This is a genomic window from Mycolicibacterium llatzerense (assembly GCF_025331195.1).
GTDB classification, from domain to species: domain Bacteria; phylum Actinomycetota; class Actinomycetes; order Mycobacteriales; family Mycobacteriaceae; genus Mycobacterium; species Mycobacterium llatzerense.
Window position 1 is genome coordinate 112782 of the sequence record NZ_LXOV01000016.1, and the last position, 114885, is coordinate 227666.

General features: G+C 66.8%; 111 protein-coding genes, 1 other RNA gene and 2 pseudogenes (2 of these 114 running past the window's edge). 63 read left to right on the plus strand and 51 right to left on the minus strand.

Annotated features, from left to right (window positions below; genetic code table 11):
- The 9 genes in view from A7G45_RS25305 to A7G45_RS25345 are tightly spaced (at most 46 nt apart) and all read right to left on the minus strand, a layout consistent with a single transcriptional unit that may run on beyond the window.
- Positions 1–70, minus strand: the 5' end (the start) of a protein-coding gene (locus A7G45_RS25305; protein WP_260941047.1) for a TetR/AcrR family transcriptional regulator. It extends 1094 nt beyond the left edge of the window; the window shows 70 of its 1164 coding nt (coding positions 1–70); its start codon is at positions 68–70; its stop codon lies beyond the left edge, outside the window.
- A gap of 19 nt (positions 71–89) precedes the next feature.
- Positions 90–1637: a long-chain-fatty-acid--CoA ligase gene (locus A7G45_RS25310; protein ID WP_260941049.1), complete on the minus strand. Its 1548-nt coding sequence runs from the start codon at positions 1635–1637 to the stop codon at positions 90–92.
- Between the two features lie 14 nt (positions 1638–1651).
- Positions 1652–3037 carry a WS/DGAT/MGAT family O-acyltransferase gene (locus tag A7G45_RS25315; RefSeq protein WP_260941051.1) on the minus strand — a complete coding sequence of 462 codons (1386 nt, stop codon included), beginning with the start codon at positions 3035–3037 and terminating at the stop codon, positions 1652–1654.
- A gap of 8 nt (positions 3038–3045) precedes the next feature.
- A complete protein-coding gene (locus tag A7G45_RS25320; protein ID WP_260941053.1) occupies positions 3046–4581 on the minus strand; it encodes an AMP-binding protein in 1536 nt (511 codons plus the stop codon).
- A 25-nt stretch (positions 4582–4606) separates the two neighbouring features.
- Complete coding sequence (locus tag A7G45_RS25325; protein WP_260941055.1) at positions 4607–5764, minus strand: acyl-CoA dehydrogenase family protein; 1158 nt, start codon at positions 5762–5764, stop codon at positions 4607–4609.
- 13 nt (positions 5765–5777) lie between these two features.
- Positions 5778–6608: an SDR family NAD(P)-dependent oxidoreductase gene (locus A7G45_RS25330; RefSeq protein ID WP_260941058.1), complete on the minus strand. Its 831-nt coding sequence runs from the start codon at positions 6606–6608 to the stop codon at positions 5778–5780.
- 46 nt (positions 6609–6654) lie between these two features.
- Positions 6655–7050, minus strand: a complete 396-nt coding sequence (locus A7G45_RS25335; protein ID WP_071288140.1) for a MaoC/PaaZ C-terminal domain-containing protein — start codon at positions 7048–7050, stop codon at positions 6655–6657.
- Complete coding sequence (locus A7G45_RS25340; protein WP_260941062.1) at positions 7047–7466, minus strand: MaoC family dehydratase N-terminal domain-containing protein; 420 nt, start codon at positions 7464–7466, stop codon at positions 7047–7049. Before A7G45_RS25340 ends, A7G45_RS25335 begins: the two co-directional genes overlap by 4 nt.
- A 1-nt stretch (position 7467) precedes the next feature.
- Complete coding sequence (locus A7G45_RS25345) at positions 7468–8652, minus strand: lipid-transfer protein (protein WP_260941064.1); 1185 nt, start codon at positions 8650–8652, stop codon at positions 7468–7470.
- 191 nt (positions 8653–8843) lie between these two features.
- On the opposite strand from A7G45_RS25345, the gene A7G45_RS25350 reads away from it, so the two are divergent.
- Genes A7G45_RS25350 through A7G45_RS25380 form a run of 7 tightly spaced genes read left to right on the plus strand, consistent with a single transcriptional unit; the run spans position 8844 to position 16743 of the window.
- Positions 8844–9665 carry a TIGR03084 family metal-binding protein gene (locus A7G45_RS25350; RefSeq protein ID WP_071288137.1) on the plus strand — a complete coding sequence of 274 codons (822 nt, stop codon included), beginning with the start codon at positions 8844–8846 and terminating at the stop codon, positions 9663–9665.
- Positions 9662–10492: an SDR family oxidoreductase gene (locus A7G45_RS25355; RefSeq protein ID WP_260941067.1), complete on the plus strand. Its 831-nt coding sequence runs from the start codon at positions 9662–9664 to the stop codon at positions 10490–10492. The genes A7G45_RS25350 and A7G45_RS25355 overlap by 4 nt, the downstream gene beginning before the upstream one ends.
- Positions 10489–12216 (plus strand): acyclic terpene utilization AtuA family protein, encoded by a 1728-nt coding sequence (locus A7G45_RS25360; RefSeq protein ID WP_260941069.1) that lies wholly within the window; start codon positions 10489–10491, stop codon positions 12214–12216. Before A7G45_RS25355 ends, A7G45_RS25360 begins: the two co-directional genes overlap by 4 nt.
- The gene (locus A7G45_RS25365) at positions 12213–13361 is read left to right on the plus strand and encodes an acyl-CoA dehydrogenase family protein (RefSeq protein ID WP_260941070.1); all 1149 of its coding nucleotides are present in this window, start codon (positions 12213–12215) and stop codon (positions 13359–13361) included. The genes A7G45_RS25360 and A7G45_RS25365 overlap by 4 nt, the downstream gene beginning before the upstream one ends.
- Positions 13358–14143, plus strand: coding sequence for an enoyl-CoA hydratase/isomerase family protein (locus A7G45_RS25370; protein ID WP_260941072.1), 786 nt, complete (start codon positions 13358–13360; stop codon positions 14141–14143). Before A7G45_RS25365 ends, A7G45_RS25370 begins: the two co-directional genes overlap by 4 nt.
- Positions 14140–15288 carry an acyl-CoA dehydrogenase family protein gene (locus tag A7G45_RS25375; protein WP_260941073.1) on the plus strand — a complete coding sequence of 383 codons (1149 nt, stop codon included), beginning with the start codon at positions 14140–14142 and terminating at the stop codon, positions 15286–15288. The genes A7G45_RS25370 and A7G45_RS25375 overlap by 4 nt, the downstream gene beginning before the upstream one ends.
- A 45-nt stretch (positions 15289–15333) precedes the next feature.
- Positions 15334–16743 (plus strand): wax ester/triacylglycerol synthase family O-acyltransferase, encoded by a 1410-nt coding sequence (locus A7G45_RS25380; protein WP_260941074.1) that lies wholly within the window; start codon positions 15334–15336, stop codon positions 16741–16743.
- A 7-nt stretch (positions 16744–16750) separates the two neighbouring features.
- Here the strand turns inward: A7G45_RS25380 and A7G45_RS25385 are convergent, their stop codons facing one another.
- From A7G45_RS25385 to A7G45_RS25425, 9 genes are all read right to left on the minus strand, one after another.
- Positions 16751–17071, minus strand: a complete 321-nt coding sequence (locus tag A7G45_RS25385; RefSeq protein ID WP_260941075.1) for a GYD domain-containing protein — start codon at positions 17069–17071, stop codon at positions 16751–16753.
- 117 nt (positions 17072–17188) lie between these two features.
- The gene (locus A7G45_RS25390; RefSeq protein ID WP_260941076.1) at positions 17189–17986 is read right to left on the minus strand and encodes a maleylpyruvate isomerase family mycothiol-dependent enzyme; all 798 of its coding nucleotides are present in this window, start codon (positions 17984–17986) and stop codon (positions 17189–17191) included.
- Positions 17983–19674 carry a GMC oxidoreductase gene (locus tag A7G45_RS25395; protein ID WP_260941078.1) on the minus strand — a complete coding sequence of 564 codons (1692 nt, stop codon included), beginning with the start codon at positions 19672–19674 and terminating at the stop codon, positions 17983–17985. Before A7G45_RS25395 ends, A7G45_RS25390 begins: the two co-directional genes overlap by 4 nt.
- A complete protein-coding gene (locus A7G45_RS25400; RefSeq protein WP_260941080.1) occupies positions 19671–20495 on the minus strand; it encodes an alpha/beta fold hydrolase in 825 nt (274 codons plus the stop codon). Before A7G45_RS25400 ends, A7G45_RS25395 begins: the two co-directional genes overlap by 4 nt.
- Before the next feature lie 212 nt (positions 20496–20707).
- On the minus strand, positions 20708–22600 hold the full coding sequence (locus tag A7G45_RS25405) for an acetate--CoA ligase (protein WP_260941082.1): 1893 nt from the start codon (positions 22598–22600) through the stop codon (positions 20708–20710).
- Entirely contained in the window at positions 22588–23388 is an 801-nt protein-coding gene (locus tag A7G45_RS25410; RefSeq protein ID WP_260941083.1) for an enoyl-CoA hydratase/isomerase family protein, read from the minus strand. Before A7G45_RS25410 ends, A7G45_RS25405 begins: the two co-directional genes overlap by 13 nt.
- Before the next feature lie 27 nt (positions 23389–23415).
- Positions 23416–25194 (minus strand): AMP-binding protein, encoded by a 1779-nt coding sequence (locus tag A7G45_RS25415; protein ID WP_260941085.1) that lies wholly within the window; start codon positions 25192–25194, stop codon positions 23416–23418.
- Entirely contained in the window at positions 25191–27170 is a 1980-nt protein-coding gene (locus A7G45_RS25420; RefSeq protein ID WP_260941086.1) for an acetyl/propionyl/methylcrotonyl-CoA carboxylase subunit alpha, read from the minus strand. Before A7G45_RS25420 ends, A7G45_RS25415 begins: the two co-directional genes overlap by 4 nt.
- 2 nt (positions 27171–27172) lie before the next feature.
- A complete protein-coding gene (locus tag A7G45_RS25425) occupies positions 27173–28774 on the minus strand; it encodes an acyl-CoA carboxylase subunit beta (RefSeq protein WP_260941088.1) in 1602 nt (533 codons plus the stop codon).
- A gap of 112 nt (positions 28775–28886) precedes the next feature.
- Here A7G45_RS25425 and A7G45_RS25430 point away from each other — a divergent pair, with 112 nt between their 5' ends.
- Entirely contained in the window at positions 28887–29522 is a 636-nt protein-coding gene (locus tag A7G45_RS25430) for a TetR/AcrR family transcriptional regulator (protein WP_260941090.1), read from the plus strand.
- Between the two features lie 58 nt (positions 29523–29580).
- On the opposite strand, the gene A7G45_RS25435 is transcribed toward A7G45_RS25430, so the two are convergent.
- Genes A7G45_RS25435 through A7G45_RS25445 form a run of 3 tightly spaced genes read right to left on the minus strand, consistent with a single transcriptional unit; the run spans position 29581 to position 31545 of the window.
- Positions 29581–30426 carry an SURF1 family cytochrome oxidase biogenesis protein gene (locus A7G45_RS25435; protein ID WP_260941092.1) on the minus strand — a complete coding sequence of 282 codons (846 nt, stop codon included), beginning with the start codon at positions 30424–30426 and terminating at the stop codon, positions 29581–29583.
- The gene (locus A7G45_RS25440) at positions 30426–30914 is read right to left on the minus strand and encodes a low molecular weight protein-tyrosine-phosphatase (protein WP_260941094.1); all 489 of its coding nucleotides are present in this window, start codon (positions 30912–30914) and stop codon (positions 30426–30428) included. The genes A7G45_RS25435 and A7G45_RS25440 overlap by 1 nt, the downstream gene beginning before the upstream one ends.
- Positions 30907–31545, minus strand: coding sequence for an HAD-IA family hydrolase (locus A7G45_RS25445; protein ID WP_308204166.1), 639 nt, complete (start codon positions 31543–31545; stop codon positions 30907–30909). The genes A7G45_RS25440 and A7G45_RS25445 overlap by 8 nt, the downstream gene beginning before the upstream one ends.
- Before the next feature lie 55 nt (positions 31546–31600).
- Here A7G45_RS25445 and cobC point away from each other — a divergent pair, with 55 nt between their 5' ends.
- The 18 genes from cobC to A7G45_RS25535 all read left to right on the plus strand — a co-directional run bounded on the left by cobC (position 31601) and on the right by A7G45_RS25535 (position 50135).
- The gene (cobC, locus tag A7G45_RS25450; RefSeq protein WP_260941096.1) at positions 31601–32611 is read left to right on the plus strand and encodes an Rv2231c family histidinol phosphate aminotransferase CobC; all 1011 of its coding nucleotides are present in this window, start codon (positions 31601–31603) and stop codon (positions 32609–32611) included.
- Positions 32608–33732 carry a Nif3-like dinuclear metal center hexameric protein gene (locus A7G45_RS25455; RefSeq protein ID WP_260941097.1) on the plus strand — a complete coding sequence of 375 codons (1125 nt, stop codon included), beginning with the start codon at positions 32608–32610 and terminating at the stop codon, positions 33730–33732. The genes cobC and A7G45_RS25455 overlap by 4 nt, the downstream gene beginning before the upstream one ends.
- 11 nt (positions 33733–33743) lie before the next feature.
- The gene (locus A7G45_RS25460) at positions 33744–34496 is read left to right on the plus strand and encodes a zinc ribbon domain-containing protein (protein ID WP_260941098.1); all 753 of its coding nucleotides are present in this window, start codon (positions 33744–33746) and stop codon (positions 34494–34496) included.
- Complete coding sequence (locus tag A7G45_RS25465) at positions 34493–35581, plus strand: bifunctional RNase H/acid phosphatase (protein WP_260941099.1); 1089 nt, start codon at positions 34493–34495, stop codon at positions 35579–35581. The genes A7G45_RS25460 and A7G45_RS25465 overlap by 4 nt, the downstream gene beginning before the upstream one ends.
- A 406-nt stretch (positions 35582–35987) precedes the next feature.
- The gene (locus tag A7G45_RS25470) at positions 35988–37046 is read left to right on the plus strand and encodes a LuxR C-terminal-related transcriptional regulator (RefSeq protein WP_260941100.1); all 1059 of its coding nucleotides are present in this window, start codon (positions 35988–35990) and stop codon (positions 37044–37046) included.
- Positions 37043–38113 carry a helix-turn-helix transcriptional regulator gene (locus A7G45_RS25475; RefSeq protein ID WP_260941101.1) on the plus strand — a complete coding sequence of 357 codons (1071 nt, stop codon included), beginning with the start codon at positions 37043–37045 and terminating at the stop codon, positions 38111–38113. Before A7G45_RS25470 ends, A7G45_RS25475 begins: the two co-directional genes overlap by 4 nt.
- A 346-nt stretch (positions 38114–38459) precedes the next feature.
- Positions 38460–39233 carry an MlaE family ABC transporter permease gene (locus A7G45_RS25480; RefSeq protein WP_029105877.1) on the plus strand — a complete coding sequence of 258 codons (774 nt, stop codon included), beginning with the start codon at positions 38460–38462 and terminating at the stop codon, positions 39231–39233.
- Positions 39234–39244: 11 nt separating this feature from the next.
- Positions 39245–40099, plus strand: coding sequence for an ABC transporter permease (locus A7G45_RS25485; RefSeq protein ID WP_260941104.1), 855 nt, complete (start codon positions 39245–39247; stop codon positions 40097–40099).
- Positions 40100–40102: 3 nt separating this feature from the next.
- Positions 40103–41545: an MCE family protein gene (locus A7G45_RS25490; RefSeq protein WP_260941106.1), complete on the plus strand. Its 1443-nt coding sequence runs from the start codon at positions 40103–40105 to the stop codon at positions 41543–41545.
- A 39-nt stretch (positions 41546–41584) separates the two neighbouring features.
- The gene (locus tag A7G45_RS25495; RefSeq protein ID WP_260941109.1) at positions 41585–42610 is read left to right on the plus strand and encodes an MCE family protein; all 1026 of its coding nucleotides are present in this window, start codon (positions 41585–41587) and stop codon (positions 42608–42610) included.
- Positions 42607–43947, plus strand: a complete 1341-nt coding sequence (locus A7G45_RS25500) for an MCE family protein (RefSeq protein ID WP_260941111.1) — start codon at positions 42607–42609, stop codon at positions 43945–43947. The genes A7G45_RS25495 and A7G45_RS25500 overlap by 4 nt, the downstream gene beginning before the upstream one ends.
- Positions 43944–45248, plus strand: a complete 1305-nt coding sequence (locus A7G45_RS25505) for an MCE family protein (protein ID WP_260941113.1) — start codon at positions 43944–43946, stop codon at positions 45246–45248. The genes A7G45_RS25500 and A7G45_RS25505 overlap by 4 nt, the downstream gene beginning before the upstream one ends.
- The gene (locus A7G45_RS25510; protein ID WP_260941115.1) at positions 45245–46402 is read left to right on the plus strand and encodes an MCE family protein; all 1158 of its coding nucleotides are present in this window, start codon (positions 45245–45247) and stop codon (positions 46400–46402) included. The genes A7G45_RS25505 and A7G45_RS25510 overlap by 4 nt, the downstream gene beginning before the upstream one ends.
- On the plus strand, positions 46403–47854 hold the full coding sequence (locus A7G45_RS25515; protein ID WP_260941117.1) for an MCE family protein: 1452 nt from the start codon (positions 46403–46405) through the stop codon (positions 47852–47854). It begins immediately after the preceding gene.
- Positions 47818–48465 carry an Rv1363c family protein gene (locus A7G45_RS25520; RefSeq protein WP_260941118.1) on the plus strand — a complete coding sequence of 216 codons (648 nt, stop codon included), beginning with the start codon at positions 47818–47820 and terminating at the stop codon, positions 48463–48465. The genes A7G45_RS25515 and A7G45_RS25520 overlap by 37 nt, the downstream gene beginning before the upstream one ends.
- Positions 48462–49088, plus strand: coding sequence for a hypothetical protein (locus tag A7G45_RS25525; RefSeq protein WP_260941119.1), 627 nt, complete (start codon positions 48462–48464; stop codon positions 49086–49088). The genes A7G45_RS25520 and A7G45_RS25525 overlap by 4 nt, the downstream gene beginning before the upstream one ends.
- Positions 49089–49093: 5 nt before the next feature.
- Entirely contained in the window at positions 49094–49456 is a 363-nt protein-coding gene (locus tag A7G45_RS25530) for a DUF732 domain-containing protein (protein ID WP_260941120.1), read from the plus strand.
- Positions 49457–49472: 16 nt separating this feature from the next.
- Entirely contained in the window at positions 49473–50135 is a 663-nt protein-coding gene (locus A7G45_RS25535; protein WP_377042117.1) for a CAP domain-containing protein, read from the plus strand.
- Positions 50136–50248: 113 nt separating this feature from the next.
- Here the strand turns inward: A7G45_RS25535 and A7G45_RS25540 are convergent, their stop codons facing one another.
- Both A7G45_RS25540 and A7G45_RS25545 read right to left on the minus strand, forming a co-directional pair.
- Positions 50249–50608 (minus strand): hypothetical protein, encoded by a 360-nt coding sequence (locus A7G45_RS25540; protein WP_260941121.1) that lies wholly within the window; start codon positions 50606–50608, stop codon positions 50249–50251.
- A 120-nt stretch (positions 50609–50728) separates the two neighbouring features.
- Complete coding sequence (locus tag A7G45_RS25545; RefSeq protein WP_260941122.1) at positions 50729–51307, minus strand: helix-turn-helix domain-containing protein; 579 nt, start codon at positions 51305–51307, stop codon at positions 50729–50731.
- 47 nt (positions 51308–51354) lie between these two features.
- On the opposite strand from A7G45_RS25545, the gene A7G45_RS25550 reads away from it, so the two are divergent.
- The 4 genes from A7G45_RS25550 to rnpB all read left to right on the plus strand — a co-directional run bounded on the left by A7G45_RS25550 (position 51355) and on the right by rnpB (position 53731).
- Positions 51355–52320: an NAD(P)/FAD-dependent oxidoreductase gene (locus tag A7G45_RS25550; RefSeq protein ID WP_260941123.1), complete on the plus strand. Its 966-nt coding sequence runs from the start codon at positions 51355–51357 to the stop codon at positions 52318–52320.
- A gap of 1 nt (position 52321) precedes the next feature.
- Entirely contained in the window at positions 52322–52951 is a 630-nt protein-coding gene (locus A7G45_RS25555; RefSeq protein ID WP_260941124.1) for a class I SAM-dependent methyltransferase, read from the plus strand.
- Positions 52952–52965: 14 nt separating this feature from the next.
- Positions 52966–53316, plus strand: a complete 351-nt coding sequence (locus A7G45_RS25560; RefSeq protein ID WP_260941126.1) for a hypothetical protein — start codon at positions 52966–52968, stop codon at positions 53314–53316.
- 25 nt (positions 53317–53341) lie between these two features.
- An RNA gene (rnpB, locus tag A7G45_RS25565) (RNase P RNA component class A) lies at positions 53342–53731 on the plus strand.
- Positions 53732–53736: 5 nt separating this feature from the next.
- Here rnpB and A7G45_RS25570 read toward each other — a convergent pair.
- A complete protein-coding gene (locus A7G45_RS25570) occupies positions 53737–55242 on the minus strand; it encodes a CYTH and CHAD domain-containing protein (RefSeq protein WP_260941127.1) in 1506 nt (501 codons plus the stop codon).
- Between the two features lie 97 nt (positions 55243–55339).
- Between A7G45_RS25570 and A7G45_RS25575 the strand changes: the two genes are divergently transcribed.
- Positions 55340–56119, plus strand: a complete 780-nt coding sequence (locus A7G45_RS25575; protein WP_260941128.1) for an enoyl-CoA hydratase/isomerase family protein — start codon at positions 55340–55342, stop codon at positions 56117–56119.
- Positions 56120–56198: 79 nt separating this feature from the next.
- On the opposite strand, the gene panB is transcribed toward A7G45_RS25575, so the two are convergent.
- Complete coding sequence (gene panB / locus A7G45_RS25580; protein ID WP_260941129.1) at positions 56199–57044, minus strand: 3-methyl-2-oxobutanoate hydroxymethyltransferase; 846 nt, start codon at positions 57042–57044, stop codon at positions 56199–56201.
- A 188-nt stretch (positions 57045–57232) separates the two neighbouring features.
- Between panB and A7G45_RS25585 the strand changes: the two genes are divergently transcribed.
- From A7G45_RS25585 to A7G45_RS25615, 7 genes are all read left to right on the plus strand, one after another.
- The gene (locus A7G45_RS25585) at positions 57233–58636 is read left to right on the plus strand and encodes a WS/DGAT/MGAT family O-acyltransferase (RefSeq protein WP_260941130.1); all 1404 of its coding nucleotides are present in this window, start codon (positions 57233–57235) and stop codon (positions 58634–58636) included.
- 58 nt (positions 58637–58694) lie between these two features.
- Entirely contained in the window at positions 58695–60221 is a 1527-nt protein-coding gene (locus A7G45_RS25590; RefSeq protein WP_260941131.1) for an alpha/beta hydrolase, read from the plus strand.
- A gap of 123 nt (positions 60222–60344) precedes the next feature.
- Positions 60345–61886 carry an alpha/beta hydrolase gene (locus A7G45_RS25595; protein WP_260941132.1) on the plus strand — a complete coding sequence of 514 codons (1542 nt, stop codon included), beginning with the start codon at positions 60345–60347 and terminating at the stop codon, positions 61884–61886.
- An 82-nt stretch (positions 61887–61968) separates the two neighbouring features.
- On the plus strand, positions 61969–63312 hold the full coding sequence (gene glnA, locus A7G45_RS25600) for a type I glutamate--ammonia ligase (protein ID WP_260941133.1): 1344 nt from the start codon (positions 61969–61971) through the stop codon (positions 63310–63312).
- A 28-nt stretch (positions 63313–63340) separates the two neighbouring features.
- Complete coding sequence (locus A7G45_RS25605) at positions 63341–66301, plus strand: bifunctional [glutamine synthetase] adenylyltransferase/[glutamine synthetase]-adenylyl-L-tyrosine phosphorylase (RefSeq protein WP_260941134.1); 2961 nt, start codon at positions 63341–63343, stop codon at positions 66299–66301.
- Positions 66302–66306: 5 nt separating this feature from the next.
- Positions 66307–66939 (plus strand): PaaI family thioesterase, encoded by a 633-nt coding sequence (locus A7G45_RS25610; protein WP_260941136.1) that lies wholly within the window; start codon positions 66307–66309, stop codon positions 66937–66939.
- Complete coding sequence (locus A7G45_RS25615) at positions 66936–67790, plus strand: TIGR03619 family F420-dependent LLM class oxidoreductase (RefSeq protein WP_260941138.1); 855 nt, start codon at positions 66936–66938, stop codon at positions 67788–67790. Before A7G45_RS25610 ends, A7G45_RS25615 begins: the two co-directional genes overlap by 4 nt.
- On the opposite strand, the gene A7G45_RS25620 is transcribed toward A7G45_RS25615, so the two are convergent.
- On the minus strand, positions 67791–68207 hold the full coding sequence (locus A7G45_RS25620; RefSeq protein WP_043399687.1) for a DoxX family protein: 417 nt from the start codon (positions 68205–68207) through the stop codon (positions 67791–67793).
- A 42-nt stretch (positions 68208–68249) separates the two neighbouring features.
- Positions 68250–68681 carry a DoxX family protein gene (locus A7G45_RS25625; RefSeq protein WP_260941142.1) on the minus strand — a complete coding sequence of 144 codons (432 nt, stop codon included), beginning with the start codon at positions 68679–68681 and terminating at the stop codon, positions 68250–68252.
- Positions 68682–68831: 150 nt separating this feature from the next.
- Here A7G45_RS25625 and A7G45_RS25630 point away from each other — a divergent pair, with 150 nt between their 5' ends.
- Both A7G45_RS25630 and A7G45_RS25635 read left to right on the plus strand, forming a co-directional pair.
- On the plus strand, positions 68832–69200 hold the full coding sequence (locus A7G45_RS25630; protein ID WP_260941144.1) for an ArsR/SmtB family transcription factor: 369 nt from the start codon (positions 68832–68834) through the stop codon (positions 69198–69200).
- Positions 69197–69640, plus strand: coding sequence for an SRPBCC family protein (locus tag A7G45_RS25635; protein WP_260941146.1), 444 nt, complete (start codon positions 69197–69199; stop codon positions 69638–69640). The genes A7G45_RS25630 and A7G45_RS25635 overlap by 4 nt, the downstream gene beginning before the upstream one ends.
- A 73-nt stretch (positions 69641–69713) precedes the next feature.
- Here A7G45_RS25635 and A7G45_RS25640 read toward each other — a convergent pair whose 3' ends face one another.
- Complete coding sequence (locus A7G45_RS25640) at positions 69714–70040, minus strand: darcynin family protein (RefSeq protein WP_260941148.1); 327 nt, start codon at positions 70038–70040, stop codon at positions 69714–69716.
- 194 nt (positions 70041–70234) lie between these two features.
- On the minus strand, positions 70235–71671 hold the full coding sequence (gene glnA / locus A7G45_RS25645; protein ID WP_043399683.1) for a type I glutamate--ammonia ligase: 1437 nt from the start codon (positions 71669–71671) through the stop codon (positions 70235–70237).
- Positions 71672–71838: 167 nt separating this feature from the next.
- Between glnA (A7G45_RS25645) and A7G45_RS25650 the strand changes: the two genes are divergently transcribed.
- Positions 71839–72315: an RDD family protein gene (locus A7G45_RS25650; RefSeq protein ID WP_260941150.1), complete on the plus strand. Its 477-nt coding sequence runs from the start codon at positions 71839–71841 to the stop codon at positions 72313–72315.
- Positions 72316–72377: 62 nt separating this feature from the next.
- Here A7G45_RS25650 and A7G45_RS25655 read toward each other — a convergent pair whose 3' ends face one another.
- The 5 genes and pseudogenes from A7G45_RS25655 to sucB all read right to left on the minus strand — a co-directional run.
- Positions 72378–73133, minus strand: a complete 756-nt coding sequence (locus tag A7G45_RS25655) for a DUF4191 domain-containing protein (protein ID WP_260941152.1) — start codon at positions 73131–73133, stop codon at positions 72378–72380.
- Positions 73134–73148: 15 nt separating this feature from the next.
- On the minus strand, positions 73149–74081 hold the full coding sequence (lipA, locus tag A7G45_RS25660; protein WP_133763015.1) for a lipoyl synthase: 933 nt from the start codon (positions 74079–74081) through the stop codon (positions 73149–73151).
- On the minus strand, positions 74078–74764 hold the full coding sequence (gene lipB, locus A7G45_RS25665; protein ID WP_260941154.1) for a lipoyl(octanoyl) transferase LipB: 687 nt from the start codon (positions 74762–74764) through the stop codon (positions 74078–74080). Before lipB ends, lipA begins: the two co-directional genes overlap by 4 nt.
- 25 nt (positions 74765–74789) lie before the next feature.
- Positions 74790–75698: a TIGR01777 family oxidoreductase gene (locus tag A7G45_RS25670; protein ID WP_260941155.1), complete on the minus strand. Its 909-nt coding sequence runs from the start codon at positions 75696–75698 to the stop codon at positions 74790–74792.
- Between the two features lie 17 nt (positions 75699–75715).
- Positions 75716–77065: pseudogene (gene sucB, locus A7G45_RS25675) on the minus strand (2-oxoglutarate dehydrogenase, E2 component, dihydrolipoamide succinyltransferase); the annotation flags it as partial.
- 202 nt (positions 77066–77267) lie between these two features.
- Between sucB and A7G45_RS25680 the strand changes: the two are divergent.
- Positions 77268–78191: an alpha/beta fold hydrolase gene (locus A7G45_RS25680; RefSeq protein WP_260941159.1), complete on the plus strand. Its 924-nt coding sequence runs from the start codon at positions 77268–77270 to the stop codon at positions 78189–78191.
- A 17-nt stretch (positions 78192–78208) separates the two neighbouring features.
- Here the strand turns inward: A7G45_RS25680 and A7G45_RS25685 are convergent, their stop codons facing one another.
- The 3 genes from A7G45_RS25685 to A7G45_RS25695 all read right to left on the minus strand — a co-directional run bounded on the left by A7G45_RS25685 (position 78209) and on the right by A7G45_RS25695 (position 81273).
- On the minus strand, positions 78209–78550 hold the full coding sequence (locus A7G45_RS25685) for a hypothetical protein (RefSeq protein ID WP_260941161.1): 342 nt from the start codon (positions 78548–78550) through the stop codon (positions 78209–78211).
- Positions 78551–78643: 93 nt separating this feature from the next.
- The gene (locus A7G45_RS25690; RefSeq protein ID WP_260941164.1) at positions 78644–80149 is read right to left on the minus strand and encodes a leucyl aminopeptidase; all 1506 of its coding nucleotides are present in this window, start codon (positions 80147–80149) and stop codon (positions 78644–78646) included.
- A 14-nt stretch (positions 80150–80163) separates the two neighbouring features.
- Positions 80164–81273: an adenylate/guanylate cyclase domain-containing protein gene (locus A7G45_RS25695; RefSeq protein ID WP_043399768.1), complete on the minus strand. Its 1110-nt coding sequence runs from the start codon at positions 81271–81273 to the stop codon at positions 80164–80166.
- 143 nt (positions 81274–81416) lie between these two features.
- Here A7G45_RS25695 and gcvT point away from each other — a divergent pair, with 143 nt between their 5' ends.
- Both gcvT and A7G45_RS25705 read left to right on the plus strand, forming a co-directional pair.
- On the plus strand, positions 81417–82511 hold the full coding sequence (gcvT, locus tag A7G45_RS25700) for a glycine cleavage system aminomethyltransferase GcvT (protein WP_260941169.1): 1095 nt from the start codon (positions 81417–81419) through the stop codon (positions 82509–82511).
- A gap of 85 nt (positions 82512–82596) precedes the next feature.
- Positions 82597–83715 carry a branched-chain amino acid aminotransferase gene (locus A7G45_RS25705; protein ID WP_260941171.1) on the plus strand — a complete coding sequence of 373 codons (1119 nt, stop codon included), beginning with the start codon at positions 82597–82599 and terminating at the stop codon, positions 83713–83715.
- Between the two features lie 68 nt (positions 83716–83783).
- On the opposite strand, the gene A7G45_RS25710 is transcribed toward A7G45_RS25705, so the two are convergent.
- The 4 genes from A7G45_RS25710 to A7G45_RS25725 are packed head-to-tail and all read right to left on the minus strand — an operon-like array spanning position 83784 to position 86774.
- A complete protein-coding gene (locus tag A7G45_RS25710) occupies positions 83784–84506 on the minus strand; it encodes an adenosylcobinamide-GDP ribazoletransferase (RefSeq protein WP_260941173.1) in 723 nt (240 codons plus the stop codon).
- Complete coding sequence (gene cobT / locus A7G45_RS25715) at positions 84503–85561, minus strand: nicotinate-nucleotide--dimethylbenzimidazole phosphoribosyltransferase (RefSeq protein WP_260941175.1); 1059 nt, start codon at positions 85559–85561, stop codon at positions 84503–84505. Before cobT ends, A7G45_RS25710 begins: the two co-directional genes overlap by 4 nt.
- Complete coding sequence (locus A7G45_RS25720; RefSeq protein WP_260941177.1) at positions 85558–86085, minus strand: bifunctional adenosylcobinamide kinase/adenosylcobinamide-phosphate guanylyltransferase; 528 nt, start codon at positions 86083–86085, stop codon at positions 85558–85560. Before A7G45_RS25720 ends, cobT begins: the two co-directional genes overlap by 4 nt.
- Before the next feature lie 5 nt (positions 86086–86090).
- Positions 86091–86774 carry a DUF3043 domain-containing protein gene (locus A7G45_RS25725; RefSeq protein WP_260941178.1) on the minus strand — a complete coding sequence of 228 codons (684 nt, stop codon included), beginning with the start codon at positions 86772–86774 and terminating at the stop codon, positions 86091–86093.
- Positions 86775–86845: 71 nt separating this feature from the next.
- Here A7G45_RS25725 and A7G45_RS25730 point away from each other — a divergent pair, with 71 nt between their 5' ends.
- Positions 86846–87916 carry a glycerate kinase family protein gene (locus A7G45_RS25730; RefSeq protein WP_260941180.1) on the plus strand — a complete coding sequence of 357 codons (1071 nt, stop codon included), beginning with the start codon at positions 86846–86848 and terminating at the stop codon, positions 87914–87916.
- A 45-nt stretch (positions 87917–87961) separates the two neighbouring features.
- Positions 87962–88330 carry a HesB/IscA family protein gene (locus A7G45_RS25735; protein ID WP_043399648.1) on the plus strand — a complete coding sequence of 123 codons (369 nt, stop codon included), beginning with the start codon at positions 87962–87964 and terminating at the stop codon, positions 88328–88330.
- 32 nt (positions 88331–88362) lie between these two features.
- Here A7G45_RS25735 and A7G45_RS25740 read toward each other — a convergent pair whose 3' ends face one another.
- Positions 88363–89007, minus strand: a complete 645-nt coding sequence (locus tag A7G45_RS25740; RefSeq protein WP_260941181.1) for an Rv0361 family membrane protein — start codon at positions 89005–89007, stop codon at positions 88363–88365.
- Between the two features lie 74 nt (positions 89008–89081).
- Between A7G45_RS25740 and A7G45_RS25745 the strand changes: the two genes are divergently transcribed.
- On the plus strand, positions 89082–90056 hold the full coding sequence (locus tag A7G45_RS25745; RefSeq protein ID WP_260941183.1) for a carbohydrate kinase family protein: 975 nt from the start codon (positions 89082–89084) through the stop codon (positions 90054–90056).
- An 84-nt stretch (positions 90057–90140) separates the two neighbouring features.
- Here the strand turns inward: A7G45_RS25745 and asnB are convergent, their stop codons facing one another.
- Positions 90141–92096, minus strand: a complete 1956-nt coding sequence (gene asnB, locus A7G45_RS25750) for an asparagine synthase (glutamine-hydrolyzing) (RefSeq protein WP_260941185.1) — start codon at positions 92094–92096, stop codon at positions 90141–90143.
- A 138-nt stretch (positions 92097–92234) separates the two neighbouring features.
- Here asnB and ctaC point away from each other — a divergent pair, with 138 nt between their 5' ends.
- From ctaC to A7G45_RS25770, 4 genes are all read left to right on the plus strand, one after another.
- Positions 92235–93275: an aa3-type cytochrome oxidase subunit II gene (ctaC, locus tag A7G45_RS25755; protein ID WP_071289421.1), complete on the plus strand. Its 1041-nt coding sequence runs from the start codon at positions 92235–92237 to the stop codon at positions 93273–93275.
- A gap of 10 nt (positions 93276–93285) precedes the next feature.
- The gene (locus tag A7G45_RS25760; RefSeq protein ID WP_043399640.1) at positions 93286–93705 is read left to right on the plus strand and encodes a cytochrome c oxidase subunit 4; all 420 of its coding nucleotides are present in this window, start codon (positions 93286–93288) and stop codon (positions 93703–93705) included.
- 189 nt (positions 93706–93894) lie between these two features.
- Positions 93895–94617, plus strand: coding sequence for a hypothetical protein (locus tag A7G45_RS25765; RefSeq protein ID WP_260941189.1), 723 nt, complete (start codon positions 93895–93897; stop codon positions 94615–94617).
- The gene (locus A7G45_RS25770) at positions 94618–95286 is read left to right on the plus strand and encodes a DUF2561 family protein (RefSeq protein WP_260941191.1); all 669 of its coding nucleotides are present in this window, start codon (positions 94618–94620) and stop codon (positions 95284–95286) included.
- Between the two features lie 517 nt (positions 95287–95803).
- On the opposite strand, the gene qcrB is transcribed toward A7G45_RS25770, so the two are convergent.
- The 4 genes from qcrB to ctaE are packed head-to-tail and all read right to left on the minus strand — an operon-like array spanning position 95804 to position 100048.
- Entirely contained in the window at positions 95804–97441 is a 1638-nt protein-coding gene (gene qcrB / locus A7G45_RS25775; protein WP_071287035.1) for a cytochrome bc1 complex cytochrome b subunit, read from the minus strand.
- The gene (gene qcrA, locus A7G45_RS25780; protein ID WP_064858744.1) at positions 97438–98601 is read right to left on the minus strand and encodes a cytochrome bc1 complex Rieske iron-sulfur subunit; all 1164 of its coding nucleotides are present in this window, start codon (positions 98599–98601) and stop codon (positions 97438–97440) included. The genes qcrB and qcrA overlap by 4 nt, the downstream gene beginning before the upstream one ends.
- Positions 98598–99410 carry a cytochrome bc1 complex diheme cytochrome c subunit gene (qcrC, locus tag A7G45_RS25785; protein ID WP_061003208.1) on the minus strand — a complete coding sequence of 271 codons (813 nt, stop codon included), beginning with the start codon at positions 99408–99410 and terminating at the stop codon, positions 98598–98600. The genes qcrA and qcrC overlap by 4 nt, the downstream gene beginning before the upstream one ends.
- Positions 99411–99436: 26 nt before the next feature.
- A complete protein-coding gene (ctaE, locus tag A7G45_RS25790; RefSeq protein ID WP_043403275.1) occupies positions 99437–100048 on the minus strand; it encodes an aa3-type cytochrome oxidase subunit III in 612 nt (203 codons plus the stop codon).
- Positions 100049–100117: 69 nt separating this feature from the next.
- Between ctaE and trpD the strand changes: the two genes are divergently transcribed.
- Positions 100118–101209 (plus strand): anthranilate phosphoribosyltransferase, encoded by a 1092-nt coding sequence (trpD, locus tag A7G45_RS25795; RefSeq protein WP_231575724.1) that lies wholly within the window; start codon positions 100118–100120, stop codon positions 101207–101209.
- Here the strand turns inward: trpD and A7G45_RS25800 are convergent.
- Positions 101147–103015: pseudogene (locus tag A7G45_RS25800) on the minus strand (DEDD exonuclease domain-containing protein); the annotation flags it as partial. The gene trpD and the pseudogene A7G45_RS25800 sit on opposite strands and share 63 nt — an antisense overlap.
- 82 nt (positions 103016–103097) lie before the next feature.
- Between A7G45_RS25800 and A7G45_RS25805 the strand changes: the two are divergent.
- The 4 genes from A7G45_RS25805 to A7G45_RS25820 all read left to right on the plus strand — a co-directional run bounded on the left by A7G45_RS25805 (position 103098) and on the right by A7G45_RS25820 (position 106640).
- Entirely contained in the window at positions 103098–103337 is a 240-nt protein-coding gene (locus tag A7G45_RS25805) for a hypothetical protein (RefSeq protein WP_043987105.1), read from the plus strand.
- 154 nt (positions 103338–103491) lie between these two features.
- Positions 103492–104634 (plus strand): peptidoglycan hydrolase RipC, encoded by a 1143-nt coding sequence (gene ripC / locus A7G45_RS25810; protein WP_043987106.1) that lies wholly within the window; start codon positions 103492–103494, stop codon positions 104632–104634.
- Between the two features lie 59 nt (positions 104635–104693).
- Positions 104694–105455 (plus strand): peptidase, encoded by a 762-nt coding sequence (locus A7G45_RS25815; RefSeq protein WP_260941197.1) that lies wholly within the window; start codon positions 104694–104696, stop codon positions 105453–105455.
- Positions 105456–105473: 18 nt separating this feature from the next.
- Entirely contained in the window at positions 105474–106640 is a 1167-nt protein-coding gene (locus tag A7G45_RS25820) for a glycosyltransferase family 4 protein (RefSeq protein ID WP_260941198.1), read from the plus strand.
- A gap of 4 nt (positions 106641–106644) precedes the next feature.
- Here the strand turns inward: A7G45_RS25820 and A7G45_RS25825 are convergent, their stop codons facing one another.
- Positions 106645–108432: an AMP-dependent synthetase/ligase gene (locus A7G45_RS25825; RefSeq protein WP_260941532.1), complete on the minus strand. Its 1788-nt coding sequence runs from the start codon at positions 108430–108432 to the stop codon at positions 106645–106647.
- Between the two features lie 102 nt (positions 108433–108534).
- On the opposite strand from A7G45_RS25825, the gene A7G45_RS25830 reads away from it, so the two are divergent.
- The 5 genes from A7G45_RS25830 (at position 108535) to A7G45_RS25850 (ending at position 111916) form a co-directional block, all read left to right on the plus strand.
- Positions 108535–108924, plus strand: a complete 390-nt coding sequence (locus A7G45_RS25830; protein ID WP_043987109.1) for a polyketide cyclase / dehydrase and lipid transport — start codon at positions 108535–108537, stop codon at positions 108922–108924.
- A 106-nt stretch (positions 108925–109030) separates the two neighbouring features.
- On the plus strand, positions 109031–109468 hold the full coding sequence (locus A7G45_RS25835; RefSeq protein ID WP_260941199.1) for an SRPBCC family protein: 438 nt from the start codon (positions 109031–109033) through the stop codon (positions 109466–109468).
- Positions 109464–110714 (plus strand): ArsA family ATPase, encoded by a 1251-nt coding sequence (locus A7G45_RS25840; protein ID WP_377042131.1) that lies wholly within the window; start codon positions 109464–109466, stop codon positions 110712–110714. The genes A7G45_RS25835 and A7G45_RS25840 overlap by 5 nt, the downstream gene beginning before the upstream one ends.
- Positions 110711–111124 (plus strand): hypothetical protein, encoded by a 414-nt coding sequence (locus tag A7G45_RS25845; protein WP_260941200.1) that lies wholly within the window; start codon positions 110711–110713, stop codon positions 111122–111124. Before A7G45_RS25840 ends, A7G45_RS25845 begins: the two co-directional genes overlap by 4 nt.
- A gap of 87 nt (positions 111125–111211) precedes the next feature.
- A complete protein-coding gene (locus A7G45_RS25850) occupies positions 111212–111916 on the plus strand; it encodes a lysophospholipid acyltransferase family protein (RefSeq protein WP_260941202.1) in 705 nt (234 codons plus the stop codon).
- A 1-nt stretch (position 111917) separates the two neighbouring features.
- On the opposite strand, the gene A7G45_RS25855 is transcribed toward A7G45_RS25850, so the two are convergent.
- Positions 111918–113177 carry a glycosyltransferase family 87 protein gene (locus A7G45_RS25855; RefSeq protein WP_260941203.1) on the minus strand — a complete coding sequence of 420 codons (1260 nt, stop codon included), beginning with the start codon at positions 113175–113177 and terminating at the stop codon, positions 111918–111920.
- A 112-nt stretch (positions 113178–113289) separates the two neighbouring features.
- Between A7G45_RS25855 and A7G45_RS25860 the strand changes: the two genes are divergently transcribed.
- Both A7G45_RS25860 and A7G45_RS25865 read left to right on the plus strand, forming a co-directional pair.
- Positions 113290–114129: a hypothetical protein gene (locus tag A7G45_RS25860; protein ID WP_260941205.1), complete on the plus strand. Its 840-nt coding sequence runs from the start codon at positions 113290–113292 to the stop codon at positions 114127–114129.
- Positions 114130–114624 carry a polyadenylate-specific 3'-exoribonuclease AS gene (locus A7G45_RS25865; protein WP_043403249.1) on the plus strand — a complete coding sequence of 165 codons (495 nt, stop codon included), beginning with the start codon at positions 114130–114132 and terminating at the stop codon, positions 114622–114624.
- 1 nt (position 114625) lies between these two features.
- On the opposite strand, the gene A7G45_RS25870 is transcribed toward A7G45_RS25865, so the two are convergent.
- Positions 114626–114885: the end of a copper resistance CopC/CopD family protein gene (locus A7G45_RS25870; protein ID WP_260941207.1), read on the minus strand. 1198 nt of this gene lie beyond the right edge of the window; only the last 260 of its 1458 coding nucleotides appear in the window; its start codon lies beyond the right edge, outside the window; its stop codon occupies positions 114626–114628.

Here is a 114885-nt window from a genome sequence, read left to right on the forward strand (position 1 = left end):
CCTCGGCGGCGACCAGGATGAGTTCCCGACGGTTCGACGGCCGGGTACCGCGTGCCGGCTTGTCACTCATCCCGGTCCTCCTCGATGACCTATGAAACCTGTGGTGCAGTGTCCTCCCAGAATTTCTTCCGGAGCTCGCGCTTGAGAATCTTGCCAGCCCCGGACAAGGGCAACGCATCGACGAACTCAGTGCTTCGTGGAATCTTGTAGTTCGCGATCAGCGTCTTACAATGCTCGCGGAGCTCATTCTCGGTTGTCGTCCGGCCGGGCAGCAACACGACCACCGCGTGTACGCGCTCGCCCCACTGCGGATCCGGTACTCCGATGACCGCGCACGATGCAACGGCGGGATGCTTCGCCAGCGCATTCTCGACTTCGGCGCTGTACACGTTCTCGCCACCGGTGATGATCATGTCCTTGATCCGGTCGACGATGAACACGTACCCGTTCTCGTCCATCCGACCGCCGTCGCCGGTGTGCATCCAACCGTCGACGATCGCGGCTTCGGTGTCCTCGGGCCGATCCCAATATCCGAGCATGACGTTGTCGCCCTTGACGACAACCTCGCCGACCTCGCCGGCTGGGACCTCGCTGCCGTGCTGATCGACGATCCGCACCTGGACGTGGGCGCACGCCCGCCCGGCTGAGCGCCGCAATTCGGGCCTGTCGTGATCCTCGGGCGTCAACACGGTGGCCACGGCGGACAGTTCGGTCATGCCGTAGGCCTGCGTGAATCTGGCGGCAGGCAAAGCCGCTTGCGCGCGATCCAGCACCGCGTCGGCGATGGGCGATGCGCCGTAGATGACGCTCTGGACGCTGCTGAGGTCGTGGTCGGTCAGCGCCGGATCGTCGACCAGCATCTGGATCATGGTCGGGACAAGCAGTGCGGAGTCGATCCGGTGCTCCGCGATGGCCTTCAAGACGCCGGCCGACGTGAACATCGGGACGATGACGTGTGTCACCCCGACGAGGTTGCCGATCGTCCATGCCGCGAAGCCGGCGAGATGGAACATCGGGGCTGCGTGCAGCAGCTTGCCGCCCGGAGTGACCAGTCGGACCGTCGTCTGCGGGCCGAGCGCCGACGTCACGATGTTGTTGTGGCTCAGCATCACCCCCTTGGGATGCCCCGTGGTGCCGCCGGTGTAGAACACGCCGAGGAGATCGTCGCCGCCGGTATAGGTGTCATCGACGGGATCGCTTTGCACGACAAGCGTTTCGTAGGAGAGGGTGCCGGCCGGTTGCGCCCCGTCGCCGATGAAGATGACGGTCTCGAGTCCGGGGAAAGCCTCTCGGATCGGCTCGATCATGGGAGCGAACGCGTCGTCCACGAGCAGAATCTTGGTACGGGACTCTGCCAGTGAGTACACGATCTCCGCGGGACTCCAACGAATGTTCACCGGGTTCAGCACTGCGCCGAGCCACGGCACCGCGTAGAGGTACTCGTGATACCGATCGGAGTTCAGGCTGAGAATTCCTACCCGGTGACCCTCCTCGACTCCAAGCCCGCGCAATGCGCCCGCAAATCGTGCAATGCGGTCAGCGGATTCGGCGACAGTCCGGACGCGGTCGTTGAAAATCGTCGCGATCGATCCGGGACGCTGCTGAACCGCGCGATGAAGAGATTGGGTCAGGTACATCTGTGTGCTCCTGGTCAGCTGGAGGTGGGGGAATCAATCGCCTGTTCGAGCTCGTCGAGCGCTTCACCGGTATAGACCGCGAGTCGCTGCAGGTGCGGCAGGGCATCGCGATCACCGGTGAACCCGATGCCGAAGTTTCCTGACGTGGTGCAGCTCGTAATGATCAGGGCGACACCGTGATACAGCATGGCTATTCCGTTCAGCGATTCCATCCGGGCACCGGCGAGGTACTGGACTTGCTTTGATCCTTGAACGTTGGAGATCGACACGTTGTACGGCGGCGCCACTTTTCCGCCGATTCCAATCATGTTCTGCGCCATGAACGGGCCCATGAACAGTGAAGGATAGAGCTCCAATGCGCCGCGGGGGAGTGCGCGCAGATGATTCTTCGCATGCACGCTCGATCTGGCGATCGCCGCGACCCGTTCGACAGGGTCCTCGATGTGGGTGCACAGCTTCATCACCGCGACGGTGAACGCGTTCGTGGCGGCGTCATCGCCTTCGATGCGGATCGACACTGGCGTGCCTGCCGTCAGCGATTGCGCCGGCAGGTCGCCGATTTCGTCGAGGTAGCGCCGCAACCCGCCTGCACAGATCGCCAGGAAGACCTCGTTGACCGTGACTCCCGCAGTTTTCGCGACCCGATTGATTCGCGTGAACTCGTAGGTCTGGGTCGCGACCCGTCGCTGCCTCCCGACTGGGCCGTTGAGCACCGACTTCGGCGCAACGAAAGGGATTGCGGCATCGGGGTTTTCCTGCTTGCGCGCGTCGCGAATCATGTCGAGTGCAGTCGAGGCGATTGCACCGGTTGTCCGCAGTCGTTCCTTGGTCTTCTGTCCGAAACCGAGCCCACTGTTGTCCGTGGGTTTGCGCCCGGCGGGGCCGACCGTCCACAGCGGCCGGACGAGGCGTGAGTCGGGGTCGGGGCAGATTGTTTGGTGGACGCGGCTGAGGGCGCCCATGCCGTCGATGAGTGCGTGATGAATCTTGACGAGGATCGCAAACCTGTTGTGCTCCAGGCCTTCGATCAAGTGCATTTCCCACAGCGGCCGTTCTGGGTCGAGTGGGGTTGAATGCAGACGCGACACCAGGACACCGAGCTCCCGCTCGCCGCCAGGTTTGGGCAGTGCGGAATGGCGGAAGTGGTAGTCGAGGTCAATCTCGTCGTCGGCGAGCACATCCCAGGCCGGTGCGATGCGCTTGCGTCGAAGACTGCGCAACCGGTAGTTGAAAGGCGGCGCGTAAGTCGCCTGAGCACGCATGTCGCGGACCAGATTCCGGACGAAGGCGTCGTCCGCACCGTCGGGTATGACATAGGTGGACACCGATCCCACATGTTGTGGTGTCTCTGCGCTCTCAACGGCAAGAAAGAGTCTGTCCGCCAAACCGACTTTCGGCATGATCAGTCCTACCCGCTGCTGTTGGAGTCGAGGTATTGCTGCCGGATGCGACGCTTGATCAACTTGCCGGTCGCCTCGCGTGGCAGGTTGTCGTCGAACACAATGACTTTCGGAACTTTGAAGCGTGCCAACCGCGCCGCGAGATAGCTGCGGATCTCCTGCTCGTCGAGACCGGCTTCGGGGTCGACGTCGATGTGCGCCACCAACTGCTCGCCGTATTCGGGGTCCGGGACACCGAATACCGCTGCGTCCCGCACACCGTTGTGTGAAAGCAGGGTGTTCTCGATCTCGCTTGGATAGATGTTCACCCCGCCCGAGATCACCATGTCGATGGCTCGGTCGTTGAGGTAGAGGAACCCGTCGGCGTCAAGGTATCCGACATCGCCGATGCTGACGTAGCCCTCGAAGTCCATGCGGGCCCGCTTACCGGGGTCACCGATGAACGTGAAGTCGGGCCAGCACGACGGCGGCTTGAGGAAAACCTCCCCGAACTGGCCCATCGGGACGTCGCGACGATCTGGGTCGAGAATCCGCACGGCGCCATCGCGCAGCGGCTTGCCGACCGTGCCAGGATGCGCGAGCCATTCCGCGCTGTCGCACGCGACCACACCGCCGGTCTCTGTGCCGCCGTAGAACTCGTGCACGATCGGGCCCAACCACTCGATGATCCGATGTTTGACGTCCGGCGGACACGGTGCCGCGGCGTGCACCACCGTGTGCAGCGACGACAGGTCGTAGCGCGCACGCACCGTCGCGGGCAGGGCAAGCAACCGCACGAAATGCGTTGGCACCAACTGCACATGGTTGATGCGATGCCGTTCGATCAGGACGAGCATCTCTTCCGCATCGAAGCGCGGCATGATCGTGGTGTCCAACCCCAGCTTGGCGGCAAATGCCGCGTGCGCGTTCGGGGCCGAGTGATACATCGGCGCGACAACGAGAGTCCTGCTGCCGGCCGTGATCGCCAGCGTCTGCATGAACAGGCCCGCGACGTCCAGTTGGCGGTCCGGGGCCACCGGATCCCGCAAGACGCCCTTGGGTGAGCCGGTCGTTCCCGAGGTGTAGATGACGCTCATCGGCGCCTTCTCCGCCGGACCGGTGAACGGCGTCTGCTCCGCGAGCCAGGCATCGAGCTGCAAGCAGCCGCCCCGCACAGCCGTCTGCTCTGCGGTGAGATCGAGCGCACCAGCGAGCGCACCCGCAGTCGATACTTCGATCAACATCCGGTCCGGCGCCGCCTCGCGGATCAGCTCCATGAACGGGCTGTGCACGAAAATAACTGAGGCTCCGCTGTTTTCGATGAGATAGCGCAGCTCGTTGGCCCTGAGGTGCCAGTTCAGGGGAACCGACGCCGCACCGATCAGGCCGGCCGCGCCGATGATCTCGACGAACGAGATGTCGTTGTAGAGCAGCAGTGCAATCCGGTCTCCTGGACGGACACCCAGTCCGCACAGCCCGGTGGCTATTCGTGCTGTCCGATCAGCGACTTCCTCGTGAGTGCGGTTTTCGTCCGCACATCGGATCATCGGCAACGGCTCCGCCATGGCCATCCTCTTCGATTGGGCTCAACTACAACGAGCGCGCGATCAGTTCCTTCATCACTTCGTTTGCGCCGGCGTAGATCTTCTGCGCGCGGGAATCCGCATACATCCGAGCAATCGGGTATTCGAGCATGTACCCATAGCCGCCGAAGAGCTGGACGCAACGGTCGATGACCTCGCACTGCACCTCGGTCGCGTACGACTTGGCCATCGATGCGCTGGCGGCGTCGAGTTCACCACGGAGGTGACGCTCGATGCAGTTGTCGACGAAGACCCGCGCCACCCGGGCCAGCGTCGCACATTGCGCGAGCTCGAAACGCGTGTTCTGCAACTCGAACAACGGCGCACCGAACGCGTGGCGTTCCTTGGTGTACTTGACGGTCTCGGCAACGGCGGCCTCTGCCATCGTGGCGGCCATGTCGGAAATCAAGACACGTTCGTGCGCGAGTTGCTTCATCGCGTACGCGTACCCTTTGCCCTCTTCGCCGAGGAGATTTCCGACCGGAACGCGCATGTCCTCGAAGAACAGTTCCGCGGTGTCCTGCGCCTTCATCCCGACCTTGTCGAGCACTCGACCGACGCGGTATCCAGGCAGATCGCGGGTCTCGACGACGAGCAGCGACACCCCCCGCACCCCCGCGGAGAGATCGGTCTTGAGGACGAGGATGACGATGTCAGCGTTGACGCCGTTCGAGATGAAGGTCTTGGAACCGTTCACCACATAGTGGTCACCGTTCCGGATCGCGTTGGTGCGCACGGCCTTCAGGTCGGACCCACCACCGGGCTCGGTCATCGCGATGGCGCCGATGAACTCACCGCTGGCCATCTTCGGTAGCCAACGATGCTTTTGTTCTTCGGTTCCGTAGGTGTTGATGTAGTTCGCGACGAGACTGCCATGGACCCCGGCGCCGACGCCGAAGCCCATCTCGGTCAATTCGAGTGCGGCCTGGTAGATCACCAGGTCGTGGGCGATCGTGCCACCGCCGCCACCGTATTCCTCTGGGATGGAGGCACACAGTAGGCCGACTTTGCCGGCCTCGAGCCAGAATTCGCGGTCGACGCGCTTCTGCTCGATCCATCGTTCACGATGCGGGAGAGCTTCGCTCACGAAGAATTTGGTTGCCATTTCCTTGAGCGCGACGACTTCGTCGTCGGCCCAGGGCGATTGATAGCTGGGGGTGGTCACGTCGCCCACGTCCTTAGAAGTTGAAGCCGCCGCCACAGAGCAGTGTCTGTGCGCTCACGTAGTTGGATTCGGGGATGCAGAACAGGTAGACAGCGCCTGCGGCTTCGGAGGGTTCGCCACCGCGGCCGAGGGGGATCATCTGCTCCATGGCGGCGAGCAGGTTCGGGTTGACGCCGACCTTGATCTCTTTTCCGCCGACGTCAATCGTGCCGTCACTGTCGGCGGGCGCCGAGGTCAGACGCGTCTTGATCAACCCGAACGCGACCGTGTTGACGGTGACGTTGTAGCGGCCCCATTCCTTGGCGAGGGTCTTGGTCAGACCGGTGATGCCGGCTTTCGCTGCGGAGTAATTGGCCTGTCCCGCGTTGCCACCGGTGCCGGCCATCGAGGAGATGTTCACGACCTTGCGGCACGGGATGGGCTCGCCGGCTTCCTTGGCCTTCTTCACCTGGGCGGCGATGACCGGCTGGGCCGCGCGCAGGATCCGGAACGGTGCCTTGAGGTGCACGTCGAGGATCGCGTCCCACTGCTCGTCGGTCATTTTCTGGACGACGGAGTCCCAGGTGTAGCCGGCGTTGTTGACGATGATGTCGAGACCACCGAAATTGTCGACGGCGGCCTGCACGAAGCGCTCGCCGAAATCGGCGTCGGTGACGCTACCCACACACGAAACCGCCTGTCCACCAGCTGCTTCGATAGCGGCGACTGTTTCCTTGGCCGGTTCGGCGTCGAGGTCGTTGACGACGACCTTCGCGCCCTCGGAGGCCAGCTTCAGCGCGATCTCGCGGCCGATGCCGCGGCCCGAGCCGGAGACGATGGCGACTTTGCCTTCAAGAGTTCCCATGATTTTCAGTACCTTTCAATTGGGTGAGCGAAGCGACGGGGGAGTGTCACAATGCGACGGTGGCATCGCCGGTGAGTGTGACGGTGCCGTCTTCGAGTGCGACGGTGAGTTCGATTGTGGCCAGGCCGTTTTCGATCGAGGTGACCTTGCCGGTGGCGGTCGGTTTGCCGTGGACGGGTGTGATGGATGCGAACCGCACCTGGTAGGAACGGATGCTCGCCAGATCGAAGTTGTCGGTCAGCAGCCGGCCCAGATAGGCCATCGACAGCATGCCGTGCGCGAACACGTCGTCCAGACCTGCGGACTTAGCCACGTCGATGTCGATGTGCATCGGGTTGTGATCGCCCGAGGCGCCGGCGAACAACGCCAGGGTGGTCCGCGAGATCGGGCGAATCTTCAAGGGCGCCAGCTCGGATCCGACCGAGAGTGTTTGTGTGGTCACTTGCCTGCTCCTGGATTCCTGACGACGATCACGGTTTTCAGATCGGCAACCAGCGAGCCGTCGGCCCGCGTCACTGCCGTCTCCTTGACGATGAACTCGAGCGCGCCGCCCTTCTTGCTGTAGATGTCGGTGATCCGCGGCGTCGCGGTCAGGACATCGCCGGCGTGCGCGGGCGAGTGATAGGTGAACGACTGCTCACCGTGCAGCACGAAACGCATATCGATGCCCAGCTGTTCAACCCAGCCGAACGCATTCGGGTTCTCCAACTCGATCGAGAACAGGAACGTCGGTGGTACGCGCAGGTCGTCGTCGACGGTGTCGCCGATCGCCTTGGCGAAGAACCGCAGCCGGCCGGGATCGACGGTCAAAGTGGTTGCGGGAAGCTCGGTTCCGATTGCGGCGGTATCGACGGCCATGTCAGCTCACCTTCTCGTACAGGGTGACGACGGCTGCGCCGCCGAGCCCGATGTTGTGTTGGAGTGCAACTTTCACGCCGTCGACCTGACGCGCGCCGGCAGTGCCCCGCAGCTGCCAGACCAGCTCGGCGCACTGCGCCAAACCGGTGGCACCGAGCGGGTGCCCCTTGGACAGCAGCCCGCCGGACGGGTTGGTGACGACACGGCCCCCGTAGGTGTTGTCGCCATCGAGGATGAACTTTTCGGCGGTACCTTCGGGCGTGAGGCCGAGGCCCTCGTAGGTGATCAGCTCGTTCGCGGTGAAGCAGTCGTGCAGCTCGACGACGCGAATGTCGGTCGGCGAGACACCCGACGCTTCGTACACTGCGTCGGCCGCGGCCTTGGCCATGTCGTAGCCGACGATCTTCATCATGTCTTTGTCCTCGAACGTCGAGGTGAAGTCTGTCGTCATGGCCTGAGCCTTGATGACCACAGAACTGTCCAGCCCGTGCTTGCGGGCGAATTCCTCACTGCAGACCACCGCAGCTGCGGCGCCACACGTCGGTGGGCAGGCTTGCAGGCGGGTCAGCGGGCCGTAGAGGTGGGGCGACGCCAGAACTTCCTCGACTGTGACCGGATCCCTGAACACCGAGTACGGGTTGTTCGCGGCGTGAACGCGAGACTTCACCGAGATTTGGGCGAAGGTCTCCAGCGAGGTGCCGTACTTCTCCAGGTACTGCTGGCCCGCGCCGCCGAACATCTGCGCAGCGAACGGTGCTTCGGTCCGAGGCTGGATCTGATCCATCACCTCGTCGAAGCGGGCGAACGGGCTAGGACGATCGGTGTAGCTCGCGGCGAGCGCGCCGCGTTGCATCTGCTCGAAACCCAGCGCGAGCACGCACTCGGCCGCGCCGCTTTCGACCGCCTGGCGAGCGAGAAACAGGGCCGACGACCCGGTCGAACAGTTGTTGTTCACGTTGACGATCGGGATACCGGTCTGGCCGAGCCCGTACAGCGCGGCTTGGCCCGATGTGGAATCGCCGTAGATATACCCAACATAGGCCTGATTCACATCTGCGTAGTCAACGCCGGCGTCGGCAAGCGCTGATCGAGCAGCTTTCTCGCCCATGACATCGTAAGACTCGCTGACTCTTGGCGTCGTGAATGGAATCATTCCGACTCCCGCGACGATGACCCGTCGATTCATTTTCTCTCCATCTAACTATTGGCGGTTCACTTAGTAGAGCACGGGAGCTCCGGCTTGGCAACCCTGTTTTTCGGCTGGCGGTGCGGTCCGAAGTCGGAACACGCGCGCAAGGCGACTGGGGTCCATGGAGTCTTGCGCGACCGTCGCCCACTATCTATATTATGACTAATTAATTTCTACGGAAGTGAGCAATGATGTCTGTGTCGACGCTGCTCGACGACCTCGTGGCGGAGAGCGCTGACCTCGATCGCCTGGTTGCCGACCTGGAACCTGCGGAGTGGAAGATCATGACTCCGGCGCCGGGCTGGACGGTCGCCCACCAGATCGCGCATCTGGCCTGGACTGACGAGATCGCCCTGCTTTCGGCGACGGAACCAAGCCGTTTCGTGGACTTCGTGCGCGATGGTCTCGCTGCTGCCGACAGTGTGCCTGCCTTCATCGAGGCGGTTGCCGCCGAGGGAGCGCAATCCGAACCGGCGGAGTTGCTCGCGCGGTGGCGTGACGGTCGCGACAAGTTGGCGGCGGCATTGTCGAAGGTCGAGCCAGGAGTCAAGTTGCCGTGGCTGGGCCCGCCGATGAGTGTCGGATCGATGGCCACTGCCCGCCTGATGGAAACGTGGGCGCACGGTCAGGATGTCGCCGACGCGCTCGGCGTCCAGTGCGAGCCGACAACGCGTCTGCGCCATGTGGCCCATATCGGCGTTCGCGCGCGCGGCTATGCGTTCCTTGCCAACGGGAAGCAGGCACCAGAGGCGGATGTCCGGGTCGAGCTGAAGGCGCCGGACGGAGACATCTGGACGTGGGGAGCGGAAGACGCGACCGATCGGGTGACCGGTTCGGCCCTCGACTTCTGCCACCGCGTCACACAGCGCCGCCACCGCGACGATCTCGACCTGGTGACCAACGGTCCGATCGCGGACGAATGGCTCGACATTGCACAGGCATTCGCGGGCCCACCCGGGGCCGGTCGCGAGCCCGGACAGCACAAACTGGAAGAAGGTACACAGCGATGACGGCACTCGATGTCCTGCCGAAGGATCTGCTGAAAGGTAAGACGGCGTTCGTCACCGGAGGTGGCAGCGGCATCAACCTCGGAATCGCCAAGGCTTTTGCCGCCACCGGCGCCAACGTCGCGATCTGCGGCCGTACCGAGTCAAAGCTGGAAGTGGCGGCAGCCGAACTTCGTGCGCTTGGTGCGAAGGTGTCGATCTCGGTCGCCGACGTCCGAGACGCCGCCGCGGTCGTTGCCGCCGTCGAAAAGACTCAGGCCGAACTCGGGACGATCGACACCATGGTCTGCGGAGCGGCAGGCAACTTCAACGCGCCCGCGGAAATGATGAGCCCCAACGGCTTTCGCACCGTTATCGACATCGACCTGATCGGCAGCTTCAATGCTGCGCGCGCGGCATTCGAGCAACTCAAACAGACGCGCGGAAACCTGCTGTTCGTATCAGCCGGGCAGGCGTACACGCCGATCAAGTTTCAAGCCCATGCCGGCGCCGCCAAGGCGGGCGTCGAGAACCTGATGAAGAACCTCGCACTCGAGTGGGGTGCGTACGGTATCCGGTCGAATTCGATTGTGCCAGGACCGATCGCGGACACGGAGGGCCTGGAGCGCCTGTCGCAGCCGGCCGGTAAAGAGGCCTGGCTGCGTTCGGTGCCGCTGGGCCGTTTCGGTGCGATCGAGGAGGTCGCGGCGATGGCCGTGGTCTTGTCATCGCCCATCGCCGCCTACGTGACCGGCTCACAGGTCGTTGTCGATGGCGGGTTCGCGCTACCGGGCTGGGGAGCGATCACCCAGGCCGCCGAGGACGCCATGGCGGCGGGAGCGACATCATGAGCTTGCTGGCAGAGAATCCGGACCTGATCCGGATCGGCAACTGCTCGGGGTTCTACGGCGACCGGTTCAGTGCCGTACGAGAGATGCTCGAAGGCGGGCAGCTCGATGTGCTGACCGGCGACTATCTGGCCGAATTGACGATGCTGATCCTGGCTCGCGACAAGATGAAGGATCCGAGCACCGGCTACGCGAAAACCTTTGTCCGGCAGATGGAAGACAGCCTCGGGCTCGCTCTCGACAAGGGAGTCCAGATTGTCGTCAATGCCGGCGGTGTCAACCCTGCGGGCCTTGCCGTGCGACTGCGGGAGGTGGCAGAAAAGCTCGGCCTCGACGCGAAGATCGCGCACGTGGAGGGTGACGACATCACCTCGCGCGCCGACGAGCTCGGACTGGGGTCGCCGCTGGCGGCCAATGCTTACCTCGGTGCGTGGGGAATCGTCGAATGCCTCAATGCCGGCGCTGATGTTGTCGTCACCGGCCGCGTCACCGACGCATCGGTGATCGTCGGTCCGGCAGCGGCTCATTTCGGTTGGGACCGGTCGGATTACGACCAGATCGCCGGAGCCATGGTGGCCGGCCACATCATCGAGTGCAGCGCGCAGGCGACCGGCGGCAACTACTCGTTGTTCACCGAGGTCGATCTGAATCGACCCGGCTTTCCCATCGCCGAGATCCGGCGAGACGGTTCCTCGGTGATCACCAAGCACGAAGGCACCGGCGGCGCGGTCACGGTCGATACCGTCAACTCGCAGCTGATGTACGAGATCCAGGGTGCTCGGTACGCCGGACCGGACGCCACGGCGCGTATCGATTCGATCGAATTGCGCCAGGACGCCAAGGACCGTGTGCTCGTCAGCGATGTTGTCGGTGAGGCGCCTCCGCCGCAGTTGAAGGTGTCTTTGAACAGTCTCGGTGGCTTCCGCAACGAGATGGAGTTCGTGCTCACCGGGCTGAACATCGAAGAAAAGGCCGAACTCGTGCAGCGCCAGCTCGAATCGTGGTTGACGGTTCGCCCCGCCACGTTGGACTGGACGCTCGCTCGCCTCGACCGGCCGAATGCCGAAACGCAGGAACAAGCAAGCGCGCTGCTGCGCTGCGTGGTCCGCGACCGCGATCCGAAGAAGGTAGGTCGCGGATTCACCAGCGTGGCAATCGAACTTGCCCTGGCGAGCTATCCGGGATTCCATCCGACGTCGCCGCCCGGCGACGGAGCTCCCTACGGCGTCTTCACCGCAGGTTATGTCGACGCGACGCTGGTGCCGCACATTGCCGTCCTGCCCGACGGCACGCGAGTCGACGTCAAGCCGGCCGCGGACACGCGGGTGCTGGCTGATGTGCCGGCGCCGGAGCTGCCGGAACCGTTGCTGGCCAGTGAGTTCCGTGAGATACCGCTCGGGACACTGGCGCTCGCGCGCAGTGGGGACAAAGGCGGCAACGCCAACATCGGCGTGTGGGTCCGCACCGACGACGAATGGCGCTGGCTGGTACACGCGCTGACCACCGACGAACTGCGCCGACTCCTGCCGGAAGCTGCGTCTCTACCGATCACCCGCACGGTGCTGCCGCGCCTGCGCGCGGTGAACTTCATCATCGAGGGACTGCTCGGCGAGGGAGTTGCCTACAACGCCCGCTTCGATCCGCAGGCCAAGGGGCTGGCGGAATGGCTCCGCTCGCGCCACATCGAGATTCCGGTGGCGCTGTTGAATGAGGAGAACACCCGATGAGCGTGTGGAACACGCCTGAACGTCTCGCCCTGCGAGAGTCCGTCCAGGCCTTCGCTGTTCGAGAGATCCTGCCGTTCCAGGAGACCTGGGAGGAGGACGGCATCGTTCCCATCGAGCTGCACAAGAAGGCAGCCGAGTTGGGCCTGCTGGGAATTCAATTCCCCGAGATGGCAGGTGGTTCCGGTGGCAGCATGGTCGACTCCACGATCGTGAACGAGGCATTGCACGAGGCTGGTGTCGCGGGCGGTGTCTTCGTCTCGCTGTTCAACTGCGCTATCGCGGTACCTCACATCATTGAAGCCGGCGATCTGGCGCAGATAGATCGCTGGGTGAAACCGACGCTGGCCGGTGACATGATCGGCTCTCTCGGAATCACCGAACCCAGTGGCGGTTCGGATGTGGGGCACTTGTTGACCACCGCCGTGCGGGACGGCGATCACTACATCGTGAATGGCTCGAAGACCTTCATCTCCTCGGCGACCCGCGGTCAGTTCGTGACGACCGCGGTGCGCACGGGCGGTCCGGGCGCGTCAGGAGTGTCGCTGCTGGTCGTGGAGACCGATCGGCCCGGATTCACGATCAGTCGCAAGCTGAAGAAGATGGGCTGGCTGGCCTCCGATACTGCCGAGCTGTCCTACGTTGACGTGCGCGTACCGGTGACGAACCTGGTCGGTGCGGAGAACACCGGATTTGCCCAGATAGCAAAGCATTTCGTGAGTGAGCGGGTAATGCTCGCGGCCCAGGCGTATTCGAGCGCGCAACGGTGCCTCGACCTGAGCGTGGCCTGGTGTCGGGATCGGGAGACCTTCGGGCGGCCGCTGATCACGCGGCAGGCCGTGCAGAACACGCTGACCGAGATGGCGCGCCGAATTGATGTTGCGCGTGTCTACACCCGTGACATCGCCGCCCGAAGCGAGGCCGGCGAAACGGATCTGGTCGCACAAGTCTGTTTTGCGAAGAATACCGCCGTCGAAGCGGGGGAGTGGGTCGCCAGTCAGGCAGTGCAGCTGTTCGGCGGTATGGGCTACATGCGCGAGTCCGAGGTCGAGCGCCAGTATCGCGACATGCGCCTCTATGGAATCGGCGGTGGCACAACCGAAATCCTCACTGGGCTCGCCGGCAAGAGATTGGGATATCAGTCATGACCAGTACATCCGCTGTCCGTGTCGAACGGCCTGAGCCGGGGATCGCGGTCGTCACGCTCAACCGACCGGAGTCGCTCAATTCGCTGGATATTGCGGCATTCGTGCAGATCCCACTGGCGTTGTGGGAGTTGGCGGAGGACGACGACGTATCAGTGGTGATTCTGACCGGTGCCGGCAAGGGATTCTGCGCTGGTGCGGACCTCGAGTACATGGCCCGCTGCGTGCAGGATCCGGACATCAGGATGGGCGACATCATGCGCGAGGCAATCCAGCCCGCGCTGGCGCTCGCTGCCCTGCCGCAGATCACGATCGCGGCTGTCAATGGTCCTGCCGCCGGCGCTGGGTGGGGTATGGCATTGAGTTGCGACCTCCGGATCGCCGGGCCGACGGCCAAGTTCGGCGCGACCTTCGTTCGGATCGGACTGGGTCCGGACTACGGTGTCGCCCAGACACTTCCACGAATCGTTGGACGCGAGCGCGCCATGGAATTGCTGACGACCGGTCGGATAATCGACGCTTCCGAAGCGCTGCGGCTCGGTGCTGTGCTGGCGATCGACGACGACCCACTCGGCGCCGCGCTGAAGCTCGCGCGATTGATTGCCGCTGCACCTGGACGCGCTCTGCGGTCGCTCAAATCCTCGGTGGACCAGGCCGCGGACTGCGACCTCGCTACGGTGATCGGCGAGGTCGAGTTCGACGCCCAAGTCGAACTCTTCGACCATCCGGACTTTCTCGCCGGCGCCACCGCGTGGCTGACAAAACACGGGGCGGTCGTCCGATGAGCATCTGGAACACACCAGAACGGTTGGCACTCCGTAAGACGGTCCGTGCTTTCACCGAGCAGCAGATCGTGCCGAATGTCGAGTCATGGGAAGCCGACGGTGCGATTCCTGCTGCGCTGCACCGTAAGGCGGCGGCACTTGGCCTGCTCGGAATGCACTATCCGGAAGAAGTAGGCGGATCGGGCGGAGATCTCGTCGACACCGTCATCACCACCGAAGAAGCGCAGATCGCAGGTGCGTCCTCCGGAATTGTCGGGGCCCTGTTCCTGCCGACCATCGCGCTGGCGCATCTGGCATCGGTAGGCAAGCCGGATCATGTCGAGCGCTGGGTGCGCCCGACCTTGTCCGGCGAGAAGTCCGGTTCGCTGGCGATCACCGAACCTGGTGGCGGATCCGATGTCGGGCATCTCACGACCAGTGCGAAGCGCGAGGGCGACGAGTTTGTCGTCAACGGCAGCAAGGTCTTCATCACCGGCGGGTGCCGCGCGGACTTCGTCGTCACCGCGGTGCGCACCGGGGGTTCCGGTGCGGGTGGTGTGTCGCTGTTGGTCGTCGAAACCAGCTCACCCGGATTCTCGGTCAGCCGCAAGCTCGACAAGATGGGCTGGCATACCTCCGATACCGCCGAGCTGTCCTACGCCGACGTGCGGGTGCCGGTGGGCAATCTCGTCGGGCCCGAGAACAGCGGATTCGTCCAGATCGCAAAGGGATTCGTGAGCGAGCGCGTCAGCCTTGCCGCGCAGGCATACTCGGCCGCGCAGCGCTGCCTGGACCTCACCGTCCAGTGGTGCCGTGACCGCGAGACATTCGGGCAGCCATTGATCAAGCGACAAGCCGTGCAGAACACCCTGACCGAGATGGCACGGCGTATCGACCTGGCGCGCGTCTACAACAGAAACGTCGTGGAGCGCGCGGCGGCCGGCGAAACCGACCTGATGGTGGAGGTGTGCTTCGCCAAGAACACCGCCGTCGAAGCCAGTGAGTGGGTAGCGTCGCAGGCCGTCCAGCTGTTCGGTGGGATGGGTTATATGGCGGAGTCGGAAGTCGAACGCCACTACCGCGACATGCGACTCTTCGGAATCGCCGGCGGCACAACCGAAATCCTCACCGGACTCGCCGCGAAACGACTGGGCTACCAGTCGTGATGGATGACGTTCGACACGCACCGATAACGAGGATGGTGGTTCGAGATGCCAAGACCTGGACTTGCTGATCGGATATTCCTGACCCTTGATTCAGCGGAGACGCCCCAACACGTCGGGTCGTTCTCGACGTACACCGTACCGACCGGGGCGGGGGAGAGCTTCGTCCACGATCTCGCGACAGCGATGCGGGAGAACGGGACGTACGCGGCGCCTTTCAACTATCGGCTCCGCGACGTCCGGCTGAAGAGCGTGGCACCGGACTGGGAAGTGTTGGCAGCCTCGCGGATTGACATCGACTATCACTTCCGGCACTCCGCACTACCGCGGCCCGGCGGCGAACGTCAGCTCGGTGTGTTCATCTCCCGCCTGCATTCGACGCCGTTGGACCCCGCACGACCGCTGTGGGAGACGCACCTGATCGAGGGCTTGGAACCGGCGGCCGACGGCTCTGAACGCTTCGCGATCTACTTCAAGATTCATCACGCGTTGATGGACGGTATGGGTGCGATCAGGCGGCTGCATCAGATGGTGAGCACCGATCCGTCGTCGCGTGTCGTGCGTCCGCTGTGGTCGATCGGCCCGGCGGCACACGCCAGGGCCGAACGCCCCCGGCAATCGATCCTGGACAGGGCGGCGGCAGTTGCCCAGGGCACCTTGTCCGGTGTGCGGACCGCGACGGCGCTGGGTTTGGCTGCGGGATCCAACGTCGTCGAGGCGTTGAACCCGAACCCGTCTGATGTGGCGACCCCGTTCGTCACTCCGACGTCGGTGATCAACGGCCGCATCGGGCGTCAGCGCCGAGTCGCAACTCAGAGCTACCCGTTCGACCGCATCGACGGTGTGGCCAAGGCGGCCGGCGTCAAGATCAACGACGTGTTCTTGGCGATCTGCGCCGGGGGACTGCGGCGATACCTCGATGAACTCGGTGAGTTGCCGGAGGCATCGCTCATCGCGGGCACGCCCGTGTCGATTCGCGTTGCCGCAGACGATGTCTCGACCAACGCGTTCAGCCTGGTGGTGATGAAGCTGTTCACCGACGTGACGGATCCGTTGGAACGGCTCGCGGCGATCAAGCGGTCCAGCACCATCGCCAAGGACCGGCTCAAGAGGCTGCCGGCCGGTGCCGTCGAACTTTCGGCGGCGCTGTTCATGGGACCGTTCGTCGTCGAGAACTTGGTTGGTCTCGGCGGGCGGGTGCCACCGCCGTACAACGTCTCGATTTCGAACGTGCCGGGCTCGACCAAACCCCAGTATCTGGCCGGGGCGCAACTGGAGTCGCTGTACCCGATCGGCATGCTGTACCACGGGATCGCCCTGATGATCGCGACGTTCATGACATCGGGCCACTTCGGGGTCGGCTTCACCGGAGACCGGGATGCGCTGCCACATTTGCAGCGACTGGCGGTTTACACCGGTGAGGCACTCGATGAGCTCGAAGCGGCCCTCGGTGCCTGACGCGGTCCTATTGGCCCGGCGCCCGGTAATCCGTTTCCCGCCGGACTGCTTCGTCGATCTGTTCGGGTGTCAAGAGTTCGATGGATTCCGAACGCGCTTGACCGGACGCTGCTGTCCGTAGCGCCAGGGTCGCCGCTGCCATTTCGTCGGGTACGGAGCCGATGACGTACAGCTGGTGCGCGCCCAGAGCGAAGTTGCAGGACTCGACGGTGCCGCCGACGCTTTCGACCATCTTGACAATGGCCGCTCGCCGCGCCGACCCGCCTTCGTCCAGGAGTCCGCGTGCACCCTCGGCGGTGTACTGGACTTTCCACAGGTATCGCGGCATTGTCTGCTCCCTTGCTCCGATGGCGTATGCACGTTGATCGTGCCATCGTTTCGGCTCACACCTACCCGAAATCGGGTGCTCGCCAAAGAAACAATCGGCATTGAAGCTGCGAGCGGCTCACACCAGGTTGATCGAATCCAGAACGTCGGCAGCGAGTTGCTCGTCACCGGTGATGGCGACATCGCAATCGCGCCAGGACCGGCGGGTCGTAGCCCAGATCGGAAACTCCTCGGACAGACCTGTGACGTGTGCGGCTACCTGGCCCCCGCTGGACGGCGTGACACGGAATGAGCGGCGGCCGGTGTCGGGCTCGATGCGCCAGGTTCCGCCGCCGAGTCCCTCGAGGGTCAGCGCAATCGGTTCGCGCAGCCAATTCAGCTGCTGCTGATGCGACTCCGCCAAAAGTGCTGTCATCCAATCGATGACAGCCGTCATACGTCGATCGTCGGTGGGTGGTGCCGGCTTACCGAGAGCTGGCGCGATGTCGTGACGCAGGTGGGTGTGCCAATCAAAGATCGCTGTCGACGGCATGATGCGCAGAGGGAAGTGTCCGAGTTCGCCCAGAGGGATCCGAATGGCTCCCATCGGGCCGGCGGCACCCAGCCGGAGCAGATTCGCGGCCCGGCCGGTCCACTTCACGTATTCGTCGAGCAGTGCAGCGGGCGGGCGGTCCGCGCGTGCCTCGACGTCGTCGTCGTTGAGTAGCTCGATCTGTTTCGTCCGCATGATGGCGAGGAGCCCTGGCGTGAAGAACGAGTGCGCAGTTGCACCCAAGTGTGCGACGACGTCGCGGACGCGCCAGCCGGCGGCCCTGCTCGGCGCGTCCCATTCGTCGGGGGTCAGGCTCTTGCAGAACTCGTACACCGCGTCGCGTTCCGTGCGCAACGCGGCGATGCGGCTCGAGTGCGTGGTCATGTGAGGTCCACGAGTGGCAATCGTAGGGCCCCGACCGCTGCTGTGGGGACGACGGGCAGATTCGGCTGGATGGGCTTGATCCGCCGATAGGGCGAACCCAGCGCTGGGCGCAAGTCGGGCTCGCCCTTGTTGGGCCAGAACGCCATTGCGCGTTCGGATTGGGCGACGATTGTCAGCGACGGATTGACACCGAGATTGGCCGTGATCGCCGAGCCGTCGATCACGTGGAGGCCGGCGTAGCCGTAGAGCCGCTGATACGGGTCGACGACACCGTGTTCAGGGTCCTCGCCGATGGTCGCCCCGCCGATGAAGTGCCCGGTCATCGGGATGTTCACGAGATCGGCGACAGCGCCTTCGGGGTAGCCGCCGATCTTCTCGGCGAGGCGCCGGGCGACGTCGTTACCGTCGGGGATCCACACCGGATTCGGTTCTCCGCGGCCCTGTTTCGAGCTGAGCCTGGCGCCGAACAGGCCGCGTTTGCGGAAGGTGGTCAACGAGTTGTCCGCCGCTTGCATGACCAGCAATGTGATGGTCTTTTCCGACGCGCGCCGGACCCACAGGCTGTGCAGCAACACAAGCGGGTGCGCAAGACTGAACAGCAGGAATCGCAGCAACCGGCGGCGCTCGCCATCGATCAGAGGCACTGTCATCAGATGCATGGCGTTGGAACCCTTGCCGTAATGGCAAGCCTCGACGTGTGTTTGGGGTGTCGGGTGAATCGACGAGGTGATCGCAATGCCCTCTGCGAACTCGGTCCGGTGCTTCGATTTCGCGTGCAGGATCGCTTCGGAGTTCGTTCGGGTGAGCTCGCCCAGCCGTGGCGAGACCTCGGGTAGGGAACCTGAATCCTTGAGCTTGTGCAGCAGCTTCTGGGTACCGAGCGCCGCGGCGGAGAACACGACCTGCTGGGCCGTGAAGGTCTTCTTGTCCTTCCGGATCCATCGTCCGGTCCGCACCGTCGAGATGTCGTAGCCACCATCGGTGCGGGGACGCACGTCGGTCACCGTCGTCAACGGGTGGATGCGGGCACCTGCGCGCTCCGCGAGATACAGGTAGTTGGTTTCGGTGGTGTTCTTGGCGTTGTGGGGACATCCGGTGAGACACCGGGTGCAGAAGACGCACCCGGCGCGATCAGGGCCGACACCGCCGAAGTACGGATCGCCAACTGTGACACCGGGTTCGCCGAAAAACACCCCGACGTCGGTGGCCCGGAAAGTGTCGGCGGTACCGAGATCCTCGGCAACCTGCCGCATGGCCTCGTCGGCGGCCGTCATCCGTGGATTCGGCGTGACGCCGAACATCCGCTTCGCCTGGTCATAGTAGGGCGCGAGCTCGGAGCGCCAGTCGGTGATGTGCGCCCATTGCGGGTCGGCATAGAACGGGTCCGCGGGCTCATACAGGGTGTTCCCGTAGATCAGTGATCCACCTCCGACCCCCACGGCGGACAGGATGAACGTGTTCTTCAACGGCGTCAGCTGCTGGGGACCGGTCAGCCCGAGTTTCGGCAACCACAGGAAGTCCCGCACCTGCCACGTGGTTTTCGGAAAGTCAGCAGGCGCCCAGCGGCGACCCGCCTCGAGCACGCCAACGCGATAGCCCTTCTCCGACAACCGGAGCGCACTGACACTGCCGCCGAAACCAGACCCGATCACCAGGACGTCGTAGTCGAACTCTGACGATGCGCTCATCGTCGAAACCTCTTCGCTTTCATGCGGTTCGCTGCATCGGAGCTCGTCAGCAGGGCCACGATCTCGGCATTGAACGTGTCGATGTCTTCGAGGTTGGTCGCGTGGCCGGACTTCGGTAGCTCGACTTCGCGAAGCAGGTTGCCGGCCGCTCGAACCTGGTCCGCGAGCAGTTTGGTGATACTCGGCGCCAACATGCCGTCCAGTGCGCCGTACAGAACGGTCGTCGGAACCGAAAGTGCTGCAACACCATTGGACACATCGATTTGGCGTGCGCCGTTGGCCCAGCGCAGGCGTACATCCGGCGGGCATTGTGCGGTGATGTCCTGGACGAAATCGACCGCTTCGGGTGTGGCGAATTCCGAGAGCCCGAGCTTTCGCACCAGGCCGCGATTCCATTTCAAAGCCGGGAACGGCAATCGCGTGCGCAGGACGGCGTCGAGCGCACGGGCCTGCAAACGGGTGAGGAAGTCCGGCGAGTCCAGGAGGTTCAATCGATGGTTCACCAGAGATGCTGCCGTGTCAGCGAGCAGCGCCGCCTTGACACGGGTTGCGACCTCATCGGGGTACTTCGCGGCCCAGGCGAGTGTGGTCACCCCGCCCATGCTGTGTCCGACGATGGTCGCCCGCTGACCTGACGTAACCGTCGCCGCGAGCACCGCCGACAGGTCATCGGCAAGGTGGCTTGCCGTCAAGGGGCCGCGGAACCGCCCACTGCCGCCGTGGCCCCGTTGGTCGAAAGCGATGACGCGATAGCGCTCGGCGAACGCCGATATCTGCGGATTCCAGTACTCGATGGCACAGGAAAATCCATGGATGAGCAAAATCGGTTCACCGTCGACGGGGCCGTACTGCTGAACATGAAGTCGCGTTCCGTCGGCGGAGACGACGTCTATCGATTCTGGTTCGAACTCGGGTCGGCGAAGCGGTCCGCTTCTGGGTTGTCGTGTCGTCCTGCAGCTGATCACTAACACTCCTTTGTGTTTGCGTGTCCCCGGTTTGTTTGGTCAGTACGACTGCGGCAGGCCGACAAAGCTCATACTTGCCTCAGAATCGGTCGGAGATGATCGAGCGCGGATGCGTCCTCGATCGTCGATGGGATGGGTTCGTCACGGCCATCGGCGATGGCGCGCATGGATTTTCGGAGGATCTTGCCTGAGCGGGTCTTGGGCAGCGCTGGTACCACGTCCACCAGTCGAAGGGCCGCAACCGGGCCGATCTGGTCACGGATCGCCGCGACCAGTTCGTCGCGCAGTTGTGCGTGGTCGACGTCGACGCCGGCCTTGAGCACGGCGAACGCGCGGGGGACCTGGCCCTTCAGCGAATCCGCCACGCCGATGACGGCGCATTCGGCCACGGCGGGGTGCGCGGCGATTACCGCTTCCATCGATCCCGTCGAGAGCCGGTGTCCGGCGACGTTGATGACGTCGTCGGTGCGGCCCATGACGAACAGATACCCGTCGTCGTCGAGATAGCCGCCGTCGCCCGAAAGGTAATACCCAGGAAAGGCTTTCAGGTAGGACGCGACATAGCGGTCATCATCGTCCCAGAGTGTCTGCAGTGCGCCGGGCGGTAGCGGCAGTTCGATGCAGACGGCGCCTTCCTCTCCCCGGTCGCATCTGCTTCCGTCGGGCCGCAAGATCGCGACGCGGTAGCCGGGTGCAGGCACTGTCGGGGAGCCGGGTTTGATCGGCATCGGTTCCAGGCCCATGAAATTGGCTGCGATCGCCCAGCCGGTTTCGGTCTGCCACCAATGATCGACCACCGGGACACCGAGTTCGGTCGCGGCCCAGTGGTAGGTGTCCGGGTCCAGCCGTTCGCCGGCGAGGAAGAGGTACTGCAGGGTGGCGACGTCGTAGCGGGCCAGATGGGCGGCGCCCGGGTCTTCCTTGCGGATGGCGCGCAGCGCTGTGGGTGCGGTGAAGAGTGTTCTGACGCCGTATTGTTCGACAACTCGCCAGAACGCGCCGGGATCAGGAGTGCCGACGGGTTTGCCTTCGTAGAGCACGGTTGTCGCTCCGACGAGCAGCGGACCGTAGACGATGTAGGAGTGGCCGACGACCCACCCGATATCGGATGCGGCCCAGAAGACGTCGCCCGCATCGACGTCGTAGACATTGCGCATGCTCCACGACAGTGCGACGGCGTGGCCGCCGTTGTCGCGCACAATGCCTTTCGGCGCGCCGGTGGTGCCGGAGGTGTACAGCACGTAGAGCGGATCGGTGGCGGCCACCGGGACGGGAGCTACCGGCCGTGCGCCCCTTGTCGCGGTGGCCCAGTCGATGTCACGATCCCCGCTGAGTTCGGCGGTGAGGCGGTCGCGCTGCAGGATCACGCAGGCGCGCGGCTGGTGCGACGAAAGCGCCAGTGCCTGATCGAGCAACGGCTTGTACGCCACGACTCGGGTGGGTTCGATTCCGCAGGAGGCGGATACGACGACCGTCGGTTTCGCGTCGTCGATACGGCCGGCGAGTTCGGCCGCCGCGAATCCGCCGAACACGACGGAGTGGATGGCGCCGAGGCGGGCGCACGCCAGCATGGCGACCACGGCCTCGGGCACCATCGGCATGTAGATGACCACCCGGTCGCCTTTGGTGACGCCGAGCCTTCGAAGAGCACCGGCGAAGACGGCGACCTCGTCGAGAAGTTCCCGGTACGTGTAGGTCCGGGCAGTTCCGGTCACGGGGGAGTCATAGATCAGTGCTGCCTGGTCGCCGCGGCCCGCCTCGACGTGGCGGTCCAGCGCGTTCGCACACGTGTTGAGTTCCCCGTCGGGGAACCAGCGACAGAAGGGTGCGCGGGTCGCGTCGAGCGCCTCCACCGGCTCGCGGCTCCAGGTGATCGAACGTGCCTGCTGGAGCCAGAACTCGGTGGGGTCGTCGACGCTGGCCGCGTATGCGGTCGCGTAGGCGCCCGCTATTTCGCCCACGATGGCTTGCTTTTCGAGAGGAAAGCGCCGACGCCATCACGTGCTTCGTCGCCGAGCAGTGCGTCCGCGAAGCATCCCGCGGCAGTGTCGAGCAATTCGTCGAGTGGCGTGCTTGCGGCGGCATGGACGAGTTCCTTGGAGACGCCGTTGGCACCCGGTGCGCACCGGCGCACGTTCGCCACCAGGTCCTTGATTGCGACATCCAGCGCGGCGCCATCGGCGACGACCTTGTCGACCATGCCGATCCGGAAGGCTTCCGCGGCATCGATTCTCGCGGCGGTCAGCATCAGCACTCGCGCGTGGTGGGACCCGACCCGAGCGACGATGAAGGGGCTGATCTGGGCAGGGGGGATGCCCAGTGTGGTCTCGGTGAGAGAAAACGTCGTGTCGGCGGTGGCGATGGTGACATCCGCAACGGCAGCCAGGCCGACGCCGCCACCCATCGCTGCCTTCTCGACTGCGGCGATGACGACCACCGGCAACCGGTCCAGCGCGGTGAACAGGGCTCCGCCTCGTCGATTCGAGGCGGCGACGGCCGCGCGATCGGCGCCGCCCTCCTGGAAGATCGACTTGAAATCCTTGAGATCTCCACCCGCGCAGAAGATCCCGCCGGCACCACGCAGGACCAGAGCCCGCACCTCGGCCGGATTGTCGTGGATGTACGCGATCACCTGCTCCAGACCCTCGACCACGCTGTTCGACAGCGCGTTGCGCCGCTCAGGGCGATTGATCGTCACGTGCAGGACCCCGTCGAGGTTCTCGATCAGCAGGTCGTCGTTGTCAATCATGTTGTCTCCAATGGTTCTCAGGTGTGCCTATGCCGGTTCGTGAACGCCGGGGGCGAGTGTCGGCTCATACAGTTCAGCTATCTCGGCTGCGTACTTCTCCGCGATCGGCTTGCGTCGCAGTTTCATCGTCGGCGTGATCTGGATGCCGCCCGGCTCCCAGAACTCGGGAATGATGCGGAATCGCTTGATCTGCTCGACGCGGGACAATTTCGCGTTTCCAACAGCGATGGCGCTCGCGATGGTGGCAATGACGCGTGGGTCGTCCGCGAGAACTGGCGCAGCGCCGTCGATTCCAAAGTTCTTCGCATGGACCGCGGCGACATCGGTGTCGAGCACGATCATCGCCGTGTTGTACGCCCGCGCATCGCCGATCGCGACGGCCTGACCGATCAACGGGCAGGCCGACTTGAGAGTGTCCTCGATGTTGGAGGGCGACATGTTCTTTCCGCCCGCGCTGATGATCAATTCCTTCTTGCGATCAATGATCGTGAGGTAGCCGTCGGCATCGATCGTCGCCACGTCGCCGCTGCGCAGCCAACCGTCGGCATCGAGCACCTCAGCGGTGCGATCGGGATCGTTGCGGTAGCCGCGCATCACGACGGCGCCGCGCACCAGCACTTCACCATCGTCGGCCAGACGCACTTCCACGCCGGGCAATGCGGGGCCGACGGTGCCGACCTTCACTCGATCCAGCGGGTTTCCGGTTGCGACGCCGGTGGTTTCGGACATGCCCCAAACTTCACTGACGTTGATGCCGAGCGCCCTGAAGAATTCGAGGGTCTCCGGCGCGATCGAGGCGGCGCCCGAAAGTGCCCAGCGAAGTTCGTCCAGCCCGAGCTTCGCCCGGATCTTGGACAACACGAGTCGATCGAGCATCTCGTACTGGAGACGCTCGAGGAGCGTAAGTCCCTGTGCGCCAACACGCTTGCGTCCCAGTGTCAACGCGAGCTGCAAGAGGTGCGCTTTCGCCCCGCGTTCCTCGGCGAACGCCGATTCCAGGGCCACCCTCATCTTGTCCCACACCCGCGGAACCGCGAACCAGTACGTCGGTTTGGCGTCGGGCAGCGCCTCGGCAATCTTGCGGGGGTCCGGCACCGTGGTGATCTGAGTGCCGAAAAACATCTGGACATAATGTGCAGCCATGCGGTCCGCGATATGCGCGGCCGGCAGATACGACGTGAAGCGATCGCCGCGGCGCACCCCGTATGCGCCCAGGACGGACGCGGCCTCCGCGAGCGCGTTTCCGTGCGTGATCTCGACGCCCTTCGGGGCGCCCGTCGTACCCGAGGTGTAGATCAGGGTCAGCACATCGTCTGGGCCGACGGCTTTCCACAGGGCCTCGAAGTTGAAGCCGGACTCACCAGCGGCCTCGAGCCGCGCCAAGCTGTCGGGATGGTCATCGGCCTCATCGACGACGACGATGCGACGCGTCGGCCCTGCTGCGACTCGCACCTTTTCAGCGAACTGGCGTTCGCACACGACCACCGTGCTCCCCGAATTCTCGAGCAGGTAGACGATCTGTTCGACCGAATTGGTGTTGTACATCGAAAACGGAATCGCACCGAGATGAATGGCCGCCGTATCCACGATGTGGAACTCTGGCCGGTTTGTCAGCATCAACGCGACCGTGTCGGTTCTGCCGACGCCGTAGGCGGCCAAGCCCGCAGCCACGCCGCGCACCCGGTCGGCATACTGGCGCCAGGTCAGGGTCTGTACGCCGCCGACGGTTCGCAGTGCGATCCCGTCGGGGTCGACGGCAGCTGTGTGCTGAAACGCTTCACACAGCGACCGCGGTTCAGCGGTCACTCCTGCGTTCCTTCAGCGCCATCGACGCCGACGACGGCCAGGACGTCGTTCGTCTCCACCTGTTGACCCACAACTACCTTCAGCAGGGCCACCGTGCCCGTGGCGGGCGCTGCGATGGTGTGCTGCATCTTCATGGCCTCGAGGACAACGATCGGCTGTCCGGCCTCGACCGCATCGCCTTCCGTAACATGCACGGCGACAACGGAACCCGGCATCGGAGCCAGCAGCGAACCTGCCGCCACCTGTGAGGACGGATCGGGGAACCGGGGGATCGGTCGCAGTGTCACCGAGCCGTCGAACGAATCGACGCAGATCATGTCCGGGTAGGCGGCCACCGTGAAGGTCCGGTGCACCCCGGCGTCGGCGAGCGTCACCGCTTCCGGTGAGCTTTCGACAAGGTGGACGCCTTCGTGACCGTCGGCGATCAGACCGTCGGGCGAAATGCGGTATGCCACGTCGATTTGATCGGCCCGTCCGTTGTAGGACACGCGCTGTGAGCTCGACACCACGTTGCGCCAGCCGGACGGCAGCTCGGCCTGTACTCGCGCGGATGCTCTATTGCCGGCGGCCTCGGCGAGCGCCGCGGCCAACGAGCTGAGGTGCTCGGCCTTTTCGTCGGCCAATGGTGCGGCGAGCGCATGGAGACCGTGGCGGTCGAAGAAAGCCGTATCGATCTGTCCGGCAACGAATTCGGGATGGCGCAGAACACGCACGAGCAGGTCGCGGTTGGTGGTGAGCCCGTGCAGGCGGCTGGCTGCCAGTGCGCCGGCGAGACGCCGAGCGGCTTCGGCACGGGTGGGCGCCCACGCGATCAGCTTGGCGAGCATGCCGTCGTAGTGGACGCTGATGGCGTCACCCGCCCCGAATCCGGAGTCCAGCCGCAACCCGTACGTGCCGGGGACCTCGAACTCGGCGTCCACTCCTGGAATGTCGAAGGCGTGTACCGGGCCGTTGGTCGGCATCCAGTCCGCGGCGGGATCTTCTGCGACGAGACGAACCTCGATCGCATGTCCGTTGAACGCGGGAACGCCGGTTTCGGGCAGGACGGCGCCTTCGGCGATCCGGATTTGCCAGGCAACAAGATCGAGTCCGGTGACACATTCCGTGACTGGGTGCTCGACCTGCAGGCGGGTGTTCATCTCGAGGAAGTAGAACCGGCCGTCGTTGCTGGCGAGGAACTCGACGGTGCCGGCGCCCTCGTAGTTGACCGCCTTGGCCGCGGCAACCGCTGCGTCACAGAGCTTTTGACGCAGTTCGTCGTCGACCATCGGCGAGGGGGACTCTTCGATGACCTTCTGGTGCCGGCGCTGGATGGAGCATTCGCGTTCGCCCAGTGCCCACACGTTGCCGTGCTTGTCGGCGAGGACCTGGACCTCGATGTGGCGGCCGGCCTCGATGTAGGGCTCGCAGAACACAGTCGGGTCACCGAACGCGGACGCAGCCTCATTGCTGGCAAGTTCGACGGCGGCCGCGAGTTCATCGACCGATCGGACGATGCGCATGCCTCGTCCACCGCCACCGGCGGAGGCTTTGACCAGCACCGGCATGTCGGCTTCGGTCACGGCGGCGGGGTCGACCTCGCCCAGGACCGGCACGCCGGCCTTGTCCATCAGGATCTTGGACTCGATCTTGGAGCCCATCGCGTCGATCGCTTCGGGGTTCGGGCCGATCCACGTCAGGCCGGCGTCGATGACGGCGCGCGCGAAAGCGGCGTTCTCCGAAAGGAATCCGTAGCCGGGGTGGATCGCGTCGGCGCCCGATTCGCGGGCGGCGGCGATGATCAGGTCGGTCCGTAGGTACGTCTCGCCTGGTGCGTTACCGGCAAGGCGGACAACGAGATCCGCGTCCGCGGCGTGCAGCGCCTGCTGATCCGCATCGGACGCGACGGCGACAGTGGTGATACCGCTGTCGCGGCAGGTGCGGAACACCCGTCGCGCGATCTCGCCACGGTTTGCTACGAGCACTCGTTGAATCATGATCACATCCTGAAGATTCCGAAGGCGTTCCTGACGCCCTCGATCGGTCCATTGTGAATGACGGAAAGGCAAAGGCCGAGAACAGTTCTGGTGTCCCGCGGATCGATCACGCCGTCGTCGTAGACCTGTCCCGACATGAACGTCGCCAGCGATTCCTTCTCGATCTGGTTCTCGACCATGGACTTCATGGCGGCGTCGGCCTCTTCGTCATAGGGGAGACCCCGTTCGGCGGCCGCCGCCCGCGCGACGATCGACAGCACGCCTGCCAGCTGCGCACCGCCCATCACCGCGGTCTTCGCGTTGGGCCAGGAGAACAGGAAACGCGGGTTGTACCCACGCCCGCACATGCCGTAGTTGCCCGCACCGTACGAGGCGCCCATGTTGACGGTCAGATGCGGAACCTTCGAGTTGGACACCGCGTTGATCAGCATCGCGCCGTGCTTGATGATGCCGTTCTGCTCGTACTCCTTACCGACCATGAATCCGGTGACGTTCTGCAGGAACAGCAACGGCGTATCGGTCTGGTTGGCCAACTGGATGAACTGCGTGGCCTTCTGCGACTCTTCGCTGAACAGCACACCGCGCGAGTTGGCGAGGATGCCGATGGGGTAACCGTGCAGCGAGGCCCATCCGGTCACCAGGCTGGTGCCGTAGAGCGGCTTGAACTCGTCGAAACGCGAACCGTCGACGATGCGCGCGATCACATCGTGTGGATCGAACGGCTGCTTGAGATCGATCGGGATCAGCCCGAGCAGTTCCTCCGCGTCGTGCTGCGGCGGATCCGCTGGTCGGCTCGGACCCGGTCCCTGTTTGCGCCAGTTCAGGTTCGCGACGATCTGGCGGCCGATCCTGATCGCGTCGAGTTCATCGACGGCGAGGTAGTCGGCCAAGCCGGAAGTGCGGGCGTGCATCTCGGCGCCGCCGAGGCTCTCGTCGTCGGATTCTTCACCGGTGGCCATCTTGACCAGTGGGGGACCGGCGAGGAACACCTTCGCGCGTTCCTTGACCATCACGACGTAGTCAGACATGCCCGGCATGTACGCGCCGCCCGCGGTCGCGTTGCCGAACACCAGGGAGATGACCGGCCGCCCTTCGGCGGACGCGTTGGTCAGTTCCTTGAACTGGCGGCCACCGGGAACGAAAATCTCAGACTGCGTCGGCAGGTCCGCGCCGCCCGACTCGACGAGGAAGACCAGCGGCAGTCGGTTCTCTTTGGCGATGTCGTACAGCCGGAAGAATCGCTTGACGGAGTACGGGTTGCCGGTTCCGCCCTTGACCGTGGGCTCGTGCGCCATGATCGCGCATTCGACACCTTCGATGACGCCGATACCGGTGACGATGCTGCCACCGACATGGAACTTGCTGCCCCACGCCGCGAGTGGCGACAGTTCGAGGAACGCCGAATCGCGGTCGACCAGCAATTCGATCCGTTCGCGGGCAGTGAGCTTGCCGCGGTCGTGATGTCGTTTGACGGACTTCTCCCCGCCGGACGACACGGCCTTCGAATGTTCGTCGGCGAGTTCGCCGAGCCGTTCGAGGAGATCCGCGCGCTTGGCTGTGTATCCATCGGACATCGTGTCGATGGTGGTGTCCAGAACTGTCATTCCTGCCTCACAGTCTCGTTGCCAGTCAACTAAGTAAATTAGGCATTGTTAATATAACGTCAGGGTTAGGCTGAGTGCAAGCACCCAATGAAATGACGAGGGGACCTCCACGATGGCCATTCGCACACCCCCGAGTTCCGGCGTGCGAGCACCCGGCCGACCGAAAGCCGACCACGGACTCGATACCCGCGCCGATCTTCTTCGGGTGGCTCGCGAGTTGTTCGCCACCAAGGGTTACGCGGGAACCTCGGTCTCTGAGATCGGCGCAGGCGCGAACGTCACCGTGCCGGTGATTTATCAGCGATTCGGGAACAAGGCCGGCCTTTTCGTTGCGGTGGCCGAGGACGTGTACACCAGGGGACTTGAGCGGTTGCGCGAGACCTTCGCCGCGGCATCAACGTTCGATGAAGCAGTCGACGGTGCGCTGCGGGACTTCGCCGACATCTATCGCATCGACCCCACGATGGGCCCGCTGGTCGTGACGGTGCTCGTGGAAGCCGAGCGCGACGACGACCTCGGACGGGCACTGCAACCGACGCTGAGCACGCTGCGTGCCTTCTGCGACGACATAGCCAGCCTCGCGCCCGCCGAACTGGCCGCGGACAAGGCGAGTCAACGCGATCTCTCCCGTGCGCTGGTATCGCTGTTCAGCGGCATCATGATCGGGGCCACCCTACTCGGGCGGGCACCCGACTACGAGTCGATGGTGGCGGCGATGCGTCGGATGATCGTCGGCGGATCGAAATGAGCAACTGAGCGGGCGACGTACTGAGTCGACGCGACCCTGGTGAACAGGGAAGGCGAGGTCAGTGCCGCCGGCCGTAGCGGTCGGCCAGCTTCTCCTCGGCGGTGCGCGGAGCGGCCGGCTCTTCAGGGTCAGGGCCACCCGAAGTCTCCGTGCCCGAACCGGATTGGGCCTTCTCCAGCCGGCGCTGCCGTATCTCGGCAACCACGAAATAGCCCAGCCCGATCGGCGCGACGATGCCGAACGCGATCCACTGGATGCCGTACGACAGGAACGGGCCGGCGTCCAGGTGGGGCAGTGCGATGACCCCGAGACCGCCAGGCTGATCCTCGACGAGCTGCAGGTACTCCGCGGTCAACGGCACCCCGGTCAGCTGTGCGATCTGGGTCGTGCTGATCGAGTACACCTGCGTGATGCCGTCCTGCTTGAACGGTTCCTTGCCCGACATGATCGGTTCGGCGTCCCGTAGCCGCCCCGTGATCGTGACCGTTCCCGGCGGCGGCGCCGCGAACGGCGGGACCCCTTCGCCGGCCTTGATGTAGCCGCGGTTGACCAGCACCGTCGGGCCGCCATCGACCGCGAACGGGGTGAGGACCTCGTAGGACGGGTCGCCGTCGTCCGTCCGCAGCCGGACCAGCACCTGCGCTTCGGGGCGGTAGTGGCCCGTCGCCGTCAGCCGTCGCCACTGCGCGTCCGGGGCCGACGAATCCTGGTGCGGCAGGACCGAAATCAGGGGCACGGGCTCGGTGTTCAGCGACGACGCGATCTGGTTGTTCTCCCGCGAGGTGCGGGTGTTCTTGCCCAGCTGCCACGGTGCGAGCACCGTGAAGCACAGATAGGCGAACGCGATCACCACGACGAACAGGGCCAGCCACTGCGGCCGGAACAGGAACCCGAGCCGGCGCATCAGTCGCCTCGCTCCGCCAGCTGTTTGTCGACCCAGTCGTGCAGGCCGGGCAGCGAGGCCTCGATCACCACGAAGGTCTCTTCGAAGTCGTCGATGCCGCCGTAGTAGGGGTCTTCGACGTCCAGCGCGTGGGCGCCCGAACGCGGGTCGAACGAGCGCATCATGCGGACCCGGTCCGGGTCGGCGCCCAGGTCACCGAGGATGCGGGTGTGGTTGCGGCCCATGGCGACGACCATGTCGGCGGCCAGGTGCTCGCCGCTGATGGCCGCCGCGGCGTGCGCGGTGGGGTAGCCGTGCGCGCGCAACACCCGCTCGGCCCGGCTGTCGGCGGGGTCACCCGCATGCCAGCCGCCGGTGCCGGCGCTGGTCACCCGGACCAGGTCGGCCAGCCCGCGCTCGTTGATCTGGTGGGCGAACATCTTCTCGGCCATCGGCGACCGGCAGATGTTGCCCGAGCAGATGAACGTCACGTGCACGGGGTCAGACACCCAGCACCTCCCGTAGTTCGTCGACGGTGGCGACCCGCCGGACCGTCGTGTCGTCAGTGAAATCGGTTGCGCCGTAACCCCAGTCGACGACGACGGTGTCGATGCCGTGGTGTGCGGCACCGTGAACGTCGTGCGAGCGGTCGCCGACCATCAGCACCTCGTCGGGCACCGGGGCCAGCTGGGCGAGCGCATGGGCGACGACGTCGGCCTTCGCCGACCGGGTGCCGTCGACGCTGGCGCCGGCGACGACCTCGAAGTGCTCGTCGATGCCGAAGTGTTCGACGATGCGCCGGGCGGTCGGCTCGGCCTTCGACGTCGCGACGGCCAGGCGCACCCCGGCGGCCTTCAGGTCGGCCAGCAGGTCCTCGATGCCGTCGAACATGCGGTTCATGGACCAGCCGCGGGTGGTGTAGTCGGCGCGGTAGGCGGCGATGGCCTCGTCGGCCTTCTCACCAAGGCCCAGCGAGCCCAGCGTCACGTGCATCGGCGGGCCGACGATCCGTTCGACGAGGTCGCCGTCGGGCACGTCAGCGCCGATCGCGCCGAGCGCATGGCGGAAGCTGGCGACGATGCCCTCAGCGGAATCGGTCAGCGTCCCGTCGAGGTCGAACAGCACCAACTGGGGGGTCACGGTGTCATTGTCCCCGATGGACCTGGGGAGCTGTGCCGCGCACTAGGGTCTAGCTGTGGAACCCGGGGCGCGCTATCACGGTGATCAGGCCGTGGCGCCCGGCATGCTCGACTTCGCGGTGAACGTCCGCGGTGCCGGCCCGCCGCAATGGCTGGCCGACCGGCTCGCGGCCCGGCTGGCCGATCTGGGTAGCTATCCGACCTCCTCCGACGTGGACGGCGCTCGCGCGGCCGTGGCGGCCCGGCACGGGCGTGACCTCGACGAAGTGGCGCTGCTGGCGGGCGGAGCCGAGGGGTTCGCGCTGCTCCCGCAGCTGCGACCCCGCCTGGCGGCGCTGATCGCGCCGTCGTTCACCGAGCCCGAAGCGGTGTTCGACGCCGCGGGGGTGCCCGTCGCCCAGGTGGTGCTGGAGGCACCGTTCCGGCTGTCGAACGCGTCGGTGCCGTCCGACGCCGATCTCGTGGTTGTGGGCAATCCCACCAATCCGACCGGGGTGCTGCACCGCCGCGACGAGATTCTGGCGCTGCGGGCCCCCGGACGCCTCATCGTCGTCGACGAGGCCTTTGTCGACGCGGTACCCGGCGAACCGGAGTCGCTGGCCGGCCGGTCACTGCCCGACGTCGTGGTGCTGCGCAGCCTGACCAAGACCTGGTCGCTGGCCGGGCTGCGGGTCGGCTACGCGCTGGGCGCGCCGGAGGTGTTGGCGCGGCTGACCGCCCAACGGCCACACTGGCCGCTGGGCACGCTGCAGCTGGAGGCGTTGACGGCGTGCAGCGAGCCGGCCGCGGTCGCCGAGGCCGAGGCCGGCGCGCGACGGTTGGCTGAACTGCGCACCGAGATGGCGGCGGCCCTGACGGCCGCCGGTTTCCCGGTGGCCGCCGGCGTCGCACCCTTCGTCCTGTTCTCGGTACCGGACGCCGAATTGGCCCGGAAATACTTGGCGGAGAAGGGGATTGCGGTGCGCCGCTGCGACACGTTCTTCGGGCTGCCCGACGGCTACCTGCGTGCGGCGGTCCGTCCCGAGTGGCCCGTCTTGGTCGAGGCATTACAGGAGGTGCTCTGGTGAGTGTGCCCTTGCGTGACGTCATCGCCGCGCTGGACCGCGCGTATCCGCCGGCGCTGGCGCACAGCTGGGACTCGGTGGGCCTGGTCTGCGGCGACCCGGCTGAAGACGTGGAGTCGGTGACCGTCGCGGTCGACGCCACCGCGGCCGTCGCGGCGTCGGTGCCCGATGGCGGACTGCTGCTGGCGCATCACCCGCTGCTGCTGCGCGGGGTCGACACCGTGGCCGCCGACACCGGCAAGGGCGCGCTGGTCCACTCGCTGATCCGCCGCGGCGCAGCCCTGTTCAGCGCGCACACCAACGCCGATGCCGCCGCACCCGGGGTGTCGGACGCGTTGGCCGAGGCGTTGGGGCTGCAGGTCGACGGCGTGCTCGACCCTGCTGAATCGCGTGCTGACCTGGATAAATGGGTTGTCTTCGTGCCCCATGTGAACGCCGATGCGGTCCGGGACGCGATGTTCGCGGCCGGTGGCGGCCAGATCGGCGACTACTCGCACTGCAGCTGGATGACGATGGGTGTCGGCCAGTTCCTGCCGCACGAGGGCGCGACACCGACCATCGGCATGGTCGGTGCCATCGAGCAGGTGGCCGAAGACCGGGTCGAGGTGATCGCGCCGTCCCGGCTGCGGCGTGCAGTGCTGACGGCGATGCGCGCGGCGCACCCCTACGAGGAACCGGCGTTCGACGTGCTCACCCTGGCGCCGCTGCCGTCGGACGTCGGGATCGGGCGCATCTGTTCGCTGCCCGAGCCGGAACCGTTGTCGGCCTTCGCTTCCCGGGTCGCGCGCGGCCTGCCCACCACATCGTGGGGGGTTCGGGCGTCAGGCGATCCGGACGCGCTGGTGTCCCGGGTCGCGGTCTGCGGGGGAGCGGGCGACTCGCTGCTCGGCGCGGTGACCCGGTCGGGCGTCGACGTCTACGTGACCTCCGATCTGCGCCATCATCCGGCCGACGAGCACCGGCGCACATCGGACGTCGCGCTGGTCGATGTGGCGCATTGGGCGAGTGAATTTCCGTGGTGCGAGCAGGCCGCCGGGGTCTTGCGTGCACAATTCGGTGATGCGTTGCCGGTGCGGGTCAGCCAGATCCGTACCGACCCCTGGAACGTCGAGATAACCTGCTGAGAGACGTGAACATGAAAGCTGAAGTGTCGCAACAACGTTTGTTGCTCGAGGTGGCCGAAGTGGACGCCGCGCTGACCCGCCTGACGCACCGGTCGACGCACCTGGTCGAGCAGCAGCGCTTCGACGCAGTGCAGGCCGAGCACCGCGAAGCCAACGACCGGCTGGCAGCCCTGAGCATCGCCGTCGAGGATCTGGACGCTCAGATCGCCAAGTTCGAGTCCGAGATCGACGCGGTCCGCCAGCGTGAGACCCGTGATGAGCAGCTGATGGACAGTGGTTCGGTCGGGGCCAAGCAGGTGGCCGAACTGCAGCACGAGCTGGAGACGCTGCAGCGCCGGCAGGCCGCGCTCGAGGAGCAGCAGCTGGAGATCATGCAACGTCGTGAAGAGCTGCAGGGCGAGCAGGCCGAGGAGCTGGCGCTGATCGACGCACTGCAGAGTGATCTGACCACGGCGCAGGTCGAGCGCGACAACGCACTCGTGTCCATCGACGAGTCGAGGAAGGTGGCAGGTGACCGCCGCGTGGCACTGCTGGGCTCGGTGGCGCCGGAACTGGCCGAGATGTACGAAAAGCAGCGCAAGCAGGGCGGCCCTGGCGCCGGGCTGCTGCAGGGGGCCCGCTGCGGTGCGTGCCGCATCGATCTGGACCGTGGCGAGCTGTCCCGGATTTCCACCGCCGCCGCCGACGACGTGCTGCGCTGCCCAGAGTGCGGGGTGATTCTGGTGCGGGTCAAGGACTTCCGCGTCGGAGAAACCGGTCTGTGAGAGTTCTGGTCGAGGCCGACGGCGGGTCGCGCGGTAATCCGGGACCCGCGGGCTATGGCGCCGTGGTGTTTTCGGCCGACCGCGCCGAGGTGCTGGCCGAGCGCAACGACTCCATCGGGGTGGCGACGAACAATGTCGCCGAATACCGAGGGCTGATCGCCGGCCTGGAGGCCGCGGCCGCCCTGGATGCCGATGACGTTGCCGTGTCGATGGATTCGAAGCTGGTGGTCGAGCAGATGTCCGGTCGCTGGCAGGTCAAGCATCCGGACCTGATCCCGTTGAACCGGGAGGCAGCTGCGTTGGCCCGGCGGTTCGGGCAAGTGAGCTACACGTGGATTCCGCGGGCGCAGAACTCACACGCCGACCGGCTGGCCAACGAGGCCATGGACGCGGCGGCGGCTCCGGCTGCATCGGTTCCCGAGCCGAAAGCCGCTGCGGCACAACCATCCCCGCCGGGTTGGACCGGCGCCGTGGGGGCGCCGACCCGGTTCCTGCTGCTGCGGCACGGGCAGACCGAGCTGTCGGTGCACCGCCGCTATTCGGGCCGGGGTAACCCGCCGCTGACCGAGTTGGGTCGTCAGCAGGCCGCAGCGGCCGCCGCGTATGTCGGTGGTATCAAAGGAATCTCGGCCGTGATCAGCTCGCCGTTGCAACGGGCGCTGGACACCGCGAAGGCGGCCGCCGATGTGCTCGGGCTGCAGGTCACCGTGGACGATGACCTGATCGAAACCGACTTCGGCGATTGGGAAGGCCTGACGTTCGGCGAAGCGGCCAAACGGGATCCGGAGCTGCACAGTCGCTGGCTGGGGGACACCAGCGTCGCGCCACCGGGCGGCGAGAGCTTCGATACGGTGACGCACCGGATCCGCCGGGCCCGCAACCGGATCATCGCCGAGCACGGCGCCACGACGGTATTGGTGGTCTCGCACGTGACGCCGATCAAGACGATCCTGCGGCAGGCCCTCGATGCCGGGCCGGGCATCCTGTACCGGCTGCACCTGGACCTGGCGTCGCTGAGCATCGCCGAGTTCTTCGGCGACGGCGGTTCCGCGGTGCGGCTGGTAAATCAGACCGCCTACCTGTAGGCGACCGACCCCTGCCCGGCTCTGCCGGGAGATTCCGACGATCGGCACGGTGCCGCGGTCTTGTGCTCGACGACGTTCGCAGATAAACTATCGATAACTAATTTATGATGACAGGCATCGAAAGGTCTGTTCATGTCGAAAATGGGTCCTGGAACACGGTTTGCTGATTCTCGGGTTTGTTGCGTCAGGACAGAGCAGTGCGTGTAGTTCTGGTTTTTTCGTCGGTTGCGGACATAGCTCGAAAGCTGTCGCCCGCGCAGAATCGCGATAGCAACATTTCAAACGGTTGTTGAACGCGCGTTGATCGCAGCTGGGCAGAGCTGCCGGCGCTGCCGACCCGTTTGGCCATGGACGTCATGGAACTTGTTGACATCAGTCACGATTCGATCTCAAGGCAGGGGAGTGAATGGCCACGCTCATCGCCGGGCACGCTGAGATGACGACAGGCGCGGACCATCTGCATTCGCTGGGTCGCAATCTTCGTGGTCCCGGCGCGTACCGCGAGCTGGATCGTCAACTCGATTGCTTCCGGCGCCGCCTCGAACGGCAGCGCACGGCCGGCAGTGCGACCGAGGAACTGTTGGCTGGGGTCCAGCGGCTCCGGCGGGAGCTGAACGGTCGCGTGGTCGCTCATGGTGCCGGACGTCTGAACGCCCTTCGTCAGGCCGTCGATTCGCTGCGTGGCACTTCGTCGCGGGAGGCGATCAAGACCGCGATGACGTTGTTGTGCCGGGACTTCGGATTCACCCGGGTGATGGTGTCCACCGTTCGCGAGCACGACTGGCTGCCACAGCATCTGTATGGCCGCGGCGCGACATCTGGTTTCTTCCACGGGTTCTCGGTGGGCGTGCCCGTCCGGTTCGAGGATTCCGAAGCGGAGGCCGCCATGATCCACGGGCGACACGGCGTCGTCGTATCCCGCCCGACCGCGTCGGCGCGGCAGGACTACCTCGCGGCGCCGATCACCGTCGGTGGTGTGGCGATCGGGATGCTGCACGCCGATTTCCCGGAAGCCGGCGATACCACGGTGATGGATCAATTCGATCTGCTCGAAGCGTTCGCCGAATGCCTGGCTGTGGTGTACGAGCGGGCCGTGCTCGATGAGAAGGTGTCGCAACAACGCGTCGAGGTCGACAGGCTGTGCGCCACAATGGATCAACTCATGACACCGCCGGTGACGGGTAGGGCCGAGGCGCCGCAGGCAGGTGACTGCGACCGGATTACCCAGCCCCCGAGCGATCCCGCCATGGTGCCCGAACTGACCCCGCGTGAACGGGAGGTCATGTCCTACGTGGCGACCGGTGCCACCAACCGCGACATCGCGCGGTGTCTGTTGATTTCCGAGGGCACGGTGAAGTCGCACCTCAAACGCATTGCCGAGAAGTTCAACACCACCAACCGGGCGGCGGCGCTGGCGATGTACCTGGCGATGGACGCCGGCGTGGGGAGCGGACGGCCACGATGACGCGCCGTGCAATGGTGACCAGGCTCAATCAGATCGACGGACACCTGCGCAGCGTGCTCAACCTGCCGAGGCCGACCAAGGCGACCACCCTCGAACAAGCCATCGCCAACTCTGCGGCGACGACCGAGGAGGTGCTCTTCGGTGATGACGGCGAAGGCATCGCCCTCATGCCTGCCGTGGCGCAGCGGCTTCTGATGGCCTCCCTGCAGGCGCAGGTCGAGGCGCGACTGATCAGCGGTGACGACTCCGGCGCGACGGCGCGGTCGGTGATCGATAGCATCCGGCGGTTGAAAGCGGCCCCGTCGGTGCAGGCGCTCGAGCGTCAGGTGTGCACCGAGCTGTGCCACACCATCGGGTTCAGTAGTGCGGTGCTGTCGTCGATAGCGCCCGACAAGTTCATTCCCGTGACATCGCACGGCACGCGCGGCACCGGAAAACCGGTGCCGCGCAGCGCCTGCATCGCTGAACAAGACTGCGTCAGGTTCCGGCGGATCGTGTACGCCGGCGGCGACGTGCCGGCCACCGAGGGCTTCTGCGACGTGCTCGGTGCCTCCGACTATCTGGTCGCGCCCATCGTCGTCGAGTCGAAAGTGGTGGCGCTGGTTCACATGTCGCGGGCCAGGGGCGCCATCGCCGAGGGTGACATCGACACGCTGGGACTGCTGCTGTCGGTGTATTCGTTCGTCTACGAGCGGTTGCTGAATTCCCAACGGGTGGACCAACTTCGGATCTCGATCATCGGAGCCGCCGCCCGGCTGGCGGAGGAAGCCGACCGCATTGCGGGAACAGCCGTCAGCCTCGACGCCGGCGGCGACGATGACGCGTTCGAGGCGGACGCGGCCGTCGACGCGTTCACCGCGGCATTGTCCAACCGCGAGCGTGACGTGTTCGCCAGGATGGTGCTGGGCGACTCCAACGCGGAGATCGCCGATGAGCTCGTCGTTTCGGTGGAAACCGTCAAGACGCACGTCAAGCGGATCCTGCGAAAGATCGGCGCCGCCAATCGGTTGGAAGCCATCACCCTCTATATGGACGCGCAATCCGGATTCGGTGAACAGGCGCAATAGTCCCGCGCCAATTTCTGTGGTGGTAATTCTTCGGCGTGCCATGAATTTTTGCCGACGTCGTGAATTGAGTCGTGCCCAAGATGGCCATTCTGTAGCGGATTCAGCTATTTCCTGATATGGATTATTTGTGGTGCCGGCGCGGAATTCTGATTCCGGCATGCGAGATGTGGCGCAGGACACAGCTGTCCCTCCGATGGGGGGTACCTCACACGACTAGATCCCTCCATCTGGAGGTGGTCGATAGATGACCTGCATTGATAGCGTCTCCTCCCATGTTGGCCGCAGCGATCGCTCATCGACCATGTGTAGTGGATTTGGCGCAATGGGTGGAAAGCGCGGGCGATAAATGGTAGCGATTGCGCGCACTGCGGCTAAGCCGGTCACCTCTTTGGGCGGCTTCTTCGCCATGACTTTCGACACGTTTGTGCAAATGTTCCAGCCGCCGTTTGCGTGGCACGAATATGTGATGCAGACATGGTTCGTCGCGCGGGTTTCGGTCCTGCCCGCCTTGCTGCTGACAATGCCGTTCGCGGTGCTGCTGACATTCACCTTCAACATTCTGCTGACCGAATTCGGCGCGGCCGATTTCTCGGGCACCGGCGCTGCGATCGGCACGGTGAACCAGATCGGCCCGATCGTCACGGTGCTGGTCGTGTCGGGGGCGGGTGCCACGGCAATGTGCGCCGATCTCGGGGCGCGGACCATCCGCGAGGAACTCGACGCGCTGCGGGTGATGGGCATCAACCCCATCCGGTCCCTGGTGGTGCCGCGCGTGCTCGCTGCCACGACAGTGGCGCTGGCGCTGTCGGCGACGGTGATCCTGGTCGGCCTGACGGGCGCGTTCCTGTTCTGCACCACGGTGCAGCACGTCTCGCCGGGCGCGTTCGTCGGCGGCCTGAACCTGCTGACCGGACCCGGCGACATCATCGTCGCGCTCATCAAGGCGACGTTGTTCGGCATGGCCGCCGGCCTGATCGCTTGTTACAAGGGCACTTCCGTGCGCGGCGGCCCCGCGGGTGTGGGTAACGCCGTCAACGAGACCGTGGTGTTCACCTTCATGGTGCTGTTCGCCATCAACGTCATCGTGACGGCCGTCGCGATCCAGTACACGGTGTCGTGAAGGGGACTGAAATGACTGTCGACGTTCCCAGTCGCCTGTTCCCGCGGCTCGACAAGTTCACCAAGAGTTGGGCTGCCCGGTGGAACCGCATCGGTGAACAGGGCGCCTTCTATTCGCACACGATCGGCTCGATTCCCGACGCGGTCGTCAACTACCGCGCGGAGCTGCTACGGCTCATCGCCGCAACAGGTTTGGGCACCGGCGCGCTCGTCGTCGTCGGTGGCACCGTGGCGATCGTCGGCTTCCTGACCATGACAACGGGTGCCCTCGTCGCGATCCAGGGCTACAACCAGTTCTCGTCGGTCGGCTTCGAGGCCCTCACCGGCTTCGCCTCGGCATTCCTCAACGTGCGGATGATCGTGCCGGCGACCACCGCGGTGGCGCTGTCTGCCACCATCGGGGCCGGCGCCACCGCCCAGATCGGCGCGATGCGGATCAACGAAGAGATCGACGCCCTCGAGGTGATCGGCATTCGCAGCATCACCTATCTCGCCTCCACGCGGGTGCTGGCGGCGGTGGTCGTGGTGATCCCGCTGTACTGCGTCGCGGTGATGATGGCGTTCGTCGCCTCGCGCCTGGGCACCACGACCGTCTACGGGCAGGGCGCCGGCGTGTACGACCACTACTTCAACACGTTCCTCAACCCGACCGACCTGATCTGGTCGTTCGTGCAGTGCGTCGCCATCACCGTGGTGATCATGTTGGTGCACACCTACTTCGGCTTCGCTGCCTCCGGCGGCCCCGCCGGGGTCGGTGAGGCGGTGGGCCGGGCCGTGCGATTGTCCATGGTCATCGCGGCCGTCGAGATCGTCTTCATCTCACTGGCCATCTACGGCCAGTCCGGCAACTTCAACATGGCGGGTTAGCCGGTGGAAACACGCAAGGGAGATCGTCGGATCTCGAACTCGTGGTGGGCACTGATCCTGGTGGCGGCCGTGGTGCTGTTCATGGTGGTGACCACGGTCATCTTCACCGGTGCGGCCAAATCGTATGTGCCGGTGACGGTCATGGCCGACCGCGCCGGTCTGGTGCTGGAGACCAACGCCAAGGTCAAGATGCGCGGCGTGCTGGTGGGCCGTGTCAGCCAGATCGACGTCAGCAAGTCAGGGGCGACGCTGCAACTGAAACTCGAACCCGATCAGGTGAAGTACATCCCCGCCAATGTCGGTGCGCAGGTGAGTGTTACGACGGCGTTCGGCGCCAAGTTCGTCGACCTGGTGTATCCGCAGGCGCCCAGTAGCGCCCGCGTGACCGCCGGCACGGTGCTGCACGCCGAACACACCACGACCGAGATCGATACCGTCTTCGAGAACATCGTCAATCTGCTGGACATGGTGGATCCCGCGAAGCTGAATTCGGTGCTCAGCGCGGTCGCCGAAGGCGTCCGCGGCCAGGGCGAGCGAATGGGCCAAGCCACAACGGATCTCAACGAAGTGCTGACCGCGCTCAACTCGCGCTCGGACAAGATCCGTGACGACTGGCGGTCGTTCAAGCAGTTCAGTGACACCTACGGGGCGGCAGCGGACAACATCGTGAAGATCCTCAATGCCGCCAGCACCACCAGCAGCACGGTCACCGGCAAGGCCAAGGCGCTCGACAGCCTGCTGATGAACGTCATCGGATTCTCCGAGGCCGGCACCGATCTGCTGGGTCCGAACCGGGACAACTTCGTTGATGCCATCAACACCCTGGAACCCACGACGAGTCTGCTGCTGAAGTACAGCCCGGGATACACCTGCTGGCTCGAAGGCACCAAGAAGTTCCTGGACACCGGCGCCTGGGGCGTGTTCGGCGGGGCCGACGGCCGCTCGCTGATCCTGGACGCGACGCTGTTGCCGGGTAAGAACCCGTACGTGTTCCCCGACAACCTGCCGATCAACGCAGCCAAGGGCGGGCCGGGCGGACAGCCGGGCTGCGGTTCGCTGCCGGACGTCGCCAAGAACTTCCCTGTGCGACAACTGATCACCAACACGGGGTGGGGCACCGGGCTGGATATCCGGCCGAACCCGGGCATCGGCAGTCCCTGCTGGGGCCAGTGGTTCCAGAGCACCCGTGCGGTGCCGCAGGCGCCCAGCATCCGGCAGTGCCTGCCCGGACCGGCACCCGGCCCGATCCCGTACCCCGGCGCGCCGCCCTACGGTGCAGCGCTGTACGGGCCCGGCGGGGTACCGCTGTGGCCGGGTGTGCCGCCCGCGCCGCCGAATCCCGCTGACGCACAACCGCAATCGGCACCAGTGCCGGCGGACGCCCCACCACTGCCGGCGGAAGCCCCCGCGGCACCCGCGTTGCCGGCCGAGGCAGGCGGGAACTGACCGTGACGATCAACCAACGACCGAGGCAGGAGGGAAGCCGTGGAGAACCTTAGAGGCACACTGCTGCGCCTGGCTGTCTTCCTGTCGGTCTGCCTGCTCGGCACGGTCGCCCTCTGGGCGGTGTTCGCTGACCTGCGGTTCGACGAGGGCCACACGTACTTCGCGCGGTTCGCCAACGTCTCGAACATGAAGAAGGACAGCCACGTTCGCATCGCGGGTGTGGAGGTCGGCCAGGTCAAGAACGTGTCGATCAACCGCGATTCGACGGTGACCGTCGAGTTCACCGCGGACAGTTCTGTCGTCCTCACCGAGGGCAGCCGTGCGGTCATCCGATACGACAACGTCGTCGGCGACCGGTTCCTGGCCCTGGAAGAGGGCGCCGGCGGTACCAAGAAGCTCAATGCGGGGGACACCATTCCCGTCGACCGGGCCCAGCCCGCGCTGGACCTCGATGCCGTCATCGGCGGCTTCCGTCCGTTGTTCTCCGCCCTCAGCCCCGACAAGATCAACGATCTGAGCGGGGAGCTGATCCAGGCGCTGCAGGGGCAGGGCCCGTCGATCGGGTCGTTCCTGGCGCAGGCCGCCGTGGTGACCAACACCCTGGCCGACCGTGATCAGTTGATCGGGCAGGTCGTCACCAACCTCAACACGGTGCTGACCTCTTTCGGCGGCAAGAGCGACAAGCTCGACAAGGCAGTGGTCTCACTGTCGGAACTGGTTGACCGTCTGGCACAACGTAAGACAGATGTGTCGCAGGCCGTCGCCTACACCGATGCGGCTGCGAACTCGATCGCCGGTCTGCTGACCGAAGCCCGGGCGCCGCTCGCCAAGACGGTCCACGAGGTGGACCGGACCGCGGGTCTGGTGCTGGCCGACCACGACTACTTCGACAACTTCCTCAACACCTTGCCCGACAAGTACAAAGCGCTGTCCCGACAGGGAATCTACGGCGACTTCTTCAGCTTCTACCTCTGCGATGCGGTGCTCAAGCTGAACGGCAAGGGGGGACAACCGGTTTACGTCAAGGTGGCCGGCCAGACCTCGGGACGGTGCACGCCCAGATGAAACCATTTGCCGAGCGAAGCCACTTCGCCCTTGGTGCGATAGGCATCAGTGCCGTGGTGGTGGTCGCCACCGTCGCGCTGATGTTCCAGAAGATTCCGTTCGTCAGTGGGACGACCACCTACTCCGGGTACTTCGAGGACGCCAGCGGGCTGCATACCGGTGCGCCCGTGGACATTTCGGGATTCCCGGCCGGGCGGGTCGCCAGCATCGACCTCGACGGTCCCCGCGTATTGGTGAAGTTCACCGTCGACGACGAAGTCCACCTGGGGGAGCGCACCGAGGCCGCGATCAAGACCAAGGGCCTGCTGGGCAGCAAGATGCTCGAAGTCGTCCCCAAGGGCGACGGCGACCTCAAGGGCACCATCCCGCTCGAGCGGACGGTGTCGGCGTACCAGCTGCCGGACGCGCTCGGCGACGTCACCAACGCGATCAGCGGACTGGACACGCATCAGTTGTCCGACTCGTTGTCCACGGTCTCAGAGGCATTCGCCAACACTGCCCCGGATCTGCGGGACGCGGTGAACGGCATCGCCCGGTTCTCTAAGACGCTGAACGACCGCGACGCGCAACTGCGCAGCCTGCTGGACAATGCATCGAAGGCGACGACGGTGCTGGCCAAGCGCAGTGACCAGGTGGTGAGCCTGGTCAAGAACACCAATGCGCTTCTGGTGCAACTGCGTTCGCAGAGCGCTGCGGTGAGCCGGCTCTGGAACAGCCTGTCTGAGGTCTCGCAGCAACTCAAAGGTCTGATCGGGGAGAACAAGACCCAACTGCGGCCAGCGCTGGACAAGCTCAACGGCGTCGTGACGATGCTCGACAATCGCAAAGAGCGGTTGCAAGAAGCCGTCAAGCGACTCAGCCAGTACGCCCTCGCGCTGGGCGACGCGGTGAGCTCGGGCCCGTTCTTCAAGGCGTACATCGTCAACCTGCTGCCGGGGCAGTTCGTGCAGCCGTTCGTCGACGCCGCGTTCTCGGACCTCGGCGTCGACCCGAACACGAAACTGCCGTCGCAGCTTCAGGATCCGCAGGTCGGTCAGCCCGGCACCCCGCCACTGCCGGTGCCGTTCCCGCGGACCGGTCAGGGCGGCGAGCCGCGGCTGACCATTCCGGACGCGATCAGCGGCAAGCCCGGCGATACCGCTTGTGGCCCACCAGGTATCCCGTTGCCCGGTCCCGGCTGCTATCCCGCCCGCGAAACGCAACCGGCCCCGCAGCCCGGCGGGGCGCCACCCGGACCACCGGCACTCGCGCCCGGACAGACAGCCATGCCGGAACCACCGAAAACCCCGCCACTGCAGGTGTCGGATCCCGTTGAGCAGCCAGGAGGACAGCGATGACCAAGCTGTCCACCCGTCTGCTTGTCGTCGCGGCCGCGGTCGCCCTCGTGGTCGGCGGCGGTTACTTCGCGGTGAAAGCGTTCCAGCGGGCGTCGCGCAACGAAGTGGTGGGCTATTTCCAGAACACCAATCAGCTGTTCAGCGGCGACGACGTGATGATTCAAGGGGTGCCGGTCGGCAAGGTCGAGAAGATCGAACCGGGAGCCGAGAAGGTCAAGGTCACCTTCTGGATCGATGACAAGTACAAGGTGCCGGCCGACGCCAAGGCCGTCATCCTGTCGCCACAGTTGGTGACCGGCAGGGCAATTCAGCTGATCCCGCCCTACCGCGGTGGGCCGACGCTGCGCGGCGGTGCGGTGATTCCGCTCGATCGGACCGCGGTGCCCGTGGAGTGGGACCAGGTCCGGACCCAGCTCCAGCGGCTGGCCGATCTGCTCAAGCCCGACCAGCCCGGTGGCATCAGCACCCTCGGCGGCTTCATCAACACCGCGGCCGACAACCTGCGCGGGCAGGGCTCCAGCATCCGGGAATCGGTGATCCGGTTGTCGCAGGCGGTGTCGATCCTCGGCGACCACAGCAACGACCTGTTCTCGACGTTCAAGAACCTCTCGACGCTGGTGTCGGCACTGCAGGACAGCACTGGACTCCTGGAACGGTTGAACACCAACCTGGCCGAGGTGTCCGGGCTGGTCGCTGATGACCCCAACAAGGTCGGTCAGGCGTTGCACGACATGAGTGCGGTCGCCGACGACGTGCGGTCTTTCGTCGCGGACAACAAGGAGGCTGTCGGGACGGCGTCGGACAAGCTGGCGTCGGTCAGCACCGCGATCGTGGGCAGTCTGGATGACATCAAGCAGGTGTTGCACGTGGCACCAACAGCTTTGGCCGACCTCAACAACATCTATGAGCCGGCGGTCGGTTCGTTGACCGGCATCCTGGCGGCCAACAACTTCGCCAATCCGGTCAGCTTCATCTGCGGTGCCATCCAGGCGGCGTCCCGCCTCGGTGCGGACCAATCGTCGAAGTTGTGCGCGCAGTACCTGGCGCCGATCGTCAAGAACCGGCAGTACAACTTCCTGCCGCTGGGCGAGAACCTGTTCGTCGGCGCGCAGGCGCGGCCCAATGAGGTTACGTACAGCGAGGATTGGATGCGGCCCGACTATGTACCCCCATCGCGGCCTGCAGCGCCGGTCGCACAACAAGCGGCTGCGGTGCCCGAGCCGCCGGCTCCGCAGACGGTGGCGACCGACGCCAACGCCGGGCTGGCCGGGATGATGGCGCCGCCGGGAGGTGGGTCATGAGCCGCCGCCTGCGTTCGGCCGCGGGATGTGCCGCGGCAACCCTGACGCTGCTGGCCTCGGCCGGCTGTGCGGACTGGCGCGGGGCCAACAGCCTGCCGCTGCCCGGTACCGAGGGTGGGGGACCCGGAGCGTTCGAAATCCAGGCGCAGATGCCGGATGTCACCAATCTGCAAGAGAATTCGCGGGTCCGGGTTTCCGATGTCACGGTCGGCACGGTCACCAAGATTCAGCGGCAGGGTTGGCACGCGCTGGTCACGATGCGGCTCAACGGCGATGTGAACGCGCCGGCCAACTCGACCATCAAGCTCGGTCTGACGAGTCTGCTCGGCACCCTCCACATCGAGCTGGGACCGCCCAAAGATGGCCGGCCGCAAGGAAAGCTGCACCAGGGGTCGGTCATTCCGCTCGCGAGCAGCGGCAGTTTCCCGTCAGTCGAGCAGACGCTGTCGGCGGTCTCGATGGTGCTCAACGGTGGCGGCATCGGCAACGTCCAGGACATCACGGAGGCCTTCAGCACGGCGTTCCACGGGCGCGCCGAGGATCTGCGCAGCCTCATCAAACAGCTCGACATCTTCACCGCGAACGTCAAGGACCAGACTCCTGACATCATCGCGGCGTCGGAGAGCCTGAACGTCGTCGTCGGCAAGCTCGCCGCGAGCCAGCCGGTTCTGGACAAGGCCATCGACACCATCCCGCAGGCGCTGGCGGTGCTCAATGGTGAGCGCGAGAACCTGGTCACGGCCGCCGACAAACTGAGCAAGTTCGCGGCGCTCGCGGCAGACACCGTCGACCGGTCAAAAGAGAACGTGATCAAGGAATTACGTGCTCTGGGACCCACGCTCGAACAGCTCGCCAACGCCGGGCCGGCCCTGACGCGGGCACTGAGCTTCATCCCGACGGTGCCGTTCCCGGGCGACACGATCGAGAAGTGGCAGCGCGGTGACTACGCGAACCTCACCGCGATCGTCGACCTCACCCTCAGCCGCATCGATCAGGCGTTCTTCACCGGTACCCGCTGGGAGTGCGACCTGACCGAACTCGAACTGCAGTGGGGTCGCACCATCGGCCAGTTCCCCAGCCCGTGCACCGCGGGCGGGCCGAACAACCCGGGCAATCCGCTGACCATTCCGTACCGCTGGGACCAGGGGCCGTAAATGCACCTAGACAAACGCGTGAGAGTTCAGCTCGCGATCTTCGCCGTCATCGCTCTGATCGCGGTGACGATGATGGGCCTGATTTATATGCAGTTGCCCGCCAAGCTGTTCGGCATCGGGCGCTATGTGGTCAAGATGGAGCTGCCCGAGACCGGTGGCCTGTACGCCACCGGCAACGTCACCTACCGCGGCACCGTGGTGGGCCGGGTGCAGTCCGTCGGCCTGACACCGACCGGGGTGCAGGCCGAGCTGTCCCTCAACTCGGGCACCGATATCCCGTCCGATGTGCAGGCCGATGTCCACAGCCAGATGGCGATCGGTGAGCAGTTCGTGTCCCTGACCCCACGCGGCACCGGGTCGCGTCCGCTCAAGGACGGCGACGTCATCCCATTGGCACACACCTCGGTACCGCCGGACATCAACACCGTGATCGACTCGCTCACCAAGGGCCTCAGCGCGGTGCCCAAGGAGAATCTCAAGACGGTCATCGACGAATCGGCCACGGCTGTCGGTGGTTTGGGGTCGGAGCTGTCGCACATCGTCAAGGGCGGCAGCCAGCTGGCCATCGACGCGCGGGCGAACCTCGACCCCATGCTCAAGCTGATCGATCAGGTCAAGCCCGTGCTCGACTCGCAGTCCAACACGTCCGGCGCGATTCAGGCTTGGGCGGCGAATCTCGCCACGGTGACCGGTGAGTTGCAGGCGCAGGACAAGGCGGTCGGCACGCTGCTGGACAAGGGTGGGCCGGCGTTCGGTGAAATGGGCCAGTTGTTCAACCGGCTCCGCCCGACACTGCCGATCCTGTTGCAGAATCTGGTGTCCATCAACAAGGTCGCCATCACCTACCAACCGAACCTCGAACAGCTCCTGGTGCTGCTGCCTCGCACAACTGAAGCCGCACAAGGTGTTACGTTGGCGAACCGCGACACGAAGCAGGCCTACAAGGGCGCGTATCTGAGCTTCAACCTGAACATCAACCTGCCGCCGCCATGCACCACCGGATTCCTGCCGGCGCAACAGATGCGTAACCCCGCACTGGAGGACTACCCCGAGCTGCCGGCCGGTGACCTGTACTGCCGGACTCCGCAGGACGCGATGTTCAACGTGCGTGGCGCCAAGAACCTGCCGTGCGAGACGGTGCCCGGCAAGCGCGCGGCCACCGTCAAGCAGTGCGAGAGCAACGAACAGTACGTGCCGCTGAACGACGGCTACAACTGGAAGGGCGATCCCAACGCCACGTGGACCGGGCAGGACGTGCCGCAACTGCGGCCCGGTTCGCCTCTGCCGGAGGGCGCGGCCAAACCGCCGCCGGTCGCGGTGGCCGAATACGACCCGGCCAGCGGGACGTATATCGGTCCGGACGGAAAGACCTATACCCAAGCCGATTTGGCCCACACGGCTCCGAAGGAGAAGACATGGCAAAGCATGATGACGCCGCAGCCGGGGAGCTGACGGAAGGCGGTGGGGTCGCCGTACTCGATCCCGATATCGACGACGTCGATGACATCGACGAGGCGGATGAGGTCGGTGCCGACGGTGCTGACGGTGCCGACGAGCTCGTCGATGAGCCGGCGAAGTCGAAGTCGGTGCGCAGGCTCGCGGCGGTGGTCGGGTCGGTGCTGGTGGTCGCCCTTGGCGCTCTGGTCGGTTGGTTGGCGGTGCGGACGCACCGCGCGACGGCGGTCGACGAGCGGCAGAGCCAGATCGTCCAGGCCGCGCGGCAGGGCGCACTGAACCTGACGACCATCGACTGGCAGCGGGCCGACGCCGACGTCCAGCGCATCCTCGACAGCGCGACGGGGGAGTTCTACGACGACTTCGCCAAGCGCTCCGCACCTTTCATCAAGGTGGTGAAGGAGGCGAAGTCGACGTCCACCGGCGCGATTACCGAGGCCGGGCTCGAATCGGAGGCGGGCGACTCGGCGCAGGTGCTGGTCGCGGTGGCCGTCAAAACCTCGAATGTCGGTGCGCCGGCGCAGGAACCACGCGAGTGGCGGATGCGCATCGCGGTACAGAAAGTCGGTGATGTGATGAAGGTGTCGAACGTGGAGTTTGTGCCGTGAAACTGATCAAATCCCGCAGCGGCAACGCCGCAGCTGAAAAGTCCATCGACGCAACAGCTTCGGTCGACGAGCTCAACGACGAGGTCGAGGTCGACGCCGCAGAGACCACCGACGCGGCGCCTGCAGCTGAGCGGCGCCGCGTCGGGTGGGCGAGCGTGGCCGTCTACGGGCTGCTGCCGGCGGTGGTCCTCGCGCTCGGCGGCGCGGCCGGCTACCTGCAGTGGAAAGACGTGTCCCTGAGCCAATCCGACACGGCCAAAAAGGATTCCACCAAGGCCGCGACCGATGCCACCATCGCGCTGCTGTCCTACAAGCCCGAGACGGTCGAGAAGGACCTGGAAGCCGCCAAGAAGTACATGACCGGCAACTTCCTGAACTCCTACACCTCACTGACCCACGACGTGGTGATCCCCGGGTCCAGGCAGAAGAAGATCTCGGCCGTCGCGACGGTGCCCGCAGCGGCGTGGACCAAGGCGACCCCGAACCATGCGGTGGTGATGCTGTTCGTGGATCAGACGATGATCATCGGCGACAGCGCACCGACCAGCACCGCGTCGAGTGTGCGGGTGACGCTCGACAAGGTCGAGGGTCGTTGGCTCATCTCGCAATTCGATCCGATGTGAGTCACATGCGCAGACGGTGGACTTGTGGCTTGCTCGCCGCGGCGGTGGTGAGTGTGCCGGCGGTGTTCGCGCCGGTGTCGCATGCCGATGCGACCGCGTATCTGATCGGTGTGACCGTGCGGCCGGGCTACAACTTTCCGAATACCGATGCGGCGCTGGGCTATGGCTACGGCATCTGCGACAAGGTGGCGGCCGGTCAGCCGTTCGCCCAGGTGATGGGCGACGTACGAGGCGATTTCGACACCGACGATGACTACCAGGCGTCGTACCTCATTTCTCAGGCCGTCAACGAACTGTGCCCCGCGCAGATCTGGCAGCTGCGCAAGTCTGCGGCGCACTACCAATCCCCGCCCGGTGTTCATCCCTGATGCAAAGGAATCCAACATGAGCCGTCGGCCGCTGGTGTTGTCTGTGTTGGCTGTCGTGCCCCTGAGCGCCGTGCTCTGCATGCCGCTCGCGCACGCCGACAACGGGAACACCCTCATTCCGAACAACAAGCGGCTCAACGACTCCGTCGTGTCGAACGTCTACACCGTGCAGCACCAGGCCGGGTGCACCAACGACATCGCCGTGAACCCGCAGCTGCAGCAAGCCGCCGAGTGGCAGGCCAAGGACATGATGGCGAACCGGAACCTGGACGGCGACATCGGTTCTGACGGATCCACGCCGCAGATGCGTGCCGAGCAGGCGGGGTACCGCGGAGGGCCGGTGGCGCAGACCGTGGCCATGAACCCGGCGATCGCGATCAGCGGCGTCGAGCTGATCAACCAGTGGTACTACGACCCCGCTATCAAGGCGATCATGGCCAACTGCGCGAACAACCAGATGGGGGTGTGGTCCGAGAACAGCCTGGACCGCACCGTCGTCGTCGCCGTCTACGGTCAGCTGCCCGAGCCGCCGCACCGCTCGGAAAAGGAGGGTGGCGGCAATAACGGCTTCGACCCGAGCCCCGACTACGACGGCAGCGACGAGATCGAGCACTTCTTCACCTGGTTCCCCTGGATCCTCCGCGGGGTGAACCCGCCTCCGGCATATCCGGCGAACTAGGCCGTTCGGCGTGTCGGCTCTCCTGCGACACATTCGATCTGGAGGCGTCAACTTTCCTTGACGTCAAGGAAAGTTGACGGCTCCGGGCGAGAGTTGTGTAGAGAGACAGCCTGTCAATCGGCCGCGAGGCCGCGGAACCGGCTGTGCAGGGCCTGCTTGGTGACGCCAAGAACCCGCGCCACTTCGGCCCAACTCCAGCCGGCCGTCCGGGCTTGCGTGATGGCCTCGTCGTAGCGCACTTTCGCGGCGGCCAGCCCGTCCCGGGCTTCGGCCAAGGCGCGCAAGCTGTTTCCGCTGTAGAAATCGGCCAACACCGGATCGGGTTCCGGCTCGCGCTCCTCGAACAGGTCCTCGTCAGGCAAGTCGAGGTCGAGGCCGTTGAGGGCTCGGTGGGCGCCGTCCTCGCCCAGCAAGTCCACCAGTGCCCGACGGCCCAACTCTCGCATGTACGGATCATCAGATGGCCCACCCATGTCTGTCCCTCCCCGGCATTTCGGGAAGTATGCGCTGTGGCACCGACAACGTCGGAGGGCCGAGGACGTGTCTCCAGGACATGTCGTCGCGCGCTAGATCTCCTTCGTCGCGCTAGAAACTCAGTTGCGCACGTGCAGCTTCTCGCCATGAGGCCCGAAGATCGCGATCGCCTCGACGGGGCCGTCGACGGTGCCGAACCAGTGCGGTGTCCAGGTCGAGAACTCCACGGCCTCACCGGGTTTGATGGTGAAGTCGCGATCGCCCAGCAGCAGCCGCAGGTGCCCGGACAGCACGTACAGCCATTCCTGGCCGTCGTGTACCGGCAGCTCGGCTGGTGGCGTCCGACGCCGGGTGCTCACGCGGATCTTGAACGTATGCAGACCGCCGGCCGGGCCGCCGCGGGTCAACGGCCAGTAGGTGATCCCGTCGCGGCTGTGTGACGCCCCACGGACCCGCGGGTCCTCGGCCTCGGGGGCGCGCATCAGTTCGTCGGTGCTGATCGACAGCGCCGCGGCGAGCCGGGGCAGGTGGTCGAGCGCGAATCGGCGCTTGCCCGACTCCAGGCGGCTCAACGTGGAGACGTCGATATCGGCCGCGCGCGCAACGTCTTCCAGCGTCATGCCGCGTTGGATGCGCAGCTCCCGCAACCGGCGCCGGACCCGCGCTTCGATGTCGTCGTCCTCAGGGTTTGCCTGCATGGCAAATTAGCTTGGCATTTTCGGCACCACCCGGCAAGGTCGGTGTCATGAACAACGAATGGGAATGCGCCATCGTCGGTGGCGGGGCGGCGGGACTGAGCGCCGCATTGGTGCTCGGCCGCGCGCGCCGCCGCACGCTGGTCATCGACGCCGGTCAGCAGAGCAACCGCGCGGCACACGGCATCGGGGGACTGCTGGGCCACGACGGGCGGCCGCCGGCCGACCTGTACGCCGACGGACGCCGCGAACTCGCCGAGTATCCGTCCGTGCAGGTCATCGGCGGTCAGGTCACCGGCGCCACCGCCCATGATGGCCCCATGTTCCGGCTGGAACTCGCCGACGGCTCCGTGCACCACGCGCAGCGGATCCTGCTGGCCGGCGGCATGCACTACGAGACCACCGACATCCCAGGATTGGACGAACACTGGGGCCGCTCGGTCTTCCACTGCCCGTTCTGCCACGGCTGGGAAGCGCGCGACCAGGCGTTGGCTGTCCTCGCCGACGGGGACCGGGCAGTGCACATGGCGCTGATGCTGCGGGGCTGGACCGACGACATCGTTGTCGTGACCAACGGTCCCTCCGGTCTGGACGACGACCAACACCGCGCGCTGACCGAAGTCGGTGTGCGGGTTGACGAGCGCAAGATCATCGAATTCGCCTCGCGCGATGGCGCATTGGCGTCCGTGGTGTTCGCCGACGGTGACGAGTTGAAGCGCCAGGGCGTGCTGGTGGCCAGCGCGCTGCGGCAGCGCACCGACCTGGCGGCGCAACTCGGCGTGCGGATCGCGCCGCCCGGCCCGGCTGTCGTCGACGCGGTGATGGTCGACCAGATCAACCGCACCTCGGTTCCCGGCGTCTTCGCCGCGGGCGACGTCTGCGCGCAGATGCCCCAGGTGGCGTCGGCCATCGCCGCCGGTTCCGCAGCCGCCGCGACCATCGTGCAGAGTCTGCTGCACGACCAGTTCGGCCTACCCGTCATGCCCTGGCCCGTCTTCGATCAGCAGGAGGATTGATATGTCCGCGACTGAAACACCGCAGGAACACTGGGAAGGCCGGTACGCCGAGAAGCCGCAGATGTGGAGCGGACGGGTCAACGCCCATCTCGCGACGATCGCCGGCGGCTTGACCCCGGGTCGCGCTCTCGACCTGGGATGCGGCGAAGGCGCCGACGCGATCTGGCTGGCCACCGCGGGCTGGCAGGTGGTGGCGGTCGACATCGCCACCAATGCCCTCGATCGGGCCCGCGCCGCGGCCGTGGACAGGGGAGTGGCCGAGCGCATCGACTTCCAGCACCACGATCTGTCCCACAGTTTCCCGGCGGGCAGCTTCGATCTGGTGTCGGCGCAGTTCCTGCATTCCACGGTTCATCTGGAGCGCCGGCAAATACTGCAGCAGGCGTCAGCTGCCGTCGCGCCGGGCGGCACACTGCTGATCGTCGACCATGGAGAGGCGCCGCCCTGGGCCTCGAAACACATCCATGACCACCACTTTCAGTCCGCGGACGAGGTCGTCGCCGAGCTCGGTCTGGCGGACGAAGGCTGGCAGACCGAACACGTCGGTACGCTGGAACGCGAGGCAATCAGTCCTGCTGGCGAATCCGCCGTTTTGCGGGACAATCTGATTGTCCTGCGCCGCACGCCCTGATCGGAGGTCACCTGGTGGTCAAGCACCGGCTCGACATCCGGCTGGTTGCCGAGTCGATGCTGCTGGTGACCGCCTGCCTGTGCCTGCTGCTCGGTGGACTCCAGGCGGTTCAACTGATCAACGATGCCATGGGCAACTCATTGGCCACCTCCGGTGACTGGTCGCTGGGACCGGCTGCCGCACTACTGGTGTACGGACCGCGGCAAGTGTGGTCCGAGTGGGCCATCACGGTGCCGGTGATCGTGGTCCTCGGCATCGGCCTGGCCCTCGCCCGGACGCGTCGCGACGGGCCGCGATGGCTGAAACAGGTGCTCTTGGCGTACGGCGCGATCGTCGTCCTGGACTCGCTGGTCGCGGCGCTCTGACCAGCTGATATGGTATCGGCGCGGACGAGTTGGCCGGGCGGCCGCGGGACCGAGAGGTTTCGAGGAAAGTCCGGACTTCACAGAGCAGGGTGATTGCTAACGGCAATCCGAGGTGACTCGCGGGACAGTGCCACAGAAAACAGACCGCCGTCGCAAGACGGTAAGGGTGAAACGGTGCGGTAAGAGCGCACCAGCATTCCGGGTGACCGGAATGGCTAGGTAAACCCCACCCGAAGCAAGGCCAAGAAGGCCGCAACCTGGTTGCGGTTGCGCAGGTGCCCGAGGGCTGCTCGCCCGAGCCTGCGGGTAGGCCGCTCGAGGTACCCGGCGACGGTGTACCCAGATGGATGGTCGCCGCCTCGCCACCAGTGATGGTGGCGGGGAACAGAATCCGGCTTAGAGGCCAGCTCGTCCGCCCCGCTACCTCTTCACCTTGCGCATCGCGCGGGCCAGCGCCTTGAGCGAGGCGTCCAATTGCAGCCGGGCGTACTCGGCGACCTCCGCCTCCTGCTGGTGCAGGATGCCGTACGTGAAGGTGTCCTCGCCCGCGGTGTGGGCGGCCTCGGCCTGCTGGACCAGATGTCCGCGGCTGACGTAACTGTCCTGATGATCGCCCAGCAGCGTCTGGATGTCCTTGGCGCAGTCGACCACCTTCGACTCGCCCATGGCGGCGGCGGTGTAGCGAAGACGCTTGGCGCCCTTGCGAATCCGGTGCAGCGCCTCCTCACTGTCCTCGGCGCCAGCAGCCTCCGCGGCCTCGGCCCGCCGCACCGACTTGCGGACCCGGCGGTAGGCGCCGGTGACCGTCACCGGCTGCGCGTCCTCGTCGGCGGCGGCCGGCTGGGTGTTGTCGACGACGATCGCGTCGAGTGCGTCGAGCAGCCGGAAGTACCGCTCCGAGCGCATGGCCGTGAGCGACCGCCGCAGCCCGGACTGGTAGCGCCGCTGCGAACCGTCGACCAGCCGCTCGTGCACCTGCCCGCGAACCAGCTCCGGTGCGAGTCCCTTCAACGCTTCTTCGTACCGCTGAGCGAGCACCTCGGCGTCACGCGCCGTGCCCAGAATCCCGGCCAGCAGCTTCAGCTCCTCGAGCACCCACTCGCGGTCGCCCAGATCGCCCGTCTCCTGCAGCAGGCTGCGGATCTTGCGGATGGTGACCCGCATCTGGTGCACCGAATCGAAGGTGTCGGCACGCACGGCGCGATCCCAGTCGATCAGTTCGGACACGTGCGCCGCGATGGCGCGGTGCACCTTGTCCGTCGGCTCGGGGGATGGCTCCGGTGCGTCCTCGCCCCGGGCCGCCGCGAGGACCTTGGCCAGCTTCGACCCGTGCCCGGCCGGTTCCGCGCCCGCGTCGAAGAGCCGGTTGGCCAGCCGGTCGAGCAGCTCGGCAGCCGAGTCAGCGCCCTCTGAGCCGGCACCGACCAGTTCCAGCTCCCACTCGCGCCAGTTCTGCAGCGAGTCGCCCGCCGTGGCGGTCACCCGGTCGTCGCAGAACTCGGCCAGCTCGGTGTCGTCGGGCGCGTGCAGCATGGAGACGGTGCGCTCGGTTTCGATCCGCGCGACGGGCTGCAGCGAGCGGTCGCGAACGATGGCCAACACGATGTCGCGCAGTTCCTCGGGCACGCTCTCGCGCGCTGCGGTGATCGGCAGCCGGACCTCGGTGCGCGCGTCGGCACCGGCGGGCAGCTTCAGGTGCCAGCCCGCGTCGGTGCCACCAGTGCGGCGGCGCAGGGTGATCTTGTGTGCCGCCAGATCGTGGTTCGGGGTGTCGAAGTACACCGCGTCCAGGTGCGCGACGGGCAGCTGCTCGACCCGGCTGACGGCGGACAAGCCGTCGAACGACGGGGATACCGTGCTGTCGACCACCGCGAACTTGCGTTCAATCTCGGTGTGGCGGGACGGTTTACGCTTGCCAGCGGCCATGTTCACCTTCGTTTGCGACCCGGGACGGGCAGTACCAACGCTGCCATTAGCGTGCCACATCGCAGTGCGCGACCGGCTGCCGATAACGTCTTGACCCGTGACCGAATTCGAGACACTGAAGTTCGCCCAGTCCGGCGCCGTCGTGAATATCGTGCTCGACCGGCCCGATGCGGCCAACGGCATGAACGACGTCCTCACCCGCGACCTGGCGGTGGCCGCTGCGCTGTGCGATACGCCCACGGTGAAGGTCGTCACCCTGACCGGTGGTGGCCGGTTCTTCTGCGCCGGCGGCGACCTCAAGGCGATGGCTGCCGCCGATGACCCAGGTGTGTTCGTGAAGGGCATGGCCGACGATCTGCATCGCGCCATGTCCACCTTCGCCCGGATGAATGCCGTGCTGATCACCGCCGTCAACGGCGTCGCTGCCGGCGCGGGCTTCCCGCTGGGTGTCTCCGGTGATCTGGTGCTGGCCGCCGAGTCCGCGTCGTTCACCATGGCGTACACCAAGGCCGGTCTGAGCCCGGACGGCGGATCGTCGTACGTGCTGCCGCGGCTGATCGGCCTGCGACGCACCCAGGAACTGATGATCACCAACCGTGTGCTCACCGCGGCCGAGGCCGCCGACTGGGGCCTGGTCACGCGCGTCGTGCCGGACGCCGAGCTGCCCATCGCGCTGGACGCCCTGGCGGCCGAGGTCGCCACGCAGGCCGGTGGTTCGAACGCCGCGGTCAAGCAGCTGCTGCTGACCACCTGGGGCGCCGACTACGAGACCCAGCTCGAGCGCGAAGGCCGGCTCATCGCCAAGTGTGCGTCGTCGGCCGACGGCAAAGAGGGCGTCGGCGCCTTCGTCGGCAAGCGCAAGCCGGAATTCGGCTAGCGGTTTACTCGCGAGCAGACACAAAACGGTCCCTTTTCACGCGAAAAGGGACCGTTTTGTGTCTGCTGGGCAGAGAGAACTAGTAGGAGTGTTCCTCGGCGGGGAACACGCTCGAGGCCACCTCGGCGGCGTATTGCCGTGCGGCGCGGCCCAATTCGGCCCCGACATCACCGAAGCGCTTGACGAACTTGGCCGTCTTGCCGCTCGTCATGCCGGCCATGTCCTGCCACACCAGCACCTGCGCGTCGCAGTTGGCGCCGGCGCCGATGCCGACGGTCGGGATGGTCAGCTTGCCGGTGATCTGGGTGGCCAGCTCGGCCGGCACCATCTCGAGCACCACGGCGATCGCACCGGCCTCGGCCACCGCGATGGCGTCGTGGATGGTCTGGTCACCGGCATCGCCACGGCCCTGGACGCGGAAACCGCCCAGCCCGTTGACGCTCTGCGGGGTGAAGCCGATGTGGGCCACGACGGGGACGCCGGCCTGGGTCAGTGCGGCGATCTGCTCGACCATCCGCTCACCGCCCTCCAGCTTGACCGCGTGGGCACCGGTTTCCTTCATGAAGCGGGTCGCCGTGGCGAGCGCCTGCTGCGGGCCGGCCTCGTAGCTGCCGAACGGCAGGTCGGCGACCACCAGCGCGTGCGGGGCACCCTTGACGACCGCGCGGGCCAGGGGGATCAGCTCGTCGATGGTGATGGGCAGCGTGGTGTCGTAGCCGTAGACCACGTTGGCCGCGGAATCGCCGACCAGCAGTACCGGAATCTCGGCGTCATCGAAAATGCGGGCGGAGGAGTAGTCGTAGGCCGTGAGCATCGCCCACTTGTGGCCTTCGGCCTTCCATTTCGCCAGGTGGTGAGTGCGGACCTTGGTGCGCGGGGTCGTACAGACAGACTCCGGGGCAGCGCCGTAAAGCTGATCAGACATCGTCGTCCTCAAATGTGTTGGTCGGTTCGAACCTCGAGGCCCAAATCGGGTCCCCGGGACGTATGACGGGGTCAAGTCTGCCACCACCAGACCCCGAAGGTGAACGACACGTGAAGTGGAATGCCTCACACTGGGACGATTTTGTCCTCCTCAGGTGCGGAGCAGGACCGCCGCCTACGATCACGCCCATGCCCGGATACCAACGGCTCAGCGGCCTCGACGCCAGCTTCCTCTATCTGGAAACGGCGGTTCAGCCCCTGCACGTGTGCTCCGTGCTGGAACTGGATGCCGCGACCATTCCGGGTGGCTACACGTTCGACAAGATGCGGCAGATGCTTGGCGAGCGCATCGCGGCCATGCCCGAGTTCCGCGAGAAGCTGGCGGACTCGCCGCTGAACCTCGACCACCCCGTATGGGTGGAGGACCCGGATTTCGACATCGACCGGCACCTGCACCGGATCGGGCTGCCCGCCCCGGGCGGCCGTACCGAGCTCGCCGAGATCTGCGGGCACATCGCGGCACTGCAACTCGACCGCAGCCGCCCGCTGTGGGAGATGTGGGTGATCGAGAACATCGCAGGCACCGACGCTCACAACGGCGGCCGGCTGGCCGTCATGGTCAAGATGCACCACGCGGGCATCGACGGCGTCACCGGCGCCAACCTGATGTCGCAACTGTGCACCCTCGAACCTGACGCACCGGCGCCCGAGCCCGTCGCGGGCAGCGGCACCGCCTCCGAACTCGAGATCGCCGTCGGCGGCGCGGTCAAGTACTTCAGCCGCCCGCTCAAGCTGGCCAATGTGCTGCCCTCGACGGCGACCAGCGTCATCGACACCGTCCGCCGCGCCGCCAAGGGCCTGACCATGGCGGCGCCGTTCGCCGCGCCGAAAACCGCGTTCAACGTCAACGTCACCGGGCACCGCAACGTGGCGTTCGCCCAGCTGGACCTCGAGGACATCAAGACCGTCAAGAACCACTTTCATGTCAAGGTCAACGACGTGGTGCTGGCGTTGGTGTCCGGCGCGCTGCGGCGCTACCTGCTGGAGCAGGACGCGCTGCCGGAGTCCACCCTGGTGGCCATGTGCCCGGTGTCGGTGCACGGGAAATCCGACCGCCCCGGCCGCAACCAGGTATCCGGCATGTTCTCCAAACTGGAGACCACCATCGAGGACCCGGCCGAGCGGCTGCGCGCCATCGCCGACTCGAGCACAGTTGCCAAACAACACAGTTCGGCGATCAGTGCGACGCTGCTGCAGGACTGGTCGCAGTTCGCCGCACCGTCGGTGTTCGGCGCGGCGATGCGGGTGCTCGCGGTGACCAAACTGGCCGAGGCCAAGCCGGTGCACAACCTCGTCGTCTCGAACGTGCCCGGTCCGCAGGATCCGCTGTACATGCTGGGCGCCGAGGTCAAGGCGATGTACCCGCTGGGCCCGCTGTTCCACGGCTCCGGGTTGAACATCACCGTGATGTCCCTCAACGGCACGCTCGACGTCGGCCTGATCTCGTGCCCGGAGCTGGTTCCGGACCTGTGGGCCATGGCCGACGAATTCGCCACCGAGTTGGACGAGCTGGTTGCTGCCGCCACCGTATGACGGCGCGCGGCAACGCCCTCATCAGGTCAGACCTGGGCACATGGCACCATGGTCGACCATGAACCTCAGACGGGGGAGTCTCGCCTGCGCATCGGGACTGGCAATGGTCCTGGTGCTCGCGACGGGCTGCAGCACGGTGATCGACGGACGCGCCATCCGCGCGGTGCCGAAGCCTGGCGCGCCCCTGCAGTGGTCGCCGTGCCAGACCACGTCCCCGGACTCGCAGTCGCGCATTCCCAAGGGGGCCGAGTGCGCGATGCTGTCGGTGCCCGTCGACTACAGCAAGCCCGACGGCGACGTCGCGCAGCTGGCGTTGCTGCGGATCAAGGCGACCGGCGACAAGATCGGTTCCCTGGTGATCAACCCCGGCGGTCCGGGGGAGTCGGGCGTCAGCGCGGCAGTGTCGTTGCTCAACAACATTCCCGACTCGGTGCGGCAGCGCTTCGACCTCGTCGGCTTCGACCCCCGCGGCGTCGGGTCCTCCAAGCCCGCGGTGTGGTGCAACTCCGATGCCGACAATGACCGGCAGCGCGCCGACCCACAGGTCGACTACTCGCCGGCCGGTGTCGCACACATCGAATCCGAGACGAAGGCGTTCGTGCAGCGCTGCGTCGACAAGATGGGCAAGGACTTCCTGGAGAACGTCGGAACCGCCAACGTCGCCAAGGATTTGGATGCCATCCGGGCCGCGCTCGGCGACGACAAGCTGACCTACCTGGGTTACTCGTACGGCACCCGCATCGGCGCCCAGTACGCCGAGGACTACCCGGACAAGGTCCGCTCGATGATCCTCGACGGCGCCGTCGACCCCAACGCCGATCCGATCGAAGCCGACATCAACCAGGCCGCCGCGTTCCAGACCGCGTTCAACAACTACGCCGCCGACTGCGCGACCAGCCCGGACTGCCCGCTGGGCACCGACCCGGCCAAGGTCAACGACGTCTACCACAGCCTGGTCGACCCGCTGGTCCAAAAGCCCGCTGCCACAAAGGATCCGCGTGGTCTGAGCTACAGCGACGCGTTGGTCGGCACCATCCTGCCGCTCTACTCGCCGGCCATGTGGAAGGACCTCACCGCTGGCCTCACCGAGCTCAAGGAAGGCCACGGCGACATCATGCTGCGGCTCGCCGACGCCTACATGGGCCGCGATTCCGATGGCCACTACGACAACTCGACCGACGCCCGGGTGGCGGTCAACTGCGTCGACGAGCCGCCGATCACCGACCGCGCCAAGGTCATCGCGGAGGACAAGCGCACCCGCGAGGTGGCGCCCTTCATGAGCTACGGCCAGTTCACCGGCGACGCCCCACTGGGCACCTGCGCGTTCTGGCCGGTGCCCCCGACGTCGAAGCCGCACGAGATTTCGGTCAAGGACCTGGCCGCGCCGCTGGTGGTGTCGACGATCCACGACCCGGCCACGCCATACAAAGCCGGCGTGGACCTGGCCAAGGAACTCGGTGGCAGTCTGCTGACGTTCGACGGCACCCAGCACACCGTGGTGTTCCAGGGCAACAGCTGTGTCGACGACCATGCCAGCAGCTATCTTGTCAACGGGACGCTGCCCGACGCCGGCGCGAAATGCTGAGTCGCGAAATGCCCAGTCTCGAAATGCCGAGTGCCGTCGCAAGATAACTGTTTGGTCACCGTCTGATTGCCGGGTTGTCTCCCTCCCCGGCCAGGCTTCGACTCGGCTGTGCGCCGTGCGACCATGTTTGCCATGTTGCGGGCGGGCAGTCGAGGACGACGGTGTGCGGTAGGGGTCGTCGGATTGCTGGTGGCCATCAGCGCCGCACCGGGATCGGTCGCGCACGCGGCCCCCGAATCCCTGCAGTCCTACTACGAACAGGCGCCGGCCTGGAGTGGTTGCGAGCCGTTCATCGGTGACACCACGGACCTGCCGACGGCGCGGTGCGCCAACATCAGCGTCCCCATCGATTACGCGGATCCGCAAGGGCCGCAAGCGAAGCTGGCTGTCATCCGGGTCCCGGCCTCGGGTCAACGACTGGGCGTCCTGCTGGTCAATCCCGGCGGTCCGGGTGCGTCGGCGGTCAACACCGTCGCGGGCATGGGCGCCGTCCTGGCCGATACCGAGATCGGCCGCAGCTTCGATCTGGTCGGCTTCGATCCGCGCGGCGTGGGGCATTCGACGCCGCAACTGCGGTGCCGCAGCGACGCCGAATTCGATGCCAATCGCCGGGATCCGATGGTCGATTACAGCCCGGCCGGGGTGGCGCACATCGAAGCCGTCAGCCGCCGCACGGCGCAGGACTGCCTGCAGCAGATGGGCAGCAGCTTCCTCGCCAACGTCGGAACCGCTTCGGCGGCAAGGGATATGGACGTGGTCCGGGCCGCGCTCGGAGAGCCGCAGATCAACTATCTGGGCTTCTCGTACGGCACCGAGCTGGGTTCGGCGTACGCCGAACGGTTCCCGGACCGGGTGCGGGCCATGGTGCTCGACGGCGCCGTCGACCCCAACGCGGACCCGGTCACCGAGAACCTGCTCCAATTGGCCGGATTCCAAACGGCTTTCAACGACTATGCGGCGGACTGCGCGCAGGCGCCCGGCTGCCCGCTGGGCACCGACCCGACGCAGTTCGTGGCGCGGTACCAGCAGCTGGTCAATCCGCTCGCCGTGCGCCCGGGTTTGACGTCCGATCCGCGTGGCCTGAGCTACTCCGACGCGATCACCGGCACCATCAACGCGCTCTACACGAAGAAGTACTGGAAGTTCCTGACCAGCGGGCTGCTCGGCCTGCAGCGCGGCGGCGACGCCGGCGACCTGCTGCTGCTGGCCGACGATTATCAGCACCGTGATCAGAACGGTCACTACGCGCCGCTGCAGGACGCGTTCACCGCGATCCGGTGCGTCGACGCGCCGTTCCCGACCGATCCCGCGACGTGGGCGGCAGCCGACCAACGGGCGCGCCAGCTGGCACCGTTCATGAGCTACGGCCAATTCACCGGCTACGCGCCGCGCGACGTGTGCACCATGTGGCCGGTGCCCGCGACGTCCCGTCCGCACGCGCCGGCGTCGCCCGGTCCGGGCAAGGTCATCGTCGTATCCACCACGCATGACCCGGCCACGCCGTACCAGGCCGGCGTGAACCTGGCGCGCGAACTCGACGCCTCGCTGATCAGTTACGAGGGCACCCAGCACACCGTGGTGTTCAACGGCGACCGGTGCGTCGACACGGCCGTGGTGGCGTTCCTGACCCAGTCGGTGCTGCCGGCGGCGGGATTGCGGTGCTGACCACAGCGTCTCACCGGTGATACATGCCGAACAGAGTCCACTTGGTAACACGGATTTAACAGCCGCTGCCTACGCTGCGGACATGGATCGCCAGAAGGAATTCGTGCTGCGCACGCTGGAGGAACGCGACATCCGTTTTGTCCGGCTGTGGTTCACGGACGTGCTCGGATACCTCAAGTCCGTGGCGATCGCGCCGGCCGAGCTGGAAGGCGCCTTCGAGGAGGGCATCGGCTTCGACGGATCCGCGATCGAGGGCTTTGCCCGCGTCTCGGAAGCCGACATGGTGGCGCGTCCTGATCCGTCCACTTTCCAGGTGCTGCCGTGGACCACCAAGAGCGCCGGCAAGCACTACTCGGCCCGCATGTTCTGCGACATCACCATGCCCGACGGTTCGCCGTCCTGGGCGGATTCGCGTCATGTGCTGCGTCGTCAGCTGTCCAAGGCCGGCGATCTGGGCTTCTCCTGCTACGTGCACCCGGAGATCGAGTTCTTCCTGCTGCAGCCCGGCCCCAACGACGGCTCGGTGCCGGTGCCGGCCGACAACAGCGGCTACTTCGACCAGGCCGTGCACGACTCGGCGCCCAACTTCCGCCGGCACGCCATCGACGCGCTGGAGTCCATGGGCATCTCGGTGGAGTTCAGCCACCACGAGGGCGCACCCGGCCAGCAGGAGATCGACCTGCGCTACGCCGACGCCCTGTCGATGGCCGACAACGTCATGACCTTCCGCTACCTGGTCAAGGAAGTCGCGCTCAACGAAGGCGTGCGCGCCACGTTCATGCCCAAGCCGTTCAGCCAGTACCCCGGCTCGGCGATGCACACCCACATGAGCCTGTTCGAGGGTGAGACCAACGCCTTCCACAGCGCCGAGGATCCGCTGCAGCTGTCGGACGTCGCCAAGTCCTTCATCGCCGGCATCCTGACGCACGCCAGCGAGATCAGCGCCGTCACCAACCAGTGGGTGAACTCCTACAAGCGGCTGGTGCACGGCGGCGAGGCCCCGACCGCGGCCTCGTGGGGTGCGGCCAACCGCTCGGCGCTGGTCCGAGTTCCGATGTACACGCCGCGCAAGGCTTCGTCGCGCCGCATCGAGGTGCGCAGCCCCGACTCGGCATGCAACCCGTACCTGGCCTTCGCGGTGCTGCTGGCCGCCGGCCTGCGCGGCATCGAGAAGGGCTACGAGCTCGGGCCGCAGGCCGAGGACAACGTCTGGAACCTGACGCCCGAGGAACGTCGCGCGATGGGCTACAAGGAACTGCCCGGCAGCTTGGGTGTGGCGCTGGCGGAGATGGAGAAGTCCGAGCTCGTCGCCGAGGCGTTGGGAGAGCACGTCTTCGACTACTTCCTGCGCAACAAGCGCGCGGAGTGGGAGTCCTACCGCAGCCACGTGACACCGTTCGAACTCAAGGAATACCTGTCGCTGTAACGGCATGACAGTGCGCTAACGTCGGGTTGTGCCCAACCCCTCGACGCAGCGCCCCACGCAGCCCAGCGTCGGCCGGCTCGGGTTGGTGGCGCCGACAGCCCGGGCGGACCTGGATCGGCTCGGCTGGAACACCGACGCACACGTGGCGTTGTTGTGGTCGCTGTCGCGCGCCCCGGACGCCGACAGCGCGCTGCGCGCCATGGTGCGCATTGCCGACGCCCTCGAAGCCGATTGGGCCGAGCTCAGCGCACTGCTGGTGACCGACACGTCCCTGCGGGGCCGGCTGTTCGCAGTGCTGGGGTCATCGCTGGCCCTGGGCGATCACCTGGTGGCTCACCCCCTTTCGTGGCGCCTGCTGCACGGCGACGTCACGCTCCCGTCCCGCGCCGAACTGCTGGACGACTTCGAGCGGCTGGCGGCCGAAATCGCCGGTAGCGCAGGGGCTTCGCACGTGCTGCAGACCTACTACCGCGACCGGATCCTGGTGCTCGCAGCGCTGGATGTCGCGCCCACGGTCGAGAACGAACCGGTGCTGCCGTACGTCACCGTGGGGGAGCACCTGTCCGACCTCGCGGACGCGGCGCTCGGTGCGGCGCTGGTCGTCGCCACCCGGACCGTGTGCGGCGACGATCCGGGTCCGCGGCTCGCCGTCATCGCGATGGGCAAATGCGGTGCGCGCGAACTGAATTACGTCAGCGACGTCGACGTCATCTTCGTGGCCGAGGCGGCCGACTCGATGACCACCCGGGTGGCCGGCGAGATGATGCGGTTCGCCGGCGAGACGTTCTTCGAGGTCGACGCGGCGCTGCGGCCCGAGGGCAAAGCCGGTCAGCTGGTCCGCACCCTGGAGTCGCATGTCGCCTACTACCAGCGGTGGGCGAAAACCTGGGAATTCCAGGCACTTTTGAAGGCCAGGGCCGCGGTGGGCGACCCGGAGCTGGGTGAGCAGTACATCGACGCGCTGATGCCGATGGTCTGGACCGCTTGTGACCGTGAGGATTTCGTGCCCGACGTGCAGGCCATGCGCCGGCGCGTCGAGGAGCTGGTGCCCGCCGGGGTGCGTACGCGGGAACTGAAACTGGGCAAGGGCGGCCTGCGGGACGTCGAGTTCGCGGTCCAGCTGCTGCAACTGGTGCACGGCCGCAACGACGATTCGCTGCACGTCGCCTCGACCGTCGACGCGTTGGCGGCACTCGGCTCCGGCGGTTACATCGGCCGCGACGACACCGCGAATCTCACTGCGTCCTATGAGTTTTTGCGGCTGCTGGAGCACCGGCTGCAACTGCAGCGGCTCAAGCGCACCCACCTGTTGCCCGAGGAGGGTGACGACGAGGCGTGGCGCTGGCTGGCACGGGCGGCGCACATCCGGCCCGACGGACAGCACGACGCACTCGGGGTCCTGCGCGAGGACCTGAGGCGGCAGAACACGCGGGTGTCCCGTCTGCACGCGAAGCTCTTCTATCAGCCACTGCTGGAAGTGGGCAACCAGTTCGGCCCGGGGCTGACCACCGCTGCGGCCGAAAGGCAGTTGGCCGCACTCGGTTACGAAGGACCGCAGAGCGCACTGACCCACCTGGCCGCGCTGACCAGTTCCAGTGGCCGCCGCGGCACCGTGCAGCAGGTGCTGCTGCCGACGCTGCTGGACTGGCTGTCGGACACCCCGGACCCGGACGCGGGCCTGCTGGCGTACCGGCGCATCAGTGAGGAACTGGGGGACCAGCGCTGGTTCCTGTCCACGCTGCGCGACGAGGGCGCCGTCGCCAAGCGGCTGATGCGGGTGCTCGGCACGTCGGCCTATGTGCCCGATCTGCTGCTGCGGGCGCCGGAGGTCATCCGGCAATACGCCGACGGTCCGCAAGGTCCGAAACTGCTTGACGTGGAACCGGATGCGGTGTTCCGGGCGCTGGTCGCCTCGGCCGGCCGGCACGCAGACCCCGCCCGGGCCATCGCCGCGGCGCGCACCCTGCGCCGCCGGGAACTGGCGCGGGTCGCCTCGGCTGACCTGCTGGGCCTGCTCCCGGTGGTCGATGTCTGCCGGGCGCTGACCTCGGTGTGGGTGGCGGTGCTGCAGGCCGCGCTGGAAGTGGTGATCCGCGCGAACTCGAGCACCGACGGTCCGTTGGCGCGCATCGCCGTCATCGGGATGGGTCGGCTCGGCGGTGGCGAACTGGGCTACGGGTCCGACGCGGACGTGATGTTCGTGTGTGAACCCACGGAGGGCGCGGGCGCAGCGGACGAGTCCGCGGCGGTCCGTTGGGCAATCGGGGTGGCCGAACAGGTGCGGACCTTGTTGGGGCAGCCCAGTAGCGATCCACCGCTCGAGGTTGACGCGGGATTGCGCCCGGAAGGCCGAAATGGCTCTCTGGTACGGACTTTGGCGTCGTACGAGCAGTACTACGCGCAGTGGGCGCAGCCGTGGGAGATTCAGGCCCTGCTGCGGGCGCACCGGGTGGCCGGGGATCTGGAACTCGGCGAGCGTTTCCTGCTGATGGTCGACCGCACGCGGTACCCGGCCGATGGTGTGTCGGCGGATACGGTGCGCGAAATCCGCCGGATCAAGGCCCGGGTCGACGCCGAGCGGCTGCCCCGCGGCGCGGACCCGAACACCCACACCAAGTTGGGCCGCGGTGGCCTGGCCGACGTGGAGTGGACCGTGCAGCTGCTCCAATTGCGTTACGCGCACAAGGTTCCCACGCTGCACAACACCTCGACGCTGGAAGCGCTCGATGCCATCGAGGCGGCTCAGCTGATCGAGGGCGACGAAGCGGACACACTGCGCCAGGCCTGGCTGACCGCCACCCGCGCGCGCAACGCGCTGGTGCTGGTGCGCGGCAAGCCCACCGATCAGTTGCCCGGGCCGGGCCGTCAGCTCAACGCCGTCGCGGTGGCCGCCGGGTGGCCGAGCGGCGACGGCAGCGAATTCCTGGACAACTACCTGCGGGTGACTCGTCGTGCCAAGACCGTGGTGCGCAAGGTGTTTGGGGAGTAGGCAGCGTGAGTGAGTTTGCGTTCGACACGATCAGTGACGAGGAGTACCAGCACCAGTTGGCGGTGTACCGGCCGTTCACCGAGGCGATCCGCCGGTTGATCGACGCCGGAATCCACACCGGAGTGGACGCCGCCACCATCGCCGAAGCGCAGGCCGCCATCGAATCCGTGACCACCACGCTGCGGCAGGTGGAACGCCCCAACGCGTGGACGGTGCGCCACGAGGTCGACGGCCGTCCGCTGGCGTACGCGAATCCCGCTGTGGGCATGCGCAATGCGATCGCCCCGCCGATGGAGATCACGCACGAGGGCGGCCCCGACTACAAGGCATGGGCGGAATTCGAATTGGGCCTGCCCTACGAAGGCCCACCCGGTCTGGTGCACGGCGGCATCTGCGCATTGGTGCTGGACCAACTGCTCGGCGAGACTGCCAGCGCCCAGTTCACCAAGCCGCACTTCACCGGCACCATCACCTTGCGTTATCTGCGCGGGACGCCGCTGGGCCGCGTGCGGACCGAGGCCTGGATCGACCGTACCGACGGCATCAAGACCTTCGCCCGCGGAACCCTTTCCGACTCAGCCGGGATCACCGTCGAGGCCGACGGCATCTTCATCCGGCCGTCCTGGGCGCGCGAGTGAAGTTCTACGTCAGCCTGGCCTTCCTGGATGTCGGTGAGCTGGTCGAGATCGCCCGGGCCGCTGACGAACTCGGCTACGACGGCATCGCGATCCCGGACCATGTGGTGAACCTGGAGACGTTGAGCACGCCGTACCCGTACACGCCGGACGGGCAGCGGCGCTGGCAGCCGTTCACGCACTGGCCGGACCCGTGGGTGCTGGTCGGTGCGCTGGCGCAGGTGACGAGCCGGGTGAAATTCGTGACGACGGTGTACATCCCCGGCATGCGCGACCCGTTCTCGGTGGCGAAATCGGTCGGGACGGCGGCCTGTCTGTCGGGCGGCCGGGTGGAATTCGGTGTCGGCGTAGGCTGGTGCGCCGACGAATTCGCCTTGATGGGGCAGGCTTTCGAGCGCCGCGGCAAGCGCACCGACGAGATGCTGGAGTTGATCCGGCAGCTGTGGCAGCCGGGGTGGACGTCGTTCGACGGCGAGTTCTACCAGGTGCCGCGGCTGGAAATGGAGCCGACGCCGCCGCGGGTGCCCATCTACGTCGGCGGACTCAGCGAGATCGCGCTGCGCCGCGCGGCGCGCAACGACGGCTGGATCGGCGACCTGATCACCACTGACCAGGCCATCACCGCGGCGACGCGGGTGCGCGAGATACGAGTCGAAAACGGTTTGCCGCTCGAGGGTTTCGAGATCCTGACGCCGCTGGCCGACGCCTACCTACCGGAGCATTTCGCGCGCGCCGAGCAGGCCGGCATCACCGGCAACATCACGATGCCGTGGATGTTCTACAGCGGTCCGTCGGCCACACTGGCCGAGAAGATCGACGGACTCAAGCGCTTTCGCGCGGACCTGGGCCTCTAGCTAGCGTTTGCGTAGCGCGTCCAGGCCGATGGCACCACCGCCGGTGAACACCAGCAGGAACAGCGAGAAGCAGTAGAGCACGGCGGGCTCACCGCCGTTTGCGATGGGCAGCAGACCTTGCGGCTGGTGAGCCATGAAGTAGGCGAAAGCCATCTCGCCGGAACCGATGAACGCGGCGATGCGGGTGGCCAGGCCGGTGACGAGCAAGACGCCGACGATCAGCTCGATCGCGCCGGCATACCAGCCCGGGAAACTGCCGAATGCCGGTGCGGCAACGCCGGGATTGGTGTCGACAGGCCACTTGAACAACGTGGTGACACCGTGCACCGTGAACAGGAAACCGATGACGATCCGGAAAACGGACAGTACGAGTGGGGCGACAGCGTCGAGCCGGGATTCGATGTCAGTCTGAGCCATTGCTCGATCCTAGGGGGCGTCGAGCAACGGCGTAGACCTGAGTCAGCCTTTGCGGCGCATCGAATCCAGCGCGTACGCGCCCCCGCCGATGAACACCAGCAGGAAGAACGCGAAGCAGTAGAGCACCGCGAGCTCGCCGCCGTTCTCGATGGGCAGCAGGCCCTGGGGCTGGTGCTGGGTGAAGTAGGCGAAGGCCATTTCGCCCGAGGCGACGAAGGCGGCGATCCGGGTGAACAGACCCGTCAGGATCAATAGACCGACGACGAACTCGATGAGACCGCCGTACCAGAACGGCCAGGTGCCGACCGGGACCGCGGCGCCGACGAGCTCACCGGCCTTGTTGGGCATGCCGACCGGCCAGGCGAAGAGTTTCTGCGCGCCGTGGATCGTCAGGAGGAACCCCATGACGACGCGGAACAAGCTGATGACAGCGGGGGACTGTGCGGTGAGCCGGGCGTCCAGTTGAGTCGTCATGAACCGACGGTACGACTGGGCAAGCGGCCGCTTCCGACGTTCGGTGGCGGCGTTATCGGACCGTCATCGGGTTGGTGCCTGGCGTGAATTCTGATCCCGCGCTATATTCAACCAATAGGTATAGAACTAACTGGTTGAATAGGAGCGGTGATGGCAACGGATCAGCTGAGCCGGACCTTCGCCGCGCTGGCGGACCCGACCCGCCGGAGCATGCTCGCGCTGCTGGCTGATCGGGAACGAACCGTCGGCGAATTGGTCGAGCCGTTCGACATGACCTTCGCCGCGGTGTCCAAGCACCTGCGGGTGCTCGAGGCGGCAGGGCTGGTGCACAGAGGTCGCAGCGCGCAGTACCGGCCGGCCACGCTGAACCCGGAACCCCTTGCGGCAGTGTCGAAATGGGTTGCCGAGTACGAGAAGTTCTGGACCGCAAACCTGGACTCGATGGGGGAGTTGCTCGCCCGTCTGCAGTCCGAAGACAGTCACAAATCCGAAGACCATGACAAAGGAGAAGACGCATGACCGATTCGGTGACCCTCGTTCGGACCTTCGATGCACCCCAGGAACTGGTGTACTCGATGTTCGTCACACCCGAGTACTTCGCGACCTGGTTCGGCACCGACCAGGTCGACGTACCGATGGACACCTTCGAGATGGAAGCGCGGGTCGGAGGCCAATGGCGCGCCGTCATGCACCTGCCCGACGGCACGCTCAAGCACTGGGTCGGGAGCTTCCTCGAACTCGACCCGCCGAACCGGGTGGTCTTCGACCTGACCGATGAACCCGACAACCCGGAACGCATGCCGGTGACGGTGACGCTGCGACCCGTCGACGGCGGCACTGAGCTGACCCTGGTCCAGCAGACACCGGGCTGGCCCGCCGAGGGCCGTGCCGCACTCGAGCACGGCTACAACGCGTTCCTCGATTCCATGGGCCGGTTGCTGCAGCGATTGCCCGCCTGATTCCTGGCGACCGGACGCAAGACTGCCCCCTTGGAAAAAGGGGGCAGTCTTGCGTCCGTTGGTACCTCGATGATTACCCGAGCGCGGCCCGGCCGTAGTTGTCTGCGTAGGCGTTCGCGACGCCGGGCAGGATCTCGACGACGGCGAAATACCGGTCCCACAGCGGTGTTTCGCGAAGCTCTTCGACGGCCAGTTCGTACTGGTGCGGGTCGGCGGCCTCGAGCACCCACACGTCGGTGACCCGGGCGGTGTAGAACTCGGTGTCAACCCACTTGAAGGTGACCGCCTGATGGCGGTCGAGGATCGGCTGCAGATGCAGCGCGAGTTCGTCGAACCGTTTGGCGACCGGGAAACCGAGCCACTCGGGATTTGTCTTGACCAACATGAAAACCGTGAACATGGGCGAACCTCGTTCTCTCGCTTGTGAATAGGAGTGGAGAGAAACGAAAAAGGCCAACGAATCTCTCCGTTGACCTATGAGGTTGTCAGCACCGCGAGCAGTGACGCTTGCGATAGTTAGGTTACCCTAACTCGGCGCAGATGCAAAACTGCCCCTCTCCCGGAGGAGAGGGGCAGTTTTTTTGTGCTCGCGACTCAGCAGTCGTAGTAGAGCGAGAACTCGTACGGGTGAGGGCGAATCTGCACCGGCAGGATTTCGTTCTCCCGCTTGTACGAGATCCAGGTCTCGATCAGGTCCTCGGTGAACACGCCACCCTCGGTGAGGTAGTCGTGGTCGGCCTCGAGGCGGTCGATGACGGCAGCCAGCGAGGTCGGGGCCTGCGGGATGCTGGCGGCCTCGTCCGGCGGCAGCTCGTAGAGATCCTTGTCGATCGGGGCCATGGGCTCGATCTTCTTCTTGATGCCGTCGATACCGGCCATGAGCATCGCCGAGAAGGCCAGGTACGGGTTACCCGAGCTGTCCGGGCAACGGAACTCGAGGCGCTTGGCCTTCGGGTTGTTGCCGGTGATCGGGATACGCACACATGCCGAGCGGTTGCGCTGGCTGTACACCAGGTTGATCGGGGCCTCGTAGCCCGGCACCAGACGCTTGTAGGAGTTCACCGTCGGATTGGTGAACGCCAGCAGCGACGGGGCGTGGTGCAGGATGCCGCCGATGTAGTGGCGCGCCATGTCGGACAAGCCCGCGTAGCCGGACTCGTCGTGGAACAGCGGCTTGCCGTCCTTCCACAGCGACTGGTGGGCGTGCATGCCCGAGCCGTTGTCACCGAACAACGGCTTCGGCATGAAGGTGACGGTCTTGTTGTTCGCCCACGCGGTGTTCTTGATGATGTACTTGAACAGCAGCACGTCATCGGCCGCAGCCAGCAGCGTGTCGAACTTGTAGTTGATCTCGGCCTGGCCGGCGGTGCCGACCTCGTGGTGGCCGCGCTCCAGGGTGAACCCGGAGTTGATCAGGTTGGTCGACATCTCGTCGCGCAGGTCGACGTAGTGGTCGTACGGCGCGACGGGGAAGTAGCCACCCTTGGGGCGGACCTTGTAGCCGCGGTTGGGGGAGCCGTCGGCCTCGAAGGGCTCGCCGCTGTTCCACCAGCCCGACTCGGAGTCGACCTCGTAGAAGGTGCCGTTCATCTTGGAGTCGAACGCCACCGAGTCGAAGATGTAGAACTCGGCCTCGGCACCGAAGTAACAGGTGTCGGCGATGCCGGTGCTGGCCAGGTAGTTCTCGGCCTTGCGTGCGACGTTGCGTGGGTCACGGGAGTAGGCCTCACGCGTGAACGGGTCGTGCACGAAGAAGTTCATGTTCAGCGTCTTGGCGGCCCGGAACGGGTCGATGCGCGCGGTGTTGGCGTCCGGCAGCAGCATCATGTCGGACTCGTGGATCGACTGGAAGCCACGGACCGATGAACCGTCGAAGGCCAGGCCGTCTTCGAAAACGCTCTCGTCGAACGCCGAAGCCGGGATCGAGAAGTGCTGGACAACACCAGGCAAATCGCAGAAACGAATGTCCACGTACTCGACGTTCTCGTCCTTGATCAGCTTGAAGATGTCGTCAGACGTCTTTTCTGCCACGTAAGTGATCTCCTTTACTGGTGTTACCCGCGGTTGAACCTAGGGACACGATGTTGCACGCCAATCAACCGTATGTTTCGCGGACGTTACGCGATCCCATGTTGGTGAATCGCGGACCACCCACCGCACGGTTCGGTTGGACGAGTGTGCACGCCTATCCTGACAGCATGTCCGGTGCAGATGGATTTCGGCTCGGTTCGTGGCTGTCCGGGCCCGAATCTGAGCGCCCCGTTGATGAGTCTTCGTACCCGGGTAAAGCCCTCGGTCTGCCGGAAACGGGCTCGCGATCGTTGGCCCGGATGGGACGCCGCACCGTGGCCCTGCTCGTCGACTGGCTGATCGGCTACGGGCTGGCCGGGCTCGCCATGGCCTTCGGTCTGCTGTCGGTGTCCACGCTGTCCACGGCCGTGCTCGTGGTGTGGCTCGTGCTCGGCATCGTGTCGCTGTCGCTGTTCGGATTCACGCCCGGTCAGCTGGCCCTCGGCCTCATGGTGGTGCCGCTCGACGACGCCCCGCGCGTCGGCGTCACCCGGGCCGTGGTGCGCGGGGTAATGGTCGCCCTGGCCGTGCCGGCACTGCTGACCGACGCCGACGGCCGCGGCCTGCAGGACCGGCTGACGAACACCGCCGTCCTGCGCCGCTGACCCGTCGACCTGTGCACGAAAATCCGCGGTCGCCGCGGAAAATCGTGCACAAATCGCTGGGTTTACTTGCGACGGGCGGTGCGCTGCATGCCCTTCATCTTCGCGCCGGCAGGCAGCGGGCCCTTGGGTAGACCGCCGGGACCCAGCTTGGAACCCAGGGCGGCCAGGCGGGACTCCAGCGCATCCATCTGCTTGGCGGTGATGTTGGCGGGCAGCTTGGTCAGGTGCCGTTCCAGCTTGGACAGCGGCACCTGGTCCTCTTCGTTGCCGACGACGACGGTGTAGATCGGCACTTCGCCGATCAGCCGTGCGGTGCGCTTCTTCTCCTGCGCCAGAAGCGGTTTCAGGCGCTGCGGCGATCCCTCGCCGACGAAGATCACACCCGGCCGGCCGACCACGCGGTGCACGGCATCGAAGCTGCCGGTGGCGGCGACGGCCTGCGTGACCCGCCACTGGCCACGCATGTTGTCCAGCGCCCAGGCCGCCGCGCCGGTCTGGCCGTCAGCCTTGCTGTAGACCGACTTCTGCGCCCGCCGGCCGAAGATGATGAACGCGATCAGCCCGCCGAGCAGCACACCCAGGATGGGCAGCGTGATCCAGCTCAAGATGCCGCCGGAGTACGCGGCCATCGCGACGGCGAGCGCCACGATCAGGACGAACGCACCGATCATGTACGGCAGCAGCCGCTTGTCCTCTTTGCGCTGAATCTGGAACGCCTGCCAGAGCTGGGCGCGGCGTGCCTTGGAGGCGGCCTTGCGGGCAGCCTTCGCCTCGGCCTTCGCAGCCTTCACAGCGGCAGCATTGGTGGTCTTTGCCATGCCACCAGGATAGGTTCAGGAAACCGGTGGCCGTAATCGGGCAGCTTGGGCGTACAGCTTTCCGGCCCGGTACGACGAACGGACCAGCGGTCCGGCGAGCACTCCGGCGAAGCCCAGACCCTCCGCGAACTGCTGGTGCTCGACGAATTCCTCCGGCCGCACCCAGCGCTCGACCGGATGATGCCGCGGCGACGGGCGCAGGTACTGGGTGATGGTGACGATGTCGCAGCCCGCGTCGTACAGGTCCTGCAGCGCCATCCGGATCTCCTCGGGCGTCTCACCCATGCCGAGGATCAGGTTGCTCTTTGTCACCAGGCCGTAGTCGCGGGCCGCGGTGATCACGCCGAGGCTGCGCTCGTAACGGAACGCCGGGCGGATGCGCTTGAAGATGCGGGGCACGGTTTCGACGTTGTGCGCGAACACTTCTGGGCGCGAGTCGAAGACCTCTTCGAGCAGCGCGGGCACGCCGTTGAAGTCGGGGGCGAGCAGCTCGACGCCGGTGTTCGGGTTCAGCGCGTGGATCTGGCGGACCGTCTCGGCGTACAGCCAGGCGCCGCCGTCGGGCAGGTCGTCGCGCGCCACCCCGGTGATCGTGGAGTAGCGCAGGCCCATGGTCTGGACACTCTCGGCGACCCGGCGGGGTTCGTCACGGTCCAGGTCGGCGGGCTTGCCGGTGTCGATCTGGCAGAAGTCGCAGCGGCGGGTGCACTGCTCGCCGCCGATCAGGAAGGTGGCCTCGCGGTCTTCCCAGCACTCGTAGATGTTGGGGCAGCCCGCCTCTTCGCAGACGGTGTGCAGACCCTCGCGTTTGACCAGGCTCTTGAGGTCCTTGTACTCGGGGCCCATCTTGAGCTTGGTCTTGATCCACGGCGGCTTGCGCTCGATCGGCGTCTCCGCGTTGCGGACCTCCAGGCGGAGCAGCTTGCGGTTACCGGGATCGACGCTCATGGTGACGATATTAGTGCGGTACGGGGTGCGTCGACGGCCGCCCCGAGTGCCGAGCACACCGCGGAGGCCACCCGGTCGATGACGTCCTCGGGCGTGATCTCGCGGCCCAGCTCCTTCGTCAGCGACGTGACGCCGGCGTCGGCGATGCCGCACGGGACGATGCCGCCGAACGCGCCCAGGTCGCAGTTGCAGTTGAGGGAGAAGCCGTGCAGCGTCGTGCCGCGGGCGACCCGGATGCCGATGGCGGCGATCTTGCGCTCGGGCCGTAGTCCGTCGGCGGCCAGCCACACGCCGGACCGCCCGTCCACCCGGATGGTCTGCAGGCCGAGCTCGGCGCACACCGACATCAGCGCATCTTCAAGCAGCCGAACGAATTTCACCACGTCGAGCGGCTGGGCCAGGCCGATGATCGGATAGCCCACCAGCTGCCCGGGGCCGTGCCAGGTGATCTTGCCGCCGCGGTCGGTGTCGATGACGGGGGTGCCGTCGGTCGGGCGCTCGTGCGGTTCGGTGCGACGGCCGGCGGTGTAGACGGCCGGGTGCTCGAGCAGCAGCAGGGTGTCGTTGCCACGCTCGTCGGAGCGGGCGGTTGCAAGCTCGCGCTGCAGCTCCCAGGCGTCGTTGTAATCGATGGTGCCCAGGCGGCGCACGTCGATCGGGCCACCGACAGATCGGATCGTCACCGAACTGACGCTACGCCTGCGGCAGTCAGGCCGCGTTGGGGGCGGTGACGTACGACAGGGCCTCGCCGATGGTCCGCTGGTGGAACTCGAAACCGGCGTCCTCCAGCGCTGCGGGGATGGCCCGCTGGCCCCCGAGCAGCCCCTCCTCGGCGAACTCACCAAGCGCCGCGCGCAGCGCGAAACCGGGCATCAGCAGCGGCGTGGGCCGGTGCAGCGCACGTCCCAGGGCTTCGGTGAACTCCCCGTTGGTCACCGGCGCCGGGCCTGTCAGATTCAGCGGGCCGGACAGCTCGTCGTGATTCAGCGCGAACAGCAGGGCCCGCACCTCGTCCTCCAGCGTGATCCACGGCATGTACTGGCGCCCGCTGCCCAGCCGGGCGCCGAGACCGAGCCCGAACACCGGCCGCAGCCGGGCCAGCATGCCGCCTGCCGGAGCCAGCACCAGGCCCGTGCGCGCGAGCACGACGCGGACCCCCGCGTCGGCGGCCGGGCGCGCGGCAGCCTCCCAGTCCAGACAGAGCCGGGCCAGGAAACCTGCGCCGGCGGGCGACCGCTCGTCGGCGATCCGATCCCGGGTATCGCCGTAGAAGCCGACCGCGCTGGCATTGATGAGCGTAGGGACCCCGGCGTCGACGACGGCGTCGGCCAGCACCTCGGTCGGGCCGATGCGGCTGTCGCGCAGGCTCTGCTTGAACGCCCCGGACCACCGGCGGGATCCGATGCTCACGCCGCACAGGTTCACCACGGCATCGACGTCTTGCAATGCGCGCCAATCGAAGTCGCCCGTGTCCGGGTTCCAATACACCTCGTCGGCGTTGGCCGGTTGCCGGCGCACGATGCGCACCACCCGATGGTCGGTGGCACGGAGTGCCGATACCAGTGCGGAACCGATCAGTCCCGACGAGCCCGCGATGGCTATGACCGCGTGCGCCATGCGATTACCGCCCGGGCCTAGAGACCGAGGTCGGCCTCGAACGCACCCTCTTCGAGACGACGTTTGATGGTGGTCACGAACCGGCCGGCGTCGGCGCCGTCGATCAGGCGGTGGTCGTAGGTCAGCGGCAGGTAGCAGACCGACCGGACACCGATCGACTCGTTGCCGCCCTCGTCCACGACGACGCGAGGCCGCTTGACGATGGCACCGGTGCCGAGCATGGCCGCCTGCGGCGGAACCAGGATCGGGGTGTCGAACAGGGCGCCCTGGCTGCCGATGTTGGTGATGGTGAAGGTGCCACCGGACAGCTCGTCGGGCCGCAGGTTGCCGGAGCGGGCGCGGTCGGCGATGTCGACGATCGCGCGAGCAAGACCGCCCAGGGAGAGGTCACCGGCGTTGTGCACGACCGGCGACAGCAGGCCCTGCTCGGTGTCCACCGCGAAGCCGAGGTGCTCGGCGTCGTAGTAGGTGATCTCCTTGGTGTCCTCGTTGTAGCTGGCGTTGACGTTCGGGTGGATCTTCAACGCGTCGATCACCGCGCGGGCGATGAACGGCAGGTAGGTCAGGTTGACGCCCTCGCGCTCGGCGAACGAGTTCTTGGCGCGGGCCCGCAACCCGACGATGCGGGTCATGTCGACCTCGTGCGTCTGGGTCAGCTGCGCCGTGGTCTGCAGCGACTCCCGCGTCTTCTTGGCGGTGATCTGACGGATCCGGGTGGCCTTCTGCGTGGTGCCACGCAGGTGGGCCAGCGCCGGGGCGGGCGCTGCCGCCGGAGCCTTGGCAGCCGGTGCGGCGGGGGCCGATGCGGCGGCGGCAGGAGCGGCCGGGGCCTTGGCGGCCTCGGCCGCGGCGAGCACATCCTGCTTGCGGATGCGGCCGCCGACGCCGGTGCCCTGCACCGAAGCAAGGTCAACGTTGTTCTCGGAGGCCAACTTTCGCACCAGCGGGGTGACGTACGGGCTGGCATCGTCGGACGCGGCTGCGGGGGCGGGTGCCGGTGCCGCAGCCGGTGCGGCAGGAGCAGGCGCGGGGGCCGGCGGCGGGGTCGGTGCGGCAGGGGCCGGCGGAGGCGTGGGCGCGGCCACGGGCTCGGGTGCCGGAGCAGGCGCGGCCGGAGCAGGAGCTGCAGCCGGTGCCGAGCCGGCGGCGCCGATCTTGGCGAGCTCGCCGCCGATGGACACGACGTCGTCCTCGTCGGCGGTGATGGACAGCAGCACACCGGCGATGGGTGACGGGATTTCGGTGTCGACCTTGTCGGTGGACACCTCGAGCAGGGGTTCGTCGACCTCGACGGTGTCGCCCTCCTGCTTGAGCCATCGAGTGACGGTCCCCTCGGTAACGCTCTCACCGAGTGCGGGCATCTGGACGGAGATGGCCATTGCGTTGACTCCTCGAAAAGGTCGCTCGTCACTTCGAATGTCTCGGCCCCATCCTGTCATGCCGGTGCATGCGAGGTGTGGCGGGTCGGGACTTTGTCGCACTGTCTTGACACCACTTCTGAGCAGGCTACTGTCGCATTCAAACCAGTACCGGCGGTACGGGATACTTTGAGCTCAGCGGGGTTTGACGATGCAGTTTGTGGACAGTGCGGACGGGACGCGGATCGCGACGTACGAGGAGGGCAATCCGGACGGTCCGGTGGTCGTGCTGGTGCACGGCTGGCCCGACTCGCACGACATGTGGGACGCCACGGTGCCGCACCTTGCCGACACCTACCGGGTGATCCGCTACGACAACCGTGGTTCGCGCAATTCCGGTGTGCCCAAGAAGGTTTCGTCGTACACGATGGCGCACTACGCCGACGACTTCGCGGCCGTCATCGAGGCGCTGGCGCCCGGCCAGAAGGTCCACGTGCTCGCCCATGATTGGGGCTCGGTGGGCATCTGGGAGTACCTGTCCCGGCCCGAATCGGTGGACCGTGTCGCGTCGTTCACCTCGACCTCGGGGCCGAGTGCCGACCACACTCGTCGCTACATCATGGACGGCCTCAAGCGCCCCTATCAGCCGGTGCGGTTCCTGCGCTCGGTGTCGCAGTTCCTGCGGCTGACGTACCAGGGTTTCTTCTCGATCCCGTTGGTGGCGCGCGTGTTGGTTCGGGCCACTGTGCCGACCATCCTGCCTCAGCTGATGAAACGCCTTGATGGCATGTCCGACAACCAGATTCGGCATTCGGACACCTTCGCGACCGACGCCGCGAACAGCCTCAAGGTGTACCCGGCCAACTACTGGCGCACCCTCATCAAGGGCCGGCGTGACCACTACGTCAACGTGCCGGTGCAGGTGATCGTCAACCGCGGCGACCAGTTCGTCCGCCCGCACCTGTATGACGAGACGCCCCAATGGGTTCCGCAGCTGTGGCGCCGGGACATCGACTCGGGCCACTGGTCGCCGATGTCGCATCCGGAGCTGCTCGCCACCGCGGCCCGCGAACTCGCCGAACACGTAGCCGGCGCCGCGCCGGCCCGGGATCTGCAGCTGGCTCAGATCGGCTAGGCCGGTTTCGGTCAAGGTCAGGGGCGGTCGCCGTTGACGTTGACGTTGTGGGTGACTTCGCCCTCGTGATTGACGTTCACGTTGACGGTCGGATCGCACGCCGGATTCTTGAACGCGACGCTGTCGCACGGCATGCCGTTGTTGTAGAACAACCCGCCACCGTTGTCGTTGTTGAACCCCGGGTCGCACTGATCGTCGCCGCCCAGCGAATCGATCACGTTGCGGAACGGGCACAGCTGGTCGGCGATGATGTCCTCGTCTTCGGGATCAGCCATTGCCTGGGTGGCGCCGCTCAGCCCGGCTAATTCCATGCCGATAACGGTGGCCGTCACGGCGGCCACGTGAACGAACTTATTCATGCAGGAAAGGTACGCCGCGGGTTTGCTCGGCGGTAGAAAAATGCGGTAACTGGTGCTGCCTCAGCTACCGCCGAGCTGCCGTTCCTGACGGGCCTAGCCGTTGGTCGCGATGTCCTGCAGCACGGCGAACATGGTCCGCGTCGGCACGCCGGTACCGCCCTTGCCGGTGTAACCCCAGGGGCCGCCGGTGTTGTAGGCCGGGCCGGCGACGTCGAGGTGCGCCCACTGCACACCGTCGGCGACGAACTCCCGCAGATACACCCCGGCCACCAGCATGCCCGCGTTGCGCACGCCGCTGACGTTCGCGAGGTCGGCGACCGTCGACTTCAGGTCGTCCTTGAGCTCTTCAGGCAACGGCATCGGCCAGGCGTTCTCGCCGACGTCCTGCGACAGCTTGGCGACTCGGTCGCGGAACTCGTCGGTGCCCATGACGCCGGGGGTACGCGCGCCGAGTGCCACGAGTTGCGCGCCGGTCAGCGTCGCCGTGTCGATCAGGTAATCGGGATTGTCCTCGCAGGCGCGGACGATGGCGTCGGCCAGGATCAGCCGGCCCTCGGCGTCGGTGTTGAGCACCTCGATGGTGGTGCCGCCGTACTGGGTCAGCACGTCGCCCGGCCGCTGCGCCGTCGACGACGGCATGTTCTCGGCCATGGGCACGGTGGCGGTGACGTCGACCGCCAGCTGCTGGCGCGCGGCCAGCACCACGGTGGCGATGACGGCTGCCGCACCACCCATGTCGGAGGTCATCTGGTGCATGTTGGCGGCCGGCTTGATCGAGATGCCGCCGGTGTCGAAGGTGATGCCCTTGCCGACCAGCGCCACCTTCTTGGCGTCCTTCTTGCCGGAGCGGTAGGTCAGCCGCACCAGGCGCGGGCCGCGGGACGAGCCCTTGCCGACGCCCACGATCCCGCCGTAGCCGGCGTCTTCCAGTTCCTTCTTGCTCAGTACTTCGACCTCGAGGCCTGCCGACTTGCCCAAAGCCTTTGCGCGCTTGGCGAATTCGCCCGGGAACAGGTGGCTCGGCGGGGTGTTGACCAGATCACGGGCGGTCGCCACCGCGGTGGCGACATCGACGCCGCGGGCCGCCGCCGTCTCGGCATCGTCTGCGGTGGACAACACGGTCAGCGCCGTCAGGCCTGCCTCTTTCGGGGCAGTCTTCGCGCTGCGGAATTCGGAGAACCGGTAGGCGCCCAGGATCAGGCCTTCGACGGCCGCCGCCACGTCCAACTCGGACAGCGTGGTCACCACGGTCTCGGTGCCATTGAGCGCGCGGGCCGCGACCCCGGCGGCGCGGCGGATGACATCGGCGGGCCACTCGTCGCGGTCCTTGCCGAGGCCGACGGCCAGCACACTGGCCACCGGCAGCGACGGGACGAGCACGCGGGTCAGCTGCTCAGTCGAACCTTTCGCGCCCAGGGCCTTCAGTGCGACCTCGATCTCACCGGTGGCCTCGGCGTCCAGGAATGGGTTGGCCAGGACCTTGGCCTCGTCGTTGTCGCCGGTGATGACCGGCACGATCAGTACGGCCGAATCCAGGTCGGACGGCAGGACGGATGCGACGGTGACGGCGGGGGACTGGTAACCGGGTGCGCTGCTCACCTGCCCCACCCTAGTCACTGTGTCTGCCGTGCCGCCCGCTCAGCGTCAGCGCAGACCTCGAATGCTGTCACGGGGTCGTTGAAACCCTTGAGTACCAACGGCTCCCGCGGCGCGATCGGCCATTTGCCGGGCATGTCGTACCAGGGAGCGGCCACCAGAATCTGCCCGGGCTCGGCCGCGGCGACCAGCCGGGCCGCCAGATTCACCGGATTGCCGAAGTAATCGCCACCCGTGGCCACCACCGAGCCGAAACTCAGGCCGGCCCGCACGCTGATGTGGGCCATCTTCGGACGAGGGTGGTGCACCAGGTCAACCGCGACCCGCGCGAGCGATTCGGGAGTGGCGCTGACCCACATCACCGCATCCCCGATGAACTTGACGACCCGGCCGCCGTCAGCGTGCACCACGTCGTTGGTGATGGCGTTGAACTCGTTGAGCAAGCTGGTCAACTCGTCCGGCCTGAGCATCTGCGTGAGCTGCGTGAAGTTGGACAGGTCGGCAAACCCGACGCCACAGTCCAGAGTTGACGACTCGTGATGGACGACACCGTCGAAATACGTTCGGGCAGAGGCGACATGGTGGCGGTGTACGGCGTCGATCATGCCGCCGATGCGCGGAATGAAATTGGCCGCCGCCCGGTAGGCCCGGGCGGTGACGAGTTCGTCGTGGCTGTGGGCCAGATCGAGGTTGGGCAGGCCGACGCGGCTCATAGATGCCAGGGCCTCGGCCACCCGCGCCACGCTCGCACCGATCACCCGCAGGAAGCCCCGTGCGGCATCGTCGCCGATCGCGGTCCGCAGGTCCGCCCACGTGCGCAAGGCCTCGATGTCGTTGGCGGTGAGCATCGGCTCGGTCGGGTCGGCGACCGTCAAGCCCAAAACCGCCCAAGCCTGTTCGACGTCGGCCAGGGGCAATCCGAGTGCTTCGGCCGCGGAAGCCAGGCTGTGGCTGGGCTGCCCCGACCACTGCGCGACGTCTCCGGCCAGCCCGAACAACCGGCCCCGGCGCTCGGCCTCCACCATCTCCTCGGCGGTGAAACCGAGCCCGTCCAGGTATTCGATGAGCGGCGCGCGATCGCGTGCATCAGCGATGCCCGCGGCTTCCAACGCGTCGAAATCGACCACTAAACGAGTCTGCCAGTCAATAGGTGAACGGCGGGGCGAACCGCCATCATCGGCTGCAGAGGTGCCGCTGACCATCGCCAACGCCGCGGATTGCAGCCACATACTGACTGCGATCCGAGGCGCAAGCACTAGGCTTTCTGGCCGTGAGCGAACTGTTGCAGGGCCCGCTGGAAGACCGTCACCGCGAACTCGGGGCGAGTTTCGCCGAATTCGGGGGCTGGTTGATGCCGGTGTCCTATGCAGGCACCGTGGCCGAGCACACCGCCACCCGCGAGGCCGTCGGCCTGTTCGACGTCAGCCACCTCGGCAAGGCACTGGTGCGCGGCCCCGGCGCGGCCGAGTTCGTCAACGCCGCCTTCACCAACGACCTGCGCCGCATCGGACCGGGCAAGGCGCAATACACCTTGTGCTGCAACGAATCCGGCGGCGTGATCGACGACCTGATCGCCTACTACGTCTCCGACGACGAAATCTTCCTGGTGCCCAACGCGGCCAACACTGCCGCCGTGGTCGCCGAGCTGCAGCGCCTCGCGCCGCCCGAACTGACCATCACCGACGAGCACCGGTCCTACGCCGTGCTGGCCGTGCAGGGGCCGAAATCCACCGAGGTGCTCACCGCGCTCGGGCTGCCGACCGACATGGACTACATGGGGTACGCCGACGCCGAGTACGACGGCGTCCCGGTCCGGGTGTGCCGCACCGGCTACACCGGCGAGCACGGCTACGAACTGCTGCCCGAGTGGGACCGCGCGGGCGTCGTGTTCGACGCGCTGGCCGCCGCGGTGCAGGCCGCCGGCGGTGAACTCGCCGGGCTGGGCTCGCGCGACACCCTGCGCACCGAGATGGGCTACCCACTGCACGGACATGAACTGTCGCTGGACATTTCGCCGCTGCAGGCCCGCTGCGGCTGGGCCATCGGCTGGAAGAAGGACGCCTTCTGGGGTCGCGACGCCCTGCTCGCGGAGAAGGCGGCAGGCCCCAAGCGGACCCTGCGCGGCCTCAAGGCCGTCGGCCGCGGCGTGCTGCGTGCCGACCTGACGGTCCTCGACGGGGACACCCCGGTGGGCATCACCACGTCGGGCACTTTCTCGCCGAGTCTGAAGGTCGGTATCGCGCTGGCGCTGCTCGACACCGCGGCCGACATCGCCGACGGCGCGCGAGTGACCGTCGATGTCCGGGGCCGGGCGCTCGAATGCGAGGTTGTGGCCCCGCCGTTTGTGGCGGCGAAAACGCGGTAGGGGGCGAGCGGAGCGACGGGGAAACGCGACAGGGGCGAGCGGAGCGACCGGGAAACGCGGTAGCCACGGGCGATACAATCGGCATATGACCGATGGCCCCCTCGAATTCACCGTGTCGCGCGCGAGCAACCCAGCGAGCGACGAGGTAAGGGCCCAGGTTCTCGCTGACCCCGGATTCGGGCGGTTCCACACCGATCACATGGTGTCGATCGACTACAGCGTCGACCGCGGCTGGCACGATGCCCGCGTCACCGCCTACGGACCCATCGAACTGGACCCGTCGGCCATCGTCCTGCACTACGCGCAGGAAGTGTTCGAGGGGCTGAAGGCCTACCGCTGGAACGACAATTCGATCGTCTCGTTCCGCCCGGATGCCAACGCCGCCCGGCTGCAGTCGTCGTGCCGGCGCCTGGCCATCCCGGAGCTGCCCGCGGACGTGTTCGTCGAGTCGTTGCGTCAGCTGATCGCCGTCGACAACGAATGGGTGCCGGCCGCCGGTGGTGAGGCGTCGCTGTACCTGCGGCCGTTCATCATCGCCACCGAGCCGGGCCTGGGCGTGCGTCCCGCGAACGAGTACCGCTACCTGGTGATCGGGTCGCCGGCCGGCGCGTACTTCAAGGGCGGCATCAAGCCGGTGTCGGTGTACCTGTCCACCGAGTACGTGCGGGCCAGCCCCGGCGGCACCGGTGCGGCCAAGTTCGGCGGCAACTACGCCGCCTCGCTGCTGGCGCAGGCACAGGCTGCCGAGATGGGCTGCGACCAGGTGGTCTGGCTGGACGCCATCGAGCGCCGGTACGTCGAAGAAATGGGTGGCATGAACCTGTTCTTCGTGTTCGGCAGCGGTGGTTCGGCGCGGCTGGTCACCCCGGAGCTGTCCGGTTCGCTGCTCCCCGGCATCACCCGGGATTCGTTGCTGCAGTTGGCGGTTGACGCCGGCTTCGCCGTCGAGGAACGCAAGATCGATATCGACGAGTGGCAGAAGAAGGCCGCCGCGGGGGAGATCACCGAGGTGTTCGCCTGCGGCACCGCGGCCGTCATCACCCCCGTCGCGCACGTGAAATACGGTCACGGCGAATCGGCCGGCGAGTTCACCATCGGCGACGGCCAGCCCGGTGAGGTCACCATGGCGCTGCGCGACACCCTGACCGGTATCCAGCGCGGCACCTTCGCCGACACCCACAACTGGATGACCCGCCTGGGTTAGCCCACGTCCAACGTGAAGAAGATCGCGAGATTTCTTGGAAATCTCGCGATCTTCTTCACGTTCGGCGGTTAGTGGACGGCCAGCCCCAGCGCGGTCAGCGTCGTCGTGACTTCGACGGCGGCACCCAGCACGTCACCGGTGATCCCGCCGAATCGGCGGACGCAGTGCGCCACCAGGAGCGCCGCGACGATCAGTGCCACCAGCACGACCACCGGGCCCTGCCACAGCCGCGGCGTCGCCCAGGCCGACGCGGCGGCCAGGGCCAGCGTCCACGCCGCCACCACCCACACCGGCTGACTGCCGGCGACCATCGCGCCCAACGTGCTGCCGGGTGCGGCCGGCACTGACGTGCGGCAGGCCGCCAGGGCAGCGACGCGACCCGCGGCGATGGCGACGACGACCGCCACCGGATTGAGCGCGGCGAACGTCATGCTCTGCGCGCCGATCGCCACCACGATCGCGGCCACGCCGAAGGGACCCGCGGTCCCGCCACGCATGACGGCCAGTGCCCGCTCGGGCGGCCCGTAACAGCCGAGGCCGTCGACGGTGTCGGACAGCCCGTCGATGTGCAGGCCGCGGGTCAGCAGGAGCAGCGCCGTCACCGCGAGCAACCCGGCCAGCGGGCCGGTCGAGTACACGTGCCCGGCGCCCCAGACGACTGCCGCGGCAATGCCGCCGAGGACGACGCCCACCGCCGGAAGTGCAGTCAGGGTGCCCCGCCCGAACGGCCGGTTGCTGCGCACCGGGAGGACGGTGCTGAATGCGAAAGCCGAAGCGAGGGAACCGATCACGACGGTTTATCGGTGACGTTCGCCTCGCCGAACGTGGCCATGGACGCCAGCGTCGCCACCGCGGCCCGCAGTACCGGCAGCGCCACCGCGGCGCCGCTGCCTTCACCCAGGCGCATGCCGAGATCCAGGATCGGGGTCATCTGCAGTCGCTGCAGCGCCACCGAATGGGCGGGTTCCGTGGACAGGTGGGCGGCCTGCCACCAGGCTTTCGCGCCGGGGGCCAGTCGGTCGGCGACCAGCGCCGCGGCCGTCACCACCACGCCGTCGAGCAGCACCGGGGTCCGCCGCACCGCGGCCTGGGCCAGGAAACCGGCCATGGCGGCCAGGTCCGCGCCGCCGCAAACGGCAAGCAGCGCAACCGGATCGGCCTTCACCTGGCGGGCACGGAAAAGCGCGTCACGGATGGCCGCGGTCTTGCGGGCCCAGCCCTCGTCGTCGACGCCGGTACCGCGGCCCACCACGGCGACGGGCTCGGCGGCGGTCAGGGCGGCGACCAAAGTCGTTGCCGGAGTGGTGCTTCCGATGCCCATGTCGCCGGCGATGAGCAGGTCGGCGCCGGCGTCGACCTCTTGGTCGGCGATGGTGCGACCCGCCGCGATCGCCGCGACGGCCTCCTCGGTGGACAGGGCGTCCTCGACGGCGATGTTGCCGCTGCCGCGCCGCACCTTGTGGGCGCCGATCGCGGGGGAGTGGGCCTCGCCATCGACCGCGATGTCGACCACGCGCACGGTGGCCCCGGCCACGTCGGCCAGCACGTTGATGGCCGCGCCGCCCGCGTCGAAGTTCGCCACCATCTGCGCGGTGACCTCGGACGGGAAGGCAGATACCCCGGACGCCGTCACCCCGTGGTCGCCGGCGAACACCACGATCCTGGCCCGCTCGAATTGCTTTGGCGGACAACTGCCTTGGCATGCCGACACCCAGACCGACAGTTCCTCGAGGCGTCCCAACGAACCTGGCGGTTTCGTCAGGGTGTTCTGGCGCGCGAGGGCCGCCTGCCGCACGTCGGCATCCGGTTTGGTCAGATCGGGAAATTGGGCGCGGGGATCGCTCATCGGGGCTCCTTGACAGTGAGAGGCTGACCGGCCACCACCAGCACCACCCGGTCGCAGACCGCGGCCAGTCGCTGGTTGAGCGAGCCCAATTCGTCGGCAAACCGGCGGCCCGATTCCGTGGCCGGGACCACGGTGAGCCCGACCTCCGGGCTGACCAGGGCCAGGGGCCCGGTGAATTCGCTGACCGCCGAGGTCAATCCGTCGACCTCGGCCTGAATCGACCCGCCGGTCCAGGCGGCGCAACGGTCCATCGCGGCGACCAGCCAGCCGCCGATGTCATCGACCATGGTGGCGGCGCCGGATGTGGGCAAAGTGCTTGCCACGTCGGCGGATTCGACAGTCGACCAGTGATTCGGCCGTCGGTTCTGATGCGCTGAAACCCGGGCGGCGAAGTCGGCGTCGCCGTCGACGGAACCGGTCGCGACGTAGCGCACCGGCCCGCTCGGCCCGGCCGCACGGCCGATCCAGTCTTCGGCCCACTGCGACTTTCCCGACCGGATGCCGCCGAGCACCAGGGTGCGCACCGGGCTCAGTCGACCTTGTCTCCGCGGCTGACCTGCGGCTTCGGCACGCGCATCCGGCGCAGCTGCGACGCCCGGCTGGACGCGTAAAAGCCCAGCTTCCAACCGCTTTCGGTGTTGTCCGGGAACTTCGCGTCGACGCGCTTGTTGACCCGGCGGCTGAGCAGGACGCCGTCGATGGCCATGATCACCATCAGGCCCAGCATCGCGACAGACAGCAGGCCCTGGGTCTGCACCGGCGGCAGCGCCATCATGAAGAACACCAGCACCAGTGCTGACGGCATGAACAGACCGAGCACGTTGCGCCGGGAGTCGACGAGATCGCGGACGTAGCGCTTGACCGGGCCCTTGTCGCGGGGCAGCAGGTAGGCCTCGTCGCCGGCCATCATCTTGGCGCGCCGCGAATCCATATCGGCCCGACGGGCCAGGCGATCGGCCTTGCGCTCGTCCTTGGACTTCGAGTTGCGAAGTTCCTTGCGCCGCTTACGCGCCTCGGAGGTCGTCATGGGCGCCGGCGCCACCGGGCCGCGCTTGCGGGCCGCGGCGCTCTGCTTGGGCGTCGGCCGGCCCTTGGGCGCGGTGGTGCGCACAGCGGCGTCGACGTCCGAGTTGCCGGTCACGGTGACGTCGTCAGCGTTGCTGCCGTCGTCTCCCGAGTCGGCGTTGTCCTTCTTGCGGCCCAGCAGATTCACGCACCCAGGTTACTTCGGTGGCCACGGTCGGCCGTCATGCACCCGAGCCCAGGGCGGCTTAACCTGCTTCGATGAGAGTCCTCGTCGCCCCAGACTGTTACGGCGACAGCCTCACTGCCGTGGAGGCCGCGGCGGCGATCGCCGCGGGCTGGGCGGTCGCGCGGCCTGCCGACACCCTGGTGCTGGCCCCCCAGTCCGACGGTGGTCCCGGCTTCGTCGACGTCCTGGCCGAACGGCTGGGCGGTCTGCAGACGGCCACGGTGCGCGGCCCGCTGGATCGCGACGTCACCGCGCAGTGGGTGCTGCACGAGGACACTGCCTATATCGAGTGCGCGCAGGCCTGCGGGTTGGCCCTGCTCGGCGGGCCGCCCACCGTGCGGACCGCGCTCGACGCCGGCAGCTTCGGGGTCGGACAGCTGGTGGACGCCGCGCTGGCGGCCGGGGCACGGCGGGTGGTCGTGGGCCTCGGCGGCAGTGCCTGCACCGACGGCGGCCGGGGGCTCGTCGACGCGCTGGGCGGGCTGGCGTCCGCGCACCGCAGGCTGGCCGACACCGACCTGATCGTCGCCTCGGACGTCGAGCACCCGCTGTTGGGACCGATGGGTGCCGCGGCGGTGTTCGGTCCGCAGAAGGGGGCCGATCCTGCGACGGTGACGCTGCTCGAGCAGCGCCTCACGGCGTGGGCCCACGAACTCGAGTCCGTCGCCGGCCGCGACGTGGCCGGCGAATCCGGCGCCGGCGCCGCGGGCGGCCTCGGGGCGGCGCTGCTGGCGCTGGGTGGACGGCGCGAATCCGGCGCGACGGTGATCGCCGCCCACACCGGGCTGGCCGACGACCTGGCGGCCGCCGACCTGGTCATCACCGGCGAGGGCCGGTTCGACGACCAGTCGCTGCACGGCAAGGTGATCAGCGCCCTTGCCGCGGGTGCTCGGACACACGGTTCGCCGGTCCTGGTGCTGGCCGGGCAGGTGACGCTGGACGCGTCCGCGCTGGCCGACGCCGGGGTCGAGGCGGCCCATTCGATCACCGACCACGCCGGTTCGGTGGAGCTCGCCATCGGCGACGCGGCCAACCAACTGACCGGACTGGCTGCGGCTGTCGCCGCTGGAGTCGGGAATAACGGCCGGACAAGGTACCGTTGAGAGTGCCTGGATACTGCCAGGCAATCGATGCACCAGGGAGAAGCAATGACTGTTGAGGAAGCGACCAGCACCGGTACCTCGACCGAGACCCACGGCGTGATCCTGAGCGACGCCGCGGCCGCCAAGGCCAAGGCCCTGCTGGATCAGGAAGGCCGTGACGACCTTGCGCTGCGTATCGCCGTGCAACCAGGCGGCTGCGCCGGCCTGCGTTACAACCTGTTCTTCGATGACCGCACCCTCGACGGTGACCTGACGGCCGAGTTCGGTGGCGTCAACCTCACCGTCGACCGGATGAGTGCCCCCTACGTGCAGGGCGCGACCGTCGACTTCGTCGACTCCATCGAGAAGCAGGGCTTCACCATCGACAACCCGAACGCCACCGGCTCCTGCGCCTGCGGCGATTCGTTCAACTGACCTAGCCGACCGTGCTGGTCCGGCGGCCTCTCCTACAGGGAGTCCGCCGGACGCGGCAGGTACGAGCAGACCAGAGTCTCGCGCGGCTGCACCAGCAGCTGGGCGACCGCCTGGAATTCGTTGTTCTTCGGTCCCGAACCGCGCGGCAGCCGGCCTGACGGCGCCACCTTCATGGTGAACAGCACCTGCGCCTGATTCGGCGACAGCATCACGATCTTGTCGATCGACGTCACATCCGCCTGACCGAACTGCTTGCGGAACGCATCACTGGCCAGATTCGCCACGGTGAAATCCGTGGCGTGGTCTTTCACGCCGTCATACAAGCCGCACAGCGCGTGCCGCGCCACCGCTTGCTTGTCCTGCTGCAGCAGCGCGTTCAGATAGCCCTGGATCGCAGACTTGGCGGTGGCATCGGTCAGGCCGCGGTCGCTGGTGCTGCGGACCGTGAAGATGAGTCCGCCGATGACCGCGATGACCGCAACCACGGCGCCGACGACCAGCAGGATTCGCTTCTTGTTGTTACCGCCGCCCGACGGGTACTGCACTGCCGGTGGCAGCGTCGTCGGATAGGCCGGAGGAGGGCCGGCGGAAGGTGCACTGTAGGGGGCACCGTAGGTGGAGTTCCCCGGACCCGGCTGCGGGGGAATCGATTCCGGGTACGGATATGCGCCGTCCATGTTGTCCACAGGCTAGCGCACCCGGGCGGGCGGACCGGTCCGGCTACTCCGGGTGCGCTAGGTAAGCTCGCCGAATGACCATTGCCGTGACCGGATCGATCGCGACCGACCATTTGATGCGTTTCCCCGGCCGATTTGCCGATCAGTTGCTGGCCGAGCACCTGCAGAAGGTGTCGCTGAGCTTCCTGGTCGACGACCTGGTGGTGCACCGCGGCGGCGTCGCCGGCAACATCGCCTACGCCATCGGCATCCTGGGCGGCAGCCCGACGCTGGTCGGCGCGGTGGGCAAGGATTTCGACGAATACCGCGGCTGGCTGACGGCGCACGGCGTCGACTGCTCGCAGGTGCTGGTGTCCGACTCCGCCTACACCGCCCGGTTCGTTTGCACCACCGACGAGGACATGGCGCAGCTGGCGTCGTTCTATCCCGGTGCCATGTCCGAGGCGCGCAACATCAAGCTGGCTGATCTCGTTGCCGCCCAGGGCGAGCCGGAGCTCGTGATCGTCGGGGCCAACGACCCTGAGGCCATGTTCCTGCACACCGAGGAATGCCGGAAGCTGGGTCTGCCCTTCGCCGCCGACCCCAGCCAGCAGCTGGCCCGCCTGTCCGGCGAGGAAATCCGTCGCCTCATCGACGGCGCCGCCTACCTGTTCACCAACGACTACGAGTGGGACCTGCTGCTGCAGAAGTCCGGCTGGTCCGAGGCCGAGGTGATGAGCCAGATCGAGCTGCGGGTCACCACGCTGGGGGAGAAGGGCGTCGACATCGTCGGCCGCGACGGGTCGTTCATCCACGTCGACGTGGTGCCCGAGAACGAGAAGGTCGATCCCACCGGCATCGGTGACGCCTTCCGGGCCGGCTTCCTCACGGGCCGCGGCGCCGGCCTGAGCCTGGAGCGGGCCGCTCAGCTGGCCTCGCTCGTCGCCACGCTGGTGCTCGAGGCGCCGGGTCCGCAGGAATGGACCTGGGACAAAGCCACTGCGCTGCCGCGTCTTTCGGCCGCGTTCGGAGCCGAGGCCGCCGACGAGATCGCCGCAGCCCTGGGCTGACAACAACTCGCGCCGAGAGTGCGGGAAGTGGCCGAATTCAAGCCGAATTCGCGGTCATTTCCCGCACTTTCGGTGTATTCGGGGTCAGAGCTCGACGGGGTAGACGGGCTCGCTGATCTGCGGCGTGACGCTGCCCTCGATGAAGATGGCGTACCACAGCATGAAGATCAGCACCGTCCACAGCCGGCGGCTGTGATCGCTGACGCCGTTGCGGTGCTCCTCGAGCATCTGCCGCACGGCGTCGAGGTCGATCAGGTCCCCGGTCTGCGACGCGTTGACCGTCGCGTAGGCCCACTCCAGCAGCTCGCCGGAGCGCAGCCAGTGCCGGATCGGCACCGGGAAACCCAGCTTCGCGCGGTGCAGCACATGGGCGGGCACGATGGGCTCAAGGGCCCGCCGCAACGCGTATTTGGTCGTGGTCCGGGTGATCTTCTGGTCATACGGCAGCCTGGATGCGACCGCGAAGACCTCGGGATCGAGGAACGGCACCCGCAGTTCCAGTGAGTTGGCCATGGTCATCTTGTCGGCCTTGACCAGGATGTCGCCGCGCAACCAGGTGAACAGGTCCAGGTGCTGCATGCGCGCCACCGGATCCCAGCCGGCGGACTCGGCGTAGATCGGCGCCGTCACATCGGTGTGGGTCCACTCCGGATTGAACTGCGCCAGGGTCGCCTGCAGCTGCTCGTCCGAGAAGCTGCGGGCGTTGCCGTAGTAGCGCTCCTCGAGCGTCAGCGACCCGCGGTGCAGCAGGCTCTTGCCGCGCATACCGTCCGGCAGCGACTTGGACGCCTTGCCGAGCCCACGCCGCAGCCCGCGCGGGACGCGGTCGAACGCCTTGAGCGACAACGGTTCCCGATAGATGGTGTAGCCGCCGAACAACTCGTCGGCGCCCTCGCCCGAGAGCACGACCTTGACGTGCTTGCGGGCCTCGCGGGCGATGAAGAACAGCGGCACCAGTGCCGGGTCGGCCACCGGCTCGTCCAGGTACCAGACGATCTCCGGCAGCGCCTCGACGAACTCGGCCTGGCTGACCACCTTGGTCACGTGCCGCGCGCCGATCGCCTCGGCGGAGGCGACGGCCACGTCGACCTCCGAGAATCCTTCGCGCTCAAAGCCTGTGGTGAACGTGATCAGTTTCGGGTTGTGCCGCATCGCCAGCGCGGCGATCGCGGTGGAGTCGATACCGCCGGACAGGAACGCGCCGACGGTCACGTCGGCCCGCATGTGCTTGGCGACGGAATCCTCCAGCACCGCGGTGATTTCGTCGTACCGGGCCTGTTCCTGCCCTGTGACAAATGGCACAGCGGCGAACTTCGGCTTGAAGTACCGCGTCACCTCGGGCTGCTGGCCGGGCCGGATCCGGGCGTAGCTGCCCGACTCCAGCCGACGGATGCCGCGCTGCAGCGTCTCGGGTTCGGGCACGTACTGCAGCACCGTGTAGTGCTGGACGGCGCGTTCGTCGATGCTCAGGTCGATGCCGGCGCGGGCCGCCAGATCGAGAATGCACTTCTTCTCGCTGCCCACGATGGTGCCGCCGGGGCCCGTCGCCAGGTACAGCGGCTTGATGCCGAACGGGTCACGCGCGCAGAACAACTCACGGGTCTGCGTGTCCCACAGCGCGAAGGCGAACATCCCGCGCAGGCGGCCCAGCGCTGCCGTGCCCCAGTAGTGGTACGCGGCGACGATCGCCTCGCTGTCGCCCTCGGTGGCGAACTCGGCGCCGAACTCGGCCCGCAGTTCCTCACGCAACTCGAGGTAGTTGTAGATCTCGCCGTTGAACACCAGCGCGTACCGGTCCGGAGACTCCGGCGGGCCCCAGCGCAGCGGCTGATGGCTGTGCGCGATATCGATGATCGAGAGCCGGTTGAAGCCGAACACAACGGTGTGGTGGCCATCGGTCGGATCGCTGTCGTCCGCCCACGCCCCCGACTCGTCCGGACCGCGGTGGCGCATCGGATGCGTGGCATCCGAAACCGCGTTCACCAGGTCAGTGGAATGGTCGGCAAGAGGGTCGGCCAGATAGGCCAGCAGTCCGCACACGGCGCCAGTATGCCTGTTCAGGCGGGTGAACTCAGAACTGGCGCTGCCGATTGGCCGGTCGCTTCGCTCGGTGCCATGGGCGTGGTCTACGCTGCGTAGTATTCGACCGGCTTGACCGACCTCTAGGAGGGCCTCAACGTGACCGCTCGCGGGCTCCGTTTGGTGGCGTTGTCCGCCATTCTCGGCGCGTCGACGCTGCTGCTCAGCGGATGCAGCTGGCAGACCGTATTCGGCTTGGGCTGGCCGGAGGGTATTACCCCCGAAGCCCATGCGAACCGTGACCTGTGGGTCTGGTCGGTCATCGCCTCGTTCGTCGTCGGCGCCATTGTGTGGGCGCTGATCTTCTGGGCGATGGCGTTCCATCGCAAGAAGAAGACTGACACGGAGCTGCCTCGCCAGTTCGGCTACAACATGCCGCTGGAACTGGTGCTGACCGTCGTGCCGTTCCTCATCATCTCGGTGCTCTTCTACTTCACCGTCGTGGTGCAGGAGAAGATGATGGACCACAGCAAGCCTGCTGAGGTCACCATCGACGTCACCGCGTTCCAGTGGAACTGGAAGTTCGGCTACCAGAAGGTGGCCTTCAAGGACAACACCTTCTCCTACGACGGCGCTGACGCCGCCCGCAAGGAAGCCATGAAGTCCAAGCCCGAGGGCAAGGACGCGCATGGCGAGGAGAAGGTCGGCGCGATCCGTGGCGAGAACCCCGAGGACCGCAGCTACCTGAACTTCGACAAGGTCGAGACCATCGGCTCCAGCACCGAGATTCCGATCCTGGTCCTGCCGAAGGGCAAGCGCATCGAGTTCCAGATCGCGTCGGCCGACGTCATCCACGGCTTCTGGGTGCCGGAGTTCCTGTTCAAGCGGGACGTCATCCCGAACCCCGAGGCCAACCACTCGGACAACATCTTCCAGGTCACCGAGATCGAGAAGACCGGTCCGTTCGTCGGCCGCTGCACCGAGATGTGCGGCACGTACCACTCGATGATGAACTTCGAGGTGCGCGTGGTGGAGCCGGAGCAGTTCAAGGCTTACCTGCAGTACCGCATCGATCACCCCAAGGCGACCAACGCCGACGCGCTGGTGTCGATCGGACTGCCGCCGGTGGCCCAGACGACCCATCCGTTCGACACTCGCCGCGGCGAGCAGGCCGGCTCGCCGGCTCAGGCGAGCAAGTAGGGGATACGCAATGCATATCGAAGCCCGACTTTTCGAGATTCTGACCGCCTTCTTCGCCCTGGCGACCGTCGGCTACGGCGCGCTGACCGCGCTGTATGCCAACGGTGGCGTGGAGTGGGCCGGCACCACAGCGCTGGTGCTGACCACCGGTCTGTCGCTGATCATCGGCACGTTCTTCCGCTTCGTGGCCCGTCGTCTCGACACCCGGCCCGAGGACTACGAAGACGCCGAGATTTCCGACGGCGCAGGCGAGCTGGGCTTCTTCAGCCCGCACAGCTGGTGGCCGTTGCTGATCGCGCTGTCGGCCTCGACCACTGCGGTCGGTATCGGCCTGTGGCTGCCCTGGCTGATCGTTGCCGGTGTGTGCTTCGTGCTGGCCACCGTCGCGGGCCTGACGTTCGAGTACTACACGGGCCCCGAGAAGCACTGACATCTACGGACCCTGTGACCTGATCGCTCTGCGGTCAGGTCACAACCGTATGTCAGATGGTCCTGAAGGCGGCCTCCTCACGGCCACGCCGGGCCCATGTTGGGTAATGTCTGCCGGAGCGCTGGAATGTCGCCGCAAGCGGTGTTCCTCAGCTGCAGCGACACAGCGGTCGAGAGGGATTAGGCGTACGTGAGCGGGTCACATTCCCCGGGCTCGGATGATGCGGCCCGGGAGACATCGGGCGTCGGTGAAGGCACCGGCGAAACCGAGATCTATTCGCAGGCCTACTCTGCGCCCGAATCCGAGCACTTCACCGTCGCTCCGTACGTGCCGCCCGAGCCGGGGCTGTACGACTACGACAGCTACGAGGCCAAATCCGACACCACCGACGACGCCCCGCCACCGCGGTGGCCGTGGGTGGTCGGCGTCGTGGCGATCATCGCCGCCATCTCGTTGGTGGCGTCGGTCGCCATTCTGGTGACCCGCAACACCAGCTCGGAGAACGTGGCGACACCGTCGACGAGCACCACGTCGGCGCCCCCGTTCCAGGACGAGTTCACCACCACGACACCGCCGCCGCCCCCGCCGCCCAGCACCGCCGCGGCCGCGCCGCCGGCGACGACGTCCGCGCCGCCGACCGGGCCAAGGTATGTCACGTACCGCATTTGGGGCACCAAGGCGCCGCTGGACCGTATTTCGGTGACCTACACCGACGCCGCGGGACGCCAGCGCACCCAGCAGAACGTCTACATCCCGTGGATGATCACTCTGACACCGATCTCGATGTCAGATGTGGGCTCGGTCCAGGCGTCCAGCCTGCTGCGGCTGAGCCACCTGAATTGTTCGATTGTGACCAGCGACGGCCAGACCCTGGCCTCGCAGACAAACGATGATTGGCAGACGAGCTGTTAAATGCCGTACAACGCTGAGACTTCAACCCGGTCGCGAGTGACCGGCGGCAGCCCCGAGCAGTTGGACCGTCTTCTGCTCGGTGGCTGTGTGGCCCTGTGGCTGGCGGCCCTCGGCGCCGGGGTAGCGGCCGTCGTCGCGCTGGTGGACCTCGGTACCCGGCACCCGTCGGGTGCTCCGGCGGCGCACACCCCGTGGCTGCTGTACACCGTCATCGGGGTGTCCGCGGCCGTGATCGTGGGTGCCATCCCGCTGTTGTTGCGCGCCCGCCGCGGCGGGGCAGCCCCGCTGCCGCTGCTCGGGGGCGGGCCGTCCGCCGAAGACCGCAGCCCTGCCGGCGAACCCCCGCAGAGCGCGCTGCGATCCTTCGACGATCCGGTGGTACGGCGCTACTCGGCATCGCCGGCGACCAGCATGGTGGGCTTTCCGGTAGCCGCGGTGGATCAGCTGTGGCTGCGCTGCACTCTCGGGATCGCCGCCGCCATGGGCGCCGCGACGTTGTTCGTCTTCCTGGGCGCGTACATGCTGGCCGACCGCCACGACGAGCTGGCCTGGATCCTGTACGGCCTCGCAGTTGTCCTCACCGCGGTCATGGTGGCCATTCCCTGGTACTGCCTGCGTGGTCTGCACGCGGTGCTGGAGGCTTCTGCCGAGGACGCCCGCACGGCTTAGTTGTCGGCGAAGGCGGTCGTTGCTGACATCGCCGAACGATCGCAGGAAACTACGCCTGGCACAGCCATTTTCGTCGATCCCGGTGCTGAGTTGTCGTCCGAATCAACTGCCATGATCCAGGTCTGACCACCGAGAGCAACGGGGTGGCGGAATTCTGCCCGATTCTCCGCCACCCAGTTGCTCTCGCGGATGCAAGTCGCTAAGCCCCGACGCTCGGGGGATCACTGCGTCCATGGTGAACAGGGGCGGACGTCGACCGGGGATGTCCGCATGTCGAGGGCCGTCACAAGATCGGTCTGTCCGCCCGCTGGCGATCTCGCGAGTTCAGCACCTGGATCGGTGCGGGTTCGCGCCGTCACCCAGCTGAGTCTGCCCTGAGGGCGTACAGCACTCGACATTTCCCGCCCTCAGGGCGGAGTCAACGGCGAGAGAATCCGGTGGGGTAGGGGAGTGGACCCCGGAAACGACTTCGGCCCGGTCTGGTGGAAACCAGACCGGGCCGAAACCGTATATCGAACTAGTGGTGGCCGTTGGACCCGTTGGGCGAAATCTCGTCCTGGTATTCCTTGAGCGCGGTGAGTGCCTTGTGCTCGGCGGCATGTTCGGCGTCGGCGAGGGCGGCTTGTTCGACGGCAGAGTCGGCGAACAGGAAGCTGCCGGTACCGGGCGAGCCGGCCGATCCGAGCTTGTTCATGCGCTTGGGCAGTGCGGCACCCTGGTACTCCAGCGGGATCGGGTGGCCGTGGTCGTCGACCGGACCCAGCGGCTGGTGCAGCTCGACGTACGCGCCGTGTGGCAGCCGCTTGAGGATGCCGGTCTCGATACCGTGCTCGAGAACGGCGCGGTCGCTGCGCTGCAGGCCTACACACCAGCGGTAGGTGAGGTAGTAGACGATCGCGGGCAGGACGACCATGCCGATGCGGCCGATCCACGTGGTGGCGTTCAGCGAGATGTCGAACTTGAGCGCGATGATGTCGTTCATCGCGGCCAGGGTCAGCACCATGTAGAACGCGATGGCCATGGCACCGATGGCGGTGCGGACCGGCACGTCGCGCGGACGCTGCAGCAGGTTGTGGTGCGCGTCATCGCCGGTGAACTTCCGTTCCAGGAACGGCCAGGCGATCAGCAGACCGAACACCACGCCCATCAGCAGGGCGACGCCCATCACGGCCGGGATGGTGTGGCCGAAGGGGTAGAACTCCCAGGCCGGCCAGATACGGGCCAGGCCTTCGGTCCACATCATATAGAAGTCGGGCTGGCTGCCGGCGGATACCTGCGAGGGCTTGTAGGGGCCGAGCTCCCAGATGGGGTTGATCTGCAGCAGGCCGCCCATGATGCCCAGGACGCCGGTGACCAGCGCGAAGAACGCGCCGCCCTTCATTGCGAACACCGGCATGACGCGCACGCCGACGACGTTCTTCTCGGTGCGGCCGGGGCCGGGGAACTGGGTGTGCTTCTGGAACCACACCAGCGCCAGGTGGGCGCCGATCAGGGCCAGGATGATGCCCGGGATCAGCAGGATGTGCAGGGCGTACATCCGCGGGATGATGATGTTGCCGGGGAAGTCGCCACCGAACAGCGCCCAGTGCATCCAAGTGCCGATGACCGGGATACCGAGGGTGATCGAGGAGAGCGCGGCGCGCAGGCCGATGCCGGACAGCAGGTCGTCGGGCAGCGAGTAGCCGAAGTAGCCCTCGAACATGGCCAGGATCAGCAGCAGCGAGCCGATCATCCAGTTCGCCTCACGCGGGCGGCGGAACGCACCGGTGAAGAAGATGCGCGCCAGGTGCACCATGATCGACGCGGCGAACATCAGTGCGGCCCAGTGGTGAATCTGGCGGACGAACAGGCCACCGCGGACCTCGAACGAGATCTCCAGAGCCGATTCGTAGGCGCGCGACATCTGCACGCCACGCAGCGGCTGGTAGACGCCGTTGTAGACGACCTCGACCATCGACGGATCGAAGAACAGGGTCAGGTACACGCCGGTGAGCAGCAGAACCAGGAAGCTGTACAGCGCGATCTCACCGAGCATGAAGGACCAGTGCGTCGGGAAGACCTTGTTCAGCTGGCGGCGTACCGCGGCCGACGGGTGGTACCGCGAGTCGATCGCATCGCCTTGTGCGGCAGCGATGTCAGCGAGCTTGGGACTCATGATTTGCGCTCCCAGAATGCCGGTCCGACGGGTTCGATGAAGTCGCCGTTGGCGACCAGGTAGCCCTCTTTGTCAATCGTGATCGGCAGCTGCGCCAGGGCGCGGGCCGCCGGTCCGAAGATCGGCCGCGCGAAGTGCAGCGCGTCGAACTGCGACTGATGGCAGGGGCACAGAATGCGGTAGGTCTGCTGCTCGTACAGCGACGAGGGGCAGCCCAGGTGCGAGCACACCTTGGTGTACGCGAAGAAGTCACCGAAGTTGAAGCTCTCCTGGCCCTGGCGCTTGACCACGCGGCTCAGGTCCTCGGGCTTGATGCGGATGAGCATCACCGGGTTACGCACACCGAGAGCGATGTGGCCGAGCTTCTCGTGCGACTCGAGGGTGGTGCCGTCGCCGTCGGACTCACGCCACGGGAACACGGTCTCCATGCCGCCCGCGTCGAGGTCCTCGGGACGCATCTTCACGAAGGGGGACTCACCCGGCAGGCCGGTGGCCCGCGCCAGGAAGATGGTCTCGCCGTGGAAACGCGGGGTCCAGCCCGACGTCCACAGGACGGCCTTCTTGCCGTCGGCGGTCGGCACGACCGGCTTCCACGGGTTCTTGATCAGACCGCCGATGAAGGCGACCGCGGTGCCCAGGCCGAATGCGCCGAGGCCGACGCCGAGCGACAGGCCGATCAGCTTGCGACGCTTGAGCGTCGAGCCTTCGAGCGCATCGGTCAGGTTGGCCGCGACGGTGGCGCGATGGACCTCGGGGGAGGCGCCGTCGTGGCGGTCCTGGATCGAGATTTCCTCGGGGATGAACTTCTTCTGGAAGAGCACCGCGCCGATGCCGATCGCGAGGATCGACAGACCGAAGGTCAGGCCGTACAGCGGGGTGGCCAGCGAGTAGATGAACTCACCGTCGGACTCGAACGGCTTGTACTCCCACGGCCAGAACAGGAACACCAGCAGCAGGGCCAGGCCGGAGAGACCACCGAGCAGCAGCCAGGCCGCGACCTGACGCTCGGCGCGCTTCTCCGCCTTGGTGCCCTCGACGGGCCAGCGCGGCTCCTTGAAGACGGTCGTGACGCCGTCGATCTTTCCGCCCAGTTCGACGAGTTCTTCGCGCGACATCTCGCGCAGTTCCGCGTCACTGGGAATGTTCACGTTCTCGCTCATGCGCGAGCTCCGATCCACATAGCCGCGCCGATCACGGCGACCATCCCGATAATCCACATCGCCATGCCCTCGGGCGCGGGGCCGAAGCCGCCGAGGCCGTAGCCGCCCTGGCTGCGGTGCTCAGCCGACTCGCGGACGTAAGCGACGATGTCGCGCTTCTCTTCCGGGGACAGCTGGCGGTCCGAGAACTTGGGCATGTTCTGCGGGCCGGTGAGCATGGCGGTGTACACCTGCGCCGGCACTTCGGCGGCATGGCCGAGGTCGGGCGCGTACTTGCCCGACGACAGCGCGCCACCCTTGCCGGTGAAGTTGTGGCAGGACGCGCAGTTCAGGCGGAACAGGTCGCCACCGCGGGCGACGTTCTCACCGATGAACGAGTGCTGGTTGATCTGGCCGTTGGCGTCACGCGGAACCTGGGGACCGCCGCCGTTGGCCTGGATGTAGGCGCCGAGGGCGTCGATCTGGTGCTCGTCGAACGCCGGGTCCTTGCGGGCAGCCTGGGCCTCGCCGCGCATGGCAGGCATGCGGCCGGTGGACACCTGGAAGTAGACGGCCGCGTCGCCGACGCCGATGAGGCTCGGGCCGCGGTCCGTCACACCCTGCAGGTTGGCGCCGTGGCACGAGATGCAGGACGTTTCGAACAACTGCTTGCCCGTGCGCAGCAAAGCCAGCTGCGACTCGTCGGCGACCGCGACCTGAGGCCGCGGCGTCAGGGTGGCCGCAAGGCCACCAGCGACTAGAAGTCCGAGCAGCAGCAGCATCGCTGCTGAGAGGCGCCGGTGTAACCGACGACGGGACTTGCTGGTCATCGAACCCCTTCTCATCGACGAGTTGGTCATCGGACGAAGTAGATGGTGGCGAACAGGGCGATCCACACGATGTCGACGAAGTGCCAGTAGTACGACACAACGATGGCAGCGGTGGCCTGGGCCGGCGTGAACTTGCTCATCTTCGTGCGGGCAAGCAGGTAGACGAATGCCACCAGACCGCCGATGACGTGCAGGCCGTGGAAACCGGTGGCCAGGTAGAACACCGAACCGTAGGCACTACCGGGAATGGTGGTGCCGTGCTCGACCAGGTGGATGTACTCGTAGCCCTGGCCCAGCACGAAGAACAGGCCCATGAGGAACGTGATCACGTACCACCGGCGGAGCCCGAACACGTCGCCGCGCTCGGCCGCGAACACGCCCATCTGGCAGGTGAACGACGACGCGACCAGCACCAGCGTCACCGGCACCGCGAGGGCCAGATTGAGTTCGGTCGGCTTCGGCGGCCAATCGCCGCCGGCCTGGGCACGCGCGGTGAAATACATTGCGAACAGGCCAGCAAAGAACATCAACTCGCTGGAAAGCCACACAATGGTGCCGACACTGACCATGTTCGGCCGGTTCAGCGAATGCACCCTCGACGTGATGGCGGTTCCGGAGGTACCTACAGCGCTCGTCACAGCGGTAAGTATGACGCTTTGTAGTTGTTGAACTCCACCCGGGTGCCGACATTGGTCATAATCGGGTTCGTGCCAACCACCGATCCCCATCAGGAACCGATCACCGACGGGCCCCAGTGGCCCCAGATCCTGGGCCGGCTGACCACCGGCCAGAACCTTGCCGTGGGTCAGGCGGGGTGGGCAATGGACCAGGTCATGACCGGTTCCGCGACCCCGGCGCAGATCGCTGCATTCGCCATCGCGATGAAGATGAAGCGGCCGACCTCCGCGGAGGTGACGGAGCTCGCCGACGTGATGTTGCGACACGCCCGAAAAGTGCCCGCGGACGCGCTCGCGGCGATCGGCACCGATGTCGTCGACATCGTGGGTACCGGAGGCGACGGCTCCAACACCGTGAACCTGTCCACGATGGCGTCGATCGTCGTCGCCGCGTGCGGAGTGCCGGTGATCAAGCACGGGAACCGGGCGGCGTCGTCGCTGTCCGGTGGTGCCGACACCCTGGAAGCCCTGGGCGTGCGGATCGACCTGTCGCCGGGAGACGTCGCCCGCTCGGTCACCGAGGTGGGCATCGGGTTCGCGTTCGCCCCGCAGTTCCATCAGTCCTACCGGCACGCGTCGGCCGTGCGGCGGGAGATCGGGGTGCCGACGGTCTTCAATCTCCTTGGGCCGCTCACCAATCCGGCGATGCCGCGGGCCGGTCTCATCGGCTGCGCGTGGGCGGAACTGGCCGAGGTGATGGCAGGTGTGTTCGCCGCGCGCGGCTCCAGCGTCCTGGTGGTGCACGGCGACGACGGGCTCGACGAGCTGACCACCACGACGACGAGCACCATCTGGCGCGTGCAGGCCGGCACCGTGGAGCGGCTGACGCTGGATCCGGCGGCGTTCGGTTTCGCGCGCGCTGACCTGAGCGAATTGCGTGGCGGTGACGCCACGGCCAACGCGGAGTCGGTGCGTGCGGTACTGGCCGGCCAGGCCGGCCCGGTGCGGGATGCCGTGGTGCTCAACGCCGCGGGGGCCATGGTGGCTCATGCCGGGCTATCCAGCGACGCCCAGTGGGTGCCGGCGTGGGAGCGTGGCCTGGCCCGCGCCACCGAGGCGATCGATTCGGGCGCGGCCGAGCAGCTGCTCGCGCGGTGGGCTCGGTTCACCCAGAAGGTCTGACCGCTGTGCCTGCTGCGCCGCCGCCCGGGCCGACCGGGCGGTGGCGGCCCACTCGGCCCACCGTCCGGCCGCGGTGATCGGCAGGCAGTAGCCCGCCCCTGATTCGGTGTCGGTGTCGGTGTCGGTGCGCACGATGCGCACGCCGGGCGCGGCCAGCCAGCGCACGATGAGCGCCACCTCCTCGACGGGCGCGCCGCCCAGCGGCCGCTCTGACGTCAGGATCACCTGTGCCGCAGCGGATATCGCGTCGACGACGGGCATCGGCGGGACCCGGCGCGGTGCGTTGCCTGCGGCCGCCAATTGGCCGTACCGGACCACGACGAGGTGCCAGCCGCCGGCACCGTCGGGCCGGGCGGCCACCAGTTCCGGCAGCGCGGTCAGGGCCCGCAGGCGCTGACCGCGCCACAGTCCGTCGATGACGGTGGCGGCATGGTCCCGGAGCCGTGCCGCGGTCTCGTAGCGGCCTTCGGCCGCCAGGTCGTCGATGTGTTTCAGTGCTGCGTCGAGTGCGGAATCATCAACGCCGGCAATGTTTTCCGCGGCCCGGCCGGCGAATTCGGCATACCCTCCGGCGGTGATACCGCGGGGCGCCGGACACGGCGACAGTTCACGCTCCGGGCACTGCGGCCCGTGCTCGGCTGCCCGGGCCAGCCGGTTCGTGCAGGTCCGCACTCCCGTGAAGCGGGCCAGCAGCAGGGCCGCGTCGACGGCGTCGGCATGGGCCCGGAACGGGCCGACGGCCCGGTCGTGCCGCGGTGCCCGGATCACGCTGAAACGAGGGAACGCCTCGTCGGTGAGCACCACCCACCACCATTTGTGCGGAGCCTTCGAGCGCCGGTTGTAGGGCGGTGCGTGTGCGGCGAGCAGCCGGAGTTCGCGAACCCCGGCTTCCAGCTCGTGGGCGCACTCCACGTGATCGACGCGGACGGCCAGTGACGCCATCTCTTTCATGCGGGCGCGCGGGTCGGCTCCGGTGAAGTACTGCCGGACCCGGCGGCGCAGATCGACCGCGGTGCCGACGTAGAGCACCTCCTCGGACGGCCCGCGAAACAGGTACACGCCAGGGGAGTTCGGCAGTGCGTCGGCGAGCTTGCGGTTGCGGCGCTGTGCGCTGGTGACGTCGGGGAGATAGCCGCGCAGCTCGGCCAGCGTGTGCACACCCTGGTTGCCGATGCGCTCCAGCAGCCCGTGCAGCACGTCGACGGTGGCGCGCGCGTCGTCGAGGGCCCGGTGGGTGGGTGTGGTGGTGGCGCGGAACAACCGGGCCAGCTCCGAGAGCCGGACGCTCGGCGCCTCCTCCCGGGTCAGCACGCGGCGGGCCAGCTTGACCGTGCAGAGCACCGGCGGGTTGGGCCAGGGCAGCTTTGCGCGTTCGGCCGCGGCCCGCAGGAAGCCGATGTCGAAGCCCGCGTTGTGGGCGACCAGGACGGCGCCGCGACAGAACTCCAGAAATGCGGGCAGCACCGATTCGATGCGCGGGGCGTCGCAGACCATGGCCGTGGTGATCCCGGTCAGCTGCACGATCTGGGGTGGGATGGCACGACCGGGGTCGATCAGGGTGCCCAGTTCGCCGATGATCTCGCCGCCGCGGATCTTGACGGCGCCGATCTCGGTGATGGCGTCCCAGCCGCCGCCGGTCTCGTCCGCCCGGGCCCGGCCGCCGGTGGTCTCCAGGTCGACCACCACGAACGTGGTGTCACGCAGCAACGCCTCATCAAGATCGAAAGCCAGCTGGTCGGTGGCGCTGCCGGAGCCCATGACGCGACAGTAGGGGCCGGCACCGACAAGAAATCCCATCGATGTCATTCCGTTATCGGGTTGCTGATCAGGCGCACTTTTTGTCGGTGGACGTCGCTAGCGTGCGCCTCAACCGATAAAGGAGTCAGAGATGAAGATGGACAACGGGCCGGTGAAGATCGACTGCGACGACTGCGCGGTGCGTGGTCCCGGCTGTGGTGACTGCGTGGTCAGCGTTTTGCTGGGTGTGCCCGAGACTTTGATGGACGACGAGCGCCGCGCACTGGAGGTACTCGCCGATGCGGGCATGGCGCCGCGTTTGCGGTTGGTGCCGATCGGCCGTCCGAAAGACCAGATCGGGCCCGCGTCAAGTGCTACGGGCGTAGCGTGACGACCCTCACATTGTGATGCTGGTTAACAGGATCGGGGGGCGGGCTGATAGATTGGCCATTCCCGTTGGACAACGCCGATGCCGTTTCGTAACCTATCTGAGACCTCACTGAGTTCGAAGCGGCTCGAACCCGCAGTTGTAAGGACGCGAAATCTTGAGTCTCCACCGCACACACCGCACCATATGCGGTCTTAAACGACCAGTAGCCGGTGCGATCGCGGGGCTCACCATACTTGGTAGCGTATTTGCGGGCAACGTCCAGGCCGATCCGGCGGACGACGCCGTAGCAAAGCTCAATGAGCTCTCGCGCCAGGCAGAGCAGACCACCGAGGCCATGCACGCCGCGCAGCTCGATCTGAACAAGAAGCTGGCCGCCGCGAAGGCCGCCGACACCAAGCACGAGGCCGCCGCCGCAGCCGCGGACGTCGCTCAGGCCGACCTGGCTACCTATCAGACGTCTGTCGACAAGATTGCTGCAGCGCAGTACATGGGCGGCCGGACCGACGGCATCGACGCCATCCTGACCGCGGATTCCCCGCAGGGCCTGATCGACCAGCTCTCCGTCCAGCGCGTGATGGCCAGTGAGATGGCCGCGCAAATGGCCAACTTCCACAGTGCCTCCGATGCCGCTACCAAGGCCGAGGCCGACTCGGCCAGGCTCGCCGCCGAGTCCAAGACTGCCGCCGAGCAAGCCGCCGCGGTACGTGCTGATCTGCAGTCCAAGCAAAGCAAGCTGCAGGTGCAGATCGCCATCGTCAAGTCCCGCTACACCGCGCTGACGCCGAGTCAGCGCGAGGCATTGGCGGCCCTGCCGCCGGCCCCGGCCGCCCCGCCGGTACCCGCTCCGGACGCCCTGCCGCCGGCTCCGGGTGACGATCCCGCCATCAACGCTGCAGGCCCGACCCCGCCGGTCGAGGGCGCTCCCGTAGTGCCCGACGTCGCCGGCGGTACCGCTGCCGGCGCCATCGCGGTGCAGGCCGCGCTGACCCGCATCGGCGATCCCTACTCCTGGGGTGCGGCCGGCCCTGGCGCGTTCGACTGCTCGGGCCTGGTGATGTGGGCCTTCCAGCAGGCCGGCATCTCGCTGCCGCACTCGAGCTATGCGCAGGCGGCCGGAGGCCAGGCGGTGTCGCGCGACCAGATGCAGCCCGGTGACGTCGTGACCTACTACTCCGACGCCTCGCACGTGGGCATCTACATCGGCGACGGGATGATGGTCCACGCGTCGACGTTCGGTGTGCCCGTGCGAGTGGCGCCGGTCGACAACGCACCGATCTACAACGTGCGTCGCTACTGAGCCTGTCCCGACGTCTGCCACGACGGGCTGTCCTCGGCCTGCTCGCCGCTGAGGCGGCGGTGGCCGTCGCGATACTGAGCCGCGGTCGTGCGAACGAGGCCGCCCCGTCGCAGCCCGGGCCAACACCGCCGCCACCGCCGTCTTCGTCGCCGGCCCCGACGACCATCCGGCTGGCTGACGGCCGCACCGTCGAACTCCTGGTCCTGGACCCCGGCTCGACCCTGCCGGGCCGCATCACCGCCGAACTCGACGGCGCGGTCGCCGCAGTCACCGAATTCTGGGGCGATGACTGGCGCCGTCAGATCACCATCGTGACCACCGGCACCGACGAGGAATTCCAGGCACTGGCCGCCGGGCGTCAGGAGTTTGCCGCGGCCACCACCGTCGACCGCATCGTGTTCGCCCCCGGCGCCGCCAAGATGGGGCCCGGCGCGCTGCGAATCGTGTTGCGCCACGAGCTTTTCCACTATGCCTCCCGGGCCGTCACGGCCGCCGATGCGCCCTGGTGCCTGACCGAGGGCGTCGCCGACTACGTCAGCCGCCCGCGCACCCCACGCCCCGCGCCCGCCGACATGGCGGTGCTGCCCGGCAACGCCGACTTCCAGGTCACCGGGCCGGCGCTGTCGCTGGCCTATGACCGCGCCTGGTGGTTCGCCCGGTTCGTCGGCGGGCAGTTCGGCGATCCGGTCCTGCGCCGGCTGTATCTGGCCGCGTGCGGCGTCGATCATCCCGACCTCGATGCCGCGCTGGCCGCCACCCTCGGCATGGATCGCGACGCGTTGACCGCTGCGTGGCAGCGGTGGCTCGCGGCCCAGGGCTGACGCGATAGCCTGACCGCGATGTCTTCCCCGTCGCCCAGCTCGCCCCGGACATCCCGGGTGCTGCTGCTGACCAACGACTTCCCGCCCCGCCGTGGCGGCATCCAGTCGTATCTGGAGAGCCTCGTCGGCGAATTGCTCGGCCGCGGGTCGCACGAGCTGACGGTGTACGCCCCGAAATGGAAGGGTGCGCCGGAATACGACAAGGCTGCCGCGGCCGCCGGATATCAGGTGGTCCGCCACCCGACGACGCTGATGGTGCCCGAACCGACCGTCGCGCTACGGATGCGCAAGCTGATCGCCGAGCACGACATCGACACCGTGTGGTTCGGCGCGGCCGCGCCGCTGGCGCTGTTGGCGCCGCTGGCCCGCGACGCCGGGGCGACCCGGATTGTCGCCAGCACGCACGGCCACGAGGTGGGTTGGTCGATGCTGCCCGTCGCGCGAAACGCGTTGCGCCACATCGGAAACAACACGGACGTGGTGACGTTCGTGAGCCACTACACGCGCAACCGGTTCGCCGCGGCGTTCGGGCCCGAAGCCGCGCTGGAATACCTGTCGCCCGGGGTCGACGTGGACCGCTTCGTCCCCGACGAGGTGGCCCGCGCGGAGCTGCGGGCCCGGTATGGGCTGGGGCAGCGGCCGGTGATCGTCTGCCTGTCGCGCCTGGTCCCACGCAAAGGCCAGGACATGCTGATCCGGGCGCTGCCCGCCATCCGGGAACGGATCGACGGTGCCGCGCTGGTGATCGTCGGCAATGGGCCGTACCGCGACGATCTGCAGAAGCTGGCGCAGCGCTACGACGTCACCGACCATGTCGTGTTCACCGGCGGGGTGCCCGGTGACGAGCTACCGGCCCACCATGCGATGGCCGACGTCTTCGCCATGCCGTGCCGCACCCGGGGGAGCGGCCTCGATGTCGAAGGGCTCGGCATCGTCTTCCTCGAGGCCTCCGCGTGCGGCGTGCCGGTGGTCGCCGGCGATTCCGGCGGCGCACCGGAAACCGTCGTGGAAGGAAAGACCGGCCACGTGGTCGACGGTCGCGACGTCGCCGCCATTGCGGCAGCCATCGGTGACATCCTGGCCGACCCCGACCGGGGCGCCGCGATGGGCGCCGCCGGCCGTCAGTTCGTCGTCGACAACTGGCAGTGGAAGCTCAAGGGCGAGCGGCTCGCCGAGCTGCTCTGACCGCTCAGCTGTAGAGCGCCGCGATCTCGGCGGCGAACTTCTCGGCGACCACCTTGCGCTTGACCTTGAGCGTCGGCGTCAGTTCGCCGGTGTCCTCGGTGAAGTCGACGGGCAGAATCTGGAACTTCCGGATGGCCTCGGCCTTGGACACCGTCTGGTTGGCGTCGTCGACGGCCTTCTGGATCTCGGCGACCAGGGCCGGGTCCGCGGCCAGGTCACCCACCGAAGCGCCGGCGTCCTTACCGTTGCGCTGCTTCCAGCCCTCGAATGCCTCGGGATCGATGGTGATCAGCGCGGCGATGAACGGCTCCTGATCGCCCACGCACATGGCCTGGCTGATCAACGGGTGCGCGCGCATCACGTCTTCCAGCGGGGCCGGGGCGACGTTCTTGCCGCCGGCGGTCACGATGATCTCCTTCTTGCGCCCGACGATCGACAGGTAGCCGTCGTCGTCGATGGCGCCGAGGTCACCGGTGTGGAACCACTCGTCGGTGAAGGCCTCGCCGGTGGCGGTCGGGTTCTTCCAGTAGCCGCTGAACACCACGCCGCCGGAGAGCAGCAGCTCGCCGTCTTCGGCGATGCGCATGTTGTTGCCGGGCACCAGCTTGCCGACGGTGCCGACCTTCAACTCGTTGATCCGGTTGACGGTGATGGCGGCGCTGGTCTCGGTCAGGCCGTAGCCCTCGTAGATGGTGACGCCGACGCCGCGGTAGAAGTGGCCGAGGCGGGCGCCGAGCGGGGCGCCGCCGGAGATGGCGCCGACGCAGTTGCCGCCGAGGGCGGCCTTGAGCTTGCCGTACACCAGCTTGTCGAACACCGTGTGCTTGAGGTTGAGCAGCAGGCCGGCCCCGCCGGTGTCCTGCGCCCTGCTCCACTCGATGGCCGTGTCGGCGGCGATCTGGAAGATCTTGCCCTTGCCGTCGTTGCGGGCGTTCTGCTCGGCGGTGTTGTAGACCTTCTCGAACACGCGCGGCACCGACACCACCAGCGTCGGCTTGAAGACCCCGAGGATCGGCACCAGGTTCTTGATGTCGCTGGTGAAGCCGAGCGTCACCTGGTTGCTGAAGCCGGCCACCGCGACCGCGCGGGCGAGCACGTGCGCCAGCGGCAGGAACACCAGCAGCTTCTGGCCCTTGGCCAGCAGGTCGGGGAAGCAGGCCTTGACGCCGCGCAGCTCCGAAAGCAGGTTGGCGTGGGTCAGCTGGCAGCCCTTGGGGCGGCCGGTGGTGCCCGAGGTGTAGATCAGGGTGGCCGGGTCGCTCGACTTGATCGCGGCCAGGCGGGTGTCCAGCTCGGCACTGTCCACCGCGGCGCCGGCGGCGGCCAGCTGGTCGAGGGCACCGCCGTCGATCACCAGTACCTCACCGAGCGCGGGCACCTCGGCCCGGATCGACTCGATCTTGGCGGCGTGGGCGTCGGCCTCAGCGAAAGCCAGGACGGCGCCGGAGTCGGCCAGCACATGCCGGATCTGATCGGCGGCGGAGGTCTCGTAGATGGGCACCGTCACCGCGCCGATCGACAGGATCGCGAAGTCGATGATCGGCCACTCGTAGCGGGTCGCCGACAGCAGCACCACCCGGTCACCGGGCTTGACGCCCTTGGCGATCAGGCCGAGGGCGGTGGCCCGAACCTGGGCCGCGACTTCTGCGCTGGTCACGTCGGTCCAGGTGTCGCCGACCAGGCGTTGGATGGCTACGTGGTTGGGGTCGCCGCGCTCGAGGGAGTACACCGGGGCGACGACGTTGTCGTACTCGCCGATGGTGAACGATGCCGGAACGCTGAACTCACGCACGGTGTGGCCTTTCGGGTCGTGGCAGTGCACCGACAGCAATGCCGTGCTCAGCGTAGTCGGGTGCTTCATCACACTGTGGGGGCGTATGTGAAGCTGGTGGGGATGAACAGCATCCAGATCGCCGACGAGACCTTCGTGTGTGCCGACCCAGCCGCTGTCGGTGCCGCCGTGGCGAACCCGAGCAGCTGGCGGCGATGGTGGCCGGACCTGAAGCTGACGGTCGTCGAAGACCGCGGTCCGGCGGGGCACCGGTGGACCGTCACCGGCGCGCTGACCGGGACCATGGAGGTCTGGCTGGAAACCGTCATGGACGGTGTCGTGCTGCATTACTTCCTGCATGCCGAGCCGACGGGCGTGTCCGGCGCCGCGCTGGCCGAGCTGAACCTGGCGGAGCTCAACCATCGTCGTCGGGTGGCCGGGAAAAACATGGCTTTCGAGATCAAGACCGACCTCGAGCGGACCCGCCCGGTGGGCGTGTCCCGGTTGGCCTGAGGCCCGCATCACCCGACCAGGGCTGGGCGCTGGCGGTACATTGAGAGCTCGGCAGACGGGCGTCGGACAGCCTGCGCCGGCATCGTTAACTCGGGGAAGTGGACACGTGGCGGACAAGACTGCGCAGACCATCTACATCGACGCCGACCCGGCGACCGTGATGGACGTCATCGCCGATATCGGCTCATATCCGGACTGGGTCGCCGAGTACCCGGAGACCGAGGTGCTGGACGTCTACGCCGACGGTTACCCGAAGACGGCCCGGATGGTCCTCGACGCCACGGTGCTCAAGGACACCATGGTGTTCACCTACCAATGGCCCGCCGACCGCCGGTCGGTGAGCTGGTCCCTGGTGTCCAGCTCGCTGCTGAAGGCCCTGGAAGGCACATACCGCTTGTCGCCCAAGGGTTCTGGCACCGACGTGACCTACGAACTGTCGGTCGACCTGATCATCCCGATGATCGGATTGCTCAAACGCAAGGCAGAGCGCCGCCTGACCGACACGGCGCTCAAGGACCTGAAGAAGCGAGTCGAGTCTGATTGACACGGACCCTGCTGGGCGCGCCCGGATCAGTCTGTTCGTCGGTAAGGGTGGAGTAGGCAAGTCGACGGTGGCCACGGCCACCGCGGTGCGTGATGCCCGGGCCGGGCAGCGGGTGCTGATCGTGTCGACGGACCAGGCCCACTCGACGGGCGACGTGCTCGGCGCCGACGTCCAGCCGACCGGATTGCGGGTACCCACGCAGGTGCCCGTCGACGACGGCGCCGGCGTCATGCTCGATGCCCTGGCGCTGGACACCCTGGCGCTGCTGGAGGCCCGGTGGCGCGAGGTGGCCGCGGTACTGGTCGCCCGGTTCCCGGAGTCCGATGTGGGAGACGTTGCACCGGAGGAACTTTCGGCACTGCCGGGGATTCAGGAGGTGCTGGGGCTGCACGAGGTCGCGGAGCTGGCGGCCTCGGGCAACTGGGACCACGTGATCGTCGACTGCGCCTCGACCGCCGACGCCATGCGGATGCTGACACTGCCCGCGGCGTTCGCCCTCTACCTGGAGAAGGCCTGGCCGCGGCACCGGCGGCTGTCGGTCGGCCTGGCCGATGCCAAGACGATCGCCATGGTGACCCTCGTCGAGCGCCTCGCCGGCGCCACCGAGGCGCTGGGCGAGCTGCTGGACCAGCCCGACGTCACCGCGCACCTGGTGCTCACCCCGGAACGGGTGGTGGTGGCAGAGGCGGTGCGGACGCTGGCGTCGCTCACCTTGATGGGTGTGCACGTGTCCGAGCTGATCGTGAATCAGGTTCTGATCCAAGACGATTCGTACGAGTATGTGAACCTGCCCGCGCACCCCGCCTTCGACTGGTACGCCGAGCGCATCGCCGAGCAGCGCAGCATGCTCAGCGACCTGGATGCCGCCGTCGGCGATGTGCGTCTGGTTCTGGTGCCGCACCTGGCCGGCGAGCCGATCGGGCCGAAGGCGCTGGGGGAGTTGCTGGAGGCGTCGGGGCTGCGGCACGGCGCCCCGCCGCCCGCCCCGCCGCGCCCCATCGTCGACCGCGAATCGGGCTCAGGATTGGCCGCTGTCTACCGGCTACGGATAGAATTGCCGCAAATCGACCCGGAGTCGCTGACTCTGGGCCGCGTCGACGATGACCTCATCATCGGCTCGGGTGGTACCCGGCGCCGGGTCCCGTTGGCATCTGTCCTGCGCCGTTGCATCGTGACCGGCGCGTCATTGCGCGGCTGCGAACTGACTGTCCGTTTTCGCCCTGACCCGGAGGTGTGGCCCAAGTGACGCACACCAATTTCGGGGCTGAATCCCTCGGCGACCTACCGATGGACCTGCGACTGCTGGCCCAGGCCCTCATCGACAAGATCGACCCCGTGGTGCGGCTGTCCGTGGCGATGCTCGCCGACGGTGAGAATCCCAGTGACTGCAATCAGGTGTGGTGCCCGGTGTGCGCACTGGTCGCGTTGGCCAACGACGAACAGCATCCGATGCTGACGGCAATCGCCCAACACAGCACCACTTTTCTGGACGCGGTGCGCGCCGCGCTCGCCGACCAGGGGCCCGCCGGCCCGCACCCGGAGCCGCCGACGGATCCGTCCGGTCCGGGTGGCAAACACCGTCAGGCCGACGAGCCGCCGACGAGTCCTACAGAACCGGGTCGTTACCAGTCCATCCCGGTCTCTGTAGAGGAATAACCAGTCCGCCGCGGGCTGTGGTCCGGCCGACAGTCGCGAGTAAGGTTGTCGCAGGGCACCGTCCGGGCGCCTTCAGCGGGAGGTTCGATGTTCTTCTGGTTGTACAAGTACATCTTGATGGGCCCGTTGCTGCGTCTGCTGGGCCGTCCGAAAGTCACGGGGCTCGAATACGTCCCCGATCACGGCCCTGTGCTGCTGGCCAGTAATCACCTGGCTGTCGTCGACAGTTTCTACCTGCCGCTGGTGCTGCGCCGCCGGATCTTCTTCCTGGCCAAGGCCGAGTACTTCACCGGTACCGGGATCAAGGGCAAGCTGATCAAGTTCTTCTATTCGTCGACCGGTCAGGTGCCGATCGACCGCACCAATGCCGACTCTGCGGCCGATGCGTTGACCGCCGCGGCCAAGATCCTGGACAAGGGCAAGCTGCTCGGCATGTACCCCGAGGGCACTCGTTCTCCCGACGGCAAGCTGTACAAGGGCAAGACCGGCCTGGCCCGCATCGCGCTGGAGACCGGCATCCCGGTCATTCCCGTCGCGATGATCAACACCGACGTGGTGAACCCGCCGGGCAGCAAGATGTGGCATTTCGCCCGCGTCGAGGTGAAGTTCGGCAAGCCGATGGACTTCCGCCGCTTCGAGGGCCTGGCCGGTAACCGGTTCATCGAGCGTGCCGTGATCGACGAGGTCATGTACGAGCTGATGCGCTTGTCCGGCCAGGAGTACGTCGACCTCTACGCGGCCGACGTCAAAGACGGCAAGACGCCGCCGGCGGCGGCGGTCAAAGCGGGCTGAGCTAGGTCGTCGCCGAGATCGGCGCGACGTGCTCGGTGGCGGCGGCTGACGGCGTGCCGCGGCCGGTGATGGTGCCCGCCGCGGCGATGACGGCCAGTCCCCACCACACGTAGGAGCTGCCGACCACCTGGCGCCACAGCGTCGCGTCCACCTCGTGGTGCTCGGGCAGCAGCCGGATCGGGGTACAGACCAGCAGGAACACCCCGACGGCGCTGACCGCCGCGAGGGCGGCGCTGCGTTCCCGGTAGGCGAGCACCGTGATGGTCACCAAGGTCGGCACGACCCACACCCAGTGGTGCGACCACGACACCGGCGACACCACCAGGCCGAACATCGCCACGCACATCAGGGCCAGCACCGGCTGTCCCGCGCGCAGCACCCGATGTGCTGCCCACACCGTCAGCGCCAGCACCGCGAAGCACAGCACCACCCAGACCACGAACCGCGGCGTCGCCGACATCCCGAACCGGGCCAGCGTGCCCGAGATGTTCTGGTTGGTGTTCAGCGTCGCGGTGCCGATGCGGTCGGTGTTGCGGACTGTCTTGGTCCAGTACTCCCACGAGTCGCCCCAGGCCAGGGCGAACGCGAACAGCGTCACCGCGACCGACGACGCCACGGTGGTCAGCAGCGCGCGGAAATCGCGACGCAGCAGGAAATACAGCAGGAACACGGCCGGGGTCAGCTTGAGGGCGATCGCCACCCCGAGCAGGACACCGCGGGGCCAGGGCGTGCGGCGGGGGACGCAGTCGGCGATCACCAGCGTCATCAGGACGACGTTGATCTGACCGAAGTTGAAGTTGGACCGCACCGGTTCGAGGAACAGCACGGCCGGTCCGACGATGGCGGCGGCCAGCCAGCAGCGGCGGACCAGCGCCGAGCCGCCGAGCTGCGACTGCGGCCAGACGTCCAGCCTGGTCAGCACGATCACGATGGACACCAGCAACAACACGAACGTCGTCACCGTGATGGCCACGCTGGCCCCGGGCAAGGGGAGCCAGGCGAACGGCGCGAACATGATCGCGGCCAGCGGCGGGTAGGTGAACGGCAGGTCGATGCCCGCCTCGGTGTGGAAGATCGTGCTCTCGTTGTACAGCGGGGTGTTGTTCAGCCAGGCACGACCGCCCATGCGGTACACGTCGATGTCGATTCGGTACGGCGTGTGGCCCAGCAGCCGCCAGGCGCCCCATACCAACGTCAACGCGGCCAGCAACTGCAACAGCCGCCAGGCCAAGGTGGGCCGCAACCCGGGTCTGATACGCATCTCGCCGGACAGCCTATCGGGGGGACAGGCGCGTCGGCGCCCTGCGGGGCAGTGACACGCATACACGGGCGTAAGTTTCTTCACCGTGCGGTCGCCCCTACCTACGGAGTTCGTGTCCAGTGGGCGGCTGCCGTTGTTGTGGTGCCTGATTGCGTTCATCTTGACGTTTTTCATCACCCGCACCGTGGTCCGTTATATCCGGGCCCACGCCGACAACCCGGCGCCGCGCAAATGGTGGCAGCCGCGCAACATCGGCCACGGCAGCCTCCACATCCATCACGTGGTGATCGGCATCGTGCTGGTGATGGTGTCCGGGGTGACGATGGTGACCCTGGCGGTCGACGGCGGCGTCCCCGAATTCACCGTGGCGGCAATCTTTTTCGGTATCGGTGCGGCCCTGGTCCTGGACGAGTTCGCACTGATCCTGCACCTGTCCGACGTGTACTGGGCCGAGGACGGCCGGACGTCGGTGGACGCGGTGTTCGTCGCCGTTGCGGTGGCGGGACTGCTGGTCCTGGGATTCAACCCGCTGTCGTTCTTCGACATCACGGTCTGGCGCGACGACCAGGACGTGACCGCCCGGATCGTGGTGGTGGCGCTGGCCCTGGTCACCCTGGCGATGGCGGTCATCGTGCTGCTCAAGGGCAAGGTGTGGACCGGCCTGATCGGGATGTTCATCACACCGCTGCTGGTCATCGGCGCAATCCGGCTGTCTCGACCGCACGCGCCGTGGGCCCGTTGGCGGTATACGAGCCGGCCCCGGAAGATGCACAAAGCGCTGGAACGCGAGCGATGGCTGCGCCGGCCGGTGGTGCGGGCGAAGCTGTGGTTACAGGATGCGATCGCGGGTATGCCAAAGTTTCCCGACGACGCGGCCGTGGACCAACAGCTCGACCGCGAGATCCATGCGGCACCCGCGCCGCCGGACCGAATCCCGACCGAGGTTGCCTGAATGAAGTACTTCTACGACACCGAGTTCATCGATGACGGCCGCACCATCGAGCTGATCTCGATCGGTGTGGCCGCCGAGGACGGACGCGAGTATTACGCCGTCTCCTCGGAGTTCGACCCGGACCGGGCGGGTTCCTGGGTGCGCAAGAACGTGTTGCCGAAGCTGCCGTCGCCGTCGTCGAAGGTGTGGCGCTCGCGGCGCCAGATCCGGTCGGACCTGGAGGACTTCTTCAACATCGACGGTGACGAGCCGATCGAACTGTGGGCCTGGGTCGGCGCCTACGACCACGTGGTGCTGTGCCAGTTGTGGGGGCCGATGGCCGACCTGCCGCCGGCCATGCCGCGCTTCACGCGCGAGCTGCGGCAGTTCTGGGAGGACTGTGGCAGCCCGCGGATGCCGGCACGGCCGCGCGACTCGCACGACGCACTGGTCGACGCGCGGCACAACCTGGACCGCTATCGGCTGATCGCCGAAATGATGACAGCGCCCCGGTAACTCACCAAGCGCGGAACGGCACGCTGGTGACGGCGGCGTCGTTCGCGCCGAACTGCACCGTCAGCTGCAGCGTCCACAGCCCGGGCCGCGGCGCGGTTGCATAGGTGCTGTGCCAGCGGCCGTCGGGACCCGCGGTGAACCGCACGGGCAGTGAAGCGATCTCGGCACTCGACAGGGTGCCGCGCATCGCGGTCGCGCCGGGCACAGTGATATCGATCGGGATGGCGCCGTGCCGGGTGGTGTCGAGATGCACCTGCGCCT

Bases quoted from the DNA above. Each gene is read 5' to 3' on its own strand.
- A7G45_RS25310 (WP_260941049.1), bottom strand. From the start codon at position 1,637: ATGTACCTGACCCAATCTCTTCATCGCGCGGTTCAGCAGCGTCCCGGA.
- A7G45_RS25315 (WP_260941051.1), bottom strand. From the start codon at position 3,037: ATGCCGAAAGTCGGTTTGGCGGACAGACTCTTTCTTGCCGTTGAGAGC.
- A7G45_RS25320 (WP_260941053.1), bottom strand. From the start codon at position 4,581: ATGGCGGAGCCGTTGCCGATGATCCGATGTGCGGACGAAAACCGCACT.
- A7G45_RS25330 (WP_260941058.1), bottom strand. From the start codon at position 6,608: ATGGGAACTCTTGAAGGCAAAGTCGCCATCGTCTCCGGCTCGGGCCGC.
- A7G45_RS25340 (WP_260941062.1), bottom strand. From the start codon at position 7,466: ATGGCCGTCGATACCGCCGCAATCGGAACCGAGCTTCCCGCAACCACT.
- A7G45_RS25345 (WP_260941064.1), bottom strand. From the start codon at position 8,652: ATGAATCGACGGGTCATCGTCGCGGGAGTCGGAATGATTCCATTCACG.
- A7G45_RS25350 (WP_071288137.1), top strand. From the start codon at position 8,844: ATGATGTCTGTGTCGACGCTGCTCGACGACCTCGTGGCGGAGAGCGCT.
- A7G45_RS25355 (WP_260941067.1), top strand. From the start codon at position 9,662: ATGACGGCACTCGATGTCCTGCCGAAGGATCTGCTGAAAGGTAAGACG.
- A7G45_RS25360 (WP_260941069.1), top strand. From the start codon at position 10,489: ATGAGCTTGCTGGCAGAGAATCCGGACCTGATCCGGATCGGCAACTGC.
- A7G45_RS25365 (WP_260941070.1), top strand. From the start codon at position 12,213: ATGAGCGTGTGGAACACGCCTGAACGTCTCGCCCTGCGAGAGTCCGTC.
- A7G45_RS25370 (WP_260941072.1), top strand. From the start codon at position 13,358: ATGACCAGTACATCCGCTGTCCGTGTCGAACGGCCTGAGCCGGGGATC.
- A7G45_RS25375 (WP_260941073.1), top strand. From the start codon at position 14,140: ATGAGCATCTGGAACACACCAGAACGGTTGGCACTCCGTAAGACGGTC.
- A7G45_RS25380 (WP_260941074.1), top strand. From the start codon at position 15,334: ATGCCAAGACCTGGACTTGCTGATCGGATATTCCTGACCCTTGATTCA.
- A7G45_RS25385 (WP_260941075.1), bottom strand. From the start codon at position 17,071: ATGCCGCGATACCTGTGGAAAGTCCAGTACACCGCCGAGGGTGCACGC.
- A7G45_RS25390 (WP_260941076.1), bottom strand. From the start codon at position 17,986: ATGACCACGCACTCGAGCCGCATCGCCGCGTTGCGCACGGAACGCGAC.
- A7G45_RS25395 (WP_260941078.1), bottom strand. From the start codon at position 19,674: ATGAGCGCATCGTCAGAGTTCGACTACGACGTCCTGGTGATCGGGTCT.
- A7G45_RS25410 (WP_260941083.1), bottom strand. From the start codon at position 23,388: ATGATTGACAACGACGACCTGCTGATCGAGAACCTCGACGGGGTCCTG.
- A7G45_RS25420 (WP_260941086.1), bottom strand. From the start codon at position 27,170: ATGATTCAACGAGTGCTCGTAGCAAACCGTGGCGAGATCGCGCGACGG.
- A7G45_RS25425 (WP_260941088.1), bottom strand. From the start codon at position 28,774: ATGACAGTTCTGGACACCACCATCGACACGATGTCCGATGGATACACA.
- A7G45_RS25430 (WP_260941090.1), top strand. From the start codon at position 28,887: ATGGCCATTCGCACACCCCCGAGTTCCGGCGTGCGAGCACCCGGCCGA.
- A7G45_RS25435 (WP_260941092.1), bottom strand. From the start codon at position 30,426: ATGCGCCGGCTCGGGTTCCTGTTCCGGCCGCAGTGGCTGGCCCTGTTC.
- A7G45_RS25460 (WP_260941098.1), top strand. From the start codon at position 33,744: ATGAAAGCTGAAGTGTCGCAACAACGTTTGTTGCTCGAGGTGGCCGAA.
- A7G45_RS25470 (WP_260941100.1), top strand. From the start codon at position 35,988: ATGGCCACGCTCATCGCCGGGCACGCTGAGATGACGACAGGCGCGGAC.
- A7G45_RS25475 (WP_260941101.1), top strand. From the start codon at position 37,043: ATGACGCGCCGTGCAATGGTGACCAGGCTCAATCAGATCGACGGACAC.
- A7G45_RS25480 (WP_029105877.1), top strand. From the start codon at position 38,460: ATGGTAGCGATTGCGCGCACTGCGGCTAAGCCGGTCACCTCTTTGGGC.
- A7G45_RS25485 (WP_260941104.1), top strand. From the start codon at position 39,245: ATGACTGTCGACGTTCCCAGTCGCCTGTTCCCGCGGCTCGACAAGTTC.
- A7G45_RS25500 (WP_260941111.1), top strand. From the start codon at position 42,607: ATGAAACCATTTGCCGAGCGAAGCCACTTCGCCCTTGGTGCGATAGGC.
- A7G45_RS25505 (WP_260941113.1), top strand. From the start codon at position 43,944: ATGACCAAGCTGTCCACCCGTCTGCTTGTCGTCGCGGCCGCGGTCGCC.
- A7G45_RS25510 (WP_260941115.1), top strand. From the start codon at position 45,245: ATGAGCCGCCGCCTGCGTTCGGCCGCGGGATGTGCCGCGGCAACCCTG.
- A7G45_RS25515 (WP_260941117.1), top strand. From the start codon at position 46,403: ATGCACCTAGACAAACGCGTGAGAGTTCAGCTCGCGATCTTCGCCGTC.
- A7G45_RS25520 (WP_260941118.1), top strand. From the start codon at position 47,818: ATGGCAAAGCATGATGACGCCGCAGCCGGGGAGCTGACGGAAGGCGGT.
- A7G45_RS25530 (WP_260941120.1), top strand. From the start codon at position 49,094: ATGCGCAGACGGTGGACTTGTGGCTTGCTCGCCGCGGCGGTGGTGAGT.
- A7G45_RS25535 (WP_377042117.1), top strand. From the start codon at position 49,473: ATGAGCCGTCGGCCGCTGGTGTTGTCTGTGTTGGCTGTCGTGCCCCTG.
- A7G45_RS25540 (WP_260941121.1), bottom strand. From the start codon at position 50,608: ATGGGTGGGCCATCTGATGATCCGTACATGCGAGAGTTGGGCCGTCGG.
- A7G45_RS25545 (WP_260941122.1), bottom strand. From the start codon at position 51,307: ATGCAGGCAAACCCTGAGGACGACGACATCGAAGCGCGGGTCCGGCGC.
- A7G45_RS25550 (WP_260941123.1), top strand. From the start codon at position 51,355: ATGAACAACGAATGGGAATGCGCCATCGTCGGTGGCGGGGCGGCGGGA.
- A7G45_RS25555 (WP_260941124.1), top strand. From the start codon at position 52,322: ATGTCCGCGACTGAAACACCGCAGGAACACTGGGAAGGCCGGTACGCC.
- A7G45_RS25570 (WP_260941127.1), bottom strand. From the start codon at position 55,242: ATGGCCGCTGGCAAGCGTAAACCGTCCCGCCACACCGAGATTGAACGC.
- panB (WP_260941129.1), bottom strand. From the start codon at position 57,044: ATGTCTGATCAGCTTTACGGCGCTGCCCCGGAGTCTGTCTGTACGACC.
- A7G45_RS25585 (WP_260941130.1), top strand. From the start codon at position 57,233: ATGCCCGGATACCAACGGCTCAGCGGCCTCGACGCCAGCTTCCTCTAT.
- A7G45_RS25590 (WP_260941131.1), top strand. From the start codon at position 58,695: ATGAACCTCAGACGGGGGAGTCTCGCCTGCGCATCGGGACTGGCAATG.
- A7G45_RS25595 (WP_260941132.1), top strand. From the start codon at position 60,345: ATGTTTGCCATGTTGCGGGCGGGCAGTCGAGGACGACGGTGTGCGGTA.
- glnA (WP_260941133.1), top strand. From the start codon at position 61,969: ATGGATCGCCAGAAGGAATTCGTGCTGCGCACGCTGGAGGAACGCGAC.
- A7G45_RS25620 (WP_043399687.1), bottom strand. From the start codon at position 68,207: ATGGCTCAGACTGACATCGAATCCCGGCTCGACGCTGTCGCCCCACTC.
- A7G45_RS25625 (WP_260941142.1), bottom strand. From the start codon at position 68,681: ATGACGACTCAACTGGACGCCCGGCTCACCGCACAGTCCCCCGCTGTC.
- A7G45_RS25630 (WP_260941144.1), top strand. From the start codon at position 68,832: ATGGCAACGGATCAGCTGAGCCGGACCTTCGCCGCGCTGGCGGACCCG.
- A7G45_RS25635 (WP_260941146.1), top strand. From the start codon at position 69,197: ATGACCGATTCGGTGACCCTCGTTCGGACCTTCGATGCACCCCAGGAA.
- A7G45_RS25640 (WP_260941148.1), bottom strand. From the start codon at position 70,040: ATGTTCACGGTTTTCATGTTGGTCAAGACAAATCCCGAGTGGCTCGGT.
- A7G45_RS25650 (WP_260941150.1), top strand. From the start codon at position 71,839: ATGTCCGGTGCAGATGGATTTCGGCTCGGTTCGTGGCTGTCCGGGCCC.
- A7G45_RS25655 (WP_260941152.1), bottom strand. From the start codon at position 73,133: ATGGCAAAGACCACCAATGCTGCCGCTGTGAAGGCTGCGAAGGCCGAG.
- lipA (WP_133763015.1), bottom strand. From the start codon at position 74,081: ATGAGCGTCGATCCCGGTAACCGCAAGCTGCTCCGCCTGGAGGTCCGC.
- A7G45_RS25670 (WP_260941155.1), bottom strand. From the start codon at position 75,698: ATGGCGCACGCGGTCATAGCCATCGCGGGCTCGTCGGGACTGATCGGT.
- A7G45_RS25680 (WP_260941159.1), top strand. From the start codon at position 77,268: ATGCAGTTTGTGGACAGTGCGGACGGGACGCGGATCGCGACGTACGAG.
- A7G45_RS25685 (WP_260941161.1), bottom strand. From the start codon at position 78,550: ATGAATAAGTTCGTTCACGTGGCCGCCGTGACGGCCACCGTTATCGGC.
- A7G45_RS25705 (WP_260941171.1), top strand. From the start codon at position 82,597: ATGACCGATGGCCCCCTCGAATTCACCGTGTCGCGCGCGAGCAACCCA.
- cobT (WP_260941175.1), bottom strand. From the start codon at position 85,561: ATGAGCGATCCCCGCGCCCAATTTCCCGATCTGACCAAACCGGATGCC.
- A7G45_RS25730 (WP_260941180.1), top strand. From the start codon at position 86,846: ATGAGAGTCCTCGTCGCCCCAGACTGTTACGGCGACAGCCTCACTGCC.
- A7G45_RS25735 (WP_043399648.1), top strand. From the start codon at position 87,962: ATGACTGTTGAGGAAGCGACCAGCACCGGTACCTCGACCGAGACCCAC.
- A7G45_RS25740 (WP_260941181.1), bottom strand. From the start codon at position 89,007: ATGGACGGCGCATATCCGTACCCGGAATCGATTCCCCCGCAGCCGGGT.
- A7G45_RS25745 (WP_260941183.1), top strand. From the start codon at position 89,082: ATGACCATTGCCGTGACCGGATCGATCGCGACCGACCATTTGATGCGT.
- A7G45_RS25760 (WP_043399640.1), top strand. From the start codon at position 93,286: ATGCATATCGAAGCCCGACTTTTCGAGATTCTGACCGCCTTCTTCGCC.
- A7G45_RS25770 (WP_260941191.1), top strand. From the start codon at position 94,618: ATGCCGTACAACGCTGAGACTTCAACCCGGTCGCGAGTGACCGGCGGC.
- qcrB (WP_071287035.1), bottom strand. From the start codon at position 97,441: ATGAGTCCCAAGCTCGCTGACATCGCTGCCGCACAAGGCGATGCGATC.
- qcrA (WP_064858744.1), bottom strand. From the start codon at position 98,601: ATGAGCGAGAACGTGAACATTCCCAGTGACGCGGAACTGCGCGAGATG.
- qcrC (WP_061003208.1), bottom strand. From the start codon at position 99,410: ATGACCAGCAAGTCCCGTCGTCGGTTACACCGGCGCCTCTCAGCAGCG.
- A7G45_RS25805 (WP_043987105.1), top strand. From the start codon at position 103,098: ATGAAGATGGACAACGGGCCGGTGAAGATCGACTGCGACGACTGCGCG.
- A7G45_RS25820 (WP_260941198.1), top strand. From the start codon at position 105,474: ATGTCTTCCCCGTCGCCCAGCTCGCCCCGGACATCCCGGGTGCTGCTG.
- A7G45_RS25830 (WP_043987109.1), top strand. From the start codon at position 108,535: ATGAACAGCATCCAGATCGCCGACGAGACCTTCGTGTGTGCCGACCCA.
- A7G45_RS25850 (WP_260941202.1), top strand. From the start codon at position 111,212: ATGTTCTTCTGGTTGTACAAGTACATCTTGATGGGCCCGTTGCTGCGT.
- A7G45_RS25855 (WP_260941203.1), bottom strand. From the start codon at position 113,177: ATGCGTATCAGACCCGGGTTGCGGCCCACCTTGGCCTGGCGGCTGTTG.
- A7G45_RS25865 (WP_043403249.1), top strand. From the start codon at position 114,130: ATGAAGTACTTCTACGACACCGAGTTCATCGATGACGGCCGCACCATC.